This is a genomic window from Natronosalvus amylolyticus, assembly GCF_024298845.1.
GTDB lineage: Archaea > Halobacteriota > Halobacteria > Halobacteriales > Natrialbaceae > Natronosalvus > Natronosalvus amylolyticus.
Genome location: NZ_CP101159.1, coordinates 1 through 99,460 on the forward strand (window position 1 = coordinate 1; position 99,460 = coordinate 99,460).

General features: G+C 54.2%; 77 protein-coding genes and 3 pseudogenes. 31 read left to right on the plus strand and 49 right to left on the minus strand.

Annotated elements, in window-relative coordinates; all coding sequences use genetic code 11:
- Positions 1-228: 228 nt before the first annotated feature.
- From NLK60_RS17470 to NLK60_RS17490, 5 genes and pseudogenes are all read left to right on the plus strand, one after another.
- On the plus strand, positions 229-1,140 hold the full coding sequence (locus NLK60_RS17470; protein ID WP_254810751.1) for a ParA family protein: 912 nt from the start codon (positions 229-231) through the stop codon (positions 1,138-1,140).
- A 14-nt stretch (positions 1,141-1,154) separates the two neighbouring features.
- A complete protein-coding gene (locus tag NLK60_RS17475; RefSeq protein ID WP_254810794.1) occupies positions 1,155-1,586 on the plus strand; it encodes a DUF8160 family protein in 432 nt (143 codons plus the stop codon).
- A gap of 236 nt (positions 1,587-1,822) precedes the next feature.
- Positions 1,823-6,724: a hypothetical protein gene (locus tag NLK60_RS17480; RefSeq protein ID WP_254810752.1), complete on the plus strand. Its 4,902-nt coding sequence runs from the start codon at positions 1,823-1,825 to the stop codon at positions 6,722-6,724.
- A 117-nt stretch (positions 6,725-6,841) separates the two neighbouring features.
- The gene (locus NLK60_RS17485) at positions 6,842-7,078 is read left to right on the plus strand and encodes a hypothetical protein (RefSeq protein WP_254810753.1); all 237 of its coding nucleotides are present in this window, start codon (positions 6,842-6,844) and stop codon (positions 7,076-7,078) included.
- A 118-nt stretch (positions 7,079-7,196) separates the two neighbouring features.
- Positions 7,197-7,466: pseudogene (locus NLK60_RS17490) on the plus strand (hypothetical protein); the annotation flags it as partial.
- Positions 7,467-7,532: 66 nt separating this feature from the next.
- Here NLK60_RS17490 and NLK60_RS17495 read toward each other — a convergent pair.
- The 3 genes from NLK60_RS17495 to NLK60_RS17505 form a co-directional block, all read right to left on the minus strand.
- A complete protein-coding gene (locus NLK60_RS17495; RefSeq protein WP_254810754.1) occupies positions 7,533-8,108 on the minus strand; it encodes a hypothetical protein in 576 nt (191 codons plus the stop codon).
- A gap of 88 nt (positions 8,109-8,196) precedes the next feature.
- Positions 8,197-8,811 (minus strand): RipA family octameric membrane protein, encoded by a 615-nt coding sequence (locus NLK60_RS17500; RefSeq protein WP_254810755.1) that lies wholly within the window; start codon positions 8,809-8,811, stop codon positions 8,197-8,199.
- The gene (locus tag NLK60_RS17505; protein WP_254810756.1) at positions 8,804-9,565 is read right to left on the minus strand and encodes a TIR domain-containing protein; all 762 of its coding nucleotides are present in this window, start codon (positions 9,563-9,565) and stop codon (positions 8,804-8,806) included. Before NLK60_RS17505 ends, NLK60_RS17500 begins: the two co-directional genes overlap by 8 nt.
- A gap of 190 nt (positions 9,566-9,755) precedes the next feature.
- Between NLK60_RS17505 and NLK60_RS17510 the strand changes: the two genes are divergently transcribed.
- Complete coding sequence (locus NLK60_RS17510) at positions 9,756-10,265, plus strand: zinc ribbon domain-containing protein (RefSeq protein ID WP_254810757.1); 510 nt, start codon at positions 9,756-9,758, stop codon at positions 10,263-10,265.
- 14 nt (positions 10,266-10,279) lie between these two features.
- Here the strand turns inward: NLK60_RS17510 and NLK60_RS17515 are convergent, their stop codons facing one another.
- Positions 10,280-11,518, minus strand: coding sequence for an orc1/cdc6 family replication initiation protein (locus NLK60_RS17515; RefSeq protein WP_254810758.1), 1,239 nt, complete (start codon positions 11,516-11,518; stop codon positions 10,280-10,282).
- An 878-nt stretch (positions 11,519-12,396) separates the two neighbouring features.
- Positions 12,397-12,720 carry a DUF6788 family protein gene (locus NLK60_RS17520; protein WP_254810759.1) on the minus strand — a complete coding sequence of 108 codons (324 nt, stop codon included), beginning with the start codon at positions 12,718-12,720 and terminating at the stop codon, positions 12,397-12,399.
- A 147-nt stretch (positions 12,721-12,867) separates the two neighbouring features.
- Between NLK60_RS17520 and NLK60_RS17525 the strand changes: the two genes are divergently transcribed.
- Entirely contained in the window at positions 12,868-13,794 is a 927-nt protein-coding gene (locus NLK60_RS17525; RefSeq protein WP_254810760.1) for an ArsR family transcriptional regulator, read from the plus strand.
- Positions 13,791-14,594 (plus strand): DUF6036 family nucleotidyltransferase, encoded by an 804-nt coding sequence (locus tag NLK60_RS17530; protein WP_254810761.1) that lies wholly within the window; start codon positions 13,791-13,793, stop codon positions 14,592-14,594. The genes NLK60_RS17525 and NLK60_RS17530 overlap by 4 nt, the downstream gene beginning before the upstream one ends.
- A 92-nt stretch (positions 14,595-14,686) precedes the next feature.
- On the opposite strand, the gene NLK60_RS17535 is transcribed toward NLK60_RS17530, so the two are convergent.
- The 4 genes from NLK60_RS17535 to NLK60_RS17550 all read right to left on the minus strand — a co-directional run bounded on the left by NLK60_RS17535 (position 14,687) and on the right by NLK60_RS17550 (position 16,871).
- Entirely contained in the window at positions 14,687-14,998 is a 312-nt protein-coding gene (locus tag NLK60_RS17535) for a hypothetical protein (protein ID WP_254810762.1), read from the minus strand.
- The gene (locus NLK60_RS17540) at positions 14,995-15,195 is read right to left on the minus strand and encodes a hypothetical protein (RefSeq protein ID WP_254810763.1); all 201 of its coding nucleotides are present in this window, start codon (positions 15,193-15,195) and stop codon (positions 14,995-14,997) included. Before NLK60_RS17540 ends, NLK60_RS17535 begins: the two co-directional genes overlap by 4 nt.
- Positions 15,196-15,585: 390 nt before the next feature.
- Positions 15,586-15,864, minus strand: a complete 279-nt coding sequence (locus NLK60_RS17545; protein WP_254810764.1) for a DUF4260 family protein — start codon at positions 15,862-15,864, stop codon at positions 15,586-15,588.
- A 167-nt stretch (positions 15,865-16,031) separates the two neighbouring features.
- Positions 16,032-16,871: a hypothetical protein gene (locus NLK60_RS17550; protein WP_254810765.1), complete on the minus strand. Its 840-nt coding sequence runs from the start codon at positions 16,869-16,871 to the stop codon at positions 16,032-16,034.
- A gap of 201 nt (positions 16,872-17,072) precedes the next feature.
- Between NLK60_RS17550 and NLK60_RS17555 the strand changes: the two genes are divergently transcribed.
- Together NLK60_RS17555 and NLK60_RS17560 are read left to right on the plus strand one after the other, a co-directional pair.
- Positions 17,073-17,588, plus strand: a complete 516-nt coding sequence (locus NLK60_RS17555; protein WP_254810766.1) for a hypothetical protein — start codon at positions 17,073-17,075, stop codon at positions 17,586-17,588.
- A gap of 144 nt (positions 17,589-17,732) precedes the next feature.
- A complete protein-coding gene (locus NLK60_RS17560) occupies positions 17,733-18,131 on the plus strand; it encodes a hypothetical protein (protein ID WP_254810767.1) in 399 nt (132 codons plus the stop codon).
- On the opposite strand, the gene NLK60_RS17565 is transcribed toward NLK60_RS17560, so the two are convergent.
- The 7 genes from NLK60_RS17565 to NLK60_RS17595 form a co-directional block, all read right to left on the minus strand.
- Entirely contained in the window at positions 18,128-18,919 is a 792-nt protein-coding gene (locus NLK60_RS17565) for a hypothetical protein (RefSeq protein WP_254810768.1), read from the minus strand. The two genes, NLK60_RS17560 and NLK60_RS17565, sit on opposite strands and share 4 nt — an antisense overlap.
- A 219-nt stretch (positions 18,920-19,138) precedes the next feature.
- On the minus strand, positions 19,139-19,498 hold the full coding sequence (locus tag NLK60_RS17570) for a beta clamp domain-containing protein (protein WP_254810769.1): 360 nt from the start codon (positions 19,496-19,498) through the stop codon (positions 19,139-19,141).
- A gap of 222 nt (positions 19,499-19,720) precedes the next feature.
- Positions 19,721-19,900, minus strand: coding sequence for a hypothetical protein (locus NLK60_RS17575; protein ID WP_254810770.1), 180 nt, complete (start codon positions 19,898-19,900; stop codon positions 19,721-19,723).
- A 15-nt stretch (positions 19,901-19,915) separates the two neighbouring features.
- On the minus strand, positions 19,916-20,749 hold the full coding sequence (locus NLK60_RS17580; protein ID WP_254810771.1) for a restriction endonuclease: 834 nt from the start codon (positions 20,747-20,749) through the stop codon (positions 19,916-19,918).
- A 1,134-nt stretch (positions 20,750-21,883) separates the two neighbouring features.
- Positions 21,884-22,738 carry a biosurfactant protein 1 gene (locus tag NLK60_RS17585; protein ID WP_254810772.1) on the minus strand — a complete coding sequence of 285 codons (855 nt, stop codon included), beginning with the start codon at positions 22,736-22,738 and terminating at the stop codon, positions 21,884-21,886.
- A gap of 134 nt (positions 22,739-22,872) precedes the next feature.
- Positions 22,873-23,814 carry a transcription initiation factor IIB gene (locus NLK60_RS17590; RefSeq protein WP_254810773.1) on the minus strand — a complete coding sequence of 314 codons (942 nt, stop codon included), beginning with the start codon at positions 23,812-23,814 and terminating at the stop codon, positions 22,873-22,875.
- Between the two features lie 87 nt (positions 23,815-23,901).
- Positions 23,902-24,465: an SWIM zinc finger family protein gene (locus NLK60_RS17595; RefSeq protein WP_254810774.1), complete on the minus strand. Its 564-nt coding sequence runs from the start codon at positions 24,463-24,465 to the stop codon at positions 23,902-23,904.
- An 863-nt stretch (positions 24,466-25,328) separates the two neighbouring features.
- On the opposite strand from NLK60_RS17595, the gene NLK60_RS17600 reads away from it, so the two are divergent.
- Positions 25,329-26,210, plus strand: coding sequence for an AAA family ATPase (locus NLK60_RS17600; protein ID WP_425499089.1), 882 nt, complete (start codon positions 25,329-25,331; stop codon positions 26,208-26,210).
- On the plus strand, positions 26,207-26,554 hold the full coding sequence (locus NLK60_RS19725; protein WP_425499088.1) for a hypothetical protein: 348 nt from the start codon (positions 26,207-26,209) through the stop codon (positions 26,552-26,554). Before NLK60_RS17600 ends, NLK60_RS19725 begins: the two co-directional genes overlap by 4 nt.
- A 245-nt stretch (positions 26,555-26,799) precedes the next feature.
- Here NLK60_RS19725 and NLK60_RS17605 read toward each other — a convergent pair whose 3' ends face one another.
- Positions 26,800-27,177, minus strand: a complete 378-nt coding sequence (locus NLK60_RS17605) for a hypothetical protein (RefSeq protein WP_254810775.1) — start codon at positions 27,175-27,177, stop codon at positions 26,800-26,802.
- A 397-nt stretch (positions 27,178-27,574) separates the two neighbouring features.
- Entirely contained in the window at positions 27,575-30,400 is a 2,826-nt protein-coding gene (locus tag NLK60_RS17610; RefSeq protein ID WP_254810776.1) for a DEAD/DEAH box helicase, read from the minus strand.
- A gap of 419 nt (positions 30,401-30,819) precedes the next feature.
- On the opposite strand from NLK60_RS17610, the pseudogene NLK60_RS17615 reads away from it, so the two are divergent.
- The 3 genes and pseudogenes from NLK60_RS17615 to NLK60_RS17625 form a co-directional block, all read left to right on the plus strand.
- Positions 30,820-31,148: pseudogene (locus NLK60_RS17615) on the plus strand (IS5/IS1182 family transposase); the annotation flags it as partial.
- Between the two features lie 178 nt (positions 31,149-31,326).
- On the plus strand, positions 31,327-32,574 hold the full coding sequence (locus tag NLK60_RS17620; protein WP_254810777.1) for a hypothetical protein: 1,248 nt from the start codon (positions 31,327-31,329) through the stop codon (positions 32,572-32,574).
- Positions 32,567-34,006, plus strand: coding sequence for a hypothetical protein (locus NLK60_RS17625; protein WP_254810778.1), 1,440 nt, complete (start codon positions 32,567-32,569; stop codon positions 34,004-34,006). Before NLK60_RS17620 ends, NLK60_RS17625 begins: the two co-directional genes overlap by 8 nt.
- A 51-nt stretch (positions 34,007-34,057) precedes the next feature.
- Here NLK60_RS17625 and NLK60_RS19730 read toward each other — a convergent pair whose 3' ends face one another.
- Entirely contained in the window at positions 34,058-34,387 is a 330-nt protein-coding gene (locus NLK60_RS19730; protein WP_425499090.1) for a DUF6610 family protein, read from the minus strand.
- Here NLK60_RS19730 and NLK60_RS19735 point away from each other — a divergent pair.
- The 3 genes from NLK60_RS19735 to NLK60_RS17640 all read left to right on the plus strand — a co-directional run bounded on the left by NLK60_RS19735 (position 34,304) and on the right by NLK60_RS17640 (position 41,439).
- Positions 34,304-35,032 carry a hypothetical protein gene (locus NLK60_RS19735; protein WP_254810779.1) on the plus strand — a complete coding sequence of 243 codons (729 nt, stop codon included), beginning with the start codon at positions 34,304-34,306 and terminating at the stop codon, positions 35,030-35,032. The genes NLK60_RS19730 and NLK60_RS19735 overlap by 84 nt on opposite strands.
- Positions 35,033-35,118: 86 nt before the next feature.
- Positions 35,119-38,367: a DNA methyltransferase gene (locus NLK60_RS17635; RefSeq protein WP_254810780.1), complete on the plus strand. Its 3,249-nt coding sequence runs from the start codon at positions 35,119-35,121 to the stop codon at positions 38,365-38,367.
- 3 nt (positions 38,368-38,370) lie between these two features.
- Complete coding sequence (locus NLK60_RS17640) at positions 38,371-41,439, plus strand: DEAD/DEAH box helicase family protein (RefSeq protein ID WP_254810781.1); 3,069 nt, start codon at positions 38,371-38,373, stop codon at positions 41,437-41,439.
- 27 nt (positions 41,440-41,466) lie between these two features.
- On the opposite strand, the gene NLK60_RS17645 is transcribed toward NLK60_RS17640, so the two are convergent.
- The 15 genes and pseudogenes from NLK60_RS17645 to NLK60_RS17710 form a co-directional block, all read right to left on the minus strand.
- Entirely contained in the window at positions 41,467-42,030 is a 564-nt protein-coding gene (locus NLK60_RS17645; protein ID WP_254810782.1) for a hypothetical protein, read from the minus strand.
- 6 nt (positions 42,031-42,036) lie between these two features.
- Positions 42,037-42,531: a hypothetical protein gene (locus tag NLK60_RS17650; protein WP_254810783.1), complete on the minus strand. Its 495-nt coding sequence runs from the start codon at positions 42,529-42,531 to the stop codon at positions 42,037-42,039.
- Between the two features lie 55 nt (positions 42,532-42,586).
- Positions 42,587-42,820, minus strand: a complete 234-nt coding sequence (locus NLK60_RS17655; RefSeq protein ID WP_254810784.1) for a DUF8139 family protein — start codon at positions 42,818-42,820, stop codon at positions 42,587-42,589.
- Between the two features lie 342 nt (positions 42,821-43,162).
- Complete coding sequence (locus tag NLK60_RS17660; protein ID WP_254810785.1) at positions 43,163-46,291, minus strand: hypothetical protein; 3,129 nt, start codon at positions 46,289-46,291, stop codon at positions 43,163-43,165.
- Between the two features lie 328 nt (positions 46,292-46,619).
- Entirely contained in the window at positions 46,620-47,555 is a 936-nt protein-coding gene (locus NLK60_RS17665) for a DUF955 domain-containing protein (RefSeq protein WP_254810786.1), read from the minus strand.
- A 143-nt stretch (positions 47,556-47,698) separates the two neighbouring features.
- On the minus strand, positions 47,699-47,980 hold the full coding sequence (locus NLK60_RS17670) for a PadR family transcriptional regulator (RefSeq protein WP_254810787.1): 282 nt from the start codon (positions 47,978-47,980) through the stop codon (positions 47,699-47,701).
- A 170-nt stretch (positions 47,981-48,150) separates the two neighbouring features.
- On the minus strand, positions 48,151-48,492 hold the full coding sequence (locus NLK60_RS17675; RefSeq protein WP_254810788.1) for a PemK-like protein: 342 nt from the start codon (positions 48,490-48,492) through the stop codon (positions 48,151-48,153).
- Positions 48,489-48,848 (minus strand): MarR family transcriptional regulator, encoded by a 360-nt coding sequence (locus NLK60_RS17680; RefSeq protein ID WP_254810789.1) that lies wholly within the window; start codon positions 48,846-48,848, stop codon positions 48,489-48,491. Before NLK60_RS17680 ends, NLK60_RS17675 begins: the two co-directional genes overlap by 4 nt.
- A 161-nt stretch (positions 48,849-49,009) precedes the next feature.
- Entirely contained in the window at positions 49,010-49,273 is a 264-nt protein-coding gene (locus tag NLK60_RS17685; protein ID WP_254810790.1) for a DUF7558 family protein, read from the minus strand.
- Between the two features lie 199 nt (positions 49,274-49,472).
- Positions 49,473-50,321 (minus strand): DNA-binding protein, encoded by an 849-nt coding sequence (locus tag NLK60_RS17690; protein WP_254810791.1) that lies wholly within the window; start codon positions 50,319-50,321, stop codon positions 49,473-49,475.
- A gap of 476 nt (positions 50,322-50,797) precedes the next feature.
- Positions 50,798-51,207: pseudogene (locus NLK60_RS17695) on the minus strand (DUF7437 domain-containing protein); the annotation flags it as partial.
- A 102-nt stretch (positions 51,208-51,309) separates the two neighbouring features.
- Positions 51,310-51,792: a hypothetical protein gene (locus NLK60_RS17700; RefSeq protein ID WP_254810723.1), complete on the minus strand. Its 483-nt coding sequence runs from the start codon at positions 51,790-51,792 to the stop codon at positions 51,310-51,312.
- Between the two features lie 538 nt (positions 51,793-52,330).
- Complete coding sequence (locus NLK60_RS19740; RefSeq protein ID WP_425499087.1) at positions 52,331-52,600, minus strand: phage NrS-1 polymerase family protein; 270 nt, start codon at positions 52,598-52,600, stop codon at positions 52,331-52,333.
- Positions 52,601-52,755: 155 nt separating this feature from the next.
- Positions 52,756-53,817 (minus strand): outer membrane protein assembly factor BamB family protein, encoded by a 1,062-nt coding sequence (locus NLK60_RS17705; protein ID WP_254810724.1) that lies wholly within the window; start codon positions 53,815-53,817, stop codon positions 52,756-52,758.
- A gap of 139 nt (positions 53,818-53,956) precedes the next feature.
- A complete protein-coding gene (locus NLK60_RS17710) occupies positions 53,957-55,132 on the minus strand; it encodes a hypothetical protein (protein WP_254810725.1) in 1,176 nt (391 codons plus the stop codon).
- Between the two features lie 134 nt (positions 55,133-55,266).
- On the opposite strand from NLK60_RS17710, the gene NLK60_RS17715 reads away from it, so the two are divergent.
- Together NLK60_RS17715 and NLK60_RS17720 are read left to right on the plus strand one after the other, a co-directional pair.
- Complete coding sequence (locus tag NLK60_RS17715) at positions 55,267-56,178, plus strand: ComEC/Rec2 family competence protein (protein ID WP_254810792.1); 912 nt, start codon at positions 55,267-55,269, stop codon at positions 56,176-56,178.
- Positions 56,178-56,453, plus strand: a complete 276-nt coding sequence (locus tag NLK60_RS17720) for a DUF3006 domain-containing protein (RefSeq protein WP_254810726.1) — start codon at positions 56,178-56,180, stop codon at positions 56,451-56,453. The genes NLK60_RS17715 and NLK60_RS17720 overlap by 1 nt, the downstream gene beginning before the upstream one ends.
- A gap of 5 nt (positions 56,454-56,458) precedes the next feature.
- On the opposite strand, the gene NLK60_RS17725 is transcribed toward NLK60_RS17720, so the two are convergent.
- From NLK60_RS17725 to NLK60_RS17775, 12 genes are all read right to left on the minus strand, one after another.
- Positions 56,459-56,662 carry a hypothetical protein gene (locus NLK60_RS17725; protein ID WP_254810727.1) on the minus strand — a complete coding sequence of 68 codons (204 nt, stop codon included), beginning with the start codon at positions 56,660-56,662 and terminating at the stop codon, positions 56,459-56,461.
- A gap of 248 nt (positions 56,663-56,910) precedes the next feature.
- Positions 56,911-57,465, minus strand: a complete 555-nt coding sequence (locus NLK60_RS17730) for a DUF7342 family protein (protein WP_254810728.1) — start codon at positions 57,463-57,465, stop codon at positions 56,911-56,913.
- 65 nt (positions 57,466-57,530) lie between these two features.
- Positions 57,531-57,965 carry a DUF8030 family protein gene (locus tag NLK60_RS19825; RefSeq protein WP_484555229.1) on the minus strand — a complete coding sequence of 145 codons (435 nt, stop codon included), beginning with the start codon at positions 57,963-57,965 and terminating at the stop codon, positions 57,531-57,533.
- Between the two features lie 603 nt (positions 57,966-58,568).
- Positions 58,569-59,126 (minus strand): hypothetical protein, encoded by a 558-nt coding sequence (locus NLK60_RS17735; protein ID WP_254810729.1) that lies wholly within the window; start codon positions 59,124-59,126, stop codon positions 58,569-58,571.
- A 277-nt stretch (positions 59,127-59,403) separates the two neighbouring features.
- On the minus strand, positions 59,404-60,645 hold the full coding sequence (locus tag NLK60_RS17740) for a phage NrS-1 polymerase family protein (protein ID WP_254810730.1): 1,242 nt from the start codon (positions 60,643-60,645) through the stop codon (positions 59,404-59,406).
- Positions 60,646-61,064: 419 nt separating this feature from the next.
- Positions 61,065-65,042, minus strand: coding sequence for a DUF87 domain-containing protein (locus NLK60_RS17745; RefSeq protein WP_311136952.1), 3,978 nt, complete (start codon positions 65,040-65,042; stop codon positions 61,065-61,067).
- A 130-nt stretch (positions 65,043-65,172) separates the two neighbouring features.
- The gene (locus NLK60_RS17750) at positions 65,173-67,311 is read right to left on the minus strand and encodes a VirB4 family type IV secretion system protein (protein WP_254810732.1); all 2,139 of its coding nucleotides are present in this window, start codon (positions 67,309-67,311) and stop codon (positions 65,173-65,175) included.
- Entirely contained in the window at positions 67,308-68,408 is a 1,101-nt protein-coding gene (locus tag NLK60_RS17755; protein ID WP_254810733.1) for a TraC-like domain-containing protein, read from the minus strand. Before NLK60_RS17755 ends, NLK60_RS17750 begins: the two co-directional genes overlap by 4 nt.
- A complete protein-coding gene (locus NLK60_RS17760; protein WP_254810734.1) occupies positions 68,409-69,554 on the minus strand; it encodes a TrbL/VirB6 family protein in 1,146 nt (381 codons plus the stop codon).
- Positions 69,551-70,393, minus strand: a complete 843-nt coding sequence (locus NLK60_RS17765; protein ID WP_254810735.1) for a hypothetical protein — start codon at positions 70,391-70,393, stop codon at positions 69,551-69,553. The genes NLK60_RS17760 and NLK60_RS17765 overlap by 4 nt, the downstream gene beginning before the upstream one ends.
- Complete coding sequence (locus NLK60_RS17770; protein WP_254810736.1) at positions 70,390-72,066, minus strand: DUF8186 domain-containing protein; 1,677 nt, start codon at positions 72,064-72,066, stop codon at positions 70,390-70,392. The genes NLK60_RS17765 and NLK60_RS17770 overlap by 4 nt, the downstream gene beginning before the upstream one ends.
- 62 nt (positions 72,067-72,128) lie before the next feature.
- Positions 72,129-72,539: a DUF7985 family protein gene (locus tag NLK60_RS17775; RefSeq protein WP_254810737.1), complete on the minus strand. Its 411-nt coding sequence runs from the start codon at positions 72,537-72,539 to the stop codon at positions 72,129-72,131.
- A gap of 334 nt (positions 72,540-72,873) precedes the next feature.
- On the opposite strand from NLK60_RS17775, the gene NLK60_RS17780 reads away from it, so the two are divergent.
- Positions 72,874-73,245, plus strand: a complete 372-nt coding sequence (locus tag NLK60_RS17780; RefSeq protein WP_254810738.1) for a hypothetical protein — start codon at positions 72,874-72,876, stop codon at positions 73,243-73,245.
- A gap of 55 nt (positions 73,246-73,300) precedes the next feature.
- Here the strand turns inward: NLK60_RS17780 and NLK60_RS17785 are convergent, their stop codons facing one another.
- On the minus strand, positions 73,301-75,007 hold the full coding sequence (locus NLK60_RS17785) for a DUF4143 domain-containing protein (RefSeq protein WP_254810739.1): 1,707 nt from the start codon (positions 75,005-75,007) through the stop codon (positions 73,301-73,303).
- A gap of 629 nt (positions 75,008-75,636) precedes the next feature.
- Here NLK60_RS17785 and NLK60_RS17790 point away from each other — a divergent pair.
- From NLK60_RS17790 to NLK60_RS17800, 3 genes are read left to right on the plus strand one after another with little or no spacing between them, the layout of a single operon-like run.
- Positions 75,637-77,313 carry a PD-(D/E)XK nuclease family protein gene (locus tag NLK60_RS17790; RefSeq protein WP_254810793.1) on the plus strand — a complete coding sequence of 559 codons (1,677 nt, stop codon included), beginning with the start codon at positions 75,637-75,639 and terminating at the stop codon, positions 77,311-77,313.
- A complete protein-coding gene (locus tag NLK60_RS17795) occupies positions 77,261-78,214 on the plus strand; it encodes a PD-(D/E)XK nuclease family protein (RefSeq protein WP_254810740.1) in 954 nt (317 codons plus the stop codon). The genes NLK60_RS17790 and NLK60_RS17795 overlap by 53 nt, the downstream gene beginning before the upstream one ends.
- Entirely contained in the window at positions 78,211-81,648 is a 3,438-nt protein-coding gene (locus tag NLK60_RS17800; protein ID WP_254810741.1) for an ATP-dependent helicase, read from the plus strand. The genes NLK60_RS17795 and NLK60_RS17800 overlap by 4 nt, the downstream gene beginning before the upstream one ends.
- Here NLK60_RS17800 and NLK60_RS17805 read toward each other — a convergent pair.
- On the minus strand, positions 81,645-82,772 hold the full coding sequence (locus NLK60_RS17805; RefSeq protein WP_254810742.1) for a hypothetical protein: 1,128 nt from the start codon (positions 82,770-82,772) through the stop codon (positions 81,645-81,647). The two genes, NLK60_RS17800 and NLK60_RS17805, sit on opposite strands and share 4 nt — an antisense overlap.
- 273 nt (positions 82,773-83,045) lie before the next feature.
- Here NLK60_RS17805 and NLK60_RS17810 point away from each other — a divergent pair, with 273 nt between their 5' ends.
- The 4 genes from NLK60_RS17810 to NLK60_RS17825 all read left to right on the plus strand — a co-directional run bounded on the left by NLK60_RS17810 (position 83,046) and on the right by NLK60_RS17825 (position 91,979).
- Entirely contained in the window at positions 83,046-85,193 is a 2,148-nt protein-coding gene (locus NLK60_RS17810) for a phospholipase D-like domain-containing protein (RefSeq protein WP_254810743.1), read from the plus strand.
- A gap of 47 nt (positions 85,194-85,240) precedes the next feature.
- Positions 85,241-87,700 carry a DEAD/DEAH box helicase gene (locus NLK60_RS17815; protein ID WP_254810744.1) on the plus strand — a complete coding sequence of 820 codons (2,460 nt, stop codon included), beginning with the start codon at positions 85,241-85,243 and terminating at the stop codon, positions 87,698-87,700.
- Positions 87,701-87,951: 251 nt separating this feature from the next.
- Complete coding sequence (locus NLK60_RS17820) at positions 87,952-89,409, plus strand: ribonuclease H-like domain-containing protein (RefSeq protein WP_254810745.1); 1,458 nt, start codon at positions 87,952-87,954, stop codon at positions 89,407-89,409.
- A gap of 2 nt (positions 89,410-89,411) precedes the next feature.
- Complete coding sequence (locus NLK60_RS17825; protein WP_254810746.1) at positions 89,412-91,979, plus strand: DEAD/DEAH box helicase; 2,568 nt, start codon at positions 89,412-89,414, stop codon at positions 91,977-91,979.
- A gap of 31 nt (positions 91,980-92,010) precedes the next feature.
- Here NLK60_RS17825 and NLK60_RS17830 read toward each other — a convergent pair whose 3' ends face one another.
- Positions 92,011-92,277, minus strand: coding sequence for a hypothetical protein (locus NLK60_RS17830; RefSeq protein WP_254810747.1), 267 nt, complete (start codon positions 92,275-92,277; stop codon positions 92,011-92,013).
- Positions 92,278-92,823: 546 nt separating this feature from the next.
- Here NLK60_RS17830 and NLK60_RS17835 point away from each other — a divergent pair.
- The 3 genes from NLK60_RS17835 to NLK60_RS17845 all read left to right on the plus strand — a co-directional run bounded on the left by NLK60_RS17835 (position 92,824) and on the right by NLK60_RS17845 (position 99,233).
- Positions 92,824-94,125: a metallophosphoesterase family protein gene (locus tag NLK60_RS17835; RefSeq protein WP_254810748.1), complete on the plus strand. Its 1,302-nt coding sequence runs from the start codon at positions 92,824-92,826 to the stop codon at positions 94,123-94,125.
- Positions 94,122-97,595 carry an AAA family ATPase gene (locus NLK60_RS17840; protein WP_254810749.1) on the plus strand — a complete coding sequence of 1,158 codons (3,474 nt, stop codon included), beginning with the start codon at positions 94,122-94,124 and terminating at the stop codon, positions 97,593-97,595. Before NLK60_RS17835 ends, NLK60_RS17840 begins: the two co-directional genes overlap by 4 nt.
- Before the next feature lie 330 nt (positions 97,596-97,925).
- Positions 97,926-99,233: a tyrosine-type recombinase/integrase gene (locus NLK60_RS17845; RefSeq protein ID WP_254810750.1), complete on the plus strand. Its 1,308-nt coding sequence runs from the start codon at positions 97,926-97,928 to the stop codon at positions 99,231-99,233.
- Positions 99,234-99,460 lie beyond the last annotated feature (227 nt).

The window sequence follows — 99,460 nt, forward strand, 5'->3', positions numbered from 1 at the left end:
TTAGGAACACGAGACTCGCATCACGAAGTTATTGAATCAATGAATCAGTGAAGTAGTGATTTCGAGAATCATTGAATCAGTGAGTAAATGATTCAAAGACAGTGCCCGAAAAGAGACGAATACGCCACCTCAGCCCATCAAACAACGATATTCGGCAGAATTGCATTGAGAGAGATACAACTGAGTGTCTGACATGGATTTATGAGTCATTGATTCAATGATCGAACCATGACCGAGACACCTCGTGGATGGGGCGTCACCCCATCGACTGGCATCCCCACGATCGCCTTCGGTAACCAGAAAGGCGGGACTGGAAAGACAACGGCGACGATTAACAGTGCCGCGGCGTTGGCCACGCGCGACCACGATGTTCTTGCAATCGATATGGACCCGCAAGCCGACATGACGAAAGGGCTTGGACTAGGTCCGGGCGACGACAACGATCCAGCAAGCCCGAAGAACGAACTCCCCAACACACTAGTCACCGATGACGAGAATCTGCTCGACGTACTCGTCGACAATCCGCGCACGCACGATACAAGTCTTTCAGAGATCGTGATCGAAGCCGACGAGTACGACCATCTGAACTTCGATCTGATTCCCAGTCACAAGGACATGGGCCTTGCTCGAGATTGGATGGACGATGCGAATGCCCGCCTCTCACTGAAACTCGCCCTCGAAGAGATGGTTGACGACGGATACAACTACGATTTTATCGTAGTCGATTGCCCTCCCGACCTCTCAGTCCTGACGGACGCGGCCTTCATCGCGGCTCAAAACGTCTTCCTGGCTGCACAGACCCAAGCAACATCACGGGATGCACTTGACGACCTGTGGGACCAGCTGGAGTCCATCGAGGACAACCAGCAGATCGAGATCGCAATCGTCGGACTCCTGGCGAATATGTACCGGGACGACGGTCAGTCACAGAAATTCCTTAACTCCTTCGACGAATCCTTCGCGTCAATGGCACCGATTTTCAAACTCCCGATGCGAGTAGCGATCCAGCGTGCGTGGGACAATGGACGAGATATTTTCGGGTGGGAAGACGCGAACGATCAGCAAGTAGAGCGCGACCTCTTTCTGGAGGTTGCGGAGACGATGGAACGAGCGTTCGACAAAACGCAGGTGGAGGCGTAAGAATGCCCCGGGGAATGGACGAGCGATTTGAGGATCCGTCTGAGGAAGCAGACGACGAGGAAGCCGCGACCGATGACGAGACGACGTCGGAAGCAGAGAGTCAAGACCACGAACCTGCGGCTGCTACTGAGGAGCAATCAGGGCAGCAGGAGGCAACTGGCACAGCGGATACTGAATCCTCGAGTGAGAAGGCAGAGAAAACAGACGATGAACCGTTGAACATCCGGGAGGATTGGGATTCGGCCACGATATACGTCGAACCGGAACAGAGTGAAGATATTGAGGTCACATTCACGCGGCTGAAAAAGCAGCTGAAACGGGAGAACGCCACGCTTGAGAAGAACAAGCACTTTTACCATGGAATTTTCGAGGTAGCGTTTGGCGAGCACCGGGAAGAGACGAAAGAGAAGATTCGCGAATTGGCTAAGGAAGACGTCGATCAGTGAATCAGTGATTCTTGGATATTTAGGATAGTACGAGTTCCTGGCTGTTTCGCTACCTCTTTCTAGTTTGAGGCTGTACCGGAGTCAATCTAGTCAAGTGCCCCATGGCCCATGATGCGAAGCATGAAATGAGAGTGCACCGTCACAAAGTCTATGACATTATTCGAGGGACGACAATCAAGCACTGATCACGCCAAACTCATCGCTCCAGTGAAGGACCTGAACGCTCAGCTTCGCCGATGAGCGTGGACGTGTCCGAACGGGATGAAACCTACCCCGCACCGAGTGCTCTCAAGACCATCTTCAAGAAGCATCATTGTTATTATGAGAGACAACGTGGAGAGACGGCGCTACAGCAACGTGGCGACGAACAGGGCGTCCGTCGTGCACACGCTGGCCGTGTCGTCTTCGAACTGCTCCAGAATGCACTCGACAGAGCGGATGCAGAAATCACCGTCAACGTCGTTGAGACGCCGACCTCGGCCAGCTCCTACGCACTTGTCGTCACGAACGACGGACTTCCCATCTCAGTCGACCCCGAGTTCAATTACCGTGACCCGCCGGAAGAGGCCCACCGACCGGACTTCAATGCACTCTGCTCGGTCCACCTGTCGAACAAATCACCCGACGAGAGCGTCGGGAACAAGGGAGTCGGCTTCCGGTCAGTCTTCTGGTTGAACGACTGGGTTCGTGTCTGGAGTCGACACGAGGATGGCTGGTGGGGGATGGAACTCCACTCGCACTTGGACGACGAGATTTGGAACGAGCGCCTCGACTACCCCGACGTACGGCAGGGTCACAAGAGGTTCCTCGAGACGACTAATCCCACCTACTCGGACATCGGTACACGCCCGAGCTATCACTTCCCGCTCCCGCTGATGAGCGAGGGACGACCGTCACCGATACCCGACGGAGAGGTCACCACCGCCGTCGTAGTCCCGATTCCCACGAAGCGGATGGACGAGGTCTCGAAGATGATGGAGAACCTTAACGAGAGCCATCTCCACTTCGCCGGGCTGCTCGAACACAGCCGCGGACTGACCGTGAGAGCCGAGACGGCGGACCGCTGTTTCGAGCGTCGAACCTGGCCGACCGACGGAACGTGGAGCGAGGATTCCGGGCGGTCGATGGCGTACTGGAGATCGGAGCGTCACTCGTCGACATCGCTCGCAGAGGAAGCTGCAGAAGCCGACTACGACCTCTCGAACCCCGGTGCTGCAATCAGCTGGCCTGGGTCAGATGCTAGAGATGTCGAGGGGCAGCTCTACGGCTACCTCCCGACGGAACTGGATGCACCGTTCGGAGTCGATTTCAATGGCGATTTCCTCCTGCAGCCAGATCGCAAAGGACTGACCGTCGAGGACGATAGCGTCGGTCGGTACAACCAAGCGCTCCTCGAGGCTGGAGCCGAGCTCCATCTCCTCGAACTCCTCGAGGAGGTTGGGGCCCCACTGAGTACCGTCGAGTGGACGAGAATCGACCCCGAAGATGTCGAGCGCGTCGAGGGACAAGATAACGATACCATCCGCCGCGACTTCTGGTCACTCCTCGATCCTGGGGCAAGCGGAATCCCTGCTCGGAGAATCGAAGAGCACCTCGCAGCACTCCTCTTCGGCGACGATATGAAGGCCCGGGAGTCATACGAGCTCTGGGCGGAGCTGGCCGACCGGTACTTCCAGACCCAGGACAGCGTCCAGACCGGCGAATGCGATCGATTCTGGCGGGTGTCCAGGGCGTGGTTGGACCATCACTGCGGAAAGGGCTGCGGGACGGTGACGCTGGGAAAGTACGCCGATGCTCTGTGCGACGCACTCCGCGAGCGAGAGACACCGATCATCCCGGTCGAGAGCGAGGGTGAAGAATCGGTTCGGGTCCCGCTCCCGACGACCCAATCGGGCCGTGAGGTCTGGGAGACCGAGAAGAGCGATCGGGTGCTGTTCGTCAGGGACGACGAAGACGACCGTCCGCTTCCCCTCCCAACCAGTTTGCGAGAATCAGGTTGTTCCGTGACGACATTCGAGTTCCCCTCGTTGTTCGTCGGCGGCGATAGCTCGTCGCTCGGAGAACGGTCGTTCAATCCTGTGCAGTTGCTCTCCGAGATCCGTCAGCTTCGGAACTCCCCTGCCCGTTTCAATCACCAGCCATTGGCGGAAGATGCCGACCGAGCAGCGATCCTCCAGCGCGAACTGATCGGATACGCGGCGGAGCTGTTCCTCTACGAACGCTACCAGACCGACCCGTTCGGAGAGAGCGACGGATACGGGATGGGGTGGCGATTCCTATCCGGAGACTCAAGCGGTACCGAGCAGCGGGCGGGCCGATCGATTGCGACACTCCATTTACCCGTCGATGGTACACTGTGGGCGCCCGCCCGTCAACTCACCATCGACCAGGTCGACATCGACAGACTTGGCGACCTCCCGCCATCTCTCGATGTCGAATCATTCCTGCTGTTCCTAGGTTGTGGGCCGGAACCTCCCGAGGGAGGCATCCCACTGACCCTCATCGAAGGTGGACAAGACGCCATCGTCGATGCGCGAGCCATCCCGCCGACCATCGTCCCCGCGGAGACACGGCCCAGCGCCCCGACGATGCCACAGCTCTCGGACGGGTCGTTCGACGATGACCGCCCGTCCGATGCGTGGTTGGTCTCGATTGCAGACGCCTGGGACGTCTGGTTGTCTGACCTCATCGAGCAGGAGATCGCCGAACGAAGAGATGAGGAAGATTCGTCGAGGGCGTCGACGAATCTGGTCCCACCGCTCGCCAAACGGCCATGGTTCCCCGTCCAGAGCGACTCCGAATCGACGGAGGACCCGACCGGACACGCGGAACCTCCACGATACCTCTCTGATGCCCCTGCCGGGGTCGCTCCCCGTGATGTGGTCGTGCTCCCGACGCGCTCGTACGGGCGAAAGCGCGTCCTGTGGAGTGTCGACCAGGGGTCGGAGTACAAAGAGATCCTGACGACGCTCGGTGCGCTCGATGGAATATCCGAGGGAACCCTCGAGAAGCATGATGCGGCCCCCGCACGCAGACTCGCCGACCGTCTCCAAAACCTCGACTTGACCAGTGTCGAGGTCGACTCCTCCGCTCGCGATGCACTCATCGGGCTGTACGAGCGAGTCCTCCAGGCCATCGTCTCCAACGATTCGGCTGAATCAAGGACCGATCCCCCACCGTTGTTGACTTATCATCCCGCAGAGACGTCCACAGGGCTGCACGAACGTCCCCTTGAATGGCGACAACTCTCTGGCGAGCCCGCCTACATCATCACGAACTCCGACGACCGCGATCAGATGCGTCGGATCTTCCACTCAGTCCCCCTCGTCACCGCGGTACTACCGAGCCAGTCCGTCAACGACTCGTCGCCGTTGCAATCCCGCCTCCTCACCGTCAACCGTCAGGTTCGATTTGACGAAACCGACGGGGATACCGACGATAGGGCCACCGAGAAACAGGAGGCGATTGAGCGATTGGTCCCACGTCTCTTGGCGCTGAGCGAGGCCGTCAGACGTCTCGATATAAACGACGACATCATCGACAGATGGCACAATGGTCGGTTCCAGCAGGTCGAAGACGCATGGGTGGAGTACATCCTCTCCGCGGACAGACGGGAGCTCGACTCCGAGGAACGATACAGAGGCGAGGACAGCTATGCGTTCTTCGTGGACACAGACGCCCCCACCATCGTGTTCGATGGTGCTCTGGGCGAGCCATCACACGACCTGACACCGTTCGGTGAGGCCCTCGCGGACCTCCTGTTCGAAGATCAACGCCAGGTCGGTATCCTCTTCGAGCGGGCCCTGACTGAGTACGACCATGATGGTGTCGACCGTCTCGACCGATTCGTCGATCGGAAAGATGCTGGACCTCTCGTGAGCCAGTACGCCCAGCTGCTCTACCCGCTGGACGAGGCCGCAAAACGAAATCTGTTCGATGCGACCAGAGATGTGCTGGGGGAGTTCGATCTCACACTCGACCCCTCTATCGAATCTCCCACCCAGCTGTCCTCGCTCGGACCATCGGATATCGGGATGGGCGAGTGCTCCGACGATGTGCACGACGTGGAAATCAACCAACGGTTCAAGGAGCTCGACCTCACCGAGGAACAAGATCGGTTCAGGCCCCGATTCTCATGCTCCCACGAGCATCGCCTCCGGTGGCAGCGCTGGTTCGACGATCAACAACCACGGCTGGTGTCGTATCTGGTCAATCTCGTCTCGTCGAACGGGGTGGAGGATGCAGACGAAGAGACCGTCAAGCAGTCCCTCGAAGAGTTCATCGACTCCGCCGTCCATCGACTCACGTTCGACCAATCTCGGGCTGTCGTCCGCTGGCTATCCAACGCGGATTACACCGCTTCGATTCCAGCCTCGAAGATTCCCGATCCGGAGGTCCTGAGCGACGAAATTCGGCGTTTCTCGCCACGCTACAAATCAATCTCGAAGATCGAAGACGCGAGCGATGCAGGATGGACTCGAGATGGGCCAGAGGGTCTGGAGAGTCACCCGAACGATAACGGGACGTTCGACCGACAAGAGATGGCGCGGAAGCACAAGGCTCAGAAGATAGTCGGTGACGAAGCAGAAGTGGCGCTGCTGCACTGCGTCCGTGACGAAACCCTCTCCGCATTAGAACACGCCGATAGCCCAAAGTCCTTCGAGGCGGCCCGGGAGGCCCTCCTCTCACCGTTCCCCAAAGGAGCCACCCGATCGTCGGTCCGTGAGGCATGGAACGAATGGCGAGCGACCGACGATGACTCAGCACTGGCCCAGGGCTTGCACATCTCTCGTGTCTGGGATGGCGCTGGATTCGATCTCGTTGGGCTCGCACACGACGACAGCGGGTTCCGACCAGTCAGATATGAGGCGAAGGCGCTCTCCGGTGGCCCCGTGAGCAACGTCCATCTCAGTGCGAACCAGATCTCAGTCTATCGCCGTGTGTGCCTACAATCCGATCCCGAAGAGGCGTGGCGGTATCGGGGCGACTGGCGACTCGTCGGGGTGCTCCCGGACGAGTCAGCCATAGATCTGAACGGTCACCTCGACGAGCTCCCAGCACTTCTCGACGAACTCGACGTCGAGGGGTTCACACACGACGGCATTGTCCTCCGTATCAATCGACGTTCGGACGACTAATCATCGACATTCAAAGGCTGAGATGTCAAGCGTCGCTGGTACCCATTCGACCGTATCAGTCGACTAGGTGAAATATCCAATGGGTAACGACAACCCCCGACCCGTCGGTACCCTAGCATGGATGAAATCTTCATCGACCCAGAAATTCAAGAGTTCGAACGAACCGCGCTGGACCGGGCAGCAGCGGCGGCGGATTCAGGTCGTCCCGCGAGGGGAGCTCAACGACCACGAATCGAGCATGGAGCACGAAGCATTAACCAACAAACCGTCGGTTCATTCATTTCGTTGGTTAAACAATGGTCTGTACCGGCCAAAATTCGAACCATGGTGAGCGACGGAAATGACGTAGAATAGATTAGGAACGGTAGTCACCGGGAAGGTGGGGACGATCGAAATATGTGGAAGAGCATGTGACACCCAGAATCTTTGATTGATTAGTGTCAGAAGAAATAGATTTAAACAGGAATATCAGGAGGAAACGATGGTAGCAGAAGAATCAGACGACGAACCACTGAACATCCTCGAGGATTGGGATTCTGTCACGATATACGTGGAACCAGAGCAGAGCGAGGACATCGAGATCACATTTACTCGCCTGAAGAAGCAACTAAAGCGCGAGGGCGTCACGCTGGAGAAGAACAAACACTACTACCGAGGTGTCTTCGAGGTGGCTTTTGGCGAGTATCGAGAGGAGACGAAGGAGAAAATTCGCGAGCTCGCAAAGCAAAACGCTGATCAGTGAATCAGTGATTCACAGATCGTAGGGCGTGAACGCATTTCATTTTGATAGAAAGCCTTCGGAGAGCAGCTATACGTTCTGGTCTTCCTCAGTTGGAGTCTCCCAAGGAATATCTCGCTTGTGCACTACAGCGAGCTTTGAGTTGTCGTCATCTGCCATTGCACTAAGTCCGCGTTGGACAAGAGTGTGAACCTGTCCAGCGGACTCAGGGAACGAAAATTGGTCATCCTCTGCATCAGCCCGAACCTCTAGGTAGTGAAGGTACAGCCTGAATGTAGTATCGGCACCGATAGGCCACCAAATCGTCCCGATCTGACCATCTACCTGTTTATCCCAGTGCTCCAAGAGCTCACGAATATCGTCGACAAGACCCTCGCCTGATGTGCGAAGGCGAAGAGAGTATTCTTTGTCGTGCTCCATTTCATCGATTATTTCCCGTAGAAAGGGCTCTGCCTCTAAGGCGGTAGGTGAGGTCTGGTCCGTTTCTAGTAGCTGTTCTAATGCCCGCAGCTCCTCACGTCGGGCAGCGACGGCGTAAGCGACATTGTACTTCTCGTCGGGGAAGATTTCGTGCTTACCTGGCTGCTGTGCCTGAGGAACAGAGTCAGCGGTGGATGAGCTAAATAAGGTCTCAAATAGTCCCATACGCATCGTCCGGGGGGCACCCATAAGTACTTCCTGACGATAGTTTCATCAACTCTGTCACATCAAACGTCAGCTGTACATTGGACTACTACCAGACAATGGAATACACCAGCAAACCGCTAGCGTACAATGTGAGAAGAACGTACAGGAGTGCCAATAGTGCGGCAATCGTCTTCTCTACTGTCGTTTGCTCGTAATATTGGACGTCGTCGGTGTTTCGAGCGATATCCCAAAGAACCTCGCCAAGCATCGTGATTCGAGGAAACCGGGTATCATGTGACTCGGTGGCTCCAGTTGGGCCTAAACGCTCCCACTCCTGTTGATACACTGGATACGCGAGGTTGGATTCCATCTCATGGAGTATCTCATATTTGGCCTGGTTTAGTCGACGGTGGGAGTCCACTGTTTGATACCAGAGTCCGCAGAGACAAACGCCAAGCAGACCCACTGCCACGAACCCGATCTGTTGAGCGAGCGAAAGAGGCTCCCGGGCGATAAACGTGATTACGACCAGAATTCCGGAGAGGAGTGAGACGTAAAACCGATTTGTCCGAAGTCTCCGGTCAGAAACGCCCATCGCACTCCCGGCGTAGTGTGTGTACTGGTCGATGAGCGTCTCATCGCGCGTGGGGTTGGGGAAGTCGTTAGAGGTCGTATCTGAATCTGACGACGGCTCTAGCTCCGTTGAGCCCTCCTCAGCCATGTTTCGCAATCGCGTTCACAATCGACCGCTGTCGCCAACCAACGATCTCGTCCGCAGCGTCCCTCACCGAGACGGGTAGTCGCTCGTTCCCGTTCGGCTGCACTCCGATAATGGGTTTCTCGAAGTGTTTCGCCATCTCAATTTCCTCCTCGATCCATTCACTGTGCGAGACATACATTCCAGCAACAACGACGACAACGTTCGCTTGTCGAACCTGCTGATAGAGCTGCTGTCGAAGATCGTTCGTGTCCTCGAACTCCAGCGGGTCGTCCTCTGGGACGCTGAAATTCTGCCAGTCGAGTCGCTCTTCGTCATCGAGGAACTTCTCGATACGTTCGCGCTGATCAGAGTACTTCCACGAATGACTCACGAACACCCGATATGGTCGATCATCAAGGGGAAGCCGAGGTCGGGCCGGTGAATCGGTGTCTTCAGTTGTAGAGCCGGCTGAAACCAGACCACCGAGTCCCTGCGCTCCCTTATATGAGAGATAGCCCGCGGCGGCGGCAGCAATGATCAATTCTGGTGCATCGTTCCAGAGGTATCGAAGTGGGTCGTCGTGCGGGTCGTGTTCGACTTGCCCGCCCTTCCAGTCAGCATACCCGACAAGGAGGTCCTTTCCGAGGTCGACAAGGTTCGGTGGTTGGTCGCTGCCGGTCGGGACAGATGTTGGTTCAGTGGCGTCTAAGACACTGTCGCTATTACCATCGCTGAACAGGGCAGAGAACGGGTCGGTGTCATCTCGTCCATTCACGAAAGAGTTCACATCGAGGCAGCCAGTGGGGCTTTGAACCTCGACTGTCGGGACGCGGGTGACGTGGTCGTTTTCGTTTGGCGTCACAACAAATATGTCGTGATTTGAGTATTTAAAACCAAGGGGACTTTTCACTAATTTCTGGGCTCGGCTAGCAACACCTGTGTACCTACGAATCGCAGTGTTCGATATGCCCTATTGCTCAAATTGCGGAAGTCGAGTCAAAGATATTCACCACTACTGTGGTTCATGCGGGCAGGCACTTTCTAAGGTCGCAGAGTCAGAAACAGATCCGCCGATGGCAGTAAGTCGAGATGGATTTCTCTCGCTACGTTCGCTCTCCTACATCAATGGTCTACTCAGTGGCGAACGTGAACTCGATCGGGACTCGGTTTCGTATACGCAATTATCCCGAGAAGTGAACGCCGCCCTGGAAGATTTCGCCCGTCTCGCGATGGTCGAAGAATTGGACCTACTCCAACTGTGGGCAGCTGGTTTAAGCTCTGAAGCGCTATCCACGCCCGTTGAGGATATGAATAGCAATCAGGTCCGTGACTGGCTGGCCGCGATAGGGCTTGGTCGTACTCTACGAATGTACGATGAATCTCTCCACACAGAGTTTGAAGACGAATTCAACGAGCGACTACAGAAATTGGTCGAAATAGCAGGCGAAGAACTCGACGATATTGGCGATGAATAAGATGTACCCTTGCGCTACATCGCCGCGAATTCTTCACCGGAGTCGGGAAGGTACTCGATGATACTCCGGTGGGCACCGATCTCGCTGATGATCGTCTGTAGCGCGTCGACGACAGTCGCGATGTCCCGGTTGATTTCATGTTCGCGGTACGTTCCGCCGTCCTGACCACGGTGTTCCATGTGCGAGAGCGTTAGATTGAGAATCTCGAAGTCGGACAGGAAGCTGCGCATCCGGCGGGCCGTACGTGGGTCTCGACCCTGGAACTCACAGAGTTCTTTGTAGCGCTGGTAGACGATCCGCGATCGGGCAGGGGTAGCGTCCTCGGCAGCGAGCGTAGTCAGCGCGTAGAGCGTGAGTTGCTCGTGTTCGGTGAGGTCGCGCATGATGTCCATGCTCTGTTGTGCTTCAAGTTTCTCCTGGGCGCGTTCAACATGATCAGTCGTAACCGAATCCGCGTTCTCGGTGCGTGCAAGATCGCCAGCCTTCCGAAGGAGCGTAATCGCTCGTCGGGCGTCTCCACCATCCTGGCGACCAAGGGCAGCACACAACGGAATCACTCCGTCCTCGAGTGCGCTTTGGTGGAACGCGATATCTGCTCGCTGTTCGAGAACTTTCTGGAGCTCTTTAGTTCCATACGGCGGAAACGAGATCTCGGTTTCACACAGAGACGATTGAACCTTCGCGTCAAGCTGCTCTCGGAACGTCGAGTCGTTGCTAATCCCGATGAGGCCAAGCTGAATGTTGTCGATGTATCCGTTGTTGTCTGCGCGAGTAATCTGGTAGAGGAACGTATCATCCGTGATGTGGTCGATCTCGTCGAGAACGATGATGACAGTCCCAGAGAGATTATTGAGTTCATCCCAGAGAAGGCGGTAGACTTTGGATTGCGGATGACCGGTTTCGGCGATGTGGTGTTCGGGTTCTCGGAGATTGTTCACCAGACTGATCGCGGCCTGATAGCTCGTGCTGAGGCCATCGCAGTTGAGCGTGATGACAGAGAGATCGACTTCAAAATGTTTTGCAGATTCCTGGAGTTCGTTTAGCAAGAAATTCGTCACAGCAGTCTTCCCGACACCGGTCTTGCCGTAAATGAAGATGTTATCGGGGTACTCGCCGTTGATGATCGGCTGTAGGGCTGCTTCGTACTCCTCAATCTCGTTATCCCGTCCGACGATGTCGTCTGGAACATACTCGACTTTGAGTGTATTCCGTCGTTTGTACAGTGTGTCGTCCGGCTGGAATCGTGGAGTCATATTGTGTTCGACTGATTCAGGCAAGAATCATAACTGTTTCGACCGCTGTTTCCGCTATTTCCAGTATAACCATGAGGAGCATAGTTTCCACTATTGGAGATCGACCCCATTGTTTCCAGTCTATTGGAAGAAAGTCATTTGGGTTGTTATGAAGAAGGCATCTTTGAGGCACTACACCCCACTATTTCCAGTAAAGACATCAACTCACAAGTGATCAAACTCACCCCGTTATTTCCAGTTATTCTCGGTGGTTCCAGTTGGATGCTTACAGAACAGAAAACCACAGGGTTCCAGTATTTCCAGTAAATAATCTTTTATATACAGTACAGACCCCACCGTTTCCAGTATACCATGGAAGAATAGGAATCGCTAGACAGCAGAGGGAATCACTGGATAAGAACGACGGAACACCCCCTCCCCACTATTTCCAGTAAAGGACTACGGAAGAGAGTCGGATAGTGGAAGAGAACTCTAAATCAGAGAAAAGTTTATATCCTTACCGTCCGAGCTAGTCCGTAGGAGAGCTAGAGGTGGGTTGTTGTTGGGTTTAATTTCAGTGAAACAAAATAATGCCACAGCTCAGGAGACCTTTGCTACTAGCTTTACTGGAAACAATGGGGGGAGAGTGGATGAGATACGATCATCGCTTCATTGTGTGAGCGTATTAGTGGAAATGGTGGTGTCTAACTCTCGTCAGTCGATCTCCACAGATTAACCAACAGCTGAACGGGCTTCCGCCTTATGTTGGTTAATTACGCTTCGTGAGTAGAACGCCGTTCTAACCGAGATCGACGAACAACTGAAATCAGTATTCCCAACTCCCACACCGCTGTTTCCAGTAAATCGATGTCTCCCCGACCAACCGACCTCAACGAGGACTATTTCTCCGGATCAACTGGGCCTTTGTATTTTGAGCGTATCTTTTCTCCATCCCGCCACTGCCAATAGTAGTAGCGGTTGTCGTTAATCTCCTTCACTGTGATCGTGGCCTTCGACGGGACGTCATCTGGAAGGTCCTCTGGTTGCTCCTCGATCTGGTTGTTCCCTTCGTTTTCCGCTAGTCGTGCCTTTCGCTCGCGGTATTCCGCGAGATCCATAGTGTACCTGGCGACGTGCCGAAGGAGTTCAGGCGAGTAGTCGTCAAGTGTGTCGACGACGTCGACGGGAAGTTCCTGCGGGGGTGTCGGTGGCTCGTAGGACATGGTAACTCAATCCGTGTTAACCAACAAAAACGTTGTTGACATAGTATTGTTGGTTAAGACTGTGTTTGACCGTTCTCCTTCAATCCTCTCTCTGGTGTAACACTACTCGAAACTTGTTTAAATATAAGATTCGTACTGTGTTACAACGTGCTGCGACGAATCGAACTCGAGATCCTCGCTACTGTCGAACGCGGCGATACGATCTCGGAGCTCGCGATGAAGCTCGACCACAGCGAGAGTTACCTCTCCCGTGCTGTCGGAGATCTCGTCGAAAAAAGGCTGGTCTACACGGAACGTGACGGCCGCCGTAAATGCGTCACACCCTCGGATTCCCGGGCTGTTGAAATATTCCAGGATCTCGTCCGCCAGTACTCTCACATCGACTTTCCCGAGTTACTGACGGGCAAAGCCCTCGAGGTACTGTATTACCTCGACCAGCCACGGACCGTTGCTGACGTCGCCGAACGGAGCGGCAACTATCGCAACACCGTTAACCGGATTCTCAAACGGCTGCGAGACCGTGGCCTCGTCGGCACTGATGACAGCCGCTACCAGTTCAACGGTGATTTCGACCGGCTGCACAAGTTTGCCCGCGAACTTGTGCACCATCTCCATCGACAGCGTCTCGAATCGGTTGCGCCGAACGGGACGATTCTCTGGAGGGACTACGACGAATTTCTTTCCCAGACCGAGACAGAGATCGAGGCAGAGAAATTCCACGAGACTGGGCTTGCGCGGTTCGCGGCCTTCGATCTCCAGTTTCTGCTGACCCGCCATCGATACTACCTCTACTCAGAGGACCTAGAGGAAGTCTCGCCGGTGGAGCTCTGCTGTCACTCATTGCTGATTGACGATGGGTCCCGTCACCACTCGTACTGTCTCCTGTTGCTCAGCCACGTCGACATCGACGAGAGCGACCTCCGAGAGCAAGCCGCGAAATATGGCCTCGAAGACGAAATCGACACCCTGCTCCGATATCTCGAAACGCAGGGAGCAGTCGACAGTGACCGCCTCCCCGAGTGGGACGAGTTCCAGAAGCTAGCTGCTGACTACGGGGTGGACCCACTCCAATGAGACCAACGTTCGGACGTGAGTACATCGAGAACGAGTTCCAACGAATCGCAGATGGAATATCTGACCCGCTCACGGTCTATCTGATTGGTGGTGGCGCGATGTCGCTGCGCGATCTCAAGGGCGCGACAAAGGATATCGATCTGGTCGTCGCTGACAGTGACGTGTACGGCCTGCTGTGGGCTGTCCTGATGGACCTCGGGTATACGGAGGTACAATCGCTGGACGCCGATTACCGGGCGCTGGGGGCGACCAGCTGCGTCGAGAACGCTGACAGGTGTCGGCTTGACATCTTCAACCAGCAAGTCGCGAACAAACTCGTACTGACTGAGGGGATGCGGGAACGCAGCGAATCGTTCCTCGCGACGGATCAACTAACCGTCCGTCTGGTCAGCAACGAGGATATCTTTCTGTTCAAGTCAGTCGCAGGGCGAGATGACGACATCGAAGACATGAATATGCTCGTACAGACTGGTCTCGACTACGACGTCGTCCGAGGGGAACTCGAGGCACAGATCGACCGGCTCGGCGACGACCAGTTTGCCACCTTCGTGAACGAGGCCTTGGTTGACCTCGAGGAGCAGTACGGAGTGACCACGCCAATCGAGGACCGCGTCCAGGAGCTGACGACGCGGTACTACCGTGGGCTCGAAGTGCTCCAGGCGCTTGACGTTCCAATGACCGTCGACGAACTAGCTGCCGATCTGGACCTAGACGTCGCTGAGGTCCAAGACCGGGTTGCATATCTTGCGGAGTTCGATCGGATCGTACATGATGACGAAACGGTCCGTCCGACGGAATAGCACTAAATAACCATCGTTCAACCACCCCACGAGGCGATGCTCGTGCTGTCTCGCCCCACATCTCTCTTAGGGGATCGAACAACACCTACGGATCAACTAAGATCATCGTGATAGTCGGATCCAAGCCGTGCGTAAGCCTCTGCAGTAGCATTTACTTTCCTGATCGAATCTGTAAGCGACAGCGGCTCTGGTAGGTGTTCATCGAGTTGTTGGAGATCATTCCGAACATCGAGGAGCGCTTCGTGAAGGTTGTCGACGGGACCCCGGTCAGCATCTGTGATATTTTGTTCTGGATGGTATCCTTGATCCCCATACTCAGCGTCAGGAACTGGGTCATCGATGCCAAGTGCTCTATCGAATCCAGGGATATCGTGTGGATCTTGATATCGTTCGTTCGGTGTCATCGCTCGAGTACCTCAGCATCGGGGTGTTTCCCAGCGGGATCGGCAACTGCTTTTGCACGCTCGAGTTCACAGAGTTCGTGCTGGGCCTGTCGTTCGAGTGCCTCTGCTCGCCGACAACGTTCGATGGCTATCTCGTCGGTAGCATCTTCGTGACCAATCGTGAACCGCTTACCGCGGTGATCGCGTTGCTCGAGCATTAGTGACCTTCCTCCTGTTCAGCGTATGCGGCGTCTCGAGCGTCTGCTCGGAGGTGGTCGTACCGAAACTCGCACCTGTTCGAACAGAAGCGGCCGGCGTATCCCGATTGACTACGAGCAGGTGCTGAGCAGGTCGGTACTCGACACTCATCACCTCTGTTCATCTGGCGGCACCTCGATAAAGGAGATCCTCAGCGTTTTCCAACGCTATTGTTTTTTTTAATTATTTCCATAATTCACCGCGAGAACTCTCGTGAGCCCCGCAGTCCTCCAGGGGTAGATAAACCAACGAGAACGAGTTTGTTGACCTTAGAAAGTCACAACTCACTGTAAATCTCTGGATCGTCGAGTCTGATTTGAACATACTTCACGCTGGCTCTGCTGGGATCCTTAGAATTTCCATCGAGTCAGCAGAGCAGATCGATCATTATCGGATTTGGTGAAGGCTTCCACCGGAGCAGGCTGGGTACTGAAATGTGTGTTCTTGAATCCGGGTTCGGATTTTAGACCATACCCCATGTGACGGTCAGCTCCGATATGTCCAGCCCAAATCAGAGCGATAAAGAGAGCCCTTCGGATGTCAGCCCAGAAGCTGAGGCTACCGAGAGCAAGCAGCAGTGTGTAAGTGCCAGCCGGAGACCGTTGTCCGCTTGATCCGGTCTTTTTCAATCAGTCTCGGCGGTGTGCCAGTCGACGCACAGCTCCTTGGCGACATCCTGGGTGGTCACCGGAACGTCGGCCCGGTCGACCACCCTGAAAGCTTCCTCCGACATATCGGAGTACGGTAATCTAATCATTAAATACGTATCCGACACGTCGGAATCACTGATCGCGTCTCACCAGGAGAAACTACCTTCGTCGTACCGCTCCTCGAACTTCTCGATAACCTCTGCACATGTTTCAACCGCCTCAGCCCCCTCGATCACTTCCTCGAAATAATCCGTTTCACGAAGATTGTGGACCAAGTCGTTCCGTGTTTGCCGGACATCCTGCATATCGCTCCTGAGGTCTCCCGAGATTAGCCCTGTACGTTGAAGCAGCATCTCACGCCCCGGCTGAGACAGTTTCCTCTCGAGTTTTCTCTTCGTCGTATTCGAGCCCCGGTAGTCCTCGTCAATGACCTTGTCGTGGAGCAAACTCACTGAGTAATCCTCAATCACGACCTGGGCCAAGGTGAGGAACGGCAGCACCCGATTCGCGAGCTGAATCTCAAAGTAGGCTTCGGCGTACGCCTGCGGCACACTTCTCTGGAAAAACCCGCGGATCGATGCTTCCAGATGATCTGGTTCCACGTCCATCGAGAACTCTTCACATTTTTGTTCGAGATCGTATTCCTTAATGATCAACTGGGCCGTCATGTTCTGGGAGATATCCTCGTAACTCTCAACGAGGTCCGTAATTTCTCGGTACAAGCGGTGGACAGTGGTCTTGGTGACGAACCGGCCGTCGTTGAATGCACTATGCTTCATCGAACTTGCCAAGGCGGTCATCTCCGTCTCACCCGGCATCTTAACATCCTCCTCATCCGACGCCACGTCACCCTTAGAATACACTGTCGCCGACTTGAACTGGGCGTATGCGCGAGGATTTCTCGGTGTGACTTCTGACTCCGGTTCCAGCCTCTCTTCAGCCCATTCCCCGGTCAACTTTAGAGCAAGTTCATTAGGCGGGATCATACTGGCTGTTCAAAGCCCGCCGAGAAAAATGCTGACTACCTGAACCGCCTCAGTATCAGGGCCGTGAGGATCTGACCAACCACATGGCTGGGCACCCTCGCCGTGCGCCGAAGAATCCAGAATTAACGTTGGCTCCGGATGTTCGGACCGTAACCCCCGTGGACGGCACGCTTTATTCCGGAGCCAAGAGAACGCCTAGCCATGTCAACGCAGCCGAAGGCTGGGGAAATGCTGGTTGGAGCCTATCACAAGTTCCTAGGGGAGTGTGATTTCGTCACCTACCAGAAGACGTCTCTTGAACAGGATATCCAGACGGAAGTCGACGTGGTCGGCGTCAACTTACATGGCGAGCAGGAAATCTACGCCTGCGAGGTCGTGACCCACCTCGGTGGAATGGGCTACGGCTCCTACCAGGAGAACCGTGACCGCCTAGAGCGGAAATTCAAACGGGCTGAGAAGCTGGTGACCACCGAATACGACACCGCCGGTACGTACACCTTCCAGCTTTGGAGTTTGAACACGCCGAAAGGACTGGTAACTCCTCTCTCAGAACTAGCCGACGAGTTTGAGGACGACACCGGCTACGAACTGGAACTGGTGATGAATGACGACTATGCCGAGCGGATTCAGGGCCTCCGAGAACTCGCTTCATCAAAGAACGCACAGACTAACGACCTCGCCTTCCGCTTCCTCCAGATATTCGAGTACCTCTCATGATTCAGACTATGCAGTGCTTCTAGAAGACTGAGCAAGGAGAATGATCATACTTTGCTCTAGTCCCTACTGCCGTCCTAGGCGTTCTAGCGCTAGAATTCCCCCTTAGCTTCGTTGCCACTAATACCCACGCCCCACACACCGAATATGGGATTAGGACAGTTCCGGCCCACGCGCGACTACGACGAGCACGAAATCATCCCCGACCTCCTCGACGAGGTCATCCCGGACGACTACTACTGGGACAAGACTGAGAAACGCGGCGAGAAATGGGCGAAGATGGCCCGATCGTTCATGTTCCGGACCGAGCGGACGCCACAGGACCGGTTCACCCAGGCCGCAAATCAGGTCGGTGAAGAGATCAGCCGAAGCGCCGAGACCGTGAAAAGCGCCTTGACCAGGGAGACGTCCGGTAACGAGGCGGGTGTGGAAATCCCTCGGGAGGTTCTCATCAGGGTCAAGGATCGCGTCGAAAAGCACGACGACGTCACGCTCAAGGATATCCTCCAAGCCCACCGCGAGAACCAGCAGGACGACGGGAATTAGACGACCCACCGGTCCAGCTGGATGCCCTGTTCCTCGCCCTCCTCAATAATCCGCAGTACGTAGTGTATCGCTTCCTCGGCGAGGATGACACCGGTCTGAGCCTGGAGCAAGGTGGTGTCCGAGTCGTTCCCCGACGTGTGCGACCCGATCGTTGAACAGTACCCGTACGGCGTGTACAGCATCCGCCAGTCACGGGTTTCACGCGACCCATTGCTATCCCATTTCTCGATCAACCCCTCGGAGTACAACTCGTCAAGCGCCTCGTTGTAGCTTCCCTCGGTTAACGTCTCCAGTGCCCGGCGAGCCTCCTGCAGTGCGTTGTCCGGGTCGCCGTTCGTGAGTCTGTCCTCGGCTGCCTCGATCTTCTCCAGGACAGCATCCGGGGCGTGCTCCTCGACGTAACCCCGCTGGTTTTTCATCTCCTTTTCGGCGGTGGCACTGATCCGCAGCATCAACTCAAGGCCGTCACCAGTCTCAGAGAGAACGAACCGTGTGCCGGCCAGTGCATCTTCCAGTGCCTCCCGCTGGTCCACTCGCAACTGGGTGTTCTCCACGAGGTGGGCGAGGAGTTTCCGGCCAGTCGGCGTCCCGTTCGATTCACGAAGCCAGTGAGAAACTCGGTTGTATCGGCTAACGTGGGTGATGTCGTCCACAGCCTCATCCTCATCGAACCGGAGATGTTCAGCGTCGAAGCGCCGTAGAATCTCGGTGAGTTCTGCATGACGGTATTCACCGCTGAGAACGTCGGCCACGTCCTGGATGTGCGCGTCCTTCATATCATCGGGCATGTGGCATACTCGACGGGGAACTGGTAAACTCGTTTCGCAGAATCACCCCGTCAACGGGCCTTCATCACGAACTTGAAGCAGTCTTGCATCCGACCGAGGTCATCACTGAACGCATCCACCTAGAGCGTGGCCGAACACGCATACTCAAGACCGGTCGTGCTCGGAATGTCCACTTCGACAGGGACGGTAGATGGCATGGAGAACGTGGACGTCACTCCGTTACTCACCGCAACACGCAGCACGATCTTCTCGTACCTCGCATCGTTCACGGACGGCGGACGACGTCACGGTATCACCCTTCCGGGCCTCCCGGACGCACTCCTCCAACTTCTCAATGTTCACGCCGAACGTGACTGGTTCCTCCGGGTACTCGTACCCGTCGAACAGGTCCGTCTTCAATCGAAGGTCGATCATACCGACCATCGACGGGTCTGCCGCAAGAAACTGCAACCCGTTTTCCGAAACTGTCATCGGGGCCTTTGGGGTAACGGATTTGTACAGTTTCAGTAAGCGTTTGAGGTCCGTGGTCTCCACAGTCGTTGCGTTGAACAGTGGTTGTTCGATTGTTTTTACTTCCATTGGGTATCAACCCAAAGAGGCGGTGACGGGCTACAAATCCGGTCACGCCGGTGCGTATCGTGCTGTATATGCGCCCTGTATCTTGCACGGACGAGATTTACCTCCTCAGAAGTTGATAGAAACAGCGTGCAACATCCAGAGATGTATGCAGTACTGATATTTCGATAATCCTATCAATTTCTATGTTTTATGAGGATTAAAATGGAATTCTTTTACTATCGTCTAGTTAGATACATTTTCTACAAAGGCAGTGAGGGTATTTTCCAGAGAATAAAACTCCCTATCGTCTTCATCGCCACTGGCAAGTTCTTCAATCATGACCAAGTCGTACTCTTCGAACATGTCTACGCTGCCGGAAGTTCCGGCTGTATCGTTGTCCGGAGTCCACTCAAAATGTACCATATCTATAGAATAAAATTAACCTTTAATATTTACCCAAATGTCATCTACGTGCTCTCGATAGATACCCGGATCCCGGCAATTACATTTCTTTCGGAGAAAATCCCGGAGTGTTTGGCCACGGAAATTCAAATCGGAATCCCAAAGCTGTTTATTCAACATTTCCTGTGCCGACACTGATACACTACGATTCTCGGATCCCTCTTCGATTGTTGGAGTGACAGACATATCTCGAAGAACGACGTTAGGTGGTTGTACCGTCACCTCAAAATTAATTCTCTGAATATATCCTTCTGCATCGTCCTCTTCCAGCTCTTTCAACGTGTATAACGCAATACCAGCATCCTCCGCCTGTGAGATTGCTCCTTCCTGAAATCCATTCCGAGATATGATATAGGCCATATTTGCTGCCGAATTAGCTACGTTCCGGATAACCTCGGAGACAACAGCCTGCTCAATTCTATCTTCGTGGAACTTGCACTCAATGATTGTCAATATTTCATCTCTTGATGACTCTGTCCAGACAGCAACATCGACTTCTTTTGAGTCACCCTGACTCAACGACAAGTCGTACTTGTGCTCGACATCGGTTACATCTTCTCTAGCTTCAAGTCCAGCAACAATTTTCTCATATAGTTCCTCATCAACATCACTCCAATCCATATCCTGTGGTACGATAGTTTCCTCAATGTATTCTCTGTGAACTTCTCCAACATAACCTTCTGATGAGTCTGTTTCATCGGCGATCTCGCTGTAAGTCCAGGCAGGATTCTCTGTCGCGGTTTCAATGATTCGTTGTTTCTTGTCAGTCAGACTTTCATCTTGTTTATTAGGTTTGAGACGTTTTCTCATCCTTGGTAGGTTCTTTGTAGCTTGAATGTACTTTAGCTGCGGTATTTACAATAATGCTGGACTGACGATGCTGAATTAGCGCTGTGTATCTTGCACATCTCGCTCGATCCATATTTCAAGTGTCACAAGCGGAGTGAAACACCAGAGGCTTAGTACAGCACTAGGATGACCGACCGACCCAGATGCCATGATCTGGAGTGAAGGATTCAAGTTAATTCGATACCGGTTTGAACACGGTTCTATCCGTCTCGTGTAGCTGATTGGCACGGAGGGTGATGATGGAGCGTGGTTCACTAGGTTCTATCGACGAAGACCCCTGGTTAGCGTCGATAAATCGTTATCTCCGTCAGACTCACCGGAGCCTACGACGTGGACGACGACGTCGACCACCAGAACCCGTTATGGCCAATACAATCATGAACACCAGCATAGCCGTCACCAAGATAATCATCGCTATCATCATGCCAGAAATCCACGCGCTGAGCAAGAACGACGCCACAACGTAGAAGACGACGCCCGGTCCTCGAGCGAGCGTGTACGAGATAGCCATTGATGCGATCGTGGTCACGACAGGTAACAGAGCGAGCGTGAACAGACCGGATTGAAGGATCAACTCCATCTGGGGTGCGAATGCGTTACTATTCACAGTCTGGACGTTTTGTGTGGCTGCGTATGTTTCTATCAGGACGGTCTGTAGGACTGGAACGAGAATAGATGATGCTACTACTCCTTTGAAAGCGCGGTCAACTATGGTTCCTGTGGCGTCGGCTGGCCCACGTGGTGTGCTACGAGGTGCGGGCATAATCCCTTGTATTACATCAACAGTGATGAATGTATGTGTGGCAGACAACGAAATCCTGCGCCCATGAACCGGGAACCTCGTCTTGTCTATGCTGACTGTCGAACACGGATGAACGCGTGAATTTCGTGGCGCACTAGCGCTATGAGTTCAGCACGACCCTGGAAATCTCTCCAAATATATATTGTTTTGGCTTTGTTGAAACCCTCTTGCAATCTTGCGATTTTCTGATAACCCGGTTTCTCATCGAACCCACAGAATTCGGTGGGTAGAATAGTTCTCATCAATGTCAACTCTGAAGGATTTCAACAGAGCCATTGTTTTCAATAAAGCCTTCACTTTGGATCTGGGCCATACCGCGGCGTTTCACACCGACTGCAGTTCCAAATCGATGTCCTGGGTCTGGATGGATTTGGTACGGAATCACGGCTGTCGAACCTATGAATCGTCTCTTGGTCGCATTGCTGGCAGAAGAGTCGTTTCTTGGTTGGGATACACGGCTCTTCTTGCGTAGTGTCTTGTGACTGCAGTTGCTCATGAAGTGCAAGTGCCGGTACCAGCCAATGACGAGCCTTCTCCTCGAGTTCAAGCACGTCCTTGAGGTCGTCGACCGCTTGCCCCCACTCGTCGTAGAGCATTGGTGGCTTGCCATGGGCAGTTGACCATCTGATGGAATCCTCGTCGCTAACGTTGGCGAGTCGCTCGAGTAGCTGTTGCCCGGGTTCGGAATCGAGTGTAGCCGCCGAGTGCAGTGAGGGCCAGGGCTTGACAAGCTGTGGTGCTGGATCGTCGATGTCGTACACTAGCTGATACCCATCGATTGGCCCCTCGTCAGTGACGAGTTTGCGGCAGGCGGCTGCTCCTTTCGCCACAGCCTCGTAGTATGTCCGTGCACTTGTGATGATGAAACCTATGCCCAAGAGTACCTCAGCAGACCGTGGCGCGTCTTCATCGACCGGTTCAATATGCTTGCTCAGACAGAACTGGCATTTGGTCCGGTCTGATGGAATTGATGCATCACACGAGCGACAGCGCGACTCCGATTTGCGCTCTTCGATTTCTCTGCTTCCATACCTTACTTGCTTGGTACGGAGATTGCGGTCTCGTTTTTCCTCAAGAGCAGGATCTACACCGGGAAATGCCTCTCCAAGCGGCCGAAGTTCATGGCGATCGTGTTCTCTTTGATCCATCGTCGTACTCTTCGTAGGCCGCGTCCTCCTATTTAAACTCGAGGCCGGGACTGATCAACGGATTTCTGAGGTGATTGTCCAGCTTTCAGTACGAGTTACCCCACGACATTTTCCAGTTGAACCTTGTGGGGTAACTACTTCTGTTCCTCGAGGACATCGCACAAACAGTCACGGTGGGTTCGAATCGTCGTTGTCGACGTGTTTGCACTATCTGCAACCGCTTGCTGTGAGAGCCCGTAGCCGAACTCGTGACTGGCTCGGTATAGACAGGTTGCAGCGAAGCTTCGAGGACGACGTCCACTTGTGATCCCAGCATCTTCTGCGAGCGTTGCTAACTCGAGTGCTCGGTGTCGAATCTCGTCTGGAACCTCGAGTGTGGCTGCGAGTCGCGGGAGGAAATTCTGTGGCCGTGGAATCGGTGTAGGAAGTTCGAGTTCGGTGTTCATCGCCGAGTACGCACACTCGAGGGCTGACCGCGAGCACGTCGCCAGCTGACTGATCTCCTCAAGGGCCCGGCCGAGTCCGTTGCACCGACACACTGCGTAGACGCTCGCTGCTGCAACCCCCTCGAGTGACCGTCCCTGACAGAGGTCCTCTCCTTGGGCACGCCGAAAGAGCATACACGCCTGTTCGCACAATGAGTCCGGTAACTCGAGCGCACTTACGATCCGACGGACTTCGCCGAGACTGTATCCAAGATTTCGTTCACGCTTCGTTCGCCACTGGCTGCGGCGATGCTCCCGCCGAAGGCGGTTGAGTTGACTACGTTTTCGTCCAGGGAGTGCGTTCCCTTGCCCATCTTTCTTCCATCCGATCTCAGTCGACAGCCCACGGTCGTGTCGGCCTGCTGTGAGCGGAGTGCCTGTTCGGCGCCGGCTCGAGTTCTCGGGTGAGTTGAACCACTCCGGCCCGTAATCGAGGTGGTCTTCGTCGACGATCAAGCCACACTCTCGACAGTGTGTTTCGTGGTTCGCTGGGAGTAGGTCTCCACCGCACTCAGGGCACGCCGTCGTCGATCGCGTTGTTTGCTCTGTCTCTCGAGTGAAGTGACTGCTGAATATCTCGTTTGTAGCCATCTTGCTCCGACGAGGCAACTGTCTGTTTGCCCCGTCACCCCTTTCGGGGTCATAAACCATCTCGAGCGAACCTTCCAGTAGTCTTAGTCACCGAAGGAAGGTTCCGTCTGGAGTCGGGATGAGTCCCGTGCGGATCTCGAGGTCGACACGTCGAAGATGCTTGCACCCACCATCTGGCTGGCGCCGTTCGAAATCAGGACAGGTGCACGTCTTTTTCTCGACGTTGACTACGTACGTGCTTCCGCTCTCGCTGAGAACATCGTAAGCGGGCCCTCTCTGGACGAATTGAACCTCCATATCTTCGGTGAGTGCACGACGGGTCCGTGGCTCGTCGATCGAGTAGCCGCCTGCCTCGAGTGCAGTCGGTGGTTGTGGTTCCTCACAGGGGGTAGAGAATTCGTTGCGGCGGTTACGCTCTTGTCCGCACTTCCTGCAGCGCCAGTAACGTGTGCGGTATTCGTAGCCGTCGGTGAGGTCGATATCGTACGGTGATGGTTCGGTGCCGGGAAGCCACTCGTCAATGGCCACGAGTTGGTGTCCGTGAAGGCGGGCAACGTCACCCGGAAAGCTGCGATCTCGATCACTGGTTTTCTTCTGCTTAGGTTGGTACTCTCGATGCGGCTCGCTCTGGAGTGGTTGATCTGTACTCATCGGTTATCTCGAGGCATAGTGAGTTGCGCCTCATGCCTGTTGGCGCATAAAAAGGACTTGTAGCGTCTGCTATCGAGGTCCAGGTTCGAAAAGAGCGAAGGTTTTCTGGGGGGAGTTAGGATTTACCCCACGAATTCGACTATTTGGACTCGTGGGGTAACTACACTCAAAGTCACCGTCACACCAGTTCGAAAACATTTGAATCGGTGGTGTGTGGGTCAGCCTCTGATCGACCCAGCGCAGCATTCAACGGAACTACTCCGTCTTCAAGACACTTTGGTGGAACGTAATACCAGCACGTTGGTTGAGGGCCCTCATTTGATGATAGTGATCTGATTGTTTCACCTTAGCCAGGGCCCTATCGATTTGCACTGGTCCAAATCTAGTGTTCTCTTCGACGATTAGGGATGACGTGGGGACGACATTCGCGATAATTGGCAGGCAAGAAACTACAACCGCACCCCTCGCTTTCAGTGTAAACGCTCTCGAGTACCGAACTACCAAAAACTACTCTATATAAAGAACAATGCTGGAATATTGGTTCTTTGACTTAGGGTGCTTCTATCTCTGTTTCTCTTACTACTACTTTACCTAGACAGTAACTAATATAATAACATGTTCAAGACTATCGGTTTCCAGTTGAATCAGTGGTACAGCTGTTTTAGACTATACACTGAAAATGAGGGGTGGGTGAGCCCTTCCTGGTCAGAATGTGAATCCTGTAAAATCATCTCCAACCGCCAAAATCGAAATATACACTGAAAATGGGGTTGGTGTCTTTATCAGTAATGAGTGAGATTCTCTGTTAGATGCCAAACGATCCCATTCCGACTCCCTCAATAGGGGATCTCCAAGACGATCCGATGGCGACTGAAGACACATCGATTTTCTTGCGTCGTGAACTTCTACGCCCTCAGTACGTTCCACAAAAAGACCGAATAGTTGGTCGCGACGGTGAGATCGCGACGGTAGAAACACTTCTGAAACCTGCAGCTTTCGGTGATCCTCCCGAAAGTGGGTTTCTCTTCGGTAAAACTGGAACTGGCAAATCACTCGTCGCGAAGCACGTGACCGGTCGTGCTCGAGGTATTGCTCACATGCACGATATCACTCTCGTTGCGGCGTACGTCGATTGCGATCAGTACAATACGGAGACGCGAGCTGCAAGACGGATGGCGTTCGAGGTTAGAGATGCGATCGATCCAGACTCCTATATTCCAAAAGAGGGGGTAGGTGCGAGTCGATATTACGATGCACTCTGGGATCGGGACGGCCTCCTCAACGATGCCGATTCACTCGTTGTGATTCTCGACGAGATTGATAAACTCGGTTCTGACGCTGCCGAAATCCTCTCGAAACTGTCTCGCTCTGAAGAAGCTGGCAAGACTGGGTGCTACATCTCTGTCGTCGCGATCAGTAACAAGACAGCTTATACAGATGCACCCGACGAACGCGTTGCCTCGAGCTTCCAAAATGATCCAATCGTGTTTCCACCATACGATGCTACTCAACTCGAAGCAATTCTCGAGCGACGGAGTGACGCTTTTCGCGATGGCGTCCTCAAAGAGGGTGTACTCCCGCTAGCGTCGGCACTCGCCGCTAGAGATCACGGTGACGCTCGTCGTGCATTAGACATCCTTCGCACAGCAGGAAAACTTGCAGAACCGATGGAAGTGAGACTGTCACTTAAGATCACGTTCGAACTGCCGACGAGTATAGCGATATCAACCGTTCAATCCAAGTGATTCGAAATGGGACTCCACATTCACGGTACGCACTGTTTGCACTTGCATATCTGACGAAGTCGAAACTGACGGATTCGTTCTCTACAGGCGAGATTTATGACGTGTACTGTGTCGTCGCAACTGAGGTCGCTGCTGAGTCGTTGAGCCACCAGCGAATTCTCGATCTCCTGAAAAAATGGTCGCTTCCAGAGATTACTGAAAGCCGTCACACCGGTGCTGGACGTGGTGAAGGGAGTTATCGAGTCCATCGATTACTACATGACCCTGATATCGTGATGAGTGCATGTCTTGAATCCGATGAGCTACAAACCGTTCTCGAGTCGCTTTCCAAGCGCTCGTTTTGAGGGTATACTGAAAACAAGGGCTGGTCAGCAGACGTTTCCGCGCTGAAAATTGGATAAGGAATTGATGCAGAATACACTGAAAACGAGGGGTGGCATTGTGTTGTCCATAGATTGCCTCGATTAAGATCACTTGGTGTGAGTTACCCCACGAAATCCGATAACTAATCCCATGTGGGGTAACTCGGATATCACCAGGACACCATTGTTTCCAGTATCTCCGCTGTTAGCACTCCGAGACGGTGGCACTACATTCTTGTTCTGAGTTCGTAGTTACGGCCGTTCATTCGTCGATACTCTCGGAGAACACTCTTGAGCTGTCGGCAGGCGTCTTTGGCCCGCCAACCAAGTTCTATCTCTCGAGTTCTTTGCAGCGATTCGGCGTACCACTCACAGGCGTCAGCAGTGAGTGCCAGCCACGCAACTCGAGTATGGACACGCCCATGCCACCGCCCGACCATCCAGATCGTCGCGATTGCATCGAATCGATTGCCGATCTCCTTGTCACCGTGTGTTTCGAACCACTCGCCTCGTAACTCGCATGCCGAGACAACTGTCTCGCAGAACTCTTCGTCGACGTCGAGTACAACGTGGTGTCCTCGAGTCTGCTGGATCTCGAGAATCATGATTGTGCCTCCGTGATTTTGAGTCTAACCTGATCCTGGTGCGAAATGGCGCATGCTGGCGAGCAGTACACTGTTGACGTTGGGTTTTCACACGCCCGGTTGAGACACGCCGTCTTTCATTGTTCGGAAATAGGTATCGTTTGCTGTTTCATTGGGTCTTCACGCAGGCCATTCTCTGACGCGCCTGCGCTCTGTCCAGGCGCAAAAAATACAACGTGAACACGAGTGTGGATTTCCACAATCAGTGATAACTCTCTAAACGACGCCTTTCGCACCGCGGTGTAGACCAGGCGAAATGGTAAAAGTTCGAGCTCGGTCGAATAATCACGAGAACTCGGTTGAATGTAGCTATCAGAAACACTACTGGTTGCTATAACTGATGAAATTAAATATTTCTCTACTCTCGAACGAGACTGAATGTTTTTCTCACATCATCGCGAGATTGATACCCAACCTCATCGAAAAGTTGTAGATAATCGCTTGGAGAAATTCTCCCGGTTTCCGCGGCAAGAACGAAAGTCGCAAATGCCGCCGAGGGAAGCAACAGGACGCCTTGTGATTCCGCATCTGATCCTGCGTGCTCTCCGAAGTCAGGAGCACCGATCGTTACTTTCCGGGTTAGCGATGTCTTCCGAACGATATCTGTTGCATCATTAGCACCAACGACGTCATTCTCAAGATCCTGCTTAGACTTGCACTCTATCGCAATTTCAACAGGGTCTCCATCTTCCTCGATATATCTACCAGAATCATCTTTGATCCGAATCTTAGCTTCGGCAAATCGTTGATGACCAGACTCATCAAACCGTTCAACGTAGAAGTCGTCAACTGCTTCAAGCCGTTCGAGACAATATTCCTCGAATTCACTCTCGGAACTAGATAATAGTTCTTTGTAGGCCTGCCTATCTACGCCAGCATCACGAGCGTCAAGAAGAAGATGCTTTTTCTCTTTCTCAGCCCCTTCACAGTACGCATTAATTGCTCGTCGGGTGAATGTGTAGGCTTCACTACTTCTCATATTTCCAAATAATTCGAAAACGTTTCCCTCCGCAATCTCACGTGGATGTTGAATATCTAGCCGAGTCTGAAAATCAATAACCCTATCTCGATCAGTGACTATCCGTCTTTTGACAAACCCAACACCATCATCATTTACACCATATCGTGTCCGGTAATACAGATTAGAGAGTAAATCACCGAATTCTTCATCTAAATCATTATCAGAGTTGCTGAGAATCTGTCCGAGATCTTTGACAACCCGGGCTGCAGTCGGAGCGAGACGCTCCCTAACATCGCTTTCTGTCCTGCTATCTACAATTTGATAGTTATCAATTGCGGTTGAAACTTCCTCACCAGATGTCCACGCGGCAAGGACTTCACCAGTTGCTAGACCATGATTTAGATTGCTATCGTTTGGTGCGTCCCACGGCAATTTCTGTCGGATTTCTTCGAGGCTAGTCTCGGGAGGATTTGACCATCGATACAGCCGACACATTTCAAATTCAGAGGTCATCGCAATCCCTGTGAAGAAAGCGGTGAGGTCAAATTGATCTGAGGAGTCTAGAGTCCTGAGATATGCAACGCCTGCAGCTACAGTATTTGGGGAAATGAGACGCTTAGAGGTCGATGTTCCAAGAGGTGTTAACTGGAACTGTTCCCCACTTTCTGAGCCTTTAATTTCTTCAGCCATTCCTATCTCGGCGAGCGACTCCACAGCAGACTCGAGATTGTCAACAGTTGCGTCTCGGTCGAACTCATGATATCCATAGAACGAATCCGAAAGGAAATCACAGATGCCTGCCGGACTCTCGCACTCCCGAATCAGATCTAAGAGAATGTTTGTATCAGTTGCGTCAATCTCCGACTCAATGTCTTCTGGAGTTTCATCTACGTATTGGTTTTTTAGACCATCCTTCTCGAAGAAGTTCTGTGCAAAAAGCACAGATTCGCCCTTCTCAGTATAGCCGGGTCTACCTGCTCTGCCAGCGAGATTTTTATATTCGCCCACAGTCAGATCCCGTCCGTACTCACCCGATCCTCCGACCCGAGGCTTGTCAATAAATACACGGTCGACTGGAAGATTGATTCCGGCGGCAAGGCTACTGGTTGCCACGAGGACGCGAGCTGCACCTTCCTCAAACCCATCTTCAACAACATTCTTCAGATCTTGGGATAAGCCAGCGTGGTGAAACACAACACCGTGCTTTGCGGAGTCAACAAGGTTTTGTACGGACTCGCCAGAAGACGTTGCTTCCTCATTGATTCTATCGCTGAGTGCATCAGAAGCGACTTCATCAATCTCGATACCCGTAGAAGACCAATCCTCTCTAATATGGTCAGCAAGCATTCCAGCGATTTCCTCCGTTCGGTCCCTCTTCGGGGCAAAAACCATTATTCGTCGCTCTCGTCCGCCTTCTGTCGGTTCAGCAGTTGAGAGATAATGGACAATGGCGTTCTTTTTTGGATCCTCAAATCGCCGTGGAAAACCGTTGGTCTCGATCGATTCACCATCTCTAAAAAATTCGATCCCACTGCGATCTGTCTCCTCAAGATATATTCCTTCATATAATGGAATCATGCGCCAATCACCTGAGTCACAATTCCCCCCATCAATCCAATCAGCAAGATCGTCGCAATTCGGTGCTGTAGCACTCAGACCAAGGATCTGAATCGAAGGATGATTTCGCAGCATTTTGGTCAAGACGACTTCAAGACGAGGTCCTCGTGTGTCGTCACCCAGAGTATGGAATTCGTCAAAGACAGCGCAAGAAATCTCTGATAGATATTCAGGGTGATTCCGGAGATAGAAATCGAATTTTTCGAAGGTCATTACTACGATATCGGCTTCGAATAGTTCACTCGGATCGTATTCTTCAGCTCCGGACGCGCTCTGGATATCCAGGCTGAACGTGTCACCAATAGTTCGATTGAACTCATCTCTTTTTTCTTCCACAAGGGGACGATATGGGACGAGAAAAAGACAACAACTTCCAGGATTTGACCTGTAATTCCTTACTATCGAAATTTCGGCAGCGAGAGTCTTTCCTGTTCCTGGCTTTGCTGTCATCAAAAAATTATCACCCTCGAGAAGACCCTCGTTGATCGCTTCAATCTGGGGCGTCCAGAGTTCTGTAATTCCACGATCTTCTCGTAGATGAGTTACGTAGAGCGTTGGGAACTCATGCTCTTCAACTAACCAACTCACATCCGTGGAATCTGGCATTAGAACGATGTTTCGGCTTTTTAATAATATATCTTCCCAGTGTCTTTAGCCCCCTTCGAACACTAGTACATACGTGACCAAGCGATTTCACAAATCACTCACTCAACAATTGCCCTAAATGGTACTATTACCGTCCCCAGCGTCGACTGGTGAGTCAAACCGACACCAGCCAACAGGTTCGACTCATCAGTTCAGGCCGGGGCGCCACTATCCTGTTCCGTACCTCTTCGGCTAGTGTTCGGTCATTGAACGTTTGATTCGGTTGACTGGGGTTGTAGTTGTATTCAAACTGCTCTGTAGGATCGCTAGCCGGCACCGCCTCAATCGCGTTATCTCCGTAGAAAGCGAAGAGGAAGAGTGTTGTGACTTCGGAATTCCGCCTCTTCACTTGAGAATCGGTTGCGAACGCTAAAAGAGTCATCAAGAATCCGGACAAACCCGCCGACTCCGAAGGGGTGGCGGGTTCGCCGAATGGACGATGCTCACTCTGCAAGCACTCCGAATCGAGCAGGGGAAGTCTCTCCGCCAGACGATCAACATGCTCAGCGAAATGCCCAGTATCCTCGAAGAAATCGGGCTCACGCGCCTCCCTCACTTCACCGTCCTCCGTGACTGGTTCGAACAGATCCCGATGGAGACCTACCGTGCGTTTCTCGGCTGATTCGCCGAGAAACGCACTGGTCACGTCACAATCGACTCGACTGGCTTCGACCGCGATCAGCCATCACGCTACTACGCCGATCATACGAAACAGCCGCTTGGCTGGCGGACTAATCAGATGGTAGAAGAATCTAGTAGATTAATAGGTGCTCAATATGAATAACCAGTAATGGGTGTCAGGAGCTGTCTTAGTCCGGTAAATCGGTGTTTCCCGTCAACCACGCTCATGAGAGTTAATTCCACAATATATTCCGGAGGAACGGAAGATGGAACCTCTTAATCCTGATTCTGAGCTCCGAGACACGCTTCAACCGCGGTCAAAGGAGTTTCTGGACCGGTTATACACGGTCTTTTCGGGCGATACCGTTGATAGGAAGAAAGAGACATTGATCGAGATCATCGCCGACCGCCACGAGGACCAGCTCAGAGCGTTTCTCGATGACTACGAGAAACTGAGCGATCGGAACGTGAACCGGCGATACGGGGAAGAGTACTTGCACGAGTCCCTCGGTATCGACCGGGAGAAGCTGGATGTCAAGAACCGGTACGAACTCCTATTGGTGCTGTATGAGGAGGATCTGGTCGACAAACTCGACTCGTTGATCATCCGGTCGGAACTGTTTGCGGTGAAAAACGAACAGGAGTTCCAGCTTGGCGAGGAACTTGACCTCTCGAATATCGAGGAACAGGTGACTCGGTTCCTCCACCATACGAACCGAGAAGAGCAAAAGCTCGATCCGATGGCGATCACAGTCGATGCGGACGCCGACTCGGCGGCCCTCGACATCCACCAGGAATACGGCCGAAAATACGCGAATACGTTTGAGTTCCGCAAGACGGCGTCACAGGACTGTCCGGTCAATCCAGCCATCACGGGTCGCCAGCACTACCCTCTGCGAAACATCACGGTCGGCATCGAAGACACCGGTGGCGGCACACGCATTACATTCTCCAAATCAACCGATAAGTGGGAGGAGACGTTCGAGGATCTCTTCTCCCACGTCTTCCAAGTTGACGATCTCTTCGTCCGGCTGGAAGAAACAAGAGCGCCAGGCGTCGAACAGATCCAGCACGGCGCAAAACAGGCGGCAGAGGACGATGAATCCGATACCGCGGACTCCGTCCGGGAACTTGTCGAATCCCGGAAGGAGAGCGCCATCGAACGGGTTCATGAACAGAACACCCCAGAGGAAATTACGGAGGATCTGGAACAGCGTCTGCAGTCGGTCCAGTTAGTGGGCTATACGGTCTCAGACGACCAGTCGACCGGAACCCACGAATTCACGATTATCGCGGATAACCTGGACGAGCTGTTCGAAACGGTGGAGGGGATTGAGATCAGCTTCGAGGACTATCTGGAGAAGGCTGAAGCGGACAACATCCGGCTGGTGCTGCGGATCCAGAACGAGCTGGTCAAACTCGATTCCGCCGACTGGAAGCCGCTGCGCGGGAACCGGATCGCGGCCGAAAACAAGCAGGCGATCGAAACACTGCTGGGGGATCTCGATGGATAGCAAGCTGCTTGACTCACTCCACGCGGTCATCACCCGCGGGAAGCCTGTGCCCGTTGAGAAGGTGCCCGACCCACTCGAGCCAGGCGAGTACATCGTCGAACGCGTGCAGGAGCCGACAACCTGTCCCAAATGTGAAGAAGGCATTGTCATCGTGGACGATACTGACGACCGGTTCGAAATCCGGTGCCATAACAACCATTTTGAAACCATCCCGACAGCCGATCGCCTGCGGTACGCTCCTGATTTGAACCAGGTGCTCGCAACGGTCGCCGATGATCTCAATCTAACGCTGACCTCATTCGACGGCCAGAGCCTCCCGCGGTTCGCGCAGGCAGAGACAGCACACGGGACGCTCCTCTATTTGATCTACGCACCCCGGAACTACTGCGACACGGTCAAGCAGATCTATGAGGATGCGATCGAACGGGGGCAGCCCGCCCTCCTGATTACACCCCAGGACGAGATCACCGATATCGTCGAACTCCAGTTCCTGTTCTCGGTCGGCCATCTAGTCCAGGCTGTCCCCTTCTCCAAACTCGACAATCCCGCACTGCTGAAGCAAACGCTCAGAACCGCCGAGGAAGTTGAAAACCTCGGACAGGACATTATAGAACAACGGTTCGGGGCGTCCCAGGACACGCTGCGCGAACGAGCAAACACGAATCCCCGGTACATCCTATCGGTCTTGTCCAATATCCGCATGTTGCGGGAAAACGGTGAAATCAAACCGGGATCAGGCGACCTCCTCGAACAGACGGCAGAAGCAGTCTTCATGCACCTGTTCCCCACGCAGCCGGACCGGGGTGGAGAAGCCGATTCGGGCCAGAACCTGCCGGACAATGTCTTCTACCTCTGGGAGCAAGGCAGCTACAAGCATACCGACTATGAACCGGTGCTCGGCGTCGTCGACACGAAGTCCGGGAAAACCGCCAACTTCGCCAAAGAAAAAGCCAGCGGAAAACACGACAACTACCTCGACCTCGCCCGGAAGCACTCGTTCCAACACGGCAGCGTGGCACATATCTTCGTCGTGCTCGATATCAACGGGCGACAGGAGATCAAGTACTTCGACCGGATCAAAGAGGAGTATGCGGAAAACATGTACATGGTGGTACTCACCCTTGACGCGCTCACCACTATCTTTGCCGCCTACCTCTCGTCCGTCATCTCGAACGAACTGAAGCTCGGTAGCACCAGTTTCACGCGGGCCATCTATCCCTTCTTCCACCGCGACACCTTCAATGCCGACCAGAATACCGATCTCCGGCGGCAGTTCCGGATCGTCGGCCGCTCTCAGGAAGGCTACCAGATAAACCTGCTGGAACGCCCTGACCTCCTCGTCATCAACCAGGACACGGTCATCACCCACTTCCGGAATATCATCGACAGAGACGCGGAGATTAAGGAGATACTTGGTAGGTACTTCAAATAACTGGAGCAGCCAGTACACGTCACGGCCATGGCCTACTGTCCTTCCCGCCACTCAAGAAACGCTTGCTCCGTCCGTCCGATACGTCAGAGTACTGTCGGCATACGCTTTAACGATCGATTCCTCCAGCTGTACCCGCGAACCAATAATGCCGACGTCTCCAGCGTATACTGGTTCGTCCGGCTCTAGTACCGCCGGGCCATACGGGTCACCCGGCTCGGTGTCAGGGCACACATCTTGCTCTTGCCAAAATCGCTTGATCTCCTGCAATGATGTTCGAACGGTATCCCGAATCGAAGGGTGATCGGCGGACTGCCAGCCGTCCAGATACCAGTGCTCCCCAGAGTAGGCGGCTTTCTGTACCCCTTTCCAGTCCAACCCCACGATATCGGCTGGAGGCTCATCGGTGAGCGTCGGCTGTGTCAACGTCTTGATCACGGCGTACTACCGGTGCGGGCTTCCTCCGAGCAGGTGGGCCTTCCGGCCGCGCCATGCACTGATCTTATCAATGTCCGCCGCCTGCACATCGGAGTATCCCATCGGATAGCCCTGTACCACACCGTCGTCAATTATATCGAACGCGGCCCGGAACTTCGACCCGGCTATGAACTCCTTGTATGGATGATCGTCGTCCAGCTGGCGAGCGACCTCAGTCAGCGTCTAGGCCTCCCTCGGCGTATGCGCTTCGCCGAGAACGGCTACCGCCGGATCATACTTCTTGAACTGGTTCATGTAGCGATCCACATCCGGATCACGGAAATCGTTGTCAAGGATAACAACCGGCAGGTCAACGTTCGGATAGTCCTCACAGGGGTACGTATAATCCTCCCGGACGCCCGGTGCATACCCGAGCTCGTACGCATCGGTCGCATACGAGTGCCGGTGAAGAAACCCGACGTAGTCTGCTTGCTTCGCTGCGGTGTAGTCGATCCCATATCACTGGTTTTCCTCCAGTCCTCAAGAATTTCAACGTCGTCGGCACAGGTTGTTTCGCTTGCCCAATTGTCCTTTAATGGTGTCGGGTACTAATACGACACATTTTCACGATATCATTAGGCCTGGTCTGCAGCCGTGAAGACAATATATAAATAGCTCCTTTGGGCACAAACGATGTAATGGTTCAGGAATCACTGGAGTCTCTTCTCGATGTTAATGGGGTCGGCCAGTCAACGTTGGAAGATATCAGGGATACAGGTTTCAATTCGTTATCTGATCTTGCTGGGGCAGACCGGACCGATCTCAAGGAAATCAGTGGCATTGGCTCATCGACTGCTGACAATATTCTACGGTTCCTAGACAGGGAAGGGCTTCGGGAAGCAGACGCTGTCACGGAGAATCAGCGGAAGCTACAGTCGCTTCTTCGAGACCTATTCCAGTTCGATGCGGCAGATCTAGATTTCGGTATCTACCGGATTATGAACCAGAAGCGGGATGTGATTGATGAGTTCATCGAGCAAAATCTCATTCAGGCAGTGCAGGACGGGCTCGAAGACTTCAGCGAAGCAGAACGCGAGGAACTGGAACTGGAGGTGGAGGCCGCTAGACAGGACGTTATCGACAATCTTCCTGATGACGCGCTAGATGCGACGGGCCAGTTAAACGAGGAATATCGCGATTTTCCGGTCGGTGAACGGTACATCGAGGCGGTTGAGGCACTCGAGTCGTATCAGGTGTCACAGGAGACCGAGGCCCAGGTTTTCAATGATCTCTATAAGTTCTTCAGCCGGTATTACGAGAACGGCGACTTCATCCCTAAGCGACGCTACTCTTCCGAAAACAAGTATGCAATCCCGTATAACGGTGAGGAAACCCATTTCTACTGGGCAAACCAAAATCAGTACTATATCAAAACCAGCGAACAATTCTCCAACTACCGGTTCCGGGTAAGAAAACTCTCTATATCCTTCGAATTACGTTCTGCCCATGTGGAAACCGATGACAAAAAGGGAGAGGATCGTTATTTCGTCCTTCATGACGACGACCCAATACGATACGATGCCGACGCGGACGAACTTCGGATTCTGTTCGAATTCCGGCCGTTAACAGATGCAGACTACGAAAAGTACGGGATCTCATCACGATCACAGACGACGCAGCGAGATATCCGCAACAACGTGGCAGATGACCTTCTATCCGAACTGCCTGACTCCATCGAAAACCAGTTGTCACAGAGCGCGCACCAGAGCGACAAACGTGTTCTGGACTACCATCTGTACCAGTATACAACAAAGAACACGACGGACTATTTCATTCATAAAGATCTTCAGCGCTTCCTCGAGCGGGAACTCGAGTTCTACATCAAAAACGAAGTAGTAGACCTTGATGGCCTCCAAGGAAGCGAATCTCAAGGGATGACCGAATTAGATCGGGCGAACGTTGTCCAGCAAATCGGTCAGCGCATAATCACCTTCCTGGCACAGATCGAAGAGTTCCAGAAGAAGTTATACGAGAAGAAAAAGTTTGTCACGAAGACAGAATACTGTCTATCTCTTGAGAATATTCCTAACCGGTTCTATTCACAGATCATTGAGAGCGAGGAACAGATCGCGGAATGGCGAGAGCTGTACCGAATCGAAGAGCAGGATGAACAGGGCCTCGGCCGGTTTACGGACGACACCGAAATTGATGAGGACTTTTTGGTAGACCACCCGTATTTCATGGTGGACACGCGGTTCTTTGACTATGAGTTCAAACACGAACTTCTTTCGACGTTCGCTAATTTGGATGACGCAGTTGATGGTGTTCTAGTCAAGGGCGAGAATTTCCAGGCCCTAAACCTTCTGATGGAAAAATATCGGGAAGAAGTAAAATGCATTTACATTGATCCCCCGTACAATACGGGGAACGACGAGTTTGTCTACAAAGACAGCTATAGACATTCGTCCTGGCTGAGCATGATGCAGGATCGGCTATCACTTGGCCGGGAACTGCTCCGTGAGGACGGCGTTCTCTTTTCCAGTATCGACGACCGAGAGTACCACCGTCTGATCAGCCTATTGAACTCGATACTCGGCGAGGAGAACCATATTGCCAGTTTCGTATGGAAGCGTCGTACATCGACCGGGATGCGGAATGAGCCAGTCTCCCCCGATCACGAGTACGTCCCGACCTATGCAAAGTCCCGAGACGACAGCCTGCTGTACGGCCTCCCGCCGGATCCCGATGATTATCCGTATGAGGACGAGCGTGGCATGTACCGGAGCACCGATTTGACCGTCGGTATGGGGAAAGACCAGCGTCCCGGCCAGTACTACACCATCGAGAATCCCCGGACTGGCAAGGAATACGAAGCAAACCCGGAACGCGTCTGGCGGTTCTATCCTAAAACGATGGAACAGATGATCGAGGACGATATGATCATCTGGCCGGATGAGCAGGACGGGAATATGACGCGGCCCCGGTTCAAGACGTATTATGATCCAGAGGAGTCCGCAAACCCGATTTCCACTTGGGTGGAAGAAGCCTCGACGAATGACCGCACTATTGAGGAAATGGAAACAGAGTATCTGACGTCCATTCTGCAATCCCATCGGAACGAACACGGTGGCCGGGAACTCCGCGATCTGTTGCCGGACAGCGAAACGTATTATCCGAAGCCTGTCTCGTTAATTCGGTCTTTCATAAGAGCCGCCACCCGTGATGATGATATGGTCGTCGACTTCTTCGCCGGGTCGGGTACAACTGCTCACGCCGTTATGGATCTCAACCGGGAGGATAGCGGTAATCGCAAGTATCTCCTGGTCGAGATGGGTGACTACTTCGATACTGTCCTGAAGCCTCGGATCAAGAAGGTGGCTTACAGTTCCGAATGGGATGATGGCGAGCCACAAAACCAGAACGGGATCTCCCAGGTAATCAAATATCACGAGATTGAATCGTATGAAGATAGCTTGGACAACATCTCGTTCTCTGGCGAAGGACAAGCCGCGCTCGACACGTTTGACGACTATCTCTTAAAGTACATGCTCGAGTTCGAGACACAACAAAGTGAGACCCGGCTGAACATCGATCAACTGAGCCACCCGTTCGAATACCAGCTCCATATCACTCAAAACGGAGAGAAAACGACGAAGACCGTCGACCTAGTCGAGACGTTCAATTATCTGCTGGGGCTGCAGGTAGAAACGGTTGAGTCACACGAGCATCAGAACCGGACATACCGGGTTGTTCGTGGTTCCAGGGATGAGGGGACTGTCACCGTCATCTGGCGCAATAGCGAGGAGCTAGACCTGGAGACTGAGCAATCATTTGTGGAAGAGACGCTTCTGAATGGCGATGAGGATCTCGTGTATGTCAACGGCGATTCGGTGGTTTCCGATGCTCGGTCGTTGGAATCTGTGTTTAAGAACCGTATGGAGGCGTAGACCATGACGGAACGTCTGGAACACCGGCTGGTCCTCTGTGATTACTTCTATGAGCTATTTGGCCAGAATGACTTCGATGATCTTCAGGAAAAATTAAGAGACATTGAGGAGGGCTTCACGGAGGACGGGCACAGTTACTTTTTCCACGTACTCACCGCGATTGAGTGTGTGCAAATCCCGGAGCAGAAGCTTGCTGACTATGACCTCAACATCAAGGAGTATATGGAGAAAATCAACCGAGTTAGAGACCGGCCGATCCAGCTCAAGTATTTCCAGTATCTGGCCGCACTCTTCACCGAGATTTATCTGGACGCCTATTTCAACCGGAAAGACGAGTTCTTGGATGACCTCAACGCACACCTCCAGGACTGGAATACAGCCAATACCAGTAGGGCGGACTATGTGTTGAGCTATCAGAAAGAGGACCTCTGTAAGCTAGCGTTCTGGATGGCTACGGGTAGTGGCAAGACGATCATCTTCCATATCAACTATCACCAGTTCCTCCAGTACAACGATGCGGATCTTGACAACATTATACTGATCACACCGCGAGAGGAACTGACCGAGCAGCACATCAAGGAGATGCGGAAGGACAATATTCCCTGTAGTGCCTTCAACAAGGAAGCGCGGTCTCTGTTTGCGAATGATGATCAGGAGGTCAAAGTCATCGACATCCACAAACTGAATGAAGAAGCGGGGGAGAAAACCGTCAATGTCGACGCTTTTGAGGGGAACAATCTCGTGTTTGTTGATGAGGGGCACAAGGGCAGTGGTGGCGATGTCTGGATGGACCAGCGTAGCCAAGTGGTTAGCGATGGGTTCGTCTTTGAATACAGCGCCACCTTCGGACAGGCGATCAACGCCGCGAACAACAAAACGCTTCTTGAAGAGTATTCGAAAGCGATCCTCTTCGACTATTCATACAACTATTTTTTTCAAGACGGCTACGGCAAGGACTACCGTATCCTCAATCTGGACACGGACGTATCCAAAGACGTGACCGATACCTGGCTGCTCGGGAACCTGCTCTCGTTCTACGAACAGATGCGGTATTACGAGGAGAACGAGGGAGCGGTGAAGGACTATAAGCTAGAACGTCCCCTCTGGATCTTTGTCGGTGGTCGGGTGAACGCAATCTATACACGGCACGGCGAGAAAACGTCTGATGTTCTGACCGTCCTCCAGTTCCTGCAGCGATTCCTGAGTGATGCCGAGTGGGCCGAAGACCGGATACAGGAACTGCTCAACGGGACGTCCGGACTTGAATCACCGGACGGCAGGAACGTGTTTGAAGAGGGATTCACGTATCTTGACGACCATGGACTGACTGCCGCGGAAATCTACGCCGACGCACTTACCTGTCTGTTCCACGTGGAAGGCCCATCTCACCTGCAGGTGGCTGAACTCAAAGAAGAGGACGACGAACTCGGTGTGAAGGCAGCCAACTCCGATGCCTACTTCGGCGTTGTCAATATCGGGGATACCAGCGCATTCCAGACCCTTGTCGAGGATCATGCTGAAGAGATCACTCAGGATGAGGACGAGTTCACCCAGTCACTGTTCGATAATATCAAGGACGGCGACTCCAATGTGAACATCCTCCTTGGATCGAAGAAGTTTATCGAAGGATGGGATACGTGGCGCGTGTCCAACATGGGGCTGATGAACGTCGGGAAAAGCGAAGGCTCCGAAGTTATCCAACTGTTCGGCCGCGGCGTCCGCCTCAAGGGCAAAGAGTTCTCTCTGAAGCGGAGTAGCCGGCTGAAGGCCGATGACCAGCCGCCGGAACACATTGAGATCTTGGAGACGCTGAACATATTCGGCGTTCAGGCAGACTATATGCGACAGTTCCGTGAGTATCTCGAAGAGGAGGGAATCGAGCCGGAATACTGGAAGCGCGATCTCGAAGTCCGAGTAAAGAACGACCTGCTTGATGAAGGGCTTAAAGTACCACGAGTGGATGATGACCGTGAGTTTAAGCAGGAGGCGACTGTTGCGCTGACGCTGGATTCAGATGTCTGCCCCCGTGTTGACCGCCGGCCACAGGTACAGGTTCTTGAGAGTGTTACGGAGACGTCCCATGCGACAGAGGAATCGGATCAGGAGCGAACGATACCGGATACCGTGATTCCGCTTTTGGACTGGAACGAAATCTACTTCGAGATACTGCAGCATAAACGCCAGAAGGAGTTGACCAACCTTGCGCTTGACAAGGATGTTCTCCGGGAGATCATCGAAGAGCAGGCGTACACGCTGCACTGTCGTCCGGCTGATGTGAATCCGGACGGGTTCAGCGATCTCGAGGATATCCAGCGGCTTGTCGAGATCCTTCTCAAATCCTACGTGGATGAGTTTTACAGCCAGAAGCAGGAGAGCTGGGAGAGTCAGCACCTCAGCTATCAGACCTTGGATGCCGAGGATAGGAACTTTCCCGACAACTATACGCTTACCATCCCCGAATCGAACGAGGCGGTTATCGAGACCGTGACTGAGGTGCTGGAAGAAGCTACCGAAGTGTATGAACGTGACCTGAAAGATTTCCCGAATGTCTACTTTGACAAGCATCTCTATCAGCCCTTGTTCACGACAGATCCACAGTTCGAGTCGATCAGCCCGGTTGGGCTCAACAATGGTGAAGAGAAATTTGTTGAGGATCTGCGTGACTACGTCCAGAACGACTGGAACGATGCAATAGATGGAGATCAGGTCTTCCTCCTGCGGAATCTGTCACAGAAAGGAGTCGGGTTCTTTGAAGCCGGGAACTTCTATCCCGACTTCATCCTTTGGATAAAGAATGGGGCGGAGCAGCGAGTCGTCTTCGTCGATCCGAAAGGATTGCAGCACATCGGTATCCACCATAAGAAAATCCAGTTCTACAAGACGGTCAAAAAGATCCAAGAACGGTTAGACGACGACCAGGTTGTCTTGGAATCATTTATTATCTCAAACACTTCACCAGACAAGGCAGAAGAGACCCATGGCCTGTCGAAAGAGGAGTTCGAGGATCACCATGTCCTGTTCCAGGATGACCCCGGTGCGTATATCGGCCAGCTGTTTAGCAAGATCCAGTAGGTAGGTTGGCCATGAATGGGAACTGTCTCAGAACTCGCCCATCAGTCCGGCGTCCTGAAGGATGTCTTTGAGGTCGGCGAGCCGGCTGACAGCCTTGTTGACCTGGCTGACTTCGAGATAGGAGACAGACTGGCTGAAGTCGGTGCTGATAGCCTCAATTTCATCTTCGAAGGTGGCGAGCTGATCCTGGGTGGAGACAATGACCAGTTTCTGAAGTGTGGGATCAGCGTTCTGTGCTTTCTGGAGGTTGAGGATTGCTGAGTCGCGGCTTCCCCGGCGATGAACCTCGAACGCGTAGGAGATGACGCCGAGGTTGGCGACCCGAGTGCTCCACCGCACGTCGATCCGGGCACCAGGGCCGGCCTGGTATTCGTCTTCCACGTCGAAGCCGAGACCATTCCCGATGTCCAAGAGTTTTTCCTGTATCTCATCATGGTCGAAGTCCTCGATGGGTTCCTGATGCTCAGGTGACTCACCGGGCTCATAAATGTCAAGTTTCGAGAGGTAGAACAGAAAGTAGTCGACATCAACGTAATCCTGAATGTCCAAGGCCGGGGATTCCGGCCCCCCAATCAGGTCCAGTCGTTCCATGATCGTTTAGATGACCTCGAGAAACGCATCGTAGTCCGCACCGGAGGTGAGACGGTCGGGGACTTGATCACCATAGTTCAGCACGTCGAGGGCATCGCGTGCCCGTCGATTGAAGATCGCGCACTGTTCCGGATACATGAAGGTCAGAATTTCAGTGATACTGGCTGAACCCAGCATATGCACGTTCTCGTTCAAGATGTCGAACTTCTCCTCGACGGTATCAGTCTCGTACAGCGCATCGTGAAATGCGTCGCGGACAGGACCGACTCCGTCATTCAGGATCTGCTCGACGATGTAATCCTTGTTACTCCAGCCCCGGAATGCCCAGAGGTTCCGGACCAGTTCACGGACATCTCCTTCCTCAAGTTGCGTTACCGCGTTCTCAGATAGCAGCTCCGGGATGGTTTGCTTCTTCTCGATCCGGGCCTTCGCGAACTTCTCTCCCGACTCCTCCTGAAACTCCCGATAATACTCCTGGAGTTCCTGATCATCAATCGGCATGTGGCACTATTCGAGTAATGATACTGAATTAACTACTGACTCAGTCTCTACCCCCCTATCTATGAGAAATAGGTGGGCGTAAATCCCGCCACCGGAAGTCAGCGTGCTCGCCAGTCTCAAGCTGGATCTGATAAAGATATGCGTCTCGCTCGTCACCGGTCACGGCATCCGCTGCATCGGACATAATACCTACCACCGTTCCATGCATCCCGTGGTAAGTTGCATGGTCGGGGTCACGCTCATCAGGAATATCAACTCGAACTCGATCACCTTCGGCAAATCGTCTCATCGCCTCACCACCGTCCTGTTCTCAGGTGTTTCCAGGGCCATCTATTAGGTGGCATGTGTCTTTATAGGCCTAAGTAAACACCGGACTAAGGCGTCACTCCTGTTGGCCTCCCCTTGATTGCCTGCACCACCCGCCGCATCTTGTAGTACACTACCGGGTCGATCTGCCGCCACATCTGCTCCGTCTCAGTAGTATCAGCATCGTCAACGGCGACCGTGTAGATCGTCCGGCGATACCACGGCATCTTGTCTGGTTCCGGTGTTCTGGTACTGTTATCGGTATGGAGAGGCCGTGTTTCGCGTCCTGTTGTCGGATACCTGGTGCCGTATAGGAACACATTCTTTAGTCGGTCACGGTAATTGTGGCACCGAAGATGTCGGTTGCATCAAAATGGCCGTAGTACAGTGCCCGGAACCGGATCTTTTGGAGGTGGTCGCGAAGCTCGTCGTCGGTCAAGTCGTCGAACTGTTCCGGGTTCAGTTCTTCTAGGAGCTGTCGGGTTACTTTCTGGATGTCTACGTAGACCGGGGCGTCGTCGCGGTTGTATTCGGTGAGTGTGGCGGGCTGATCCGCCCCGGCGAGGACAATGGCGTCAAACCCGCTGTGCTGGGTGTCATACACCGGGATCATGGCGTCGTCGACGGCAAACCCGCCGGTCACGTCGTCAGAGGGATGGTACTCCCCATGGAAGACGTTGCTGTCCGCCAGGTTGCGGCGAGCACGGAACCCGCCGGTGAGAATCGCTCTCGGCTCCTTTCCTCGTTCCTGGTGGTCTCGGCAGACGGACGTGATCTTGTCGGGTATCGACTCGTAGGCGTCGATCTGGTGGTGGATTAGGTGATCCTGATCCTCTCCCAGCCATTCCTCCAGCAGGCGGTCAACGTGGTTCTGTACGCGGCGATCGAGATGGTGAATGAACTGTGCTGGTGGATCGGGGATGAATCCACGTTTGGGGTAGAACACGTTGTAGCCGAACCCGTCGACGTCAGTCTCGTCGTCGTACGGCCGGGTGTCGAGCCAGCCCAGATCCTTGAAGACGGTTCGGAGCATGAACTGGTCCGTGAAGGTCGAGACGTAGTCCTCTGTGAAGTCAGCGACCTTGTCCGGATCCAGATTCGCGTCGATCACCCGCTCATCTTCCCGGCGGTTCAGGAGCTCCTCCATCTGTTCATGGAGGACCAAGAACACCGCTTTCCTCTCTTCCAGGTCCGCAAACTCGTCCTCTGCGACACCGGTAAGCGCTAACTCATCGGCGGAGATGGAGTCGATCGTGTCCCAGAGGTCGGGGTAGCTCGTCCGGTCGATCGCGCTACTCACCAGCGGGTTGTCGCTCGCCGGCACCGTGTCCGTGTCGTACTCGTCAACGTCTAGGAAGAGCAGGCCCATCGCGCAGAAAAACACCTGTAGCCAGCTATGGACGGCCGGCTGACTGGCTTGAACGCCCTTGAACACGTCGGCATCCTCCGATTCCCACCGGAAGAAATCGAGGCGTCCACCGGTACACAGCCGGTAATAGATGTCGACCAGCGTGGAGAATCGGTATGTTTTGAACGATTCGCGGAACATCTCCTGGAACACGGGTTCCGCAAGGTTGCCCTCTCGGATCTCCCGGTACGCCCATGCCGCAGCCACGAACCGGGACTCCTCGAACCGGGACTGCATCGTGTCGACCGCGTCCTGTTGTTTCCGCTTGACGGCGAGCTCTTGTTCCAGCCGTTCCTGCTCCGCCTCGTCGTCGGTTTCCTCGAGCTGCCACTGCAGGTCATGGATCCTGCTTTCCGGCCGAACCATTACGAACTCGTCGTCCCCCAGGTTCCAAACGTTGTTGAACGTCTCTCCGTCCCCTTCCTCGATCGCCAGCCGGAGTAGCTGTTCCAGCGTGTCGTAGAACCCGGCCAGATCGGTGGCGGCATGGTCGGCCGCGTCGACCGATCGGGCTCCGCCCAAGTCCGCGGCCAGCATCGTCTTGATATTGTCCAGGGAGGACAGGAGGCCGTTGACCGTTTTCTGGTCGATCGCGGGACTCGCCGCCAGCACGTGGTAGTACGAAGCATAGAGGCCGATCGATTTGTCGAACAGGTGGGGTTCCTGCTGCCGGTGCTGTGCCAGCGCCAGCCGGAAGAATTCCCCGCGTACCGTGGTAATCAGGTCGGCGCTCCCGGTCTGTGCTGCCCCGTCCAGGATGTGGTAGAACTCGCGGTAGATCTGGTTGATCAGATTGGAGACCGGGACCGGGGTGCCACCGTAGACTGCACCGAGCTGTCGGTTCACCCGGGTCGCGTGCTGTAGCAGATCGATATACAGTCCCAGGTATCTCTCCAGGCGGGTCGGGCTGAGATCGGTGATCGCGGCTCGTGTCTCCTCGCCAATCCGGCCCATGTTTCGCTCGATCAAACGGTCTCCGGTCTTCCACGGCCTGTCGCTGCTGCAATGGATCGCGTCCGCCAGTTCCGCTGCGAACGCGTTCGGGACGTCCTCCGGCGTAATCGCCGGGTCGGCCACGGATACGACGTCGATCCCCGGCTGGAGTTCCTCCCCGAGACCTAGGTTCAGGAGGAGTGTCGGCTGTGTATCGCCTTCAAACCGGTCGGCATGGGCCCGGCAGACCTCAACCAGTTTGGATAGGTTGATATCCGCGATATACCCCTCCAGGTCGAGTTCCTGCGCCATGTACAGCCGGCCGTCACGGTCGACGCCGATTCCGACAAAGTCCGGGAGCATCCGTTCCAAGACGGCCTGCGAGACCGTTTGCCGGTCCTGGTCCCGGAGCTTGAGGTCGATGCCGCGCTGCACCTGGGCGACCGCCATTGCGTCCACGGGGTCGAAGAAGATCAGCCGCGCCACCCGATAGTAGACGTAGCCGATCCCGAGGACAGTCCCGAGAAAAGTGATGAAGGTCGCATCCGCGATCGCTGGGGCCACGCTTTCACCGGATCGGGACATGTAGAGATAGGCCACGAAGCCGGATGCACCCAACGTAAAATAGATCACTGGCATGATCCGGGTCGAACTGAAGAACTCTTGGATCACGCCTTCCCGGTACTCCGTCCGCGCCGTCTGCTCCAGCAGGAAGATCAGGACGATAAAGCTGAGGCTGGTGATCGTGAGCTGGGCTTGCCATGCGTGCTGAACCACCTCCAGCTGTACCCGGTCAACCAGCGCTAAGTCGAGCGATGCCACCGCAACTACGACCAGCAGTCCAAGAGGGACCACCCAGAGAAAGCTCCAGTACGTCATCAATGCCCGCTTGTCCCGGGACAAATTGCGGCCTAGCCATCGCCATCCCCGGTCGCGAACCTCTCCACGTAGCGCCGTAAGCCGGAGAGAAGCGCCCGGAAACAGGAGGCCTGGACAGCGGCGGTAGGCCGAGACGGCGAGCGGCCACACGAAAACTGCCACCAAGAATGCAGCAAATCCCGCCACGACCACTACTGCCCCTGCCTTGGAAAGACTCACGCTCGCGATACCCATTACTAACGGTTCTCTACCCAAGTTATAAATAATATTGAGGATCTGGATGGAACCCTTTGCGACACAAGCGGTGTTTGCTGGTTAGTGACACGGTCTGCGGCAACCAGTTTCCGAACGTTCGCACCGGTCGATTTCGACCCATACGATTGAGATTGCTCGTCCATAATTAGGTCATTAACAAATTGTCGCCGAATACCTCTGTGAGTTTCCAGATTCCATAACAAGTCATTGAATTGATTAATAACCAATCGGATTTTAAGTCTGTATGCGTATTTGCCGATTCAATAACTTTTCGAGTGCCTCAATGATCTCGAACAACAGTGTCCCGTCACGTATCGTCCATCTCCTCCTCGACGATGTCGATAATTTTTTGAGCAGTCGAACTAATCCGCTCGAGTCGATCGAGAATCATCTCCGGGTCATCACCTTCCCATGCAGCGAGGTAGAACACTGACCCACTCGTGTCCAACCCGAAGTATCGACCGACGATGTAGCCGACGGCTTCGGCCTCGAGTTCACGCTTTGACCGTTCGTCTTCGGTCTCGAGACCACCGTGCAGCAGTGCGTGAGCGTACTCGTGAACGAGTGTAACGCCGAGATCAGCCTCGTTTTCGCGATCACGGACTTCAACGAGTGGCTGTTTCTCCAGACGATACTGACAGACGCCCTTGGCGCTGCCGTGAGACCATTCCCGATGAGATACGACCTCGACCTCCACCTCAAGGACAACCGCTGCCTCGAGGAGCGCTGGCACCAACTCATTGGCATTGCCGATTGCCTCGGTCTCGAGTTCCGGGAGTGGCTCTCCCTCAGTCTGAGAGATATCGAAGACTGGTGCTGGCCGAAAGCCGACAAGCCCCTTGTTCCACTCGTCGGATTCAGTGTCGTCGTACTCGCACTCACTCCGTTCGTGGTACGACGACGAGTTTCCACACTCGGGGCACTTCCTCGCGATGATCGGTGCCCAGATCCAGATCGCTTTTTCGCCTTCGCTCACACATCGATCGAACTCGTTTTGCCACGTTCTGTAGCCAGCGATTCGAGTCGCGTGCGGACACTGAAGCTTGATCAATAGTGTGTTTCGAGGAGAGTAGTCGTGGAACTCACTCTGGACGTCGAGCCACTCTCTGAACTGGTCGCTCGAGACGGCGCCGTCGACCTCACAGACGAGATCCTCGAGCCATGTTTCGATCGTACCGTGCATCTCGTCATGCCGGGTATCCGAATCGTCGAACGTTTCCCGGGTGCTGTTGCTCGTAGCCATGTTCACTTCAGGTCCCTCGAGTCGAACTCGAGAAGACCGCTGGCCATCAGCGGGTCTGAAAAAAAACCACCGTGCGGTCAGCGTCGATATGGTGAACGAATAAGAGAAAGCTCAGCAGCCTTGGAGAACGATCTCCACCAAAGTTACAGAGTGTCTTCGACGTACTGGTCTTCCCACCGGCGTCGATCTTCGATCTCTCGATGTCCTCGACGGGTCACAGAATAGACGTTCGTCCGACGGTCGGCTTCACCTTTCTCGATCAGCCCTTTCTCGACGAGGGTGTCAAGATTCGGGTAGAGACGGCCGTGGTGGATCTCTTTCTCGTAGTAGTCCTCGAGTTCGTCTTTGATCGCGAGTCCGTGAGGCTCATTGAGTCCAGCAGCCACGTACAGGAGATCACGTTGAAACCCGGTCAGGTCGTACATAGGTGTACATTCGAAAATTTATACATTAAATCCATAGTATCACGGCTGTCTGTCAGTCACAATTTTTAGAGACACTGTATCCCAACCGTGCGGACTGGGCAATAAGTGTTCTTGGCTCCAACGTTGCGCTTCGATCGCCCGGTATTGCCGTTGACGACACCATGGTTCGCTCAAGATGAAATGTAGTTAATTAACTGTGTGGCCACGTCCTCGGTTCGTTCGTCCACCAGAGAAGTCATATGGAACTCTACCTCTGGTGCACTGTTGAGGGTTACGAGCGTCCACGGGAGGACGTGACTTCGTTCCCCGAGTGGCTCGCCTTCGTAGTCGTCGTCGCGGAGCGTGAGTGACTCCTCGTGGTAGGTCTTCGTGGAGATCAGGACGGTAATAAGCTGTACACCGTGGTTTGGAAATTGAGGTGTTCCCAAAACAAGCATCGGACGACCTTTGTCGGAGAGCGGATCGGTTCCCCAGATAATGTCGCCACGTTCCAGTTCACCGAACGCGGTCACTGCACTTCCTCCATCTCGTCAGTTTTCAACTCCTCGAGATGCTCCTCACCGTACTGCTCGTCTGCAGTCTGGTGGTGCTGGTGAAGCCGGTAGGCGGCTCGAAGCTGATCCTCGTCGTCTGTGATCGCCCAGTACGGACGCTTATGCCGTACAAGATTTCGTTCCTTTAGTCGCGAGAGGATGGCACTGACAGCGTCCGTATCTAGGTCGAGTTGATCAGCGATCGTCGCCGCCTTCCACGCCCGGTCGTCGTTCTCATCGAGGAACAGCACGATTCGCTCGGTGTCGTTTCGTTCCTCGAATTCATCGTCGTCGGCGTTCTCGAACTCGTCGATATCGATGGTACCGCTCGACATAAATTACTGTTGGTTCCGTGGATGCATAGCTATTTGGATGTTTGTTACGGGAGGGGAACACTAACTCAGAAGCAGGTCAGATTCCGTCATTCATTCTGTCGGCGGCGTGATGAGGTGCTCCTCGAGGTTGCACGTCCATACGTCGCTGGGCCTCCGGGACTTCAGCGTCCACAGAACTGGAGTGATCCTTCGAGAGGTTCGAATTCTACCCGGAACCGCGTGAGTGCTGCAAGTGCGTTGACGACCAATTCACACCCGTCGCAGGCGTAGTGTTCGCGTTCGTCAAGATCTGGCCGCGTTTGAATGACAGTGTCAACACAGATCGGGTGAGAGATTCGTTCGTCTTTTCCCCAGGAATATGCCTCGTCGGCCTCGGTACCTGACGAAGCGTCAAAGAAGGCGCAGCCAGCGAGCGTATACTGCATCACTCACCGCCCTTGTCTGCGTTGCGAGCAGCCGTCAAGCATCGATGGCCCCAAAAATCCGCTGCTGGAAGCACAATTGAGAAGATTCGGCGAAAGCCCGGCAACTCACGGCTGGTGGCCGTGAGCAGCCCGGAACGTGGAGGTGGGTGGGGCGGTGGGTCGTGGGTGATCGGGCACCAACAAAAAGAGACCTTATCGACTACTCCCACCACCGACCGCGCTCGGGGAAGATGATTTCCGACCAGTGAGTCAGCGCGATTGAACACCGTCCATTGTACCAGTTCTTCGCCGCCGCCCTGAACCGCACTCGCTCACCCTCACGAACCATCGTCTGATTGCTCTTCGCCCAGATCGTGAACTTCGTCCGACCAGTTTCGTCCTCGAGCAGCCCAACCTGTTGAATCGCTGGACTCGAGGGCTCCCACAGTTCGATCACACGGCCTTCCACACTGACCTCGCCTCTCCTAATCGACTCGAGCCTTCCAATCGGCACAATCGTTCCTGCCTCATGTTGCATCTCTTCTTTCGTCTCCATCACCGCCTCGAACAGATCCGAACCCTCGAGAACCCGACTGGCGATCCGCTTTCCGATGACCGCTCGCGTGTACCCACCGGTGACGTCCGCTGCCAACCGCTGTGCCTGCCGATTGACCTGACCCAATTTCACCCCTCCAAGTTCCTCTCGAGGATCGACGTCCTTGCCCGGCCGTTGATTCCGTCGTGCCTGTTTAACCACCGCTCTCGTTCGCTCCGCTCGTCCCTCCTGTCGACCGAACGCTGCCTGTGCACTGATTCGCTCGAGTTCTTCCTCTCTGGCTCGAATACGCTCTTCCTGGGCTAAGGTCACACCGTAGATCCGATCCTCGTTGGTGTCGACCATCCCGTCTGGGTGGTTTGCATCCACCTTCGCCTGAATCTCCATCTCCACCGTGGCCCGGAACTTTGGCGTCTCATCGACGACGTCCTCGTGCTCCGCTTGATCCGTTTCCTGCTCGTACGCCTGTTCATCGACCGAAACGACCTTACTAACCGACTTCTTACTAGACATTGGAGTTCATTCCAAAGGCGCTCACTCGGCGTCTTTCCGACACCACGACTCTCCAGCCCTGACTCTCTCGCTGTCCAACATTTCATCATACGCGTCTCGCTCGCGCCTTCGTAAGCGCCCGTCAGGGCGCGAGCGAGACGTATCGAACTACCAAACCAGTAACGCGCGGCGCTTCAATCGGAGCGAGCGTCCAGTTTTAAGCCGCTTACGTGTCTGAGCGGGAGCGAAGACCGAAAGCGCGCTTAATACTGGCATCCGAAGAGCGAGAGTGAACAAAGAGCAGAAGCGGGGAGCGGGACGTGCCTTCACTGAAGAGAACTACCACCCTCCACAGCCAGCGGATTGATCCACGTGGGTGGGATCGAAAGGGACTGACGCACTCGGGGAACCCCCCCCTCCCCAACGACGCAAGCACCGAAACGGAGTGAGGCGCGCAGCAAGTCGCGGCACTCGAGCGAGTCAGGGGCTTTCAGGGTCTACTTGTCGATCTCGTGGCACTCGTGGATAACGGGACGAAGTGCCTGGAGGATGATCTCGGCGGCCAGCGGCGAAAAATCGAGATCATCGGCCATCAAACGGTGGTGTTGTCTCGCCGCGTTCACGTGCGACCGTGTGGGTGAGCGCCGTCGTGAGGCCGGCGACGCCGTGGCGGTCGATGTAGGTGTCGACGTCACCGTTGGTCTCGCGGCGACCGACCGCGGCGATCAGCGCTGGCGTGCGTGATCGTGTATTCACGTCCATTCGCATCTGTCACGGTCTGGTCGATCTCGCGGGCAGTGTGCCGACGAGGCTGTCCATCGTAGATCCTTTCAACGATGCCGGCGTCGACGAGCCGATTCACGTAGCTGTAGGCCGTTCCCTGTGCGAGCTCGAGTTCGTCCATCAAGTGGACAGGGTCTCGCAGTTCGAGCACGCGTCCTTCGACGCTGACGTCGCCGCATCCCTGAGTTTCAGACGACCTCGTGAGTCTAGGAGCCACAACCCACGACTAAAGGTCTGGGTCGCGGTCGTCAAACATAACTCGTGCTAAGAGCCAGTACGCTGGGAGGAGGGCAATAATCACTTCAGTTGGTAGTCCAAGAATAATCCCAGTCTGGTGTTGCACTATTGACAAGACCAACGTGAAAACTGGTGTAATAACCGTACTCGGAGCAACGAATCTCTCTGAAAGATTCCACCGCTTGTATTCGTAAGCAACAATAGCGCCAAATGCCGCCACAGCGGCTAGAGCGTAGAGTTCCGTATAATCGTTAATCGGATGGACACCTTCATAGAGGCCATACACTCCCACAGCTTGACCAAGAGCCAGTATTGCGAGGTAAGCCATTGCAAATGATTCGCTGCCTGCAATCTGGGTAGCGCTCTCAGAGTATCTGCCTCTATATTTGTCAATTGATATTTTGTACCATGCAATTCCAAAACCAAGTGCGACAATTAAGGAAATCGCAATCATTCCATATTTAGATAACATTCTAGGAGAATTAAAGTAGCATGTGTTTATAAAAGCTTCGTAGATTTAGTTCGATAATTGTATGCATTCGTGACTGGGGTGATGGTTTTGGGTAGGAAACAGTGTGAGTGCCATATCTGAAAGTTCCCCATTCTTTGCATATTTCGAGTGAACTGAGACTTTTTCCTGATGCCACGGCCAAGAGTGAATCACTGATAATAACGACGATTACTCGTGCAAAAAGCTGCGTTCACTACGGAGGTCAGCTTCGACGCCACAACTGCCACACCTGGGTTCGGAGTAATGACGAATCCCCATCTTTCTCGGAGGTTGATTCAGTGGTTCCCTCGGAGCCGTTCTCCTGTTGTTCAACGATCGATCGCCACCGCTGACGCTCTGCTGTGAGTTGTTCGATCTGGTTACCCTGATTGGCAATGGTCTGCTTCAACTCGTCGATATGGGCCTCAAGAAGGTCGTTCTTTTCTTCGAGGCACACTCGATCAATCCGTTCAGAACCCCGTTCTGCAATGTCTGCCCGAGAATAGAAGCAGTATCAGTATCAACAGCATTCACTGACGTCTCCACAGTAAAACGTTGTCGGCTCGTAGAATTCATTCGTTGCAGCGATTGCGCGTTCGAGGATCTTCTCTCCGTATGTCGATCTATCGGAGTGGTGGATGTCGTCCCATTTTCCTCTGATGGATCCTAATTGTGGAAACAAACGATCCATATGCATTCGATTCCCACTCGTCCAGAACGCCAGCAGACAGTACAGTGCAATATCGGTTTCCGACTGACTGTCGTATCCATTGGTGTTGTAATATAACAACTAATTATAGAAAGAAAGAGGGGTGGGGGATTAATTATATAACTAAGTCAATCGGTATGGATGATTACCAAGGAGGTCACTAGTCACCAGCTCGAAGTGTCCTGAATCACGGCAACCAGATTTTACGGTTCGATAACGGATGTCGACTTCCGATCTCAGTTCGATACTCGGTACACTGTCCCGTCTAGTCCCCCGAAATACAGTTCCTCTCCCGCGAAAGCCGCCCATCGCGTCGATATGGACTGGTCTACCCGCCAATACGTCCCTCCGTCTCGGCTGTCGACAGCGGTAATTCCGTTCGACCCAAGAAAATACACAAGATCGCCGTCGCTAACTGCAGGGGCTAGCGTGGTTCCTGTCTGAACGCTCCAGAGTATTTCGCCAGTCTCTCGATCAAGTCCGTATGAGACCGATCCGTTATTTGCAGGGACACAAACTACCCGATTCGTGATGGTAAGCGGCGTCTGTAACACGCCTCCAAGTGAATCGAGAACTGATATTTCCCACTCTACGTGTCCTGTGTGTACATTTATTGCCATCACGTTTCCGTTCCGCAGCCCGATGAAAAGCGTTTCATCGAGAATTGCAGGGGGAACCGTTATCGGGGCAGCAACAGGCGTCGTCCATTCTTCTTCGCCCCCTGGATCGACTCTAACTATCATCCCATCAGCATCTGAGGAGAACCCGGCTCCGAAAACAGACTCATCATGTACGGCGATGCCCGAAAGGCCGACCGGTGGGTTGTGAGTCCAATGTACTGTCCCATCAAGCGCGTCGTAAACCCTAATTGACGGGACGGACGAGGCGACGACGTACAGCCGCGATCCGTCAATGATAGGATACGTACTGTAACTTGTTCCATGAGAGATCGTCCAGTACTCCTCGCCTGTGTCAAGGTCGACTGCGGTGATCGCTCCGTCCGAGGACACGTACACCACACCATTAGCTATCGATGCTGCCGTTTGTCCGCCAGCGTCGCTCGAAATCTCCCACCTTATCCCGTCCTCGTTGAGCGCGACTGTCTCATTCGAGGCCGCTACCGTAATCTCTCGAGACGTAACGAGTGCAGATACTCCCGTATGCAAATTGAACAGCGAGGACACCGATGGCTGTTCTTTGATTGGTGTGGCGTAGAGATTTGTACCCGTATTCCTGCTGTCGAAAAATGGGTGGGGCCACGACTCTCCGCTCGTATCAGTCCGTTCAGGATCGATCACGGTGCGATCTTCGATGGATTGTTGACATCCGCTCAGGAGGGCCGAGCCACTCGCACAGTAGAGACAAAAACCTCTCCGACTGACTCCAGTACCTTGCATTTACTCACAATACGGTAGTCGAAAATATAAGTGCGTCCCTCTACGGACAGACTGAAACCATGAACGTGTCACTGACCTCGCGCTCGATCGTCGAACCGTACCACAGGGTATCGAATTCGCAGTGGAGTCGCGAGCGGCCGAGATTCCAACTAGTCGGGCTGTCGTCACAACCTTCGGCTTTCTCGAACCTCACGCTGCTTCCGGGTTCGATCTGAAGCGGAGATGAGGCCGTATCATCTGTGTTCGGGTCGAAATCCCATGCGGCGGTGTCCACATAAGAACTCGTATCACTATTGTCATCACGTGAGACGTCCGGCTGAGTATACTCCCAGGTGATGCTCGCATCGGCACCGCCCGTTCCGGCGGTGATCGAGTAGCTACTGTTTACTGAACCATTCTCGCTGCCGGACGGATCCGTAGAACGTAACGTCGCGTCAGGAAGCGCAACATCGTAATTCTGCCTGATGGACATTTCATCAGTATAATACATGTATGGGTACTCTTGATCACTCGGATCCGCGGTGTGGCGCTCTGGAAGAGCGCGGTAAATCCCTTGCATGGCCCAGAGATCATCATCGATATCAATGTCCCCCGTAAACTCGTAGATCGTGACATCGTGCTGGCAAACGTTGTCGCCGTTCGCCGGATTGCCATCTCGGTCAAACACATTTGCACGAGCGGTCCATTTTAATCCAACGTCCGGGTTGTCTCCTGCCGGTGTGACCGATTGAGTGAAGTCTGATTGTGTATTTCGCTCTCGCTCGTACGCTGATCTCACTGACTCGGCGCCTTCGATGCGGTCTTTTAGACCGATGATTTCCTCGTGTTTCGACTCGATGTCCGCTTCGTCGTCCTCCTCTGAATGTCGAAGAATATGGGTGATTTCGACGCCGTGTTCATCTACCGTGTGTAAGTACCCAACTATTTGTTGCTTTTCAGAGACTTCTGGAACAGCATAGGCTCTAGTGGCTTTATCAGCAGTTCCGTTTGGTTTCGAACGTCCCTCTTCGTCTCGTCGCTTCTGGAGGGCGAGGATCTCTTCCGGCTGCACAGGATTCTGTGTACTTCCAAAGAGAGCGTCTACGCGGTTTTTGTTCGTTCGTTTCCCGCTGACACTGCTGGACAGCGCAAGTCCGGACAGCACCGCTGCCCCACTTGTACGCAGTACGGCTCTTCGATTCATTTCGATTTGTTTTGATCTATCTATCATTAGCACTTAGATGCTTGTATTGGTTTATTTTATACTTTGCGTAATAATTAGATATTTAAATAGTGCTTTCAGAAATCATTTCTGAGATCGATTCGACTCGGCTTCCACCATTACCCAGAGCCGCGCTCCGTTTATTCCTAATTCACAACCTTCTCGCGTATGAACTCGTGATTCACCACATCGACGTTGGCCAGGCCGACGCCACGCTTTTGATCGAACCCTCTGGTGAGACGATGCTCATCGATTCCGGTGACTGGCGCCAAGGAGGCTCCGACGTGATCGAGTACCTCGAGGCACAAGACGTCGATCGGATCAACCATCTCGTTGCGACCCACGGCCACGCCGACCACATTGGTGGTCACGATGTGATCATCGAGCACTACGAAACTGAACTGGACGGCATCGGTACAGCTTACGACTCTGGCGTGGCAGCCACGAGCCAGACGTACGAGCGATACCTCGATGCCATCGAAGAGTACGATGTCGAACTTCTGATCGTCGAAGAGGGCGACCACTTCGAGTTCGGCGAGGCGGACGTTAACGTCCTCAATCCACGTGCAGGTGACTCAGGCTCAGACCTCCACTACAACAGTGTAGCACTCACCATCGGATTTGGCGAGTTCTCCTATCTCACCACAGGCGATGTGGAAGCCGATGCCGAACAACGGATGGTCGACGAACACGGAGACCAACTTGTGGCAGACGCATATCAGGCGGGCCATCACGGTTCGACGACGTCCTCAACAACGCCGTTCATGGATCAAGTCACACCAGACGTGGCGGTCATCTCGAGTGCGTACGACTCCCAGTACGGCCATCCACACGACGAGGTTCTCGAGGACTTTGCCGATCGAGGAATCGAAACGTACTGGACTGCGGTTCACGGCGATGTCGTACTCACGACTGACGGGAGCAATGTTGAACTCAAGACGGAACACGAGTTCTCGACTGATGCTGGGGATCTCCTCGAGGAGAAACCAGATGGCGATGACGACACACAGGCCTCGCTCACCCACCCGATTGACGTGCCTACAGCGCCATTAGCAGGCTAATGAGTGAGACCTACACCGTAACGCTCGATCGGATCGTCGACGGAAGGACAGCGGTGCTCTTGCTCGAAGAGGACGGCGAGACCGTCGATCAACTCGACATCGACGTAACGATGCTGCCATCAGAGGCTCAGCACGAAGGGGCAGTTCTCGAAATCACTGTCGAAGCACGCGAACTCTGTGAAGTCGAATACCTTCCTGAAGTCACACAGTCTCGCAAGGAGTCTGCACAGGAGCGCCTCGATCGTCTCTCGACGAGGTTATCGGATCGAGAGTAACAAGTTCAGTCCGTAATTGTTCCCTCGAGCTTTGCAGGGAGTCGCTGCAGGCAGGTCTCCAGAAAACTTAGTGGCGCTTCCGCCTCGAGGTGTCCAGGTTCGTGGACTAAATCCTCATCAGTCTCGATCTGAAAGTGAGTTACCCCAAGGTCTTCGTGGTCGTCATCTTTATGCCATCCCAGACTGACTGCATCGTCGGCCCACTGCACACGCTGAACATCAGTGCCAGCACGAGGACGCCAGGAAACCTCAAAAGTAGCCTGCTGCCGCGGGGAATTCTTTCCCTAAGAACATCTCCGTATCAACGTCAACAACAACAGATCTGGGACGAAGTCGCGACGGTCGATATTGGACGTTGGAGAAACCAGGTTCTTTTTCGAGGCGTTCTTTGATCCGACGAAGTCCTTCGAGCCGAGTGAATCCTCGGCCTCCAGCAAGAAACAGTACCATCCGTTTGTCAGCCTTCCTGTGGAAGCGTCTCTGTACCCATCTCCCCGATACGCGGATCTGCGTCAAGCCTCGTCAGTGAACTCTGCAGGCTGATGGCAAGCTGAAGTGCTTCCCGTACCAGGATATTGTACTCCCATTCCTCGATTGTCTCGAGGCGCTCACGTCGATCGCTAGACGACAGATCCTCACGTCCAATACTCCGGCGAAGTTCTTCGAGTGACTCGACGTCGTAGGCTGATTTCCACGAGTCAATTTCGTCACCGATTGCACGCAATTCGTTGGTGAGTTCGTCTACAGACTGTTCTTCAGCGAGGGTACGGACTTCGCGCAGGAATTGCGTGACGTCGTCTGGCTTGTAGCACGTACCGTCAGCTGTTTCGACGGCCTCGAGGTCGCCCTGATCGGCCATGCGATCGAGATATTTGGCAGCCGTATCCCTCGAGACGTCTGCCTCTTCAGCAATCCAGCCAGCATTTTGTGGCGTCGTTCGAGTCAACGCAACATGCCTGACGCGATCAGCAGCGTCCATCTCCGCTGGCCACGCACGTGATTGATCGCTCATTGGTCCCTGTAGAGCCGCCTCGGACTAATAGTTTGGCATACTTACGAATTATTTCGTGTCTCTCGCTAAGGAAGTTGTCTGATCGGTTTGAGCACGAAACAGTCACGTCGACACGTTGCATCGAGATCCGGATCTGATGTCTCTGGACGAGACCGTGCCAACCTGTTCACGAGCTCTGTCCGAAGTTCCTCCCGACCAAGTGTCTCGGTATGCCAACCAACTCGAGCATCGTAGTGGTGTTTTGAGAAGATCTCTCCTCGAGGGCTCTCTGCGGCATACTGTGTGCGTTTGGTGCCCCAGAGATGTGACGACCGGTACTCGGCAGCGAGGTCTTCATGTGTGAGTTCGATCAGAATCCACTCCACGTACGAGACGATCGAGACTCTGCTCCGGTTGTTTGGAACAGAGAGGTGTCGACGAGTCTCCCGTGACGTGGCCGATATCTCTCGAGGCGTCTTGTAGCCGACTCCCAGTTCCGGTGTTGGTGGTTCAGAACTCATAGTCAGTGAGGGGAGTCTATGATTCCCCTCACCCTTTCGGGGATGAGAAACCGTCTTGGTAAGCGGCGAAGTTGCTCGAGTAACTGTTCTCCTTGAGGGTTACCCCATGAATCGGCTAGAAATTTCTCTTGTGGGGGGTAACTATGGGAATTGATTGGGTTCTTATACTTTTAAATGTCATAGATCGCAATCATGTTGAAATCAACGTGCAAGACTTAGAGGATGTATTCAGCAGATCTTATCTCGTAACTACGGAATAGAAATGGATCAAAAACTATGAGTTACAGTGCTAATCCCTACAGTTACGTGCTATGATCTATAACTCTCTCAAGTAACCGGGCGAGGCAGTCGATTGGGCAGCGAGGATCGACCATACGCACACGTGATTCTTCGTTAAAGAAAATAATTTCGGCACTATATCGGCCGCGTCGGCCGTTTACTCGTCCGAGCCCGAGGAATCGCTGTCGATCTTTTTGACTGTCGAACTTTCGTTGTCCGAGTTGAACCTGCCCTTCGACGTCTCCTGGCCGCTCGACTCGAATCCAGATTCAGATGCGGCGTCGGCCGCGGATTGTCCGGATTCGCTAGAATTTCCGTCGTTGCTCATACAACAACTGCGATTAATGTTCCGAGTATAATAAAGACTACGCCCGCGATTAATGCTCGTTTTGCCTTGTTCACGGTATCTCCATTGATTTCTGTCTTCACATTGACTCGGTCGATCCAGCCTTCATAGTCCTCTAGTGTCTTATAGAGATATTCAATCTCAGAAGGATCAGTGGACCGTATACTTCGAAATGAATCACTGCTTTGACCGATCACTACAGTTTGTGCTTCCTGCCCTTCTGTAGCGAGATAGACTGAGATACCGAAGCAAATCAAGCCTACAGCGATGAAACCCCCACTGAGATACGTAATCGATAACGATGGGAGTGCGTTTGCAACAGCCGCGATGTAGACTGTACCTATGATCCCGTTCAACTGTACAATTCGCCATGCTTTGTCGGCGACATCGTTGAACGCTTCGAGCTGTTGATCCAGTGTCCGACCAGCTTCTTGCAATGCGTGGCGATACGTCTCGATATCGTATGCCGTATCGGTATCCGGATTATCATCGCTGCCGTTGTTGTTTTGGTCCGATATCTCGGTCTGCTCAGGCACATCCTGATAAGAGAATGGGTTTACTGTAAGTGTTTATCTAGAAGTCTCGTAATCCATTGGATGAAGATATACTATGGCCAAACCCTTCCATCCGAATGTTCTCATGGAACCGCCCGATCACGACCCCATCCTCGTATTTCAAGCTCCAATTCGTGCCTTCTTTACGCATGCTTGCCGTGCAAGACTCGCGCTATATATTCAGCAAATACCATTTCAACTACTGGACAGAATCGAAGCAAAGCTATGAATTATGTTGCTAATCCCTCTATCTGGGAGATCAGCTTCGCCGCCACAATTGTTGCATCCGTATTCGTAGTGATGACGAACTCTCATCTTTCTCGGAAGCTGACTCAGTGGTGCCCTCGAGGTCGTCCTCTTGCTGTTCAACGATCAATCGCAACTGCTGGCGCTCTGCTGTGAGCTGTTTGATCTGGTCACGTTGGTCAGCAATGGTCTGCTCCAACTCGTCGATACGAGCCTCAAGAAGGTCGTTCTTTTCTTCGATATACACTCGATTAATCCATACAGAGCCCGGTTCCGCAATACTACCTTCGGGAATAGAAGCAGTATCGGAGTCAATATTAGCAGCAGCATCCACTGACGTCTCCACAGTAGACGTTGTCGGCTCGTAGAAGTCATCCGTCGCAGCAATCGCGCGCTCAAGGGTCTTCTCTCCGTATGTCGATCCATCGGCGTGGTGGACGTCGTCCCATTTCTCCCGGATGAGCCTTGACTGTCGAAATAGCCGATCCATCTGCAGTCGGTTTCCACCGGACCAGAACGCCAGCAGACAGCTCAGTGCCATATCGGCTTCCGACTGACTGTCGTATCCACTGGTATTGCCTCGCCACAACTGATCGAACTTCTCTCCGTTACTCGCTGAGCGAGCTTTCTCGAGCAGAATCTTGTCCTCAAGGCCGAGCGTCTGGCTCTGGCTCGAGTCATCACGTCGCCCGTTAGTGGTAGCGTCGATGTCGTTGGTGGTATCGTCTTCAGCGACGAACTCCTCGTGAACTGCCTCGAGGGCGTCTTGGCGTTCGTTGATCGACGTCGGCGTCCCGTCGACGTGGTCTGCAGTTACGGTGAAAAAGCGAGACTGGTCGTACATCTCGATACCGCCGCGCCGGTTTCGACCGTCCGGAAGATCTCCTTGAATGAGGATGTGATAGCCCGTTCCGGATGGGGAGACTTCAGTGTAGGAGTCGAGTCGTTGGACGATCTCCTTTGCTTCCGGATCCGGCCTTCCCGTGACTGGATTTCGGCACTTATCCAGATCGATCCCAACGAGTGGATCCGTCCGCGTGAACACGAACCCGATTCCATCTGCTTTACCAGTATATGCATACTCGAGAGCCGTCTCGAGATCACTCCACGTACGATCGTCCGTCGACGATGCAAAGTCGCCGGTCTCCGGATCAACTGGGATCTTCGTCGTGTCGCCATTTCGTTTTTCTTCTCGCCAACAGATCCACTGCTCGCGAACACACATCTCCATTGGTAAAATTGACTTATCAATCATAGATTCAACAGCCACACTCTATTCCAGTGCTCTGGCTGCCACTGTTCTCCAGTCCAACAAACCGCACACCAAGGGGCCGCCTCACAGAATACGCACTCGAGGTCGCACCACCATTCGACGCAGTTTCTGCCCTTCCCAGTCGACCAACAGCAGTTCCAATGGGCACCCCCCGTTCTTTCTCACTTGGTTTTTGCCGTAACAGATCCCCGGAATCGTGCGAATTCCTGTGCTGTAACGCCTCTACAGAACGTACGGCATCGCGCCGTCGAAGGAACGGTGTTACAGCAAACTCTACTCTGCCGTAACACCGCTCTGTCTGGCGTTTTTCCGGTAGTACGTTCGGGTTCCACAGTCTGTGCCACAATTCTCCCGGGAAATGCTGTACAACGGCTTCTCGATCGGTTTCAGCAGATCTCATGCTATTCCTCGAGTATCCCTTGGTGATCCAGTTTGAGTCCCTCGTAACACCGGACAAGCTCACCGTCACGTCGCTCCGTTATTCGATTGAGCTCGATGTGGTTGCCTAACCGACGGGCAAACCAGCTCTTGCCATCCGGATCAATGTCATGCTGTTTTGCCCACTGTTCATAGCAATCGTAGACAGTGCCAGCAGCGACCGTACTGGTCGGCTCTTCGCTGAGAAACAGACTTACAAATCGCCCAACAACTGCATCCGCATCATCAGCAATCTCTGCTAGTAGTAGTTCGCTGGGATCGAACGAAAGTTCCTCTTCATCACTACACCCAATAGGTGAATCATCGTCATCGTATTCGAGTAGTGTTTCAAGTGCGGCAGTCTCCCCATCTCTATAGACGGCCGGTTGACCATCGGTTCGAAGGACGACGATGGAATAGTTATCAGAACCATAGCCGGGGTAGGAAAACTCAGCTTCAGGAACAAACGGCTCCATGATTCGAGTCCACTTCTTCGAGAACGACTCTTTCGAGTCATAGACATACTGTACACCCTGTTCGGAGACGACGTACTCACCAGATGTTTGATCGTAGCTGTACACTGCTGGTACGTGGTCTCTCGAGAGTTCGGCTATCGATGCGGTCTCTATGAGAGTCTTACCCTGGCCGTTCTCCAAGACGAGGCGTCCATGCTCCCGTTTCCAGACCGTCTGTGCACTGTGTTCCGTAACTGGTCGAACTGCTGTTACGCCACCGGTGGCTGTTGCACCGCCGTTGAACGAGAGAGCCTGGTCCTTCGTGTATAATCGAATCTCACCGGTCGACAGTTCTCGAACAGGCGATGAGAGTATTCCAGTAACCCGATCTGCCCAGTACATCTCTGGTTCGTCGGCTTCGACAACGAAGACGGGATGTTCACCGGCGTCCTGTGCCTTTCGAAGATTTGCCAGGACTTGTGCTGGATTCTCAGGAGTCGTCGTTTCTACCTCGATCGCAAAGGTCTGTTCACAGTCAGGGTGAACTGCCCTCGCGTCTGGCTGTTCGCTCCCATCCTGTTTTGGGATCGAAACTGTACAACCGATCTTCGTGAGTGCAGCCTCAATCTGTCTGATCGCCTCATCGTGGCGGATACTACCCGATGTCCGACTTGAACCAGTATCCGGTGCTACGATCGATTCCCCAGCAGCTGTGAGTCGAACGACGATGTCACGAGTGGTCTGACTCAAGTCCACCTCGAGAAGACGCGACTGTCGACGGACAGCAGCTATTTCCTCGTGGGTTGGTGGTTCGGCATCCACTCCAGCAAAGGCCGTTTGCAGCTCTGTGTCCACTACTTTCGCATCCACCCACCCATTGTCTTCGCGACAGTCCTCTCGTAACTGTATATTTCGAATAACATGAACGAGTGCGTGATCTAGGTCTGAACTGTCCACACCGAGGATGTCTTGGAGTGAGACTGGAACGTCAGCAAATGACGTTGTCGACTCACGAACGCCAAATTCTCGGCGCGTACGGCCGTGGACTCGAGACAGCGCCTCCTGGAACTCTTGCTCTTCGCCTACAGAAAGTGGATCATCACTCTCTGGGTGACCAGCGGGGATCGGGAGTGGCTTGATGCTGAACGGATACGGACCCGTCTCTCCAAACACAGGGCTCGGGAGTTGGGTAATCCACTCACCCCGAGGCAGTGAACGCACCCGGTTCGCGAAGGCTGTCGGATCGAGGTCCTCGTGAGCCATCGCCCGTGCCAACTCACGATCGACGTTCACTTTGCCAAGGATCGGACTTCCAATGTTGTTGAGCGCGTTCAGGTACACGCGTCGGCCACCCTCTGCTTGCATCTGCTCTGGGAACTGCATCGACAATCCCACTGAGAGACGGAAACTGCGTCCTTTCTCGAGCAAGTCGTTGAGCACGTCAGAAACGACAACGGAGGCAGCCTCGTCGATAAGGAGGTTTACGACATAGTCATCCGGTCGTTGATTGAGGTTGTCTTCGTGTGTCCTGAGCGCATCCTCGAGAGAGGTGAGGATAACGCCGGTCACCATCCGTGCAGCATCTTCGCGTAGGTCGCCGAGGTCGAACAGAATAATCTGGTTGGTGTCGAGAAGCTCTCTGAAGTCGAATTGTGGATCCGTGTTGTTGAAGATTCTCCGAAGGTGTGAGTCCTGCGAGATGTACGCGAATCGGTTACTGACCCCACCCATGATGTTCGCGAACGTCCGACCGTCAGACTGGAGCTGGCGGCGTATTGTTCGCGTGACCTCTGGATCGATCGATTTCGGGATTGCGTCTTCCTGAGGATTTGGCGGGCCAGCCTGCCAGAGTTGATCAAGGGCATGCTCGAGCTGATGGTGGGCGAAGTAGTCCTCAGAAGCACGGTGACGTCCGTTTTCCCGGCCGTACTTCTCGTCGAACAGGGCTTTGATCAACGCCTCGATCAGGAGCGGAGAGGCAGTCGCCCGTTCGTACCGATCACGACCCATGACCAGTTTCAGAATTTCTTCGTAGTGATCGACTTTCCGTTGGACAGTATCGACACGCCGTTGCCCGTGTGAGAGTCCAGGCGTGAGGTTGAAAAACGAAAACCCAGGAAGCGTATCCGGTACCGAGAAGTGAAGGACGTTCTCCTCGAGATCATCGACTCCGAAGCGCCGAGCGTGAGCCCGAAGGTAGTTTTCAGTCATTCCATCGCCTTTCGGATCGACGAGGATTATCGGCCCATCAGTACTCTCATACAGTGAGAGCACATCGTTGATCAATGCCTTCGATTTCCCGGCACCAGTGGTCGCTGCTCGAAGGTAATGCGTCGGAAGCAACGGTGGAGGGATTCGTGTTGGCTCACTTTCTGGTGACCCGTTCTCATCAATCGCATACCCGATAGCCATTCCCTCTCGGAATTGATCCATCAAGTCCGGGTTCGGACGTGGCAATGGGTTTCGGCTGCGCTGTTCTGAACGCGCGCCTCGAGAGCCCTCGACGGTCAAATCATCGGCACTCGGGACAACAACCACGTTTGCGAGTTCGTCCGCATTGAACACGAAATCTGGCCGCTTCTTCCCGCTACCAGTGATCATCTCTCCGTTGAGAACTCGATCGAGATGGCGCTGAGCTCGTTTTTTCTTCTGACTCGAAAGGAAGCCTTTCTCTCGGATACGGCGTCCATTGAGTTCGTAAAACGGGCCATCGAGTGGATCGAGTGCTGCCTTCAACTGCTCGAGTTCGGCGCGGATCTCAACATCGTCATCACGAGCCATTGCAACAGCTCGAGCATTGACGGTGAACGTTCGGCGTGGGTGTTTCCCATCGATCCGCCGAATACGGTTTTTTGTCTCCTGAGACAGCTCTCGATCTGCAGGATCTGCATCGACAGGCTCGAGCCACGAGCCGATGAGGTCTTCAGCCCAGGTATCGCGTCCCTCTTTCAGATTGGATGTTCGGATTTCGGCATCATCCCGCCAGTCAGGTTTTCGCTGCCAGAGAATCTGATAGACCGTGGGAACGGTCATCTCATGGAGAACCTCAACAACGGCCGAAAGCGGTGGTCGCTCTGATTCGTACTCCTCATCGGGTTCCTCGACCACAAACGGTGCGATGGTCGTCATCCAGTCTTCTTTGCGCCCAGTTTTGCCGAGCCATTCGACACCGAGTGGAGAGGGGGTCGGGGGTTCGTCTTCTACGTCGCCTTCATCGGAACCTTCCAAATCAGTCTCTCCCGAATCAGTTCGAATATCCTCTTGATTCAACGCCCCCTGTTCCTCAGACTCGAGATCTTTCTCCGCCAAGTCGGATTCAGGTATGAGGACTGCCTCGAGATCGAATTCTGTTCGCATAACCGTGAACGTAGTCGGGTAGATCGACCTGAGACGCTTCTCGAGCGTGTTGAGGTGTTCTTCCTGGTTGACTCCGTAGTAAAACTCTACTGGTGCTTCAGCACCCGCACAGACAGCGAGGAATTCGAACGTCGGAGGGGAGGTGTCCACTCTAGGACTCACCCGGCTCCAGAAACTCTCTGCGGCTGGGTTCGACAGCTTATGAAGGCTCTCAAGAGCTGCCGGAATATCGATCCGATGGAGTGTCCCTGACGTCGGTGTCACCTTCAAACACTCGCTACTACTCATGATTCGATTCACCTCCGTGCTTACCACCATCAGTCTGTGGTGGAGTTGATACTTGGCGAGGGGTTGTTGGATTAGTCTTCATAGATGGCTCTGGAGGTGTGTCTGCTGAACGGCCTGGCAACTCAGTCTGAGACTGGGCTTTCGGATCGAAGTCGATCACTGCCGTCTCGTCTTCCATCGCTCGAACTTCGATTCCGCGCCACTCACCGTCGACGCCGACGAGTGCCTCCGAATAGCCCGTCCGATCATTGCCAGGGACGGCCTCCTGGACGAAGCGCATCTGTGCCGAGTTGAGCCCGAACTCGTTGGCCCACTCACGATCCATCCCGTCGAGGTGGTGGAACTGCTTGATCGCACACTGGTCGATGATCGCCTCAGACTCTGGATGCTGGAAGAACTCGTCGACGGTCTGGGTGACGAGGCGAATCGAGAGGTTGTGATGGCGGTGATGACGGAAGACGATCTCAAGGTACTCGAGACTCGCCGCATCCTGCATGATGTAGCGTGCCTCGTCGATGACGAAGACCACCTCTTTGTCCGTCTCCTTCGCACGCTCGTAGACCAACGAAATCAACAACTGCATGATAAGACTCGTGCTTCCACCGAGACTGCCCTCCTGCTGGGCGAGATCGAGATAGATCACCTTCTCATCGCGGATATCGAATTCAGTCTCTCGGCCCAGATTCTCGTACCGGCCGTCTTCTGCGAACGGGCGAAGCTGATCGATGAGCCACGTCGCATCTTCCCCAATTTTCGTCGCTTCCTCGTCAGTCCGCACGACGTACTCCGTTGGCGTCTCGACCATCTTTTCGAGGATATCGAGGACGTCCCGCATCGTCGGGCTCTCATTGTGATGCGTCGCAATATCATCGGTGATCCCGTTGCGTGAATAGGCACGCTCGATCGCGGTCTCCAACGTTGTCCGGCGGTCACCGAGTGTGATTCCCCGAAGCGCGAAGTAGTTCGAGAGGAAGCTCATCACACTATCGAGCTTTTCACGGTATGGGCTGGCGTCCTTCCCCATTGCCCGTTGGACACGCTCGGGAGTCGGCTTGATCTCGAGCGGGTTCAGCCCCATATCCCCGCCGATCGTGATTCGTTCGCCACCGAGGGCTTCGGCGACACCGGCCCAGTTGTTCAGTGGCTCGAGGATGATCCCGATACGGTCCTCGCTTTGCTCGATTGAGCGGATGAAGTTCTGCTTCGAGCCGAACGATTTCCCAGATCCTGGGTCACCGATCGTAAACATCGCATAGCCGTTCTCTCGAGCGAACGGATCGATGACGACCGGGCTTTGGTTCTTCCAGTGAACGCCGAACTCGACGCCACCGTCCTCGAGAATCGTGGCATTGTGTGGCGACGCGAGAAGTGCACCGACTGCACCACCGAGTGCTGTGGCCTCTCGACCGAACGGGTTGGGACCGATCGGAGCTGCAGCCTGGATGGCGAGGTCTTGTTTGCAAATTGCTGTCTTCGGCGAGAGTCCAGCGGGTTGTTCACGAAGCCGGCTCCGAACCGTCCGGACGGCGTCACGAAGCTCGTTACGAGAATCAGCTCGTACCGTGATGAACATGCCTTGCTTGAACACCCGACTCCCGTTCTCGACGCTCTTGTACGTCGAGAGTGCCTCATTGGCTCGTTCCTGGAGATAGCTCCCACGGACAGTGCGCTCGAGGTCAGCATCGGCCTGGAGGTCGTCAGCCACTCGCTGGAGTTCGTCCCGAGCTTGTTGCTGACTCTTTGGTGTGATATGAACCGTCAGATCGAACTCGACGTCCGTGAGCTCGAAGAGTTCGGTCAGATAGCCGTCTTTCGGGTAATCCGGATAATCTGCGATGTAGAGCGTGGACGTCCACTGATCACCGACGCGAGCGGTTCGCGTATCCCACTCGATTGCCGCCGGCGCGACGACGTGTTGGTGATGTTCGGCAATGTCATCGAGGATCTGACCTTCCTCGAGGCCGTCTTCGACGGTCGTCTCCTCGAGGAGATCGGCGAGTTCGACTTCTTCGACGTCCTCGGCTTGCCAGCGGCCCCATGCCAGCTTCACGAGAAGCGTGAACAATGCCGTTGCACCGATATAGAGGGCAAGCCCAGCTTGTGTCCCTGGATCGGGAAGTGCGTCGATCACTGATCGACCCTCCGTTGATGGTCGATCACTGGATGCTCACGAATCGCGTCAGACCCGTCGTCGTACTCGTGTTCCTCGCCGTTCCAGAAGTCCATCGAGAGAACGAACAGTTCGACTGTCGTCAGTCGATGAGCCGACCACCCTGCTGCCTTTTGGATAAACTCCGTCTGGAGACCGTGGCAGCGGTTCTCGAGTTTTTCGAACATGGCCGCCCGGATCTCCGCGTCAGTCATGTCGTTGCGACGGGTCACGAACGGATTGAACAGGAAGCCAACCACCGGAAACGAGGTGAGCTTCTCTGCAGGGGATTGTTCGTCCTGGTACCGGTCGTAGACCTCGAACGGATCGACTTCGACGCCGATGAAATAGCGTACCTGCTGGGTCCCCTTGAGGTCTCGCGGGCGTTGCTCGCGATACTCCTCGAGCAGCTCCTTGAAGATCGGGTTCTGCTTGACGTCGCTGTCAGTGAGCCGCCCATCGATTCGCTCAATCAGCTTCTCGACTGGGAACGACCGAGTCGTGGCGTGGAATTTGAGCGTGAAGTCGAGTTCCTTGTTCGCGAACTCTTCGCCGAGTTGCTGAATCTGTGCCCAATCACCGGACATCGCGAAGTCCATGTTCCCGGAATCGATCTCGAGGTAGGCTTCCATCGCGCCATCTGAGCGCTCGATTGCACCGGCACCAGGCCACGCTCGCCTGATGTTCGTGAGGTCCTGTGTTCGCTCGTCCGGTTTGAACGGTGTATAGCTCACGAGCCCGCCTTCGGTACTCGCTTCAGTGGACTCTGCTGTGGCCTCCGTGCTGTAGGTGAACCGAGGCCGCTTGCAGTAGTGGCGGTAGACGTCTCCCAGCCACGTCGACGCCGGGAGGTGGCTGGGTGACGCGTAGACGATCGATCCACCAAGGACAACACCGAGTAAGACGAACGGTAAGATCGCACCATCGAGTCCCGTAAGGCCACCAAAGAGGAGACCAGCGATTGGGAAACCGAGGAGCACGTAGACGTCTCCCTCCTCGATGTTCAGAATCGGTATGCGACTCTCTTCACCCAGTTCGTTCATGATTCGCCGGCCCGCTGCGTCGTGATCTCGAGTCATTCAGTAGTACCCCGGATCGTTCTCAGTTCGACGATACGTCGGGACGCCTTCCTGGCCGTACGCGTCTGTCGCAATGTTATCGTGGTCGGTTCGTCCTCCACTACCGTTGCTCGAGTTGCCAGATTGGGATGAGCCACTACGCTGGCGCATCCTTGACGCAGCAGAATACCCCACAGCGGCTTTCGGCCCCCATGTAGCAGTTGTGGCTGCCGCAGCGGGACCAGCGACGACACCAGCACCAATAGCTGCTCCTGCTGTGACTCCAACCTTGGTCGTAGTGCCGATGATCTTTGTCGTCATCGGGCTGGCGTACTTGAACAGCTTCCAGACGATGATGATCGAGAGAAGCGGCAGTGTAACCGCGATGAGATAGCTCAGGAACGAACTGTCCGGAACAAGTGCTGATTCTGTTCCTTCACCGAATAGCAGTTCGTACCCCTTGAATAGAAGCGCTACTGGGATTGGCATGATTGCAAGCGGAACGAATTTCATACAGACTGTTCTCGCAATATGTGAGACAACAGGAAGATTTCCGTAGACCAGTGCAATACCGATCGGCATTGCGTAGATGAAAATGTACAGCAAGATTTCACGCAGGAAAAACAGCGCTTGAAGAATCCACATCGCTACAGCGCCAACTCCTGTAAGGAAGAGAGCAAGTAGTGGGTTTGAAACAGTCAACAAAAGCAGACCGGTCATTGCATCAGTAACCGCTGAAATGTCGGGAATGAGTGCAATTGTGAACCCATCAACAAGATAGAGGGCTAACACGGCGATCCAATACCAAGTTACAATCAAGAAGCCACCCGTCCAAGCGCTCCGTTTCGTTTTTCGAGTCTCGTATGCGCTTCCAACGTTGAAAATTCGGATGGTGTGTCGCCCTTGGACGCACATCACGAGCAATAACAAGGCCACAAGCATGATCTCGCCCGCAACGAGGCTACCGTGGATTTGTTCCCACGGTATGTTTGATGGCTGGCCAAACACAAAGGCACCGTCCGTCTCGGGTGTAGGTGTTCCAAAAACCTGAGCCGTGACTGTCTCGTATCCGTCTGTCAGTCCTTCCTGAAACCACTCAATTAGCTTGTCAATCGCATCTTCAAACCACTTAATCCCGATATCAGAGAGAGACCAAGCTAACATCATGCACCCTCCTCAATTTCGAGCTGGCAATCGCCGGAGTCTGTACCGGAGTAGCGAATGAAATATCCTCGCGTCAGATCCACAGCCTCGTGTGTAGCGAAAAGACGTACAATGAATTCTCCATCCTCTCCAACTGAGTCGCATTTCGCTCGTGCATTGACAGGTAAAAATGGTCGGGTGTTGCTATAGATGACCACGGTCTCAGCAGCAGGGATCGTTATCGACTCAGCATCCGCTCCAAAGTCGTTCTCTGGATCATAGATGCCACTATCCCCAGATTCATCGAAATCGTCTGGCGTTGGGAACGGGATATCTCCTTCAAATCGAAGTGCAGTAACTGCAGTTGGACCAGTTCCCTCATTAGTCACAGAAAGAATTGCTTCTGCTTCCGTTCTAGAATCACTGGCGCCCTCATACATCTCTTCGGGATAATCCCTCCCCATTCTAAGTTCCGTCAGATCAAGATCCGGCTCGAGCGTAGTCGACGTCGTCTCAACGGTCTCCTCGTCTGCAAGCCCAATGAGTTCGTATTCGCCAATAGGATAGTCCGTCCCGATCTCGAGCGTTGTTCGGGACACCCCCGATTCAATCGTTTGGTGGGCAAACAGCTCGCCAGAGGGATCGATGAGATTCAGCTGATCAACCGCATCCCGTTCGAGTTCAACCACGAGCTCGAGTCCTTCGACCGCGACGCTCTGGAGAACGCCTCCACTGGAGTTTGTCGACGAATCATCGTCATCAGAATCACTCAACGCAGAACAACCAGCAAGTCCAGTAGTGATCCCGACGAGTATGCTTCCAAGAACGGTGCGTCTATCGAGTGATGTCTGTTGAATTGTCATAGCGTGTCTCTCATTTTCAAGAACGAGCCGATCCGCTTCGCTGCGTACAGGGCGACCGCAAAGGGAATGGCATACCGAATAAGATCGACTAACAGTGTAAACCACCCCGTCGGGGTGGCCAACGGATGCCACGTTTCTGTGGCTGTATCACCGATATAGGCTGGATTGTGCGAGCGCCATGAACCGGGGTGGTACTCTGCGGTGTAGATGCCCGGCTGGTAGACAGTTACCTCTGCGATACCAGCTGCGTTCGTTCGCACCACCTGATCGCCGATCGTAATGTAGCCCTCGCGCGAAGCAGCGCCAATCAGTGAGAATCGAGGATCGTCGAACGGGCTCTCGAGCATGATCGGCGCTCCCGTCTCAGCATCGCGAAGTTCGATCTGCAAGGTCACTGCAGTCGCATTCGATTCGATGATCTCGACAGAAAGATCACTCTCGCGTATCTCCCGTTCCGACCCTCCATCGGGTTCAATGATTTCCGCAGAGACACCGCGGACAATCCCGTCGACCCTAATAGCATCTCGATCGATGCCATCGTATCGGAGAGCAAGACCGGAGGAACGGGTGTACGTCCCAGAGACGACGTCAATCTCGACGTTCTCATGAATCGTCGGTTCTGGAGACGAACTCTCTGTCCCCCAGACTTCGAGGATTTCGGGCCCGTCGCGTATGGGTTCCGAACGCGGGCCTAGCTCAGATGGATACGCGTGGACGTATACGGGTAGAGCGTCAGATTGTATCGTCTCTTGACCGTCTCGACTCGAGTGTATGAGATCGTCCCAGTTGGTGTCTCGAGCCGTGTAATATCGCCACACCCCACGGACGTTCGCCTCACCATCATCCGAAAGCGTGTATCCATGCCACGGTTGAGTCTGATAGATGGCAACACCGCTGTCGCCGTTTGGATACGAAGCGTGGTAGATCGATGCCCGTAGATCGTAGACCTCCACATCGAGATCCTGGGAGACGGTCACCTGATCAGTGATGACCTCCGTCTCGTTGCCACGATCGCGCTCAACTCGAGCGCTGATATCCGCCTCGAGTGTGAGTGTTGCCGGGCCACCTCGGTCGAACGCATATTCGAATGTTGGAGTGTGCGTTCCTCCTACGGTATCGACGACGTCGTCATTGTGTAAGAGGCGGACTTCGTCGATTCCGTGGTTCTGCATGGATGAGTTGCTGTCGAGGCGAACGCGATAATCGACGAATCCACTGAGTTCGCCTTCCGGAGCGATGTAGTGAACCGTCTCGTTCGCATCGAGATGTGTTCTCGTCGACGGCTGGATCGCGAACGTCGTCGCGTGTGCATCGGCGATGAGGGCCGAGTTCGAGAGTTCTGCATGCGTGGGATAGATCGAAGTCTCTGTATCGCCACCCTCGAGTGACTCGTAATCGTATGCCGTCCAGCGTTCAGCGGTATCTGGGGGCTCTTTGAACGTAATATCTGTACAGTTGCCGAGTTCCTGCATGGCCGTTCGCTGCTCATCGTATCGCTCCTCGTATTCGGCAGCACTGAGACACTCATTCGATTCTTTCGACCAGAGCGTCGCCGTCTCGTTGACGTCTAAGTCACTGTCGTCAGTGCCCGGTCGTGGTGGAGAGTCGGCACTCACGGCAGTCACCCCTGCGAACGCGAGCGTGACGGCAACGAGAGCGAGCACCGAAACCATGTGAGGGCGAATGTGATGCACGAGCGGAGTGAATCAAAGACCATCCAGAGTGTGGCGTTGAGTTACCACGGGACGAGATCGACACACTCAGCGAGTGGAAGCCCCATTGCCGATCCAGCAACCGTATACAGCGGTCCGAGGATCACGAGGATAACTGCAGACTTCATCGCCGTCCGTTTGTGCTGCTTGAGGCTCTTTTTCTGCTCAATGTTCATCGTGAACATCTCGACCAGTGAATCAGCCTGCCAGACCACAACCAGTCCCATAATCCCGAGTGCAGTCGTGATCTGGAAGAATCCAGAGATCATGTCTGGCAAGCCTTCAGCGTCACAAACGACGCTATCCTGAGCTAAGACAGGATCCACGGCGACAAGCGAGAGAACAAGGAACGATGCGAGACCGCCACGTACCACTCGCTGTCGAAGGGCAATGGAATTCTGTTGTTCATCAGTAGGAGGATCTCTTGCTGTCATTGAGAGACCTGACCTCTACTAGATCCGAATTGGCCAATCTCGCTGTGTAGAATTGCGGTGAAACTACTGTTCAACGGGAGGTGCCGACTCCAACCTGTTCGAGAGAATTTTTGATTTCGATTCCCCAAGTTGCTCATTGATTATCGAACGGCGATCTATCGAGATAGAGCATATATCTTCTGTATTTCTTAAATGGTTCTAGGAATTGATTGATTTGTCGCACATATTTCCAGCCAGTCAAGAAAATAGAAGGAGATAATGAAAGTCAAATTTTCTTGTATTTGAGACCATAGTTACCCCACAGATTGAAGAAGTTACCTCGAGTGGGGTAACTATGAACGACGGCCCAACAATGCCACCCACACCAGAGTTACCAGACTATATTCTCGACCCACTTAAGAGTCAATCACCAGAGCGACTCGATGTGATTTCGGAGTATGCTGACAACCTCGCAGCCTGGAAACGAGAGAAGCGTAATCACGAACTTGATCAGAAGCGGACAGAAGAAGAAGTAGATGCAGACGAACTCAAGAATCTCGAAGGTCGTGATGTCTCTACTGATCCAAAAGACTACGAAAAAGTTCCTACGAGCGGAGCTTACATTACCGTCAAGGAGACCAAACCTGGCTATCACTATTATTATTGGCAATGGCGTGATGGCGAATCGTGGAAAAACGAGTACATTGCACCAGTAAGTCCAAAATAGGCTTCCGACAGACGATTGTGAGGATACTACTCAATTCAATGCAGGAAAATAGGAGCTAACAAATGAGAAGGAACAACCAGTAGGGGATAGAACAGAGTTTGACACCATCATACTCGACGACAAGTGAACCAGACTTCGTCACTTCCTTTGGTAAGCTATCGGTGATAATAAACCGATAAGGCGCTTCATAATTGAGATCGCGAAGTTCTTCCCCACCGGGTATCGGATGTTTCCCAACCGATGGGTCAAATTCTGCTGCGATTTCGTCGGCATTTCCAGCATGTGGATGATAGGAGAGAACGAACGGGACAACTAACCCATCCTCATTGTGGAGGATGTAATCGACCGTCCCTGACTCAGTTTCGAAGTATTCGACCTGTGGGTCCTTGTCATCTGAGCCGCCAACCCTCCACGCCAGTCGTTTTGCATGGTCAAACGCGACGGTTCGAGCTAGCTTGTACTCAAACTCGTGATTGAGCGACCGGGTCTTCTCATATGTTTCAAATCCGTGGTGCTCCTGACGCTGAGACAGAAGTACAACGTGGCGCGGATTCCGAAGATAAAGTCGAGTACGACGGTGACGTTGAAGTGAGAAGTCGTGGGATTCCGAAACTGAGAGTCCGTCATCCAGCACGGATAAGTACGAGTCAACAGTCCGACGGTCAACCTCTAATTGATCACTGATGTCCGTATATCTGAGTTCATTCCCTGCCTGGCTCGCAGCTAATGAAGCGACCCGATGGAGGTTCTCTGGTCGTTGAATCGATTCATACTCTGCGAGTTCCTTGTAGAGATACAAGAGGAGATGAGATCGGATAAGTTCGTTTTTGACTGGGGTTTCCTTAGCGCGTAGGAAGATTCCCCCTTTCTGCAGGTACTCACGAGCAGCCTCATACAGCCCATCTCGTTCAACATCCGAGAAAACCTCAAAGTAAAGCTGATTCAACGAAGCGACCGCGTCGTCCAAGTCATCCGATTCAGACAAATTACTACGAACATCCTTTATCAGCGACTCACCATCCATACTCCTCGTTTGATGAGACTCCACTCGAAGAGCAAAATCAGAGTCTGTCTCGATTAACGCAGAATCATCATATGCCCCCTGCTTGATTGTGTCTATGAACTTCATCGGCAACATCGCACGAGGATAATTGAGTTTGGGCTCGCTCGAAGCCGAGATACCACGCAGATCGACCTGCGATTCTACAATACCGGTCAGCAGTAGATAGGTATCATCGTCTACGAGATCCAGAAGCGCACTCTGTTCATTTTCATCGAGTCGCAGAGCACCGATATCGTCGAGGATGATGTACTTGCGGCCTCGGCGGGGAGCCACATGGGAACGGAAGTAGTCGATAACGTTTTCTAATTTTTCCACAGCACTGCTCGAAGGTTCGAGATGGTAGAGAGAATCCTCAAGAGGAACATAGAGGATCTGACGTGGATCAACAGACCCAACGATATCTAAATCACGGTGACCTGGAGAGAATTCGACAATGTCTGAATGAAGGATTGCAGCAATGAATTGTTGAAGAAGCGTCGTCTTCCCGATTCCCGTTGGCCCATAAATTGGATATACGAGACTCTCGGCTCCGTTCTCTCGCTCCTCGTCAATTGACTGAAGAACCTTGAGTAAATCCGATCGAGGGTCTAGAGAAGCGATTTCCTCTAACTCAGATAATGAACCACCATCTGTATCCCACCATTCGTTGTGCCATTCAGCATCTGCAATGAAATCAGAACCATCAGATGGGTCTGTCATATAGGAACTTCACTCTGGCATAGTATAAATATGTACCATCTGAATGATCCAATTTTCAGTTTTAGCGTAGCACGAACGTTCTTGTAGGTGGGATGTGAGACCTTTCAGTATGATGTATATTCATTCAGCAAGATCCTCTTTCGGAGTGTATCCTAATTCAGACTCAAGCGCTCAGATAACGGGAATCTGGAGCAGTTCGAAACCCATCACGGAAGGACAGGTGAACCTATGGGGTGTCAAGCGTGTCTGAGGTACAGTACTTTGATGGGACTTTGATTACCGTATCATTTGGCACTGGAGATCTCATATCCACAGTAATTGAACAGTATGAGTCATTGCTCAACGAATACGGCCCAGAGGACATCCTCGTCATCACTGGGTCGCCGACTAGCATAGATACGTTTCGGGACGAACTCGAAGATACAGCACCCGGTGCAGCAGTCCCGCGAGTAACGTCCTTAGTCGTTCAAGCGACCGACGTCGTAAACCAGACCGATGACCGGGCGATCCTCTCCGACGCGATTCGTCGCGAACTCGTCCATCGGTTCCTCGAAGATCAAGAGTGGGACAGCGAGCATTTCCAGCGTGCAGCCGAACAACCCTCCTTCCTGAGTGATATCGCCCAGCTCATGGAAACTATCACGTGGCAGGATGTTTCCTTTGAGAAGACACCAGAGCTAGTTGAAGTTGCAGAACTCGTGGAAGCGTTCCACAAATGGCTCAACGAACATGACCACCTGGAACGCGGCCAGCTAATCACTGAGGCGAATGCGGCGCTGTCGGAGACCGAGAAACGAGACGACGTAGTGGATGTCGAGGCGATCCTCGCTGTCGAGTTCGAGGAATTCTTGCCGCTTGACCGTCGCTATCTCGCTACCTTAGCAAATGGGCTGGAACTCGTATGTGTAGCAGAAGAGAACGCAAGTGTTCGGCGTACATGGATCGAGCCGGGACCAATTACTGACTACGTCTCATTTTCGAGGACAGAGTCTACTGCAAGGACAGCGCCCCAATCTCGTCCGGATGCGACGGGTGCGTACCTAGCGAATGAAACCGTTCACGAAGATCCCGAGGCGGGGGAGGTGAATGTCATTCCGACAGAAACCGCCGACGAACAGATCAAGAAAGTCGCCGATGAAATCGAGCGGCTTAGAGATCGAGAGAACTGGGAGTACGAGGATTTCGCCGTCGCACTGAAACAGAGCGGTTCCGCAGTAATCGAGACGCTTCGTGCCTTCCACCAGACAGGGGTTCCGACAGAGTCCTCGACTGTCACGGGGTTCGGCGATGACCCTGCTATTCGAGAGCTACTACAAGTCGTTCGCTATCTGGCAGCCGATGATGACGATACTCGAATAGAGCTGCTGGAAGCCTCGGTCTTAGACGAATCGATTCTGGCCTCTATCGAGCAGATGGAGGGCCTCTCGAGTCCGCTCCGACGGTGGGCAACCGAGTCAAACATGAAGGTTCGAATTGCTGAGGAGACGTCCCCACTGAACGTTCGTTCCCAATTCGGGAACGTTCGGCGGGCGTTCGCTATGGCGGAGTTCGTAGAAGACACGTCGTTCATCGAAACGACCTGGAAGTCGTTCGCCTCGATGCTCGAACGGGCTCACGAGTATGCCCCTCAACAGAACCAAACAAGTTCGACCGAACTTGACAGAGGTGTCCGAGTCGATCACTTACAGGCGATTAAAAACGGAACCTTCCGAGCAGTCTTTTTGTTGGACATCGTCGACGAAGAGTACCCTGGATCTCCTTCCCTGACTCGGTTGTTCTCCCAAGAACGCCTCTCAGAGATGCCGGACTATCCGGGCGTAACACAGGTCGAGGCAGAAGATGTCACCAACACCTTCCCGACGTCCTCGACAGCGTCAAGCCGCTCGTTCCGACGATACCATGCAGAGCACGCGCGGCGGCGGCTCGCCATCGGAGCAACCGCTGCTGGCGACCGCCTGTACTTCTGTCTGTACAGTCACAAAGACACCGCACTGGAAGAGCGTGCTCAGCCGTCGCGGTTTCTCACGGACGCTTATCGGCAGTTGCCGTGGGTGAAAGAGGCGACAGAATCAGAGATCAGGAGCGAGCGAAGAGCGGAAGAATACCTGCTCTCTCGGATCGACAACGCCCTTGCAGACGTCCGTCGCTCTCACAGCCAGGATGTGACGGTCTCTCTCGACGAGGTCGAAGCTGAGCTTTCGGAGATTCAGCACCTCATCAGTGAAAGCGGAACCCGTGGCGAGCAGCTTCGGGATGCGCTGCAAGCACGTATCGAGTTCGCTGCCGGAGGGATTCGTCGTGACTGACGTTACCTTCCTTTCGCCGTCGCGTCTTGCGACCTACGCGGACTGCCAGCGGAAGTTCGATTATGAGTACGTACAGAAGGTCAACACCCCAGAGAAGACACGGTTGTACCTGAATCAGGGGCGTGCCTATCACGGAACAATCGAGGTTGTCTGTGAAGCAACTAGTCCAGAAGATGACGCCCAGCTCATCTACGATCGGGCAGTAGAGGCATTCCCGGAGCAATGGAGAGAGCATATCGACCCGGATGAGTACGCCTCCAGCGCCCACCAGGAATACCAGCGCCTCGAAAATCTAGAGGCTATCAAGACCTTTTTTGACCCGGATGGTGGCCACGGCATTGATCACGCTCGTCAATCGATCGCGACGGAGAAGTGGCTCGAATGTGTTGAGAACGGCCTCGGACTGCGCGGGAGAGCCGACAACATCCTCCGTACTGACGAAGGTCTCCATGTCATCGATTACAAGCGGAACCTCAATGACGTGATCACGTCGTATACTGCGAGCGTCCTCGAGGATCACCTAAACGGAACGGATCATGACCCGAAGAGAGTCAGGAACGCATTTCAGTCGGCCACATACATCGAGGGCGTCAAACAGTCTGACCTCTACGAGGATGGGATGAATGTTCGATTCAGTTTCTACGGTCTCCTGAATCGGACGTCGTTCGAAAGCACACCAGACGGATACGAAATCTCTGTACGGGGCTATCCACGCGATACGACGGACATCTACGAAGAGTATCATGACACGATATGGAATCTCCTGCGACGTGCACACGAAGGGATTACGAACGGTTCTCACGACCCAGATCCATTTCCACTCATTCACGATGAGGCCTGTCCCGACTGCACGTTCCGAGAGATGTGCGTAGAATCTCTCGCGGAGGGGGTGCAGCGATGAGCGACGACGTGCCTGACTGGCTCCCAACCATCGAAGACGATGAGGATCCGAAGCCACAGCAGCGGACGATAATCGAGTCGGAGCGGTATCCTATGCGAGTACTCGCGGGTGCGGGTACTGGAAAGACGTTCACGATGGTCCGGAAAATCGAGACTCTCATCGATGAACACGGGGTCTCTCCGGATCGGATTCTCGCGTTGACCTTCACCAACAACGCCGCTGATTCGATGCGTGAGAAACTCAATGCAAAACTCGGACCAGCAGGTTACGACGTCGACGCGTACACATACCACTCTATCTGCAACGAGATACTGACGGACTATGCCTATGACGCGGGATTAGATCCAGACTTCGAGATCGCAACGGATGCTGAAAAGTACGTCATCGTACTCGACGTCCTCGACGAGATCGAATACCGTGCCGTCAAACCCAACGTCTACGGCCCAGATTCATACGGGAGCGGCGTCGCATCGAAACTCCTCTCGTTTATCGGGTCGATGAAGCGAAGTGGGATTTCGCCCGCAGAGATCGAGGAATATCTCGGGTCACCGGAACAAGTCTATGAACTCGATGCTGTGCCAGATCGTATTGAGGAGATTGCAGGCGACCATCTTGGTGGCCGTTCAGTTTCGACCGTCCTCGACGGCATTTCGGATACACGAGCCGACCTCGTCGCAGAACGGGATACCCTCCGCGATGAAGGATTAGAGGCGAGCATCAAAGACTTCCTCAACCGACTCGTTGACCTCTGTGACGCGCTCGAAGTGGCGTTTGAGGAGCATGAGGCTGGTGAGCGGTCACTTCCCGAGGATGCACACAAGCTGCCGAAATATCTGCTTGGAGGGTACAGTAGTGGCGCTCCGAGCGGGATACCAAACGACCTGAAGCTCGAACTGACAGACTATCTCCGAGATGCCCTCAGCGAGTGCAAAACTGCCCTGGATTTGAACGCAGGGTATGAGGCATACGAGCGAGAGCTCGACCGTCGAAATCTGCTTGACTTCGATGGTCTCGTGGTTAAGACAGTAGAGCTGCTCGAGACTGACGTCGGAGAGGGTCTGGGCAACCGATGGGACTACGTTTTCTGTGACGAGTTCCAGGACACTGATCGTCTCCAGTTCGACCTCATTACGTCCCTCGTCTCAGAGGATCGCCTATTCGTCGTGGGCGATGACGACCAAGCAATCTACGAATGGCGCGGCGCGAACGTCGCGAACATCACTGACGAACTCGACGACGTCTTCGGGCCCGATCTCGAAGACGAACCGCTAGAACAGAACTTCCGGTCACGTCAACCTATTCTCGACCTCGCAAATGAAGCACTAGAGCGGTTAGCGGATAGGCGGAGTACCAAAACGCTCACGCGTGTCGACGAACCCGATTTCGACGGAGACACGATCGCAGTTGTGGAGGAAGCCGACGACGAAGGCGACCGAGCTGAACAGTTGGTGACTGTCACCCGAAATCTTCTGAGTGGCGATGCAGAAGCACTAGACCGCGCGTACGATCCAGGGGAGATCGCACTTCTCGTTCGGAATAACGACCACGCAACCCCAATTCTCGAAGGGTTCGACGAGGCAGGAATAACCTATCAGGTTGCGGGAGACCTCTCCACGGAATCAATCGGGGTCGGCACAGTCGTCGCCTATCTAAAGGCGCTGGCTCGTCCCGAAGAAGACGACGTAAGCTGGAACCGGGTACTGACGATGCGTTACCGTCTTACCGACGCTGATCTACGTCGTGTCAATAGCCACGATGACGGTGCATATGCTGGGATATGCAACCAACCCCTCGAAGTATTCGATGAGCCCGATCATATTCAGGAAGTACGAGAACATATTTCCCGCCTCCTCAAACTACGTGAAATAGCCTCCCTCAGCCACCTTTACCGGGAACTCAAACGCCTGACCAACATCGATTGGTACCTTAGCGAGCAAGAGCGTCGTGACCTGGCGCAGCTGGACGAGATTATCGACCAGTATGGAAACGATGCAGTACAGCCCCCACTCACGCCGCAGTTCATCGATTCGCTGCAGCATTATGACTCGCTCCTCGAGGAGAGCGGTTCGGCACCGACAAGTCAGCCAGAACTGGCCGACGACGCGGTCAACGTCATGACCGTTCACAAGAGTAAGGGACTCGACTTTCCCGCGGTTTTGATGCCCCGGTTGACCGCTGACGAGTGGGAACCAGGGTCACGAACCTACGATACATTCGAGTCAGCACTGTCTGAAGGTCCAGAATCAGCGTTCGACAAAGATTTTGTCGCTCAAGATGCCAATGAAGCCCGCAGGATACTCCACGTGGGGATCACCCGCGCCGAAGAGATACTCGTACTCCACGGGAGCAAGGAGGAAGACGACACTGACGACGAAAGGCCCGTACACGATGCTGTCGAGAGCATCCTCCCAGAATCCGTTCCCTGGCGGCCAGGTAGCGGTCATCTCCCGATCTGGCGTGATCTGAAGGAGTGCCTTCCATCGGACCATGCTGATTGGACAGCCTCTCTCGCGAGCACGGTAGTTGGGGACGTCTCTGGGCAAGTGACGTATGGTTCTGAGAAGCTCTCGGCATCAGACGGGCGGGATCGTGTGATCACATTCGGAAACAAGCTCATAAAAGGTTCACTCGATAGAGTACATGAGAACCGACGATTTTCAATTGACGTCCTCACTGGACCAACGACACCAAACCCGGCACTCCAGCACAGTTACACCTCACTTGAGGCCTACGAGGAGTGCCCTCGACAGCACTTCCTAGACTACGTCGTCAACGGGTTCTCCGACTACCGCGAGAACGGCTATGGCGGAGACGGTATCTCACAGCGGATAGTCGGGCTTCTGTTTCACGATACCGCTGAGATCGCTGCGAAGGAACAGGCAGTAGAACGAGCAGAATGGTACGCTATCTGTGAGCGGCTGGCCGGACAACGGCGTGCCACGGATGAATTACCGGTCGCGAAGGAATGCATCGACCGGTATTTCGACCTCGATCTAAGCGGCTGGGAAATCCTCGATGCTGAACGAGAGTTCCAGTTAAAAGTGGATGGCCACAAACTCGTCGGGTTTATCGACGCCGTCTATCGAACCCCGGACAGTGAGCTGGTCGTCATCGACTACAAAGCCACCGAGCGTCACCGAGACATTGAGGAGAACAAGCAGCTGCCACTGTATCTGCTCGCCTGTCGTGACCTCTACGAGGAACCGATTACCCGCGCGGGATATGCCTATGTCGGCGATATCGGTCCGAAAGTCGAGACCCGTTCGTTCGATGAGGGTGAATTAGATTCAGTACAAGCAGCGGTGTCGACGACGATGGATCGAATCGAGGAGACATCGTTCAGCGGGTACGAGACTGGGGAGCACTGTCGATGGTGCCAGCACAGTTCCCTTCCCTGCGGGGAAGAGTGGCATCAAGAAAACGGAGGCCGCTAGTACGTCATCGAGAATGACGGTTGACCGGTCGACCGCTCATCGTCAGCTATAGCGAACAAGGGATGGATATCTGCGAGTGTATAGGTTTCGAGACACGCGTACAGGTTCGAGGCTCGGTTATCTTCGCCTGCTGCGCTAGCCGTTAGCCACGCCTCACCGAAGTATGGAACGTCGCTATTGAATACGGTGGGATCCCCAAGATCGTCAGACGGGGGGTCGCGGTCTTCCTCTCGCATGATTTCCCACTGACTCACGCGCCACGTCTGCGGTTCAAGGCCAGTTTCGTAATCCGTCCAGAGCGTCTTCGGTGCGGGCGATCCAACATGTTCAGCCATATCCTCAAGTGAACCTTCCCCCAGCACCCGATTCTTTGCCGACGAGAGGTCGGCATGGTAGTAGGACTCGAGTGCTGTACGTACCTTCTCTGCCCGTCTAGGCTCACCGATTTCCGCAGCGGCCCGTTCCGCACGACCTACCAATACTGGGAGGTCGAACCACGCACCTCCAAAGGTGATGAGAACATCGACATCCCTCGCATCGAGCCAGTTCACAACCGCCTCAATAGCGTCGAGTTCTGCAGAAGCCGTCTCGTCTTCACGGAAGAGGACTTCAGCCTCAATCTCCTCGCCCGGATTGCCCCGGTATCCAACGCCGGTACAGAGTAGTTCCTGATGATCTGGGTTCGGTGGTTCGAGTTCTCGCTCAGAAACAGTCGTAATCGTCTCGATGTCGAGTGCCGCAATGGCATCGACTGCACCGAGTCGACGAACAATGTCAGTCGTGTCTGAAGGCGACATCTCTGGGCTGCCAGAGAGCTGACGAACCTGCCGATTCCACTTCGCTTTGATACCGATGGTTCCCTGATACACGTCAGGGTTGACGTCATCGAATTCATACCAAGTACCTTCTTCAAAAGAGTAGTCGACAAGATCGCAGTCATCATCGTCGAAAACTGTGAGCTTCACGTGTGTCCCCAACACATCTGAACAGTGGACAAGCTGTGCCCACCAGTCGTGATCTGGGGTTCGTTCGACCTTGTCTACCCGTAATTGAACTGTAAGACCGTACTCGCCATCTCGCTCCGCTGCAACGAGATTATTCGCGGTCAAGGTATCTGGCGCCATAGTAGTTCAAGCAGACTATAGATATAACTACTTTTTGATGTACGTATTACTATAATACTGCATTCACGATGGCTCTAATCGCAACGTTTATTTCATGACAGAGCATTGGTGCCCTCAAAGAAGATAGATATGACCACACGAATCGGCATTCATTCGACGATCGAGCCGAGGTTACGGCGGGGTGGATCGAATGCTCCGATCATCGTCCGGAAAGTGGTCCTATGAATAGTAACAAGATTACGCCTAAATGACAAAATCTCAATTCCGCATCCAATGAAGTTCGATGTTCCTCTTGATACCGGAAGCATGGATCACAGTCACGTCGAGATTTTTAAGAGCTGGCAGTCATTCTCCGACGTTTTCGATGGCGCAAAACGAATGCGTGTCGTCACCTATTGTGACTCCCCCGAGTTTATTCTGGATCTCTTCGAAGACCTCGACGACTTGGAGTCCCTGGAGGTGGTTGTTGGGGACGTCTCCGACTACCGAGAGCGCCTCATCGACAAGCCGGATCTCGCAGATCGGCTTGAAGAACTCAGGAGTGAAGGCAAGCTCGTAATCTACCTCTGTGAGAACAAGGAGGTCCACTCCAAGCTGTATCTCATCGAGTACGACGACTCTGTCTTAGAAGGAGAGGATAAGGACGGTGATGAAGATCAGATGACCCTCGGCGGAAAGGCTACGGATGAATCCGAACTCGAGGACACCGATGACGGTACACCAGCAAAAGTCATCGTTGGCTCTCCAAATCTCTCTCGCAATGCTTGGTCGAATCAAACGAACGTAGGTGTCGTTTATGATACGAAGACGGACAGTAAGCTCTACGGAGAATTCGAGGAACTCTATCGCGATCACCGAGACTCATACAACAGTGGCGGACCCTTCCTGGAAGATCTCTCCGAACAACTCGAACTCTCGGACGATGACCGAGAAGAGGTAATCAAACTGTACACCGAAGGACGTGTGGGTACACAAGACGAACTGGGAGAGGTTCACGGTCGTCTGGCGGACCATATCGATGCAGAAGTTGAGACAGTGGATCTCGCACTCGATGGGGGTACAGATACCGCCGCAGAGCAGGAATCAGAGGAAGCAGAGCTCGATTCAGAAGGCGAATCTAGCGAGAATGATCCAGACTTGGAAGATGCGCCACAGGACCGCATCACCTTGTCTCTACGCGGGTACGAGGAGTCGACAGTTGATACGTTGTCGCAGATGACCGATTTCGATGCGACGGTGTCGAATGATACGTTGACGACAACGCCAGATGCCTTCCAGCGGTACGCACAACAGGTGTTCGATGTTCCAACGATGCATCTGAACGAGTCCAAAGACGAGCTCAAGTTCCACTATGACGGCACGGTCTATCGTGTCACACAGCCCCCATCTGAACCAGAGCGTGTCGACGAGGCACTCGCTGAGATTGAGGACTACTTTTCGACGGTGGACAACTATGGGAATTCCAACAACCCAACTGCGGTTAAAGCCCACATGTACGAAGCACTACTCTGGTTCTTCTGGGCCCCATTCGCCAATCGACAAGCCGCGTTCTACCGTGAGCATGGGATTAACCTTGACAAGGCTCTCCCGTACCTCTACGTCTTTGGTGAGTCAAACGGAGGAAAAGGGACGTTCTGTCGGTTCGCCTTGTCGTTGATCAGTGGGAACCGTGTCGAAGCACCCGTCGACGCAGACGAAATTGGGAAACGAAAAGTCCGGAATTTGCGTTCAGCACACACGTCGTTCCCCGTCGTCGTCGACGACATCACCAAGCAGAAGGTGAATTCGCTGGACACGCTTCGAAACTACTGGAGTGGATGGACCGGCGAAACTGCCTATCCGATGTTCGCCTTCATCTCGAACGACAAGCGGCCTGGAGAGTGGTTCCGAAACCGTGCCAAGATTCTCAGGTTCGATGTGAATTTCATGACTTCACATCAGGGAGAAGCTGAAGTAAACCGTCTAATCGACACGAAGAATCCGATTTTCCAGTGGTTTGGGTACGAGTATCTCAACCGAGATCTCGTACTTGGAACGGACTCTGACGCACTTCGGGAAGTGAGGGCGACCATGCAGGATCTCTATGAATACGCCGACCGGCCGCTACCAGACTATTTCCCCACCGAACCTGCTGAGCAAGCATATGACACTGGCAGAGAGCGCTGGCGAAACCTCATCGACCGAGAGGACGTCGAAATCGCTAAAGACAGTGATACGCTACAGGTGACCTTCCCGGAGTCGATGAACTTCGAACTCCACGAGTACAAACGCGACCCTCCTATGACGGTTCGAATTGAAAAGCGAGGGCTCGATTTGATTATTAAGACGCCGAACGAATTCTTCGACTGGCTTGGTGAGACAACTACCGAAGATCCACGGGAAGGATTCCTCTCACGCGCTCGTAACCTTCTGACACGGTAGCTAGGAGTAGACAATCACAATACACCCATATGGCTCGAGAATTATTCGTGGACCGGACAATCGAGTGGTTGAGAGATCGCCCCTATTACGAAGGCCAAATTATCCATCAAGAACGAACGCCAGGGAACCCTGCCGAAACATCACCGCTCGATCTTGACTACCGGTTAGCAAGCGCACTTGCCCGTCACGATATCAACGAACCCTTCCAACACCAAGCAGAGGCAATCGAAGCTGTTCGGGACGGTGATCACGTCGTACTAGCTACTCCGACGGCTAGCGGCAAGAGTCTCGCCTATACGGTGCCAGCACTTGAACGCGCTCTTAATCACCACGGCAAGACGCTCTATATCGCCCCGATGAACGCTCTGATTAATGACCAAAAGGATACTATTTCCAAGATTGCCGCAGATCTTCGGGGTGATCGGAATGTCGATGTCGCGACATACACCGGACTATTGACAGACTCCGAGAAACGCGAAATTTGGGCCCGCCAACCAGATGTTCTCTTGACCACCCCCGATATGATTCATAAAAGTTTGCTCCCATATTCTAAATCACCGAAACACTGGAAGTGGCTCTTCCAGCAGCTCGAGACGGTCGTCGTCGACGAAGTACACGAGTTCCGAGGGATATTCGGAAGCCACGTCTCTCTAATTTTCCGTCGTCTTTCGCGTTTGGCAGAGTACTACGATTCTACTCCCCAGTACATCTGCTGTTCTGCAACTATCGGGAATCCAATCGAGCACGCAGCAGCAGTCACTGGACAGCAACCCAACCAATTTTCACTAATCGACGATGATGCCAGCGCGACAGGTCCGCGCCAGTGGATATTCTGGAATCCACCGTTAAGAGAGGACGAGGAACTGGATGCAGAATATGCGACAGCCGACGGACCACCTTCGACTGCAGAAGGCAATTCTGAAGCGAGTTCACCACCGTCGGGCCCGGTTGAGGTACCCCACCACAACGAGATTATCGGCGGAGAGCGCCGTTCCCATCACCCAGAAACAGTGCGGTTGTTCTGCGACCTTGTTCAACGAGGATATCAGACGCTCGTCTTTACACGGGCCAGACAGGGAACCGAGCAGTACGCAAACTGGTGCGATAGCAAGCTTCGGAAGCGTGGTGAACATGAGCTAGCGAACCAGGTCACTGCATACCACTCAGCACTCCAGGACGAGCGTCGGACCACCATTGAGGCGGGGCTTCGCGATGGATCCATTCGAGGTGTCTGGAGTACGAACGCACTCGAACTCGGCATCGACGTCGGTAGCCTCGACGTCGTCCTTCTCGACGGGCATCCGGGAACGAGCATGAGCACATTCCAGCGCGCGGGGCGGGCGGGACGTGGAGAAAATCCGAGTCTCGTTGTCCTCGTAGCAAGCCCGAATCCGTTAGACCAGTACTGTATGGCGAATCCGGATCTCCTGTTTGACGGCGACCCTGAGCAAGCAGCAGTCAATCCCGCAAACACCCAGATACTAGACGATCACGTCTGCTGTGCGGCTCAAGAGCTCTTCCTGCGCACCAGTGACGACACCTACTTCGGCGCTGAATATCCGGTGACTGTTGCGTCTCTAGATGACGCGGGCCAATTAGAGCGATTTAGCTCTCGAACCGGTTCCCGGTGGAAGTACATGGGAGAGGACAGCCCGCAACACACGATGGACATCCGCTCTATCGATGATCGGCAAATCGAGCTTTATGATCGACTGCGTGATCAAACACTTACCTCGCTATCGTTTGGTGATGCGCTCCGTGATGCACATCCCGGTGCGATCTACCATCATCAGAAGGAGTCGTATCGAGTAACGGAGGCTGAATTCGATGCTGACCGTGTACTCCTGAAGTCAGTAAATACGATGGGATATACCCGTCCACTCACTGAGAAACGAGTTACCATCGAAGAAGAGCTCAAGACGAGCGATCTAGCCTCACAGAGTATAATTTCTATCGGATTTGCCGATCTCACGGTTGCAGAAGAAGTGACAGGATACATGCTCTACGATCACCCTTCAGATGAGGACGGCGTCGAGCGGGCTTTCGACGAGCCGCTTCCTGAACGGACAATTCGCACCCGTGGGCTCTATTTCACAATTCCGCCGCAGATCGAGCAGGACATCAAAGCTGCGAGCGAAGAAGACGATGGATTTCTCGCAAGTATTCACGCTCTGGAGCATGCACTGATCTCGTTATTCCCACTGGAGATTCTCTGTGCTCGTCGCGATGTTGGTGGACTCTCGACCACCTATCATCCGCATACGGGATCGGCCACGATTTTCGTCCACGATGGCCATCCGGGAGGAGTGGGTCTTACTCGAGAAGCGTTCGGGAAGCTGGAGACAATGCTTGAGCGCACGTTGGAGATGCTCTCTAGCTGTCCCTGTGAAGACGGATGTCCATCGTGCGTTCACTCCCCGCAGTGTGGGAATGCGAATCGGACGCTAAACAAGCAGCTCGCAACCCGCCTTCTGAAACAACTATTAGAAATTCCTGTTCAATCATAGAAAGATCAAAGTCGAGAATTTCAGTACTCTATACCTACTGGCCGGTGAGAACCGATAGATTCCCGGCTACCAGAAATTCCCCACAGATACTTGCTTTGGGATTCGCCAAACTATGAATTAGAAACATCACAGAGGCACTAGTCAGAAAGTATAAGCCACGGGGTTCCCATAGTAAGTGTATGACGAATACGGGAAATGAGGGGCAACCTGCCAATAGCCAACCGGATCAGGGAACAACCACCGACTGAGACATGGCGGGCGACCTTGGAGTACGTTTGCTTGCCCTCCGGTGTGACGCGCTAGTCGACGCTACGACGACCGCCATCGAAGACCTCGTCGAATACTTCGATGCGGATCTTATCTACATCGTCGAAGAAAAGTTGGACATGCGAACGGTGAGCACTGTCGAGCGGACCGCCTCGTGTCCGGTAATTAACACTCGGCGAAGCGCCGTTCACACGGAGACTGTCGACGGGATTTCCGTGTCCATCGTCAGTTCGCTCGACTTCATCGGTGGGGCCTCTACCGCTCGTGGGCAAGGAATCCCAGACGACGTCGAGTACATCATCTGTGACGAGATCCAGACGAGCGCCGACTCAGTCACAATGGAAGTCTCGCTCGATGGCCTCGAACACCTCGCACGCTTCCAGCACCGAATCGACCGAGAAGTGACGTTCCTCACCGGGGCCATGGAGGCTAGTTATGATTTCGTTTGGGAAGCTGACGTCGACGGTGAGGGTGTTCGCCTGCCCGTCCGCGGGCTTGCACCGACCCGACGGCAGGGGGCTCCAGAATTCGCTTGCCTCTCGCTTGATTCGGATGGCCGCATCGCCGTATCCACGACACCCGCCGATAAATTCGGTCTCCGAGCGCTTTCGGGTGTAGGCAAGGGGACCGCCCCGAAGCTAGCTCGAAATGGGTTCGAGACGCGTGACGACGTCGCAGCTGCGACAGAACGAGATCTCCGTGAGGTTCATGGCATCGGTGAGTCGAAAGCTCAGAGCATCCGGCAGAGCGCCCACGCACTGTCCGAAGGATGCGTCATCCGTCTCACGGACGAAGCTGTCCCCGCAGCAGAGTATAGTCCGTTGTTCATCGATATCGAGACCGACGGCCTCACCCCGAGCATCATCTGGCTCATCGGCGTCTACGACCCTGAAACAGACGAGTATGTCGACTTCATCGATACGGAACCGTCACGAGATAATCCAGGAAAAGCCACCCGAGAGTTCGTTACGTGGCTGGCCAGCGAGTACGATCGCACGTCGCTCATCGCGTGGAATGGCCATACCTTCGACTTCAAACACCTCAGCCGATTCATTCGAGGACACGCACCGGAGTACGCAGACTACTGGTCAGACTCCGTGTTCGAGTACGACCTCTTTGACTGGACCGTCCGAAAGGACAACGCCATCCTTCCCGGTCGGACAAACCGGATTGATGATGTCGCCGAAGCCCTCGGACATGGTCGTGACGCGGATGCTGCCGTCGTCGACGGGAAGTCGTTAGCAAATACCATCCAGCGTCTCCTCAGGTCTCCAGAGCGTGCTCGCGACGTAGACTGGGAGGCTGCCCGGGCATACTGTGAAGCAGACGTTCGTGAGCTGGCCGCAGTCTACGAATCCATCGCGGAGGCGACGCCCGGCCACAAGCGTGCCAGCGTTCCTGCTGATGAAAACATCACGCAGACCGGACTCATGGACTTCTAACAATGCACGACGACCACGACACCGACCACAGCCAGATCGACCTCACGACCAACTCGAAGGACAATACCAACAACGGTGACATTGATATCGAGACGGACATCCTCCAACTCACCGGCGAGGAGCTCAAGAGTACCTACCCGAATAACCGCTACTTCGGGCAGGTTCACGAAAATTTCGAGATTCCCGCTCGTGAGGAACAAACCGTTCCAGCAGGGGACGTGCTTCCGCCCAAGATCGCTCGAAACCTCGAATTCGACCCGTGGAGTCACCAAGCAGATGCCCTGAGTGTGCTTGACCGCGGTGAGAACGTCTGTGTGGCGACCAGCACGTCCTCTGGGAAGACGCTCGTCTACGGCCTTCATATCGCCCGCCAATACCTCGAAAACCCGGAGACGCGGTCGCTCATCGTCTACCCGACAAAGGCACTCAGTCGCGACCAGGAACAAGAGCTCAACGAATTCTTGCGGGACACGCTTGGGCTGGAGATCAGTGTCGGCGTCTACGATGGCGACACGAAGAGCGAGGAAAAGTCCCGTATCCGGGAGGAGTGCAACGTCGTAATCACGAACTTCGTTGGGCTAAATCAGTACTTGGAGGGTCACCACCTATGGGCAGACTTCCACTCGAACTGCGCGCTAGTCGTTATCGACGAAGCTCACATGTGGACTGGCCTCGGCGGGATGCACGTCGCCTGGATCCTCCGACGCGCCCAACGAATCATGGATTACTACGGCGGCGATCCGCAGTACGTCCTCACGACGGCGACGATCGGCAATCCTGCCGAACACGCTCTCGCACTCACGGGTGAGCCCGCGACGGTCGTCGACGAAGATGGATCACCGCGAGGCATCCGCCACCTCGTTTTCTGGGATCCCCCGATGAGCGGGGACGACGGCCTCACCGACGACATCGACGCCCCGGCGCTGGCCAAGCGTCCGGCGACGGTGGAGGCCCCAGAGGTGTGGGCACATATGTGCCAGAAGAACGTTCAATCGCTCCTATTCTGTGACTCTCGGAAGCTCACCGAACTGTCTGTCAACCGTGCGAAGCGCTTCATCAACAACCCAGAGAACCGATATCAGGGAAGACCAGACCTCGCATCCTACCATGCCGGACACGGGAAAAAGTCGCGTCGAGCAACGGAGTACCAGCTCAAGGAGGGACACCACGACGGCGTCTCGACGACGAGCGCCTTGGAGGTCGGCATCAATATCGGAGGCGTCGACGGGACCGTCCTCATGGGCTATCCGGGATCGCGGCAGTCGTTTTGGCAGCGGATCGGCCGGTCGGGCAGGGGAACACGAGATGCGCTCTCTGTGTTCGTCCCGAGCCACTCCACGCTCGACCAGTACATTCTCCAGCACCCAGAGTACGTCCTCGAAGAAGACCACGAGAGCGCCGTCGTTGACCTCGACAACAATCCGGTATACCTCCAGCAGCTCAATTGTGCCGCGCAGGAACTCCCCCTTACGTGCGACGACGTAGAGGATTTCGGAGGAGAAGAACGATTGGAACGTGCCGTAGAGTACGGGCGGCGGAACGGTGATCTCGAAGGATCTCTCGACAGCGGCGTGATGTACGCCCATCGCGACCGCCCGCAGGACGCAATCAGCCTGTACTCCTCCGGTGGAAACACCTTCGACGTCCGACTAGCCGGCGATGAGTCGATTGACCATCAACCAATCGGCCGTGATCGGGCCTACAGAGACTATCACGAGGGCGCAACTGTTCTCCACCAGGGCGAGCAGTACCAGGTCGTCGAACTCCGAGAAGACATCCCGCAGCCGTACATCTTACTCGAGAAAGCTAACGTGAACTATTACACCCAGTCTCAGGGCCAGGTCAACATCTACGACACGGTCGTCGAGGACTCGCGCGAGGTCGGACCGTTCACGCTCAACTGGGGATATGGAACGGTATCGATTCACTACAGCACCTACCTCAAGCGGGAAATCGGAAGCGGAGAGGTGCTCGAGATAGGCAATGAAACCGGTGTCCCGCCTCTCGAGATGCGAACCCAGCTGTGTTGGGCCGAAACGCCCACCGATATCGAACGGGCGATGCTCAACAAGCACTCGGATTATCACAATCCAGAGTGCATCAACCTCCCACCGCGGCTTCAGGGATATCTCGGTGGGATTCATGCCGTTGAGCACGCCATGATCGCTGTCTCGCCACTCGAGCTGAAAGTCGATGGTGGTGACATCGGCGGGCTCGCGACGAATCGACTGCCCGATAATCCCGAGAAGAGTGGGTGGTTCATCTACGACGGCATCGAGGGGGGTCTCGGGTTCTCGCGCTCGATTTACGAGCACTTCGAAGACGTGGCTCAGCGTGCCCACGACCTCATCGTCGACTGCTCGTGTGGCCGCGACGAAGGGTGTCCGGCCTGTACGATGGACGACCGCTGCGGGAACGACAACCGCCCGCTGTACTCCCCTGCAGCTGCGGACGTCCTTGAACATCTGCTCGGTGATCAGGAGGGGGATGACCTCGCTGAACACCTACCGGAAACGGGTAGCGAAGTGACTCCTGTCGAGGAACAGCGACCACCAGCCTCGATCTCGTGAGCCAGAGGAATCCGGACTGATAACTGTGACCTCAGACCCTACAGGCGCGATATGTTAATGCCTGACTCCCCGTTGGGTGGAGCGGCAGATGACCTATCCACGAACCCACGTCGAACATCGAAACCCGGATCACCACGAGGCAATCCACCCTACTCGGAATATCGGCAACGCCCACGTCGTCGCCGGCGAGTTTCTTACCTCGCAGTACCACGACGCGCTTCAAACTGTTCTCCATCCGCTCGGTGAGTCCCTCGAAACCCACGACCAGCACGCCCTCAACGACCTCGGTATCGTCCACGCCGATGGTTCACTCAATGACCTCTCCCCGATCGTCCGAACCTACGTCAGCCTTGACGACTATTGGACTCGCACTCACCGTACGTCATTTAGTGAATTATTCGCTGACCGGCGTGCCCACGTACTAGGCTGCTGCACACGCGATTTCCGCTCCCGGTTTACACGTCGGACACTGGAAATCGAGTCCGGGCGTGCCAATGTTACGTTGGATGCCACGCTCGTTCCACTTCTTCAGAGCGGTTTCCTTTCCCCAACAGATGATGAGGAGTCCGCCTACACCGTCGATGGATACCACGCATTATATCGACCTATTGAACGGCTCTTTGACTCGCTTCTCGACCAAGCACCTGTCCTCTGTGATCTCCTCCCTCCAACTGAGTTCTAATCTATAGGGCTCTCCCACCCTTGTATTCGAACTTGGTCACGTACCCAAACACGCTCTGCTATGTTCGCTTCTCCGATCATGCGTTGGCTTCTATATCAGTACGTATTAGCGGAACTTATTTATCAGTGACCTGTCCATATATCTTACTATCTACCCGCACTCATGAAGGATGCCATTGAATTACTTTGCACCGGAGACCTCCACCTTGGCCGTCATCCAAGTCGGATACCAGACGATCTAGATGGTCCCAGATTGTCACCCAAATCCGTCTGGCTTTCAATGGTCCAGAAAGCCATTGACCTAGATGTCGATGCTGTGGTGATTGCTGGCGATATCGTTGATCAGGAGAATCGGTACTTCGAGGCGTATGGAGCGTTTGAGGACGGGATCGCTAAACTCGACGAAGAGGGGATCCCAGTCGTCGTAGTTGCCGGGAATCATGACTTCGATGCCCTCCCAGATATAATCGATAACCTCGATTCCGACACCCTCCAGTTCCTCGGGAGAGAGGGTCAGTGGGAACGCTGGACTCTCGAACGGGATGGCGAGCCGCTAGCACACTTCGATGGATGGTCGTTTTCGGCTGAACACGTCTACGAGTCTCCGCTTGAGGACCACGAGCTTCCGGCGGCCGATGACGCGCCCCAAATCGGAGTGCTTCACGCTGACCTCGACTCGCGAGGGAGCCGATATGCCCCGGTTTTGTCCAGCGAACTCCGAGACACCTCGGTAGATGTCTGGCTGCTCGGTCATATTCACAGCCCCGGTATACAGATCGGCTCGCGTCCACTGGCCTTGTACTCCGGATCGCCACAGCCCCTCGATCCAGGTGAACAGCGGGCGCATGGCCCGTGGACGATTACGATACCCGAAACCGGAGATGTGCGTGCTGAACAGATTCCCCTGGCATCCGTTCGCTACGACCAGGTTTCGGTCGACGTCTCCGGGGTAGACGACCCACAGGAAGCGACCTCCGTAATTTCGGAGGAAATCAAGGAACACGTTCGCTCCGAACTCGATACGAGGTCGCTGGAACTCAGCCTCGTTCGCGTACGTCTCACCGGACGGACGGATGCGCACTCGGCGCTCATCGATCAGCACCAATCGATGGAGCGTGACCTCGGATTCCGGGAGGGGTCGGTTTTGATCCGGATCGAATCGATTGACGTCGATACCCGACCGGCAATCGATCTCGAAGACCTTGCAGAAGGAGACAATGCAGCTGCGTACCTCGCTGACCTCCTGCTTGAAATCGAGGACGGTGATCCACGCGAAACCTACGGCGACGTGGTCGATGGCTCGTTAGCAGCTGTACGGCAGGCTCATAGTGCGAATGCGTACAATCCGATCCGACGCGAAACCGAACTCGAGGATCCGGACGACGCTGACGCTATCGAGCATCTCGAACAGCAGACGCGGGTACTGCTTGATACCCTACTCAGCCAAAAGGAGGGTAACGCGTGACCAGGAATCCGATCTGCTTCGAGGAAATCCAGATCGTCCAAGCTCCTGGGTTCGAAAATGGCGGCTTCTCCGTCGACGACCTGTGCTCCGGCATCAATGTCGTTCATGGGCCGAACGCGGCAGGAAAAACGACGCTCGCTGAGTCGCTCGAATGGCTTTGCTGGCCCGAGACCGCCGACGAACGTGCGTCCCTCGTGGGGCAGCTCTCGCTGAACGGTGAAGACTGGCGAGTCGAAGTCGACAATAGGCGCACGAGTTACCAACGTGACGGCCAGGAGTCGAACGGTCCGAGCCTTCCTCCGGCTGATCAACGCGACCGCTACCGTCTCTCACTCCACGATCTACTCCAGCGAGACAACAACAACGAATCGTTCGCCGAGATAATCGAGCGAGAATCAGCTGGTGGCTACGATCTCTCTGCGGCGTACGACGAGCTTGGGTATTCGGATTCCCCGAGTCGCGCTAACAGGAACGTCGTCCAGAACGCCAAGGGAGTGATTCAGGAGTTGCGTGAGGCACGGAACGACGTTTCTGAACTACGCCAAGAGCAGAACGAACTCTCCCGGTTACGTAGTGAACTGGAGGCAGCGCGTCAAGCACAAGAACGATCCGAACTGCTCGAGCAGGCGATCGACTACGCACAGGCGAGAAACGAGCTGGAACAAGCTGAATCGAGGCTCGACAAGTTCCCCGATATCTTAGACCAGGTCGACGGAGACGAAATCGAGCGTGTTCGATCCCTCGAAGATGACATCGACGAGTGGACCGACAAAAAAGACGAGGCCGAGGAAACGAAAACGGACGCTCAGGAACGGTTTGATGAGGCCGACCTGCCGGAAGAAGGCCTCCCGACAGGCCGTATCGACCATCTGAAAGAGCTTCGCGATGACCTCGATTCTGCGGAGGACCGGAAACGGGATCTCCAGGGCGACTTGGCTGACGCCCAACGGCAGCGAGAAACTGCCCGAGATGACATTCCCCTAGATGTCGATACCGGGGACCTCGTTGACTTGGAACCCGTCACGTGGAAGACCGTCTCGAAGTTCGCACGAGAGGCCGAAGAACTCCAGTCCGAGCGTGAAACCCGGGAGGCCGTCCAGCGACTACTGGGGGATGGGGAGCACCCTGAGCCCGATCTACCCACGCTCCAACGCGCGAGTCAGTCGCTGGAGGAGTGGCTGGCTGCGTCCGTTTCAACGGAGTCGAACGACGGTTCAGAGGCATTCCGAATCGCTGTGTTCTCGGCCGTTTCTCTCGCCTCGACGAGCATCGCGCTGGGTCTGCTGGTGCATCCACTGCTGTTCTCCATCCTGCTCGTCGCCGCTGGTATCTTCTGGTATGGGCTGCGCGCTCGCTCACAGTCCAAAGACGGAAAGAGTTCACGAGAACCGCACCGCGAGTCGTTCGAAAAGACTGGTCTGAACCCGCCGAGGGCGTGGAACGAAGACGAGGTTCGGTCTTGTCTGATCGGACTGTACGACGCAATCGCAGCGCACAAACTGGCCGAGCGACGGTCCGAATGGCGCGATAGCCTGGCGACGGATTCAGACACGCTCGAACAGAAAGAGCAGGATCTGGAGGAAACGCGTGCCAAACTCCAAGACCAGTTGGGCGCCGCGCCAGATGCGTCTGATGTCGAACTCGCCGTGATCTCCAAGCGAGTACTCGACTGGCAGGAAGCCCACGACGAGGTTGAAGGGATTCAAGAGAGCATCGAAACCGTCGACGACCAGATCGAGACCGCCCGTGAAGAACTCCAAGCGAAACTCGATCCCTACGGCTACGACGATGTCGAAAGATCTAGTGAGGCGACCGAGGTAATCCGAAACCTCGAGAACCGCGAACAGCAACGCGAAGCCGCACAGCGGGATCTCGACCAAGCTACCGAGACGATTCAGGAAGCGACCGAGAAGATAGGTGCGCTGGAGGACGAACGCGACGAAATCTTTGCGGATCTGGATCTCGACTCCGATGACCACGATAGGTTGGAGAAACTCTGTGAGCAGGTCGAAGCATACGAATCGGCTGCGGAGGACGTACGAGAGGCCAACATCCGGGCGAACACGGAAGCCGAAGAACTCGAAAGCTACCCGGGCTTCGAACCGAACCTCAAGAAGCAAGAGATTGCTGACCTCAGAGAAGACCTCCGTGAGGCGGAACGAACTGCTGAGGATTTCGACGACCTGCAGTCACGGATTGCCGATATCAAGGCAGAAATCAGGCAGGCAAAGTCCGACAACAAAGTTGAAACGGCGCTTGCGGAGCGTGATCGGGCGCTCGATGATCTGAAAGACCAACTCGAGGACGACTGTGCTGCGATGGTCGGCGACGTACTGGTGGATCACGTTCAGGAGGCGACAATGGAGACTAGTCGCCCGGACGTCTTCGAGCGTGCTCGTGAAATCCTGACGACGATCACTCGCGGCCGGTATCGATTGGACTTTGATGAGGCCGAAGCCGAATTCCGTGCGTTCGACGAAACCAAACAGAAGGGGCTCGCACTTGACGAGCTTTCGAGCGGCACTCGGATCCAGGTCCTGCTCGCTGTCCGAATCGCCTTCGTCGAACAGCAGGAACAGGGAGTTCGGATTCCACTTCTCCTCGACGAGACGCTCGCAAACACCGACGACCGCAGGGCGAAGACGATCATCGAGTCGACGATCGAACTCGCTCGGAACGGTCGGCAGGTCTTCTATTTCACCGCACAGGGCGACGAAGTGGCAAAGTGGACTGCTGCACTAGAGAGTGCGAACGGCGTCAACCACGAAATCATCGACCTTGCAACGGTTCGCGATGTCGACGACTCCGTACATATTCCGGATCTGGACTCTATCGAATCGTTCACTCCGAAGGCCCCCAGTCCCGACGGTCACGACTATTCCTCGTATGGAGACGAACTTAGGGTGGACTCGTTCAGTCCGCACAGTGGCATCGGGACGGCGCACCTGTGGTACGTAGTCGAGGATGTCGAAACCCTCCATCAACTCTTGGAGCTCGGGATCGAGCACTGGGGGCAGCTGAATAACCTGCTGCAGTGGGGCAACGGAGACCTCTCCTCAGTTGATTCCGAACAGGTAACGGTAGTAGAAGAGAATGCTGCAGCGCTGAACGAGTTCGTCGACGCCTGGAAGGTTGGTCGTGGCGAACCTGTTGATCGAGAGGTTCTCGAAGCCTCTGGCGCCGTGAGCAGTAACTTCATCGACGAGGTTAGTGAACTTGCTGAGTCAGTCAATGGCGATGGCAGGCAGATCGTTGAGGCCTTGCACAACGAAATAAGCGGGTTCTATAGCAGTAAGGCGAACGAGCTGGAGACGTATCTTGAAGAGAACGGGTACATCGAACCTCATGAGACGCTGGATCAGGGCCAGATTCGTGCCCGTGTCATCGAGCGTTACGTCGACGAAGGCATCTCTCGAGATGAGGCCAAAGACAGGACTGAAAACCTGCTTTCACGTATAAACAAAAACTGATTCTTTCTCGCTGAGTTTTGTACTTGTACCTTGCTAGCTACTGGTTCGAAGTCTCTGGCCCAATGAAGACGAGAATCAAGAAATCACCCAAGAAAATTGTATTGCGATATATGGTTTATTACCATAGCGTATTTTATTCCCGGTATTGTCGTGGGTTTAGCAGACTCTCTCGGTCAGCCGAACCCACAAACTAATAACTAATCCGACTAAAACGCTGAACAACTCGAATATGCCACTCTTAGAATCACCATACTGGGCCGCGACTAGGCTTCTATCGAGGTTTTGCACCAATCCAGTTTCAGACAGTCGAGTCCCTCAGAGACCACTACAATGAGTCGATCGGACGCCGAACAGGAGAGCGAGAGCGACGCTGAGCGAGCGCCATCATTCGAGGGAGTCCGATGGACCTCGTATTCGCTCGAGGACTTCACGGACCTGTACTGGGACGAGATCGCCCCCTGCCTCGAAACAGAGGGTATCGATCCAACGAGCGAGAAACCAACCCACCAGTGGTTTCGAGATCACGATGCGCGGGCGTTCCTCACCGCACTCCGTCGCCATCACGACCGCTCGTTTGGAGAGTTCTGGAACGAGGATCTCGAACTCGGGGACAATGAAGAAGGCTACACATGGGCAACATCGAATGATGCAACAATCGACGCCCTCGAACAGTTCCTCAACCGGCGAAAATCACGGTACAGTCTGGCGTCGTCTTCTGTCGACGCGCTGCGAACGCGACTGAACCTCTACGTACATGCCTACCAGGAGGCGAACGGGACGGACGACCTCCTCACACCGATTCAACGGGGCCGAGAGAATCCAGCCTACGAAGCCGTTGACGCGGTCTATGCAGCATTTGATTGGTTGAATGAGGGAGCAGAACGGGAATACAGTGCACAGACTCTACAGCGTGTGCGGCGCGTCGTCGACGCGTGGTATCAGCATCTGGTCGGGCGGCGGGTCGCCTCGATGAATCCTGCCAGCGGCCTCTACGACGAATTCAAGTGGGAAGTCGAAGATTCCCCGACTCCTTCGCTTTCAGCGAATCATATTCGGAAACTGATGCAGGCATCGGGGACGACGCGAGAAGAGCTGCTCGTGGTAGCATTAGCTGGCTGGGGACTTCGAGCAAGTGAGGTCGCAGCACTCCATATCTCGCAGTTCCAGCGTGACGTTCACGAAGACGACGTCCCCTTCATCACGTTCGAGAACCGCAAGAACGGGCCCGGCGAAGTGTCTCTATTGTACGGAATGGACGTGCTCGACTCCCGAATCGATGAGCTAGCGGAAGACGATACGTGGACTGGATACCTGTTCCCCTCCTCACAAGGAGAAACGCCGTACGTGACCCGCGATACAATCCGGAATTGGTTCCAAAATCTTGCATTGGAAGCAGATCTCCCCAAGCGGATTAGGGGTGAACGACCAAGTCCACAGCTCTGTCGTCGATTCTGGTACGATACCTATACAGCAGTCCTCGAAGGCGTTCTCGAAGGTGTCGACGAAATCGCTGCAGAGCAGGGTAGTAGCGATCCTCGGGTGGTGATGCAAAATTACCTGTCTGACTCGCGTTCTCGTCGAGTCCGACGAGAGTTCATGCGAGACCAACTTAACGCAGCCTTCGGAGAGAGAACGTAACATCAACCGCCATCTGTCAAGTCATTCCAGTTGTCTTTCTTCGGTTAATAACTAACTCAATGAATCACTGAGTCACTGATTCCATGAAGTATTGGATACCGGAAGTTGGGAATCAAAGAGCCCATGATTCATTGAGTTGCTTAGCGTCATAGAAAGTGTGGAGTTGCTGACTCATAGAGTCATTGAGTCACTGAATTAGTGAGTGCATGAAGTATTGAATTGTGGAC

What these genes read in the sequence shown, in the direction of transcription:
- NLK60_RS17470 (WP_254810751.1), top strand. Translation starts at nt 229, where the DNA reads ATGACCGAGACACCTCGTGGATGGGGCGTCACCCCATCGACTGGCATC.
- NLK60_RS17475 (WP_254810794.1), top strand. Translation starts at nt 1,155, where the DNA reads ATGGACGAGCGATTTGAGGATCCGTCTGAGGAAGCAGACGACGAGGAA.
- NLK60_RS17480 (WP_254810752.1), top strand. Translation starts at nt 1,823, where the DNA reads ATGAGCGTGGACGTGTCCGAACGGGATGAAACCTACCCCGCACCGAGT.
- NLK60_RS17485 (WP_254810753.1), top strand. Translation starts at nt 6,842, where the DNA reads ATGGATGAAATCTTCATCGACCCAGAAATTCAAGAGTTCGAACGAACC.
- NLK60_RS17495 (WP_254810754.1), bottom strand. Translation starts at nt 8,108, where the DNA reads ATGGGACTATTTGAGACCTTATTTAGCTCATCCACCGCTGACTCTGTT.
- NLK60_RS17500 (WP_254810755.1), bottom strand. Translation starts at nt 8,811, where the DNA reads ATGGCTGAGGAGGGCTCAACGGAGCTAGAGCCGTCGTCAGATTCAGAT.
- NLK60_RS17510 (WP_254810757.1), top strand. Translation starts at nt 9,756, where the DNA reads ATGCCCTATTGCTCAAATTGCGGAAGTCGAGTCAAAGATATTCACCAC.
- NLK60_RS17515 (WP_254810758.1), bottom strand. Translation starts at nt 11,518, where the DNA reads ATGACTCCACGATTCCAGCCGGACGACACACTGTACAAACGACGGAAT.
- NLK60_RS17520 (WP_254810759.1), bottom strand. Translation starts at nt 12,720, where the DNA reads ATGTCCTACGAGCCACCGACACCCCCGCAGGAACTTCCCGTCGACGTC.
- NLK60_RS17530 (WP_254810761.1), top strand. Translation starts at nt 13,791, where the DNA reads ATGAGACCAACGTTCGGACGTGAGTACATCGAGAACGAGTTCCAACGA.
- NLK60_RS17535 (WP_254810762.1), bottom strand. Translation starts at nt 14,998, where the DNA reads ATGACACCGAACGAACGATATCAAGATCCACACGATATCCCTGGATTC.
- NLK60_RS17540 (WP_254810763.1), bottom strand. Translation starts at nt 15,195, where the DNA reads ATGCTCGAGCAACGCGATCACCGCGGTAAGCGGTTCACGATTGGTCAC.
- NLK60_RS17550 (WP_254810765.1), bottom strand. Translation starts at nt 16,871, where the DNA reads ATGATCCCGCCTAATGAACTTGCTCTAAAGTTGACCGGGGAATGGGCT.
- NLK60_RS17555 (WP_254810766.1), top strand. Translation starts at nt 17,073, where the DNA reads ATGTCAACGCAGCCGAAGGCTGGGGAAATGCTGGTTGGAGCCTATCAC.
- NLK60_RS17560 (WP_254810767.1), top strand. Translation starts at nt 17,733, where the DNA reads ATGGGATTAGGACAGTTCCGGCCCACGCGCGACTACGACGAGCACGAA.
- NLK60_RS17565 (WP_254810768.1), bottom strand. Translation starts at nt 18,919, where the DNA reads ATGCCCGATGATATGAAGGACGCGCACATCCAGGACGTGGCCGACGTT.
- NLK60_RS17570 (WP_254810769.1), bottom strand. Translation starts at nt 19,498, where the DNA reads ATGGAAGTAAAAACAATCGAACAACCACTGTTCAACGCAACGACTGTG.
- NLK60_RS17575 (WP_254810770.1), bottom strand. Translation starts at nt 19,900, where the DNA reads ATGGTACATTTTGAGTGGACTCCGGACAACGATACAGCCGGAACTTCC.
- NLK60_RS17580 (WP_254810771.1), bottom strand. Translation starts at nt 20,749, where the DNA reads ATGAGAAAACGTCTCAAACCTAATAAACAAGATGAAAGTCTGACTGAC.
- NLK60_RS17585 (WP_254810772.1), bottom strand. Translation starts at nt 22,738, where the DNA reads ATGGATCAAAGAGAACACGATCGCCATGAACTTCGGCCGCTTGGAGAG.
- NLK60_RS17590 (WP_254810773.1), bottom strand. Translation starts at nt 23,814, where the DNA reads ATGGCTACAAACGAGATATTCAGCAGTCACTTCACTCGAGAGACAGAG.
- NLK60_RS17595 (WP_254810774.1), bottom strand. Translation starts at nt 24,465, where the DNA reads ATGAGTACAGATCAACCACTCCAGAGCGAGCCGCATCGAGAGTACCAA.
- NLK60_RS17600 (WP_425499089.1), top strand. Translation starts at nt 25,329, where the DNA reads ATGGCGACTGAAGACACATCGATTTTCTTGCGTCGTGAACTTCTACGC.
- NLK60_RS17605 (WP_254810775.1), bottom strand. Translation starts at nt 27,177, where the DNA reads ATGATTCTCGAGATCCAGCAGACTCGAGGACACCACGTTGTACTCGAC.
- NLK60_RS17610 (WP_254810776.1), bottom strand. Translation starts at nt 30,400, where the DNA reads ATGCCAGATTCCACGGATGTGAGTTGGTTAGTTGAAGAGCATGAGTTC.
- NLK60_RS17620 (WP_254810777.1), top strand. Translation starts at nt 31,327, where the DNA reads ATGGAACCTCTTAATCCTGATTCTGAGCTCCGAGACACGCTTCAACCG.
- NLK60_RS17625 (WP_254810778.1), top strand. Translation starts at nt 32,567, where the DNA reads ATGGATAGCAAGCTGCTTGACTCACTCCACGCGGTCATCACCCGCGGG.
- NLK60_RS17635 (WP_254810780.1), top strand. Translation starts at nt 35,119, where the DNA reads ATGGTTCAGGAATCACTGGAGTCTCTTCTCGATGTTAATGGGGTCGGC.
- NLK60_RS17640 (WP_254810781.1), top strand. Translation starts at nt 38,371, where the DNA reads ATGACGGAACGTCTGGAACACCGGCTGGTCCTCTGTGATTACTTCTAT.
- NLK60_RS17645 (WP_254810782.1), bottom strand. Translation starts at nt 42,030, where the DNA reads ATGGAACGACTGGACCTGATTGGGGGGCCGGAATCCCCGGCCTTGGAC.
- NLK60_RS17650 (WP_254810783.1), bottom strand. Translation starts at nt 42,531, where the DNA reads ATGCCGATTGATGATCAGGAACTCCAGGAGTATTATCGGGAGTTTCAG.
- NLK60_RS17655 (WP_254810784.1), bottom strand. Translation starts at nt 42,820, where the DNA reads ATGAGACGATTTGCCGAAGGTGATCGAGTTCGAGTTGATATTCCTGAT.
- NLK60_RS17660 (WP_254810785.1), bottom strand. Translation starts at nt 46,291, where the DNA reads ATGGGTATCGCGAGCGTGAGTCTTTCCAAGGCAGGGGCAGTAGTGGTC.
- NLK60_RS17665 (WP_254810786.1), bottom strand. Translation starts at nt 47,555, where the DNA reads ATGGCTACGAGCAACAGCACCCGGGAAACGTTCGACGATTCGGATACC.
- NLK60_RS17670 (WP_254810787.1), bottom strand. Translation starts at nt 47,980, where the DNA reads ATGTACGACCTGACCGGGTTTCAACGTGATCTCCTGTACGTGGCTGCT.
- NLK60_RS17680 (WP_254810789.1), bottom strand. Translation starts at nt 48,848, where the DNA reads ATGTCGAGCGGTACCATCGATATCGACGAGTTCGAGAACGCCGACGAC.
- NLK60_RS17685 (WP_254810790.1), bottom strand. Translation starts at nt 49,273, where the DNA reads ATGCAGTATACGCTCGCTGGCTGCGCCTTCTTTGACGCTTCGTCAGGT.
- NLK60_RS17690 (WP_254810791.1), bottom strand. Translation starts at nt 50,321, where the DNA reads ATGTCTAGTAAGAAGTCGGTTAGTAAGGTCGTTTCGGTCGATGAACAG.
- NLK60_RS17700 (WP_254810723.1), bottom strand. Translation starts at nt 51,792, where the DNA reads ATGTTATCTAAATATGGAATGATTGCGATTTCCTTAATTGTCGCACTT.
- NLK60_RS17720 (WP_254810726.1), top strand. Translation starts at nt 56,178, where the DNA reads ATGAGTGAGACCTACACCGTAACGCTCGATCGGATCGTCGACGGAAGG.
- NLK60_RS17730 (WP_254810728.1), bottom strand. Translation starts at nt 57,465, where the DNA reads ATGAGCGATCAATCACGTGCGTGGCCAGCGGAGATGGACGCTGCTGAT.
- NLK60_RS19825 (WP_484555229.1), bottom strand. Translation starts at nt 57,965, where the DNA reads ATGAGTTCTGAACCACCAACACCGGAACTGGGAGTCGGCTACAAGACG.
- NLK60_RS17740 (WP_254810730.1), bottom strand. Translation starts at nt 60,645, where the DNA reads ATGATTGATAAGTCAATTTTACCAATGGAGATGTGTGTTCGCGAGCAG.
- NLK60_RS17755 (WP_254810733.1), bottom strand. Translation starts at nt 68,408, where the DNA reads ATGACTCGAGATCACGACGCAGCGGGCCGGCGAATCATGAACGAACTG.
- NLK60_RS17760 (WP_254810734.1), bottom strand. Translation starts at nt 69,554, where the DNA reads ATGATGTTAGCTTGGTCTCTCTCTGATATCGGGATTAAGTGGTTTGAA.
- NLK60_RS17765 (WP_254810735.1), bottom strand. Translation starts at nt 70,393, where the DNA reads ATGACAATTCAACAGACATCACTCGATAGACGCACCGTTCTTGGAAGC.
- NLK60_RS17770 (WP_254810736.1), bottom strand. Translation starts at nt 72,066, where the DNA reads ATGGTTTCGGTGCTCGCTCTCGTTGCCGTCACGCTCGCGTTCGCAGGG.
- NLK60_RS17775 (WP_254810737.1), bottom strand. Translation starts at nt 72,539, where the DNA reads ATGACAGCAAGAGATCCTCCTACTGATGAACAACAGAATTCCATTGCC.
- NLK60_RS17780 (WP_254810738.1), top strand. Translation starts at nt 72,874, where the DNA reads ATGAACGACGGCCCAACAATGCCACCCACACCAGAGTTACCAGACTAT.
- NLK60_RS17785 (WP_254810739.1), bottom strand. Translation starts at nt 75,007, where the DNA reads ATGACAGACCCATCTGATGGTTCTGATTTCATTGCAGATGCTGAATGG.
- NLK60_RS17790 (WP_254810793.1), top strand. Translation starts at nt 75,637, where the DNA reads ATGGAAACTATCACGTGGCAGGATGTTTCCTTTGAGAAGACACCAGAG.
- NLK60_RS17795 (WP_254810740.1), top strand. Translation starts at nt 77,261, where the DNA reads ATGCGCTGCAAGCACGTATCGAGTTCGCTGCCGGAGGGATTCGTCGTG.
- NLK60_RS17800 (WP_254810741.1), top strand. Translation starts at nt 78,211, where the DNA reads ATGAGCGACGACGTGCCTGACTGGCTCCCAACCATCGAAGACGATGAG.
- NLK60_RS17805 (WP_254810742.1), bottom strand. Translation starts at nt 82,772, where the DNA reads ATGGCGCCAGATACCTTGACCGCGAATAATCTCGTTGCAGCGGAGCGA.
- NLK60_RS17810 (WP_254810743.1), top strand. Translation starts at nt 83,046, where the DNA reads ATGAAGTTCGATGTTCCTCTTGATACCGGAAGCATGGATCACAGTCAC.
- NLK60_RS17820 (WP_254810745.1), top strand. Translation starts at nt 87,952, where the DNA reads ATGGCGGGCGACCTTGGAGTACGTTTGCTTGCCCTCCGGTGTGACGCG.
- NLK60_RS17825 (WP_254810746.1), top strand. Translation starts at nt 89,412, where the DNA reads ATGCACGACGACCACGACACCGACCACAGCCAGATCGACCTCACGACC.
- NLK60_RS17835 (WP_254810748.1), top strand. Translation starts at nt 92,824, where the DNA reads ATGAAGGATGCCATTGAATTACTTTGCACCGGAGACCTCCACCTTGGC.
- NLK60_RS17845 (WP_254810750.1), top strand. Translation starts at nt 97,926, where the DNA reads ATGAGTCGATCGGACGCCGAACAGGAGAGCGAGAGCGACGCTGAGCGA.